104 protein-coding genes, 2 tRNA genes and 1 pseudogene (2 of these 107 cut by a window edge) are annotated in these 115343 nt (G+C 66.3%); 42 read left to right on the top strand and 65 right to left on the bottom strand.

The features are described from left to right. Positions 1-92, top strand: partial view of a DUF4872 domain-containing protein gene (locus B9C43_RS32845; RefSeq protein WP_084430677.1) — the final stretch only. It extends 931 nt beyond the left edge of the window; only the last 92 of its 1023 coding nucleotides appear in the window; the start codon falls outside the window, past its left edge; its stop codon occupies positions 90-92. Here B9C43_RS32845 and B9C43_RS32840 read toward each other — a convergent pair. The 4 genes from B9C43_RS32840 to B9C43_RS32825 all read right to left on the bottom strand — a co-directional run bounded on the left by B9C43_RS32840 (position 46) and on the right by B9C43_RS32825 (position 5826). Then, on the bottom strand, positions 46-831 hold the full coding sequence (locus B9C43_RS32840) for an arginase family protein (protein WP_084430676.1): 786 nt from the start codon (positions 829-831) through the stop codon (positions 46-48). The genes B9C43_RS32845 and B9C43_RS32840 overlap by 47 nt on opposite strands. Then, the gene (gene lepB / locus B9C43_RS32835; RefSeq protein ID WP_084430675.1) at positions 831-1511 is read right to left on the bottom strand and encodes a signal peptidase I; all 681 of its coding nucleotides are present in this window, start codon (positions 1509-1511) and stop codon (positions 831-833) included. Before lepB ends, B9C43_RS32840 begins: the two co-directional genes overlap by 1 nt. Before the next feature lie 43 nt (positions 1512-1554). Continuing rightward, entirely contained in the window at positions 1555-4932 is a 3378-nt protein-coding gene (locus B9C43_RS32830; RefSeq protein ID WP_084430674.1) for a pyruvate carboxylase, read from the bottom strand. Between the two features lie 102 nt (positions 4933-5034). Continuing rightward, positions 5035-5826, bottom strand: coding sequence for a response regulator transcription factor (locus B9C43_RS32825; RefSeq protein ID WP_051894800.1), 792 nt, complete (start codon positions 5824-5826; stop codon positions 5035-5037). Positions 5827-6075: 249 nt separating this feature from the next. On the opposite strand from B9C43_RS32825, the gene B9C43_RS32820 reads away from it, so the two are divergent. Next, positions 6076-7071: a coiled-coil domain-containing protein gene (locus B9C43_RS32820; protein WP_035878986.1), complete on the top strand. Its 996-nt coding sequence runs from the start codon at positions 6076-6078 to the stop codon at positions 7069-7071. Between the two features lie 1612 nt (positions 7072-8683). Here the strand turns inward: B9C43_RS32820 and B9C43_RS32815 are convergent. From B9C43_RS32815 to B9C43_RS32805, 3 genes are all read right to left on the bottom strand, one after another. Then, on the bottom strand, positions 8684-10024 hold the full coding sequence (locus tag B9C43_RS32815) for an FAD-binding oxidoreductase (RefSeq protein WP_084430808.1): 1341 nt from the start codon (positions 10022-10024) through the stop codon (positions 8684-8686). Positions 10025-10102: 78 nt separating this feature from the next. After that, positions 10103-12265, bottom strand: coding sequence for an ATP-dependent DNA helicase RecG (gene recG, locus B9C43_RS32810; protein ID WP_033380325.1), 2163 nt, complete (start codon positions 12263-12265; stop codon positions 10103-10105). A 33-nt stretch (positions 12266-12298) separates the two neighbouring features. Next, a complete protein-coding gene (locus B9C43_RS32805) occupies positions 12299-13915 on the bottom strand; it encodes a DAK2 domain-containing protein (RefSeq protein ID WP_327223741.1) in 1617 nt (538 codons plus the stop codon). 186 nt (positions 13916-14101) lie between these two features. Here B9C43_RS32805 and rpmB point away from each other — a divergent pair, with 186 nt between their 5' ends. Next, positions 14102-14293, top strand: coding sequence for a 50S ribosomal protein L28 (rpmB, locus tag B9C43_RS32800; protein ID WP_033380326.1), 192 nt, complete (start codon positions 14102-14104; stop codon positions 14291-14293). Between the two features lie 13 nt (positions 14294-14306). Here the strand turns inward: rpmB and B9C43_RS32795 are convergent, their stop codons facing one another. Genes B9C43_RS32795 through B9C43_RS32775 form a run of 5 tightly spaced genes read right to left on the bottom strand, consistent with a single transcriptional unit; the run spans position 14307 to position 18175 of the window. Beyond that, positions 14307-15248, bottom strand: coding sequence for an MFS transporter (locus tag B9C43_RS32795; protein ID WP_084430672.1), 942 nt, complete (start codon positions 15246-15248; stop codon positions 14307-14309). A 46-nt stretch (positions 15249-15294) separates the two neighbouring features. Next, positions 15295-15936 carry an HAD family hydrolase gene (locus B9C43_RS32790; RefSeq protein ID WP_200825798.1) on the bottom strand — a complete coding sequence of 214 codons (642 nt, stop codon included), beginning with the start codon at positions 15934-15936 and terminating at the stop codon, positions 15295-15297. 10 nt (positions 15937-15946) lie between these two features. Next, entirely contained in the window at positions 15947-16621 is a 675-nt protein-coding gene (locus tag B9C43_RS32785; protein WP_033380329.1) for a uracil-DNA glycosylase, read from the bottom strand. 34 nt (positions 16622-16655) lie between these two features. Further along, a complete protein-coding gene (locus B9C43_RS32780; RefSeq protein ID WP_033380339.1) occupies positions 16656-17177 on the bottom strand; it encodes a gamma carbonic anhydrase family protein in 522 nt (173 codons plus the stop codon). 32 nt (positions 17178-17209) lie between these two features. Next, positions 17210-18175 (bottom strand): thiamine-phosphate kinase, encoded by a 966-nt coding sequence (locus tag B9C43_RS32775; protein WP_033380330.1) that lies wholly within the window; start codon positions 18173-18175, stop codon positions 17210-17212. A gap of 109 nt (positions 18176-18284) precedes the next feature. On the opposite strand from B9C43_RS32775, the gene B9C43_RS32770 reads away from it, so the two are divergent. After that, positions 18285-18518, top strand: a complete 234-nt coding sequence (locus B9C43_RS32770) for an Lrp/AsnC ligand binding domain-containing protein (RefSeq protein ID WP_033380331.1) — start codon at positions 18285-18287, stop codon at positions 18516-18518. Between the two features lie 19 nt (positions 18519-18537). Next, complete coding sequence (locus tag B9C43_RS32765) at positions 18538-19086, top strand: DUF3515 domain-containing protein (RefSeq protein ID WP_033380332.1); 549 nt, start codon at positions 18538-18540, stop codon at positions 19084-19086. A 29-nt stretch (positions 19087-19115) separates the two neighbouring features. On the opposite strand, the gene pdxR is transcribed toward B9C43_RS32765, so the two are convergent. Continuing rightward, positions 19116-20507: a MocR-like pyridoxine biosynthesis transcription factor PdxR gene (gene pdxR, locus B9C43_RS32760; RefSeq protein ID WP_084430671.1), complete on the bottom strand. Its 1392-nt coding sequence runs from the start codon at positions 20505-20507 to the stop codon at positions 19116-19118. 72 nt (positions 20508-20579) lie between these two features. Here pdxR and B9C43_RS32755 point away from each other — a divergent pair, with 72 nt between their 5' ends. Next, a complete protein-coding gene (locus B9C43_RS32755; protein WP_033380334.1) occupies positions 20580-21245 on the top strand; it encodes a pyridoxamine 5'-phosphate oxidase family protein in 666 nt (221 codons plus the stop codon). Here the strand turns inward: B9C43_RS32755 and B9C43_RS32750 are convergent. The 4 genes from B9C43_RS32750 to B9C43_RS32735 form a co-directional block, all read right to left on the bottom strand. Then, positions 21217-21642 carry a cysteine dioxygenase gene (locus B9C43_RS32750; RefSeq protein WP_084430670.1) on the bottom strand — a complete coding sequence of 142 codons (426 nt, stop codon included), beginning with the start codon at positions 21640-21642 and terminating at the stop codon, positions 21217-21219. The genes B9C43_RS32755 and B9C43_RS32750 overlap by 29 nt on opposite strands. A 233-nt stretch (positions 21643-21875) precedes the next feature. Beyond that, positions 21876-22943, bottom strand: a complete 1068-nt coding sequence (locus tag B9C43_RS32745; RefSeq protein WP_084430669.1) for a cystathionine gamma-lyase — start codon at positions 22941-22943, stop codon at positions 21876-21878. Continuing rightward, complete coding sequence (locus B9C43_RS32740; protein WP_084430668.1) at positions 22940-23941, bottom strand: NAD(P)H-dependent glycerol-3-phosphate dehydrogenase; 1002 nt, start codon at positions 23939-23941, stop codon at positions 22940-22942. Before B9C43_RS32740 ends, B9C43_RS32745 begins: the two co-directional genes overlap by 4 nt. A 1-nt stretch (position 23942) precedes the next feature. Next, positions 23943-24656 carry a lysophospholipid acyltransferase family protein gene (locus tag B9C43_RS32735; protein WP_033380341.1) on the bottom strand — a complete coding sequence of 238 codons (714 nt, stop codon included), beginning with the start codon at positions 24654-24656 and terminating at the stop codon, positions 23943-23945. A gap of 77 nt (positions 24657-24733) precedes the next feature. Between B9C43_RS32735 and cofC the strand changes: the two genes are divergently transcribed. From cofC to B9C43_RS32720, 3 genes are read left to right on the top strand one after another with little or no spacing between them, the layout of a single operon-like run. Beyond that, positions 24734-25372, top strand: coding sequence for a 2-phospho-L-lactate guanylyltransferase (gene cofC / locus B9C43_RS32730; protein WP_143446755.1), 639 nt, complete (start codon positions 24734-24736; stop codon positions 25370-25372). A gap of 56 nt (positions 25373-25428) precedes the next feature. After that, on the top strand, positions 25429-27606 hold the full coding sequence (locus B9C43_RS32725) for an RNA degradosome polyphosphate kinase (protein WP_380142217.1): 2178 nt from the start codon (positions 25429-25431) through the stop codon (positions 27604-27606). Next, positions 27590-28495 carry an NUDIX hydrolase gene (locus B9C43_RS32720; RefSeq protein ID WP_084430665.1) on the top strand — a complete coding sequence of 302 codons (906 nt, stop codon included), beginning with the start codon at positions 27590-27592 and terminating at the stop codon, positions 28493-28495. The genes B9C43_RS32725 and B9C43_RS32720 overlap by 17 nt, the downstream gene beginning before the upstream one ends. Positions 28496-28920: 425 nt before the next feature. On the opposite strand, the gene B9C43_RS32715 is transcribed toward B9C43_RS32720, so the two are convergent. From B9C43_RS32715 to leuC, 3 genes are all read right to left on the bottom strand, one after another. Continuing rightward, positions 28921-29487 (bottom strand): HU family DNA-binding protein, encoded by a 567-nt coding sequence (locus B9C43_RS32715; RefSeq protein WP_033380345.1) that lies wholly within the window; start codon positions 29485-29487, stop codon positions 28921-28923. A gap of 165 nt (positions 29488-29652) precedes the next feature. Further along, positions 29653-30246 (bottom strand): 3-isopropylmalate dehydratase small subunit, encoded by a 594-nt coding sequence (gene leuD / locus B9C43_RS32710; RefSeq protein ID WP_033380346.1) that lies wholly within the window; start codon positions 30244-30246, stop codon positions 29653-29655. Positions 30247-30261: 15 nt separating this feature from the next. Next, positions 30262-31701: a 3-isopropylmalate dehydratase large subunit gene (gene leuC / locus B9C43_RS32705; protein ID WP_084430663.1), complete on the bottom strand. Its 1440-nt coding sequence runs from the start codon at positions 31699-31701 to the stop codon at positions 30262-30264. A 76-nt stretch (positions 31702-31777) separates the two neighbouring features. Between leuC and B9C43_RS32700 the strand changes: the two genes are divergently transcribed. Then, positions 31778-32479, top strand: a complete 702-nt coding sequence (locus B9C43_RS32700; RefSeq protein ID WP_200825797.1) for an IclR family transcriptional regulator — start codon at positions 31778-31780, stop codon at positions 32477-32479. A 575-nt stretch (positions 32480-33054) separates the two neighbouring features. Here B9C43_RS32700 and B9C43_RS32695 read toward each other — a convergent pair. The 4 genes from B9C43_RS32695 to gltX form a co-directional block, all read right to left on the bottom strand. Then, positions 33055-33127: transfer RNA gene (locus tag B9C43_RS32695), tRNA-Glu, on the bottom strand. Between the two features lie 61 nt (positions 33128-33188). Then, positions 33189-33260: transfer RNA gene (locus B9C43_RS32690), tRNA-Gln, on the bottom strand. Between the two features lie 74 nt (positions 33261-33334). After that, positions 33335-34108: an HAD family hydrolase gene (locus B9C43_RS32685; RefSeq protein WP_084430661.1), complete on the bottom strand. Its 774-nt coding sequence runs from the start codon at positions 34106-34108 to the stop codon at positions 33335-33337. Between the two features lie 125 nt (positions 34109-34233). Continuing rightward, entirely contained in the window at positions 34234-35718 is a 1485-nt protein-coding gene (gene gltX / locus B9C43_RS32680; RefSeq protein ID WP_084430660.1) for a glutamate--tRNA ligase, read from the bottom strand. Between the two features lie 90 nt (positions 35719-35808). Here gltX and B9C43_RS32675 point away from each other — a divergent pair, with 90 nt between their 5' ends. Further along, positions 35809-37032, top strand: coding sequence for an FAD-dependent oxidoreductase (locus B9C43_RS32675; protein WP_084430659.1), 1224 nt, complete (start codon positions 35809-35811; stop codon positions 37030-37032). Here the strand turns inward: B9C43_RS32675 and B9C43_RS32670 are convergent, their stop codons facing one another. Continuing rightward, positions 37033-37803, bottom strand: coding sequence for a fumarylacetoacetate hydrolase family protein (locus B9C43_RS32670; protein ID WP_033380352.1), 771 nt, complete (start codon positions 37801-37803; stop codon positions 37033-37035). It lies immediately after the preceding gene. Positions 37804-37813: 10 nt separating this feature from the next. Continuing rightward, a complete protein-coding gene (locus B9C43_RS55880; RefSeq protein ID WP_143446754.1) occupies positions 37814-38071 on the bottom strand; it encodes a hypothetical protein in 258 nt (85 codons plus the stop codon). A gap of 129 nt (positions 38072-38200) precedes the next feature. Between B9C43_RS55880 and B9C43_RS32665 the strand changes: the two genes are divergently transcribed. After that, positions 38201-39001, top strand: a complete 801-nt coding sequence (locus B9C43_RS32665) for a helix-turn-helix domain-containing protein (RefSeq protein ID WP_235038985.1) — start codon at positions 38201-38203, stop codon at positions 38999-39001. A 20-nt stretch (positions 39002-39021) separates the two neighbouring features. After that, positions 39022-39288, top strand: coding sequence for a DUF397 domain-containing protein (locus B9C43_RS32660; protein ID WP_084430658.1), 267 nt, complete (start codon positions 39022-39024; stop codon positions 39286-39288). Here the strand turns inward: B9C43_RS32660 and cimA are convergent. The 10 genes from cimA to B9C43_RS32610 all read right to left on the bottom strand — a co-directional run bounded on the left by cimA (position 39269) and on the right by B9C43_RS32610 (position 53578). Then, positions 39269-40900: a citramalate synthase gene (gene cimA / locus B9C43_RS32655; RefSeq protein ID WP_033380355.1), complete on the bottom strand. Its 1632-nt coding sequence runs from the start codon at positions 40898-40900 to the stop codon at positions 39269-39271. The two genes, B9C43_RS32660 and cimA, sit on opposite strands and share 20 nt — an antisense overlap. A gap of 210 nt (positions 40901-41110) precedes the next feature. Further along, positions 41111-41785, bottom strand: coding sequence for a hypothetical protein (locus B9C43_RS32650; RefSeq protein WP_084430657.1), 675 nt, complete (start codon positions 41783-41785; stop codon positions 41111-41113). Between the two features lie 367 nt (positions 41786-42152). Further along, a complete protein-coding gene (locus B9C43_RS32645; protein ID WP_084430656.1) occupies positions 42153-42734 on the bottom strand; it encodes a hypothetical protein in 582 nt (193 codons plus the stop codon). Between the two features lie 166 nt (positions 42735-42900). Then, a complete protein-coding gene (locus tag B9C43_RS32640) occupies positions 42901-43944 on the bottom strand; it encodes a 3-isopropylmalate dehydrogenase (RefSeq protein ID WP_037257160.1) in 1044 nt (347 codons plus the stop codon). A gap of 125 nt (positions 43945-44069) precedes the next feature. Further along, a complete protein-coding gene (locus tag B9C43_RS32635) occupies positions 44070-47351 on the bottom strand; it encodes a S8 family serine peptidase (RefSeq protein ID WP_084430655.1) in 3282 nt (1093 codons plus the stop codon). A gap of 687 nt (positions 47352-48038) precedes the next feature. Continuing rightward, positions 48039-49637, bottom strand: a complete 1599-nt coding sequence (serA, locus tag B9C43_RS32630; protein WP_033380359.1) for a phosphoglycerate dehydrogenase — start codon at positions 49635-49637, stop codon at positions 48039-48041. A 117-nt stretch (positions 49638-49754) separates the two neighbouring features. After that, on the bottom strand, positions 49755-50030 hold the full coding sequence (locus tag B9C43_RS32625) for a DUF397 domain-containing protein (RefSeq protein ID WP_033380360.1): 276 nt from the start codon (positions 50028-50030) through the stop codon (positions 49755-49757). Between the two features lie 113 nt (positions 50031-50143). Next, on the bottom strand, positions 50144-51157 hold the full coding sequence (ilvC, locus tag B9C43_RS32620) for a ketol-acid reductoisomerase (RefSeq protein WP_033380361.1): 1014 nt from the start codon (positions 51155-51157) through the stop codon (positions 50144-50146). 46 nt (positions 51158-51203) lie between these two features. Continuing rightward, the gene (gene ilvN, locus B9C43_RS32615; protein ID WP_033380362.1) at positions 51204-51710 is read right to left on the bottom strand and encodes an acetolactate synthase small subunit; all 507 of its coding nucleotides are present in this window, start codon (positions 51708-51710) and stop codon (positions 51204-51206) included. Next, on the bottom strand, positions 51710-53578 hold the full coding sequence (locus B9C43_RS32610; protein ID WP_084430654.1) for an acetolactate synthase large subunit: 1869 nt from the start codon (positions 53576-53578) through the stop codon (positions 51710-51712). Before B9C43_RS32610 ends, ilvN begins: the two co-directional genes overlap by 1 nt. 275 nt (positions 53579-53853) lie before the next feature. Here B9C43_RS32610 and B9C43_RS32605 point away from each other — a divergent pair, with 275 nt between their 5' ends. From B9C43_RS32605 to B9C43_RS32590, 4 genes are all read left to right on the top strand, one after another. Further along, complete coding sequence (locus B9C43_RS32605) at positions 53854-54279, top strand: PH domain-containing protein (RefSeq protein WP_143446753.1); 426 nt, start codon at positions 53854-53856, stop codon at positions 54277-54279. A 41-nt stretch (positions 54280-54320) separates the two neighbouring features. After that, positions 54321-56165 (top strand): dihydroxy-acid dehydratase, encoded by a 1845-nt coding sequence (ilvD, locus tag B9C43_RS32600; protein ID WP_084430652.1) that lies wholly within the window; start codon positions 54321-54323, stop codon positions 56163-56165. Positions 56166-56327: 162 nt separating this feature from the next. Further along, positions 56328-56936 carry a hypothetical protein gene (locus tag B9C43_RS32595; RefSeq protein ID WP_084430651.1) on the top strand — a complete coding sequence of 203 codons (609 nt, stop codon included), beginning with the start codon at positions 56328-56330 and terminating at the stop codon, positions 56934-56936. 54 nt (positions 56937-56990) lie between these two features. Beyond that, positions 56991-57932, top strand: coding sequence for a 2-hydroxyacid dehydrogenase (locus tag B9C43_RS32590; protein ID WP_084430650.1), 942 nt, complete (start codon positions 56991-56993; stop codon positions 57930-57932). Here the strand turns inward: B9C43_RS32590 and B9C43_RS32585 are convergent. Continuing rightward, a complete protein-coding gene (locus B9C43_RS32585; protein WP_235038983.1) occupies positions 57925-58629 on the bottom strand; it encodes a DoxX family protein in 705 nt (234 codons plus the stop codon). The genes B9C43_RS32590 and B9C43_RS32585 overlap by 8 nt on opposite strands. A 49-nt stretch (positions 58630-58678) precedes the next feature. After that, positions 58679-59593: a 2-hydroxyacid dehydrogenase gene (locus B9C43_RS32580; RefSeq protein WP_084430649.1), complete on the bottom strand. Its 915-nt coding sequence runs from the start codon at positions 59591-59593 to the stop codon at positions 58679-58681. Positions 59594-59651: 58 nt separating this feature from the next. Between B9C43_RS32580 and B9C43_RS32575 the strand changes: the two genes are divergently transcribed. The 4 genes from B9C43_RS32575 to B9C43_RS32560 all read left to right on the top strand — a co-directional run bounded on the left by B9C43_RS32575 (position 59652) and on the right by B9C43_RS32560 (position 63823). Beyond that, positions 59652-60614 carry an alpha/beta fold hydrolase gene (locus B9C43_RS32575; protein ID WP_084430648.1) on the top strand — a complete coding sequence of 321 codons (963 nt, stop codon included), beginning with the start codon at positions 59652-59654 and terminating at the stop codon, positions 60612-60614. A 10-nt stretch (positions 60615-60624) separates the two neighbouring features. After that, complete coding sequence (locus B9C43_RS32570; RefSeq protein ID WP_084430647.1) at positions 60625-61806, top strand: PQQ-dependent sugar dehydrogenase; 1182 nt, start codon at positions 60625-60627, stop codon at positions 61804-61806. A gap of 116 nt (positions 61807-61922) precedes the next feature. Beyond that, a complete protein-coding gene (locus B9C43_RS32565; RefSeq protein WP_084430646.1) occupies positions 61923-62870 on the top strand; it encodes a hypothetical protein in 948 nt (315 codons plus the stop codon). A 14-nt stretch (positions 62871-62884) separates the two neighbouring features. Then, complete coding sequence (locus B9C43_RS32560; protein ID WP_143446752.1) at positions 62885-63823, top strand: hypothetical protein; 939 nt, start codon at positions 62885-62887, stop codon at positions 63821-63823. Position 63824: 1 nt separating this feature from the next. On the opposite strand, the gene B9C43_RS32555 is transcribed toward B9C43_RS32560, so the two are convergent. Then, positions 63825-64379 carry a TetR/AcrR family transcriptional regulator gene (locus B9C43_RS32555; protein WP_033380378.1) on the bottom strand — a complete coding sequence of 185 codons (555 nt, stop codon included), beginning with the start codon at positions 64377-64379 and terminating at the stop codon, positions 63825-63827. Positions 64380-64478: 99 nt separating this feature from the next. Between B9C43_RS32555 and B9C43_RS32550 the strand changes: the two genes are divergently transcribed. Both B9C43_RS32550 and B9C43_RS32545 read left to right on the top strand, forming a co-directional pair. Beyond that, on the top strand, positions 64479-66038 hold the full coding sequence (locus B9C43_RS32550) for an MDR family MFS transporter (RefSeq protein WP_084430644.1): 1560 nt from the start codon (positions 64479-64481) through the stop codon (positions 66036-66038). Positions 66039-66107: 69 nt separating this feature from the next. Further along, positions 66108-66761 (top strand): Crp/Fnr family transcriptional regulator, encoded by a 654-nt coding sequence (locus B9C43_RS32545; RefSeq protein WP_084430643.1) that lies wholly within the window; start codon positions 66108-66110, stop codon positions 66759-66761. 64 nt (positions 66762-66825) lie between these two features. On the opposite strand, the gene B9C43_RS32540 is transcribed toward B9C43_RS32545, so the two are convergent. Beyond that, positions 66826-70350, bottom strand: coding sequence for an NACHT domain-containing protein (locus B9C43_RS32540; protein WP_084430642.1), 3525 nt, complete (start codon positions 70348-70350; stop codon positions 66826-66828). A gap of 426 nt (positions 70351-70776) precedes the next feature. Between B9C43_RS32540 and B9C43_RS32535 the strand changes: the two are divergent. Further along, positions 70777-71995 (top strand): annotated as a pseudogene (locus B9C43_RS32535) (IS30 family transposase). 64 nt (positions 71996-72059) lie between these two features. Here the strand turns inward: B9C43_RS32535 and gatB are convergent. From gatB to gatC, 4 genes are read right to left on the bottom strand one after another with little or no spacing between them, the layout of a single operon-like run. Then, positions 72060-73565 (bottom strand): Asp-tRNA(Asn)/Glu-tRNA(Gln) amidotransferase subunit GatB, encoded by a 1506-nt coding sequence (gene gatB / locus B9C43_RS32530; RefSeq protein ID WP_084430641.1) that lies wholly within the window; start codon positions 73563-73565, stop codon positions 72060-72062. Continuing rightward, positions 73562-73759: a hypothetical protein gene (locus tag B9C43_RS32525; protein ID WP_033380380.1), complete on the bottom strand. Its 198-nt coding sequence runs from the start codon at positions 73757-73759 to the stop codon at positions 73562-73564. Before B9C43_RS32525 ends, gatB begins: the two co-directional genes overlap by 4 nt. Beyond that, positions 73756-75273, bottom strand: a complete 1518-nt coding sequence (gene gatA / locus B9C43_RS32520; RefSeq protein ID WP_033380381.1) for an Asp-tRNA(Asn)/Glu-tRNA(Gln) amidotransferase subunit GatA — start codon at positions 75271-75273, stop codon at positions 73756-73758. Before gatA ends, B9C43_RS32525 begins: the two co-directional genes overlap by 4 nt. Beyond that, entirely contained in the window at positions 75270-75569 is a 300-nt protein-coding gene (gene gatC, locus B9C43_RS32515) for an Asp-tRNA(Asn)/Glu-tRNA(Gln) amidotransferase subunit GatC (RefSeq protein ID WP_033380382.1), read from the bottom strand. The genes gatA and gatC overlap by 4 nt, the downstream gene beginning before the upstream one ends. A gap of 216 nt (positions 75570-75785) precedes the next feature. On the opposite strand from gatC, the gene B9C43_RS32510 reads away from it, so the two are divergent. Continuing rightward, on the top strand, positions 75786-76439 hold the full coding sequence (locus B9C43_RS32510) for an ACT domain-containing protein (protein ID WP_033380395.1): 654 nt from the start codon (positions 75786-75788) through the stop codon (positions 76437-76439). Here the strand turns inward: B9C43_RS32510 and B9C43_RS32505 are convergent. Continuing rightward, the gene (locus B9C43_RS32505; RefSeq protein WP_084430639.1) at positions 76341-77504 is read right to left on the bottom strand and encodes a glycosyltransferase family 87 protein; all 1164 of its coding nucleotides are present in this window, start codon (positions 77502-77504) and stop codon (positions 76341-76343) included. The genes B9C43_RS32510 and B9C43_RS32505 overlap by 99 nt on opposite strands. A 91-nt stretch (positions 77505-77595) precedes the next feature. On the opposite strand from B9C43_RS32505, the gene B9C43_RS32500 reads away from it, so the two are divergent. Beyond that, on the top strand, positions 77596-78486 hold the full coding sequence (locus B9C43_RS32500) for an alpha/beta fold hydrolase (RefSeq protein WP_084430638.1): 891 nt from the start codon (positions 77596-77598) through the stop codon (positions 78484-78486). A 223-nt stretch (positions 78487-78709) separates the two neighbouring features. Here the strand turns inward: B9C43_RS32500 and B9C43_RS32495 are convergent, their stop codons facing one another. Genes B9C43_RS32495 through B9C43_RS32475 form a run of 5 tightly spaced genes read right to left on the bottom strand, consistent with a single transcriptional unit; the run spans position 78710 to position 82729 of the window. Next, positions 78710-79921: an acyl-CoA dehydrogenase family protein gene (locus tag B9C43_RS32495; RefSeq protein ID WP_033380385.1), complete on the bottom strand. Its 1212-nt coding sequence runs from the start codon at positions 79919-79921 to the stop codon at positions 78710-78712. Next, positions 79921-80910, bottom strand: a complete 990-nt coding sequence (locus B9C43_RS32490; RefSeq protein ID WP_033380386.1) for a phosphotransferase family protein — start codon at positions 80908-80910, stop codon at positions 79921-79923. Before B9C43_RS32490 ends, B9C43_RS32495 begins: the two co-directional genes overlap by 1 nt. Then, a complete protein-coding gene (locus tag B9C43_RS32485; protein ID WP_033380387.1) occupies positions 80907-81359 on the bottom strand; it encodes a MaoC family dehydratase in 453 nt (150 codons plus the stop codon). The genes B9C43_RS32490 and B9C43_RS32485 overlap by 4 nt, the downstream gene beginning before the upstream one ends. Before the next feature lie 9 nt (positions 81360-81368). Beyond that, a complete protein-coding gene (gene fabG, locus B9C43_RS32480; protein ID WP_084430637.1) occupies positions 81369-82118 on the bottom strand; it encodes a 3-oxoacyl-ACP reductase FabG in 750 nt (249 codons plus the stop codon). Between the two features lie 20 nt (positions 82119-82138). Next, complete coding sequence (locus B9C43_RS32475; RefSeq protein ID WP_084430636.1) at positions 82139-82729, bottom strand: TetR/AcrR family transcriptional regulator; 591 nt, start codon at positions 82727-82729, stop codon at positions 82139-82141. A gap of 98 nt (positions 82730-82827) precedes the next feature. Here B9C43_RS32475 and B9C43_RS32470 point away from each other — a divergent pair, with 98 nt between their 5' ends. Next, the gene (locus B9C43_RS32470; RefSeq protein WP_084430635.1) at positions 82828-83610 is read left to right on the top strand and encodes an enoyl-CoA hydratase-related protein; all 783 of its coding nucleotides are present in this window, start codon (positions 82828-82830) and stop codon (positions 83608-83610) included. 76 nt (positions 83611-83686) lie between these two features. On the opposite strand, the gene B9C43_RS32465 is transcribed toward B9C43_RS32470, so the two are convergent. Beyond that, positions 83687-84301, bottom strand: a complete 615-nt coding sequence (locus tag B9C43_RS32465) for a TetR/AcrR family transcriptional regulator (protein WP_033380391.1) — start codon at positions 84299-84301, stop codon at positions 83687-83689. Positions 84302-84352: 51 nt separating this feature from the next. Between B9C43_RS32465 and B9C43_RS32460 the strand changes: the two genes are divergently transcribed. The 4 genes from B9C43_RS32460 (at position 84353) to B9C43_RS32445 (ending at position 87791) form a co-directional block, all read left to right on the top strand. Continuing rightward, positions 84353-85105, top strand: a complete 753-nt coding sequence (locus tag B9C43_RS32460; protein ID WP_033380392.1) for an SDR family oxidoreductase — start codon at positions 84353-84355, stop codon at positions 85103-85105. Next, positions 85102-85875 (top strand): SDR family oxidoreductase, encoded by a 774-nt coding sequence (locus B9C43_RS32455; RefSeq protein WP_033380393.1) that lies wholly within the window; start codon positions 85102-85104, stop codon positions 85873-85875. The genes B9C43_RS32460 and B9C43_RS32455 overlap by 4 nt, the downstream gene beginning before the upstream one ends. Positions 85876-85981: 106 nt before the next feature. Further along, positions 85982-87292: an MFS transporter gene (locus B9C43_RS32450; RefSeq protein WP_084430634.1), complete on the top strand. Its 1311-nt coding sequence runs from the start codon at positions 85982-85984 to the stop codon at positions 87290-87292. 13 nt (positions 87293-87305) lie between these two features. Then, positions 87306-87791 (top strand): DUF1203 domain-containing protein, encoded by a 486-nt coding sequence (locus B9C43_RS32445; RefSeq protein ID WP_084430633.1) that lies wholly within the window; start codon positions 87306-87308, stop codon positions 87789-87791. Positions 87792-87829: 38 nt separating this feature from the next. Here B9C43_RS32445 and ligA read toward each other — a convergent pair whose 3' ends face one another. Together ligA and B9C43_RS32435 are read right to left on the bottom strand one after the other, a co-directional pair. After that, a complete protein-coding gene (gene ligA, locus B9C43_RS32440; RefSeq protein ID WP_084430632.1) occupies positions 87830-89953 on the bottom strand; it encodes an NAD-dependent DNA ligase LigA in 2124 nt (707 codons plus the stop codon). A gap of 10 nt (positions 89954-89963) precedes the next feature. After that, positions 89964-90599 carry a hypothetical protein gene (locus B9C43_RS32435; protein ID WP_084430631.1) on the bottom strand — a complete coding sequence of 212 codons (636 nt, stop codon included), beginning with the start codon at positions 90597-90599 and terminating at the stop codon, positions 89964-89966. Positions 90600-90663: 64 nt separating this feature from the next. Between B9C43_RS32435 and B9C43_RS32430 the strand changes: the two genes are divergently transcribed. Then, entirely contained in the window at positions 90664-91407 is a 744-nt protein-coding gene (locus tag B9C43_RS32430; RefSeq protein WP_084430630.1) for a hypothetical protein, read from the top strand. On the opposite strand, the gene B9C43_RS32425 is transcribed toward B9C43_RS32430, so the two are convergent. From B9C43_RS32425 to B9C43_RS32395, 7 genes are all read right to left on the bottom strand, one after another. After that, the gene (locus B9C43_RS32425; RefSeq protein WP_084430629.1) at positions 91384-92295 is read right to left on the bottom strand and encodes a LysR family transcriptional regulator; all 912 of its coding nucleotides are present in this window, start codon (positions 92293-92295) and stop codon (positions 91384-91386) included. The two genes, B9C43_RS32430 and B9C43_RS32425, sit on opposite strands and share 24 nt — an antisense overlap. A gap of 459 nt (positions 92296-92754) precedes the next feature. Further along, positions 92755-93063 carry a hypothetical protein gene (locus tag B9C43_RS32420; RefSeq protein WP_143446751.1) on the bottom strand — a complete coding sequence of 103 codons (309 nt, stop codon included), beginning with the start codon at positions 93061-93063 and terminating at the stop codon, positions 92755-92757. Positions 93064-93135: 72 nt separating this feature from the next. Beyond that, positions 93136-95583 carry a sugar-binding protein gene (locus tag B9C43_RS32415; RefSeq protein WP_084430628.1) on the bottom strand — a complete coding sequence of 816 codons (2448 nt, stop codon included), beginning with the start codon at positions 95581-95583 and terminating at the stop codon, positions 93136-93138. 11 nt (positions 95584-95594) lie between these two features. Continuing rightward, entirely contained in the window at positions 95595-96401 is an 807-nt protein-coding gene (locus B9C43_RS32410; RefSeq protein ID WP_084430627.1) for a carbohydrate ABC transporter permease, read from the bottom strand. Then, entirely contained in the window at positions 96398-97258 is an 861-nt protein-coding gene (locus B9C43_RS32405; protein WP_235038982.1) for a carbohydrate ABC transporter permease, read from the bottom strand. The genes B9C43_RS32410 and B9C43_RS32405 overlap by 4 nt, the downstream gene beginning before the upstream one ends. Continuing rightward, entirely contained in the window at positions 97245-98549 is a 1305-nt protein-coding gene (locus tag B9C43_RS32400) for an extracellular solute-binding protein (RefSeq protein WP_084430626.1), read from the bottom strand. The genes B9C43_RS32405 and B9C43_RS32400 overlap by 14 nt, the downstream gene beginning before the upstream one ends. Positions 98550-98554: 5 nt before the next feature. Further along, positions 98555-99604: a carbohydrate kinase family protein gene (locus B9C43_RS32395; protein WP_235038981.1), complete on the bottom strand. Its 1050-nt coding sequence runs from the start codon at positions 99602-99604 to the stop codon at positions 98555-98557. A 91-nt stretch (positions 99605-99695) separates the two neighbouring features. Here B9C43_RS32395 and B9C43_RS32390 point away from each other — a divergent pair, with 91 nt between their 5' ends. The 3 genes from B9C43_RS32390 to B9C43_RS32380 are packed head-to-tail and all read left to right on the top strand — an operon-like array spanning position 99696 to position 102270. After that, a complete protein-coding gene (locus B9C43_RS32390; RefSeq protein ID WP_033380409.1) occupies positions 99696-100448 on the top strand; it encodes a DeoR/GlpR family DNA-binding transcription regulator in 753 nt (250 codons plus the stop codon). After that, the gene (locus B9C43_RS32385; RefSeq protein ID WP_084430624.1) at positions 100445-101785 is read left to right on the top strand and encodes a 6-phospho-beta-glucosidase; all 1341 of its coding nucleotides are present in this window, start codon (positions 100445-100447) and stop codon (positions 101783-101785) included. Before B9C43_RS32390 ends, B9C43_RS32385 begins: the two co-directional genes overlap by 4 nt. Before the next feature lie 50 nt (positions 101786-101835). Continuing rightward, a complete protein-coding gene (locus B9C43_RS32380) occupies positions 101836-102270 on the top strand; it encodes a hypothetical protein (RefSeq protein WP_084430623.1) in 435 nt (144 codons plus the stop codon). Here B9C43_RS32380 and B9C43_RS32375 read toward each other — a convergent pair. Then, positions 102258-103175, bottom strand: coding sequence for a LysR family transcriptional regulator (locus B9C43_RS32375; protein WP_084430622.1), 918 nt, complete (start codon positions 103173-103175; stop codon positions 102258-102260). The genes B9C43_RS32380 and B9C43_RS32375 overlap by 13 nt on opposite strands. A gap of 71 nt (positions 103176-103246) precedes the next feature. On the opposite strand from B9C43_RS32375, the gene B9C43_RS32370 reads away from it, so the two are divergent. Genes B9C43_RS32370 through B9C43_RS32355 form a run of 4 tightly spaced genes read left to right on the top strand, consistent with a single transcriptional unit; the run spans position 103247 to position 106947 of the window. Further along, positions 103247-103948 carry a succinate dehydrogenase cytochrome b subunit gene (locus tag B9C43_RS32370; protein WP_033380413.1) on the top strand — a complete coding sequence of 234 codons (702 nt, stop codon included), beginning with the start codon at positions 103247-103249 and terminating at the stop codon, positions 103946-103948. Between the two features lie 3 nt (positions 103949-103951). Next, positions 103952-105868 (top strand): fumarate reductase/succinate dehydrogenase flavoprotein subunit, encoded by a 1917-nt coding sequence (locus B9C43_RS32365; protein ID WP_033380414.1) that lies wholly within the window; start codon positions 103952-103954, stop codon positions 105866-105868. Then, positions 105865-106620: a succinate dehydrogenase/fumarate reductase iron-sulfur subunit gene (locus tag B9C43_RS32360; protein ID WP_084430621.1), complete on the top strand. Its 756-nt coding sequence runs from the start codon at positions 105865-105867 to the stop codon at positions 106618-106620. The genes B9C43_RS32365 and B9C43_RS32360 overlap by 4 nt, the downstream gene beginning before the upstream one ends. Positions 106621-106629: 9 nt before the next feature. Beyond that, complete coding sequence (locus B9C43_RS32355; RefSeq protein ID WP_033380416.1) at positions 106630-106947, top strand: hypothetical protein; 318 nt, start codon at positions 106630-106632, stop codon at positions 106945-106947. Here the strand turns inward: B9C43_RS32355 and B9C43_RS32350 are convergent. Further along, positions 106944-108716, bottom strand: a complete 1773-nt coding sequence (locus tag B9C43_RS32350) for an alpha/beta hydrolase (RefSeq protein WP_084430620.1) — start codon at positions 108714-108716, stop codon at positions 106944-106946. The genes B9C43_RS32355 and B9C43_RS32350 overlap by 4 nt on opposite strands. A gap of 125 nt (positions 108717-108841) precedes the next feature. On the opposite strand from B9C43_RS32350, the gene B9C43_RS32345 reads away from it, so the two are divergent. Further along, entirely contained in the window at positions 108842-109237 is a 396-nt protein-coding gene (locus B9C43_RS32345; RefSeq protein WP_033380418.1) for a hypothetical protein, read from the top strand. Here the strand turns inward: B9C43_RS32345 and B9C43_RS32340 are convergent. Continuing rightward, positions 109234-110367 (bottom strand): glycosyl hydrolase, encoded by a 1134-nt coding sequence (locus tag B9C43_RS32340; protein WP_160096840.1) that lies wholly within the window; start codon positions 110365-110367, stop codon positions 109234-109236. The two genes, B9C43_RS32345 and B9C43_RS32340, sit on opposite strands and share 4 nt — an antisense overlap. A gap of 16 nt (positions 110368-110383) precedes the next feature. Further along, on the bottom strand, positions 110384-111421 hold the full coding sequence (locus B9C43_RS32335; protein WP_084430803.1) for a methionine synthase: 1038 nt from the start codon (positions 111419-111421) through the stop codon (positions 110384-110386). 318 nt (positions 111422-111739) lie between these two features. On the opposite strand from B9C43_RS32335, the gene B9C43_RS32330 reads away from it, so the two are divergent. Then, positions 111740-112615, top strand: a complete 876-nt coding sequence (locus B9C43_RS32330; protein ID WP_084430618.1) for a serine/threonine dehydratase — start codon at positions 111740-111742, stop codon at positions 112613-112615. Positions 112616-112692: 77 nt separating this feature from the next. After that, positions 112693-113415, top strand: a complete 723-nt coding sequence (locus tag B9C43_RS32325) for a hypothetical protein (protein ID WP_084430617.1) — start codon at positions 112693-112695, stop codon at positions 113413-113415. On the opposite strand, the gene B9C43_RS32320 is transcribed toward B9C43_RS32325, so the two are convergent. Further along, a protein-coding gene (locus B9C43_RS32320) for a WD40 repeat domain-containing protein (protein WP_084430616.1) crosses the window boundary here: on the bottom strand, positions 113400-115343 show its 3' portion. It continues 1701 nt past the right edge of the window; the window shows 1944 of its 3645 coding nt (coding positions 1702-3645); the start codon falls outside the window, past its right edge; the stop codon is at positions 113400-113402. The genes B9C43_RS32325 and B9C43_RS32320 overlap by 16 nt on opposite strands.

Here is a 115343-nt window from a genome sequence, read left to right as displayed (position 1 = left end):
CCAGCCACGACTACCCGGCGATGGCCGAGATCGTCGACGAGTGCCTCAGTCTTGAGCGCCGCGCCGTAGAACTCCTACGACAGCCTCGATAAGCGTCGCGAGCTTGCGGATCTCCGCTTCGTCGGCGGTCGCGCACTCGGTGATCCCGGCGCCCACCACGGGCACCGGGATCCCGTCGATCGCTGCCGCCACCTCGGCGATGCCCAACCCGTTAGGCTCCGGGTAGGTCGCACCGCCGAATTCGGACGGGTCCAGCACGTCCAAGTCGACATGGAGATAGATCTGCTCGCCAGGGAACGAGTCGAACGAGACCAGCCCGCGGTCGATCGCGGCCTGCTCGCCCTCGTCAATCGACCGCGCACCAACCAGAACAGCGTTGCCAGGCCGCAAAGCGGGGCTGGCAACGAACTCCGGATCACCCTCGCCGAACAACACCCGCAACGCCATGCCGTGGAACGCGCCCGACGGCGAGGTCGAAGGTGTGTTCAAGTCCGGGTGCGCGTCGAACCACGCCACACCGAGGTTCTCGCCGAACCGGAACCGCGCCACCGCGATCGGCACCACGTCCGAGCCACAGTCGCCGCCGATCGTCAGCACCGGCCCGCCCGGTGCCTCCAACGCCGCCAGCTGGGCCGTCCGGTTCACGATCAAGGCCGCCCTGTTGGCCACCCCGTCGACCGCAGGCGAGTCCCCAGTGGACACAGGGACGACATACGGCTTGACGCCCGCGATGTCACCGGCCAGCCGGCTCAGCGCAAGGCATCCCGCGGGCAGGAGACGCGCCTTGTCCACCAACGCGCCTTGCCGTTGCGGCACAGCATGAATCTGCATCACGCACCACGCTTTCGAATCGCCACCAAGAGCCACACGACGCTGGCGAGGAAGATGAATCCGCCTAGCAGAATGAGCAGGCCCACCACGATGTTCAGGTTGTTCTGGTACGGCTCACCCGGCAGACCCGCCCGGGTGAACGCCTCGGTCGGGACGATCTTGTCGCCACCCGCCCTGACCACCACACCCTTGATGTCGCCGACCGGAATCGCACCCTTGGTCCGGGTCTCCATCTCGGTGCGGGAATCCCGCGAGTTGCCCCGGTTGTCGCCGAGTACCCAGACGTGGCCTGGCTCGACCTGCACCGTGTACTCCTCGTTCGGATGCGGGCCTTCGTCGTCCTTGACGTACTCCTCGGTGACCGCCCTGTCGTTCACCGTGATGCGTTTGCGCGCGTCGCAGCACACGACCGTGTCCCCACCGACGCCTACGACCCGCTTGACCAGCTCGAAGTCGGGGTCACCCCACGCACCGGCGGTGAAGATGACGATGTCACCGCGGTTGACCTGATCGCCAGCGATCTCGCGAATCGACAACCTGTCACCAGGGCCGAACGTCGGCTCCATCGACCCCGCGGGCTCGACCACCCGCCGATAACCGAACAAGCTGATCGCGAAAGCGGTGGCCGCGATGAGGACTCCCGTCACCATCACGGCCACCGGCATGCCGAATCCGCGCATATGTGCTCCCCCAGGCTCGAAAGCTGGAGGCAGCCTATCGGCTTTACGCCAGCACGATCAGCAGATCGCCGCCTTCCACCTGCTGCACCGACCCGATCGCCAGGCGCTGCACCCGGCCGCCCTTCGGCGCGGTGATGGCGGCCTCCATCTTCATCGCCTCGATCGTGGCGACCGTGGCACCCGCTTCGACCTCGTCGCCCTCGGACACCGCCAGCGTGACCACACCGGCGAACGGCGCGGGCACTTGGTTCGCGTTGCCCTTCTCGGCCTTCTCGGCGACTGGGAGGTTCGACGCGATCGACCGGTCCCGCACGGGGATCGGCCGCAGCTGGCCGTTCAGCGTGGCCATCACGGTCCGCATGCCGCGCTCGTCGGCCTCACCGACAGCTTCGAGCTCGATCAGCAGCCGGACACCGGGTTCCAGGTCGACCGGGTACTCGGTCGCCGGGCGCAGGCCGTAGAAGAAGTCCTTGCTCGCCAGCACCGACGTGTCGCCGTACTGCTCGCGGTGGGCAAGGAACTCCTTTGTCGGCCCGGGGAACAGCAGCCTGTTCAACGTGCCGCGCGGGTCTTCCTCCAGCGCCTTCTTGTCCTCGTCGGACAGCTCAGTGATGCCCTTGGGCGCCGACCGGCCGCGCAACGCCTTGGTACGGAACGGCTCCGGCCAGCCGCCCGCCGGGTCGCCGAGCTCACCGTGCAGGAAGCCGATCACCGAGTCCGGGATGTCGAAGCGACCGGGGTCGGCCTCGAACTCCTTCGGGTCCACGCCCGCGCCGACCAGGTGCAGCGCCAGGTCACCGACCACCTTGGACGAAGGCGTCACCTTGATCAGGTGACCGAGCATCCGGTCGGCGGCCGCGTACATCGTCTCGATGTCCTCGAACCGGTCGCCCAGGCCCAGCGCCTTGGCCTGCGTGCGCAGGTTGGACAGCTGACCACCGGGGATCTCGTGCAGGTACACGCGGCCCGTCGGACCGGGCAGACCGGCCTCGAACGGGTAGTACACCCGCCGCACGATCTCCCAGTACGGCTCCAAATCGGACACCGCCTGCAGGCTCAGCCCGGTTTCCCGTTCACTGTGGTCGGTCGCGGCCACGATCGCCGACAGCGACGGCTGCGAGGTCGTACCGGACATCGACGCGGTCGCGCCGTCGACAGCGTCCACACCGGCCTGGATCGCCGCCAGATATGTCGCGAGCTGCCCACCTGCGGTGTCGTGCGTGTGCAGGTGGACCGGGAGGTCGAATTCCTTGCGCAGCGCGGTGATCAGCTTCACCGCGGCAGGCGGCCGGAGCAGGCCTGCCATGTCCTTCACCGCGAGGATGTGCGCACCGGCGCCGACGATCTGCTCGGCGAGCTTGAGGTAGTAGTCCAATGTGTACAGCTGCTCGCCCGGGTCGGACAGGTCGGACGTGTAGCACAAGGACACCTCGGCGATGGCCGAACCGGTCTCCCGTACCGCCTCGATCGCCGGGCGCATCTGCTCGACGTCGTTGAGCGCGTCGAAGATCCGGAAGATGTCGATCCCGGTCTTCGTGGCCTCCTCGACGAACTTCTGCGTCACGGCCGTCGGGTACGGCGTGTACCCGACGGTGTTGCGGCCACGCAGCAACATCTGCAGGCAGATGTTCGGGATCGCGTCCCGCAACTTCGCCAGCCGCTCCCACGGATCCTCGGCGAGGAACCGCAAGGCGACGTCGTAGGTCGCACCACCCCAGCACTCGACCGAGAGCAGCTCGGGCATGGTGTGGGCGACGTGCGGCGCCACCGCGAGCAGGTCCTTGGTTCGTACTCGCGTGGCCAGCAGGGACTGGTGCGCGTCACGGAACGTCGTGTCGGTGACGCCGACCAGCTTGGCCTCACGCAGCCAGCGCGCGAACCCCTCCGGGCCGAGTTCGGTCAGCTTCTGCTTCGAGCCCGCGGGCGGGTTGCCGTTGAGCTCGATCGGCGGCAGCTTCTCCACCGGGTCGACGAACCGCGGCCGCTCGCCGTTGGGCTTGTTGACCGTGACGTCCGCCAGGTACGACAACAGTTTCGTACCGCGGTCGGCGGAGCTGCGCGCGGTCAGCAGGTACGGCCGCTGCTCGATGAAGCCGGTGGTGATCCGGCCTGCCCGGAAGTCCGGATCGTCCAGAACGGCCTGCAGGAACGGGATGTTCGTGGCCACGCCACGGATCCGGAACTCGGCGACCGCACGACGCGCCCTGGCCACCGCCATCTCCAGGTTGCGGCCCCGGCAGGTCAGCTTGACCAGCATCGAGTCGAAGTGCGCGCTGATCTCGGTGCCCGCGAAGGCCGTCCCGCCGTCCAGCCGGATGCCCGCGCCGCCAGGGGAACGGTAGGCGCTGATCATGCCGGTGTCCGGCCGGAACCCGTTCGCCGGATCCTCGGTGGTGATCCGGCACTGCATCGCGAACCCGCGCAGCCGCACGTTGTCCTGGCTCAGCCCCAGGTCGGCGAGCGTCTCACCAGCCGCGATCCGCAGCTGGGACTGGACGAGGTCGACGTCGGTGACCTCTTCGGTGACCGTGTGCTCGACCTGGATCCGCGGGTTCATCTCGATGAAGACGTGTTTGCCGGACGGGTCGAGCAGGAACTCGACCGTGCCGGCGTTGCGGTACCCGATGTGCTTGGCGAACTTCACCGCGTCATCGCAGATGCGCTCGCGCAGCTCCTCGGACAGGTTCGGCGCGGGCGCCAGCTCGATCACCTTCTGGTGGCGGCGCTGCATCGAACAGTCACGCTCGAACAGGTGCATGACCTCGCCCGTACCGTCGGCGAGGATCTGCACCTCGATGTGCCGTGGGTCGATCACGGCCTGCTCGAGGAAGACGGTGGGGTCGCCGAAGGCCGACTCGGCCTCGCGCATCGCGGCCTCGATGGACTCACGAAGCGTGCTCGCCTGCTCCACCCGTCGCATACCGCGGCCGCCACCACCGGCGACCGCTTTCACGAAGACCGGGAAGCCGATGCGCTCAGCCTCGGCCAGCAACTCGTCCACATCGGACGAAGGAGCGGACGATTCGAGCACCGGCAGCCCGGCAGCCTTGGCCGCGGCGACCGCCCTGGCCTTGTTGCCGGTCAGCTCGAGCACCTCGGTGGTCGGGCCGACAAAGGTGATTCCGGCTTCGGCACAGGCCCGTGCCAGGTCGGGATTCTCCGACAGGAAGCCGTAACCGGGATACACGGCGTCAGCACCGGACTTACGAGCAGCCTTCACGATTTCGTCCACCGACAAGTACGCCCGTACTGGATGGCCTTGCGCACCGATCTGGTACGCCTCGTCGGCCTTCAGCCTGTGCAGCGAATTGCGGTCCTCGTAAGGAAAGACGGCAACCGTTCCGGCGCCGAGCTCGTAGCCGGCGCGAAACGCCCTGATGGCGATCTCGCCGCGGTTGGCGACGAGTATCTTGCGGAACATCGCCCGGATACCTCCTGGTCGCGCTGGTCGTCCGGAGAACGCTACCGGTCGGAGGCATCCGGGGCACGGGTTCAGGTGATCGATGTCATGCGGACGTGTCCACTAGTTGGAATCGACCAGGCCGTAACCGCGCGCGTTGGTCAGGGCTTGCGGGCGGTTGCGGGCGCTGAGCTTGGAGAACAGCTGCCGCTGTTCGCTTTGGACGGTCTTGATGGCGATGCCGAGGGCCTGCGCGGTCTGCCGGACCGATTCGCCCCTGGCGATCGAGTCGAGGATGTCGCGCTCCCGTTTGGTCAGGTTGCGGGGCGCCTCGCCGTTGGGTCTTCGCGTCTGCTGGCCGGGCAGCCGCATGCCGAGCCTGCCGACCTCGGCGGTGGCCTGCGTGCGGCTCTGCACGTCCAGCTTGGCGAAGATCCGGCGTTTGTGGTTGGTCACGGTGTGCGGGCTGATGCCCAGTTCCCCGGCGATCTCCGCGGCCGAGCAGCCCGCGCAGATCAGGGCGAGGATCTCCAGTTCACGGGCGCTCAGCCCATGGCCGGGGACCACGGGCCGCCAGCCTTCGTCGGCCTCGGCAAGCGCGTCACGCAGTCCCGCGACGCCGAACCGCGTGCTGACCAGCCGGTGGACCCCGGCGTGGTGCAGGAACGCGAGGCTGCGCGCGTCCAGTGCGCGATGCAGGCCGACGATGTGCGGTTCACAGCGGACCGCACGCAGTTCTCCGACGAACTCGAGCTCTTCCGGAGCGGCCGAACGCAGTTCGACCACTGCCGTGTCGGGCGATCGCAGGGTGCACAGTCGCAGCAGACCATCGCCCGTCGCCGCTGCTCCGGCGACCAGATATCCAGGCAAAGACGCTATCCAGTTGGCAAGCGCATCCCTTAGCAGGCCGTCCACGCAACGCAGGACGACCGTGTGTCGGCACTCCGACATAGTGCGGCCTACTTCCCGCCACGCCGCATAGGGGTGTGGACACAGGGTAAACGACCGGCGACGGACAGGTCTGGACCATTAGGGCTAATTGACTGTCCGCATGCGGGTCAGTCCACAAGGTGATCACCAATGGGCCGTCCGGACCAAGATCACTACTGCCTGCGGGGCGCACCTCACACGTTGCGCGATCGAGGGATTCACTAAAGTGGTGCAATGGCCGTTGCCAACGAGTCCCAGAAGTCCACGCCCACCTACTTCGACTCCGCGTTGAACGGATACAACAAGAAGCAGGTGAACGAGCGGGTCACAGGGCTCGTCAGCGATCTCAAAGACGCCTCGATAGCTCGCGACGAGGCGAACGCGCGGGTGGCCGAGCTGACCAAGGCGTTGAACTACGCGCAGCAGGAGCTGACGGACACCAAGGCCCGTCTCGAACGGATGGCCACCAACCCCAGCAGCGCGACGGCGATGACCGAGCGCGTGCGCGAGATGATGCGCCTGGCCGAGGAAGAAGTGGCGGAACTTCGCCGAGGCGGCGAAGAACACGTGAAAGAACTTCGCGCGAAAGCGGACAAATACTCAACGGAGACCCGCTTCGCGGCGGACAAGTACGCGGTGAAGATCCGAGACGACGCGGACAAGTACGCGGCGAAGATCCGGACAAAAGCCGACGCACTGGCAGGCGAACTGCAGACCCAGCACGACACCCGGATGGCGGAACTGGACCGGCGCCGGGCGGAACTGGAAGAGAAGTACACCAAGCACCACAACGACCTCGACGCCGAATACGACCAGCTCAAGACAAAGCTGACGGCCGAACACACCCAGCTGATGACCGAGGCGCGGGCAGAAGCGGCGAAGATCGTCGCGGACGCGAAGAAAGCAGCCGAAGCCCTCGAGAAGGAATCAGCGGCAGCCCGGGCGAAGCTCGACGAACAAGCCGCGGCCGAGCGCAACAAACTGTCCGAGGAAACCAAGCAGGCGATCGCCGCCCAGCTGGCCGACGCCGAACGCGTGGCGACGGAGACGAAGTCGGGTGCGGAGGAAATCGCAGCGGAGATCCTGTCGAAGGCCGAGCAGAAGCAGACCGAGGCGGACACTTCGACGAAGCGGCTGATCGAGCTCCGTAACCAGATCGCGGAACGGCTCGCGGCAACGAACCAGGCGGTCCAAGAAGCGATCAAGCACTTCGACGCCGACGAGAAGTAGCGCCTGGACAGGGCTTCTGTTTGGGCGTTTCGGCCTTGGAGATTCGCTGAGGATCGTCGTGACCGGCTGCATGAGCGGCGGCTGCATGAGCGCGGCTGTTGCTCGGCGGGCTGTTGCTCGGGGCTTTGAATCGGGCCGCGCTCTTTTGTGCGCGGCTTCCGGCTTGGCTGGGCGGTGGCGGTTTGGCTGCGCGGCCTCCGGCCCCCGATCTCCAGCCTACGGGCGACCACCGACAATCCCGGGCGAGCGAAGATCCACACCGCTAACGTGTCCACAGGCAGACTGCCGAGCCACCGCACCCTGCGCCTGGTTCCCCTGCGGGCAGCCCCGGCCGCAAGCCCACGAATAACCACTGACGATCCCGGGCGAGCGGACATCCGCACCGCCGACTTGCCGCAAGCGGACCGCCAAGACACCGAACCTTGCGCGTGACTTTCGCGCAGGCGGCCTCCGGACCTCAACACCAGCCCACAAGTAACCACCGACAACCGCGGGCGGGCGAACATCCGCACCCGCAACCTATCCACAGGCGGACCGCCGAGGCACCGCACTCTGTGCGTGCCGTCTTGCGGGCGGCCTCCGGCCCCCCGAACACCAGCCTACGGCCGACCACCGACAATCTCGGGTGGGCGAAAATCCACACTCGCAACCCGTCCACAGGCAGACCACCAAGACACCGAACCTTGCGCGTGACTTTCGTGCAGGCAACCTCCGGCCCCGGTCTCCAGCGTACGGGCGACTACCGACAATCCCGGCTAGGCGAAGATGCGCATCGGCGACCTGTCCACAGGCAGACCACCGAGGCACCGCACTCTGCCCATGCCCTCTCGCAGGCGGCCTCTGGCCCCACGAACATCAGCCTACGGCCGACCACCGACAACCCCGGGCGAGCGAAGATCCACATTGCCCACCTTGTCCACAGGCAGACCACCAAGACACCGAACCTTGCGCGCGCCCCTGTGCGCGGCCTCCGCCCTCCAACACAAGCCCCGAGTAACCAGCGACAACCCCAGGCGGGCGAACATCCACATTCGGCCACTGTTCACAAGCGGACCACCGAGGCACCGCACTCTGCCCATGCCCTCTCGCAGGCGGCCTCTGGCCCCACGAACACCAGCCTACGGCCGACCACCGACAACCCCGGGCGAGCGAAGATCCACATTGCCCACCTGTCCACAGGCAATCCGCTGAGACACCGCGCCCCGCCCAGCCCATGGCTCCCCGTGGACGGCCCACCCGGATCACCCGTCTAACCGCCGAGGCCGGTCAGCCCAACCCACATCACCCAATCCATCCACAAACAGACCGCCAATACACCCCGCCTGCACCTGACTCCCCTGCCGCGGCGGCCTCCGGCCCCCGATCACCAGCCTAATGACGGGTACCGACAAGCCCTGGACCTGGCGAGCGGTTCAAGCGGCAGTTATCCCCAGCCACCCGCTATCCACACGTCGATCTTGCACCAACTGTCTCGCACCGTCCCCGCCGCCTAGGCTGGATTCCGGGGGCCGGAGGCCACCCCAACGATGCTTCCTCCGATCCACCCTGTGACTCGGGCCCGCCACGAAAACCGGCCGATGACAAGTGAACCGGGCCTGTGGCGCGGTGTCGTTCACTGGTCGCGTCCTGTGCTGGGTTGGATGTTCTGGTTGAGGTGGAACACGTTGTGTGGGTCGTAGGCGTCCTTGAGGGCGATCAGGCGGGCGAGCTTTGCCGGTGAGTAGGCGCGCCGGACGCCCTCGGCGCCCTCGTCGGACAGAGCGTTGACGTATACGCCGTGGGCGAATGAGGCCATGGCGGCGGCGCTGCGCCGGGCGGCGGCGATCCGGACCGCGTCGGAGGCGGGGTCGGTCCAGGTCGTGCCGGTGCCGAACTCGAACAGGGTGGCGCGGTGGGAGAACGCCGCGTCTTCGTCGGGCACGTCGGCGATCGCGCCGCCGTAGGCCTGCAGGCCCACGCCGACCCGGGAGCCACCCCGATGCACGAAGGCTTCGATCGCGGCGTCCGGGAACTGCTGGAGGTAGTGGCCCTTGGAGTACCGGCGAAGCGAATGCCGTTCCACCGTGTCCTCGCGGCGCTGAAGGTCTAGATAGGACATTTCGGTGATGTGGGTGGCGGCTGGCGTGCCGAGCGCCTGGAAGTTGTGCAGCAGCCGACTGGCGCGCTGGGGGTCGCCGACCCAGACGAAGCCGAGGGTGGCCGCGTTGTCCTGGCCGATGCTGGCGGTGAAGGTGGCTTCACGCGGCGCCTCGATGTTCAGGTCGCGCCACGCTTTGAGTGCGGGAATGGCCCTGTCCAAGGGAAATGTGTATTCGGCGACCAGTGTCCGGGTGCCGATCGGGTGCAGGCGGAACTCGAACTCGGTGACTATGCCGAAGTTTCCGCCGCCGCCGCGCAGGCCCCAGAACAGCTCGGGACGTTCGGTCTGGCTCGCCCTGACGACTTCCCCGTCGGCGGTGACCATCGTGTACGACGCCACGTTGTCGCAGGCCAGGCCGTATTGGCGGGCAAGCCATCCCATGCCGCCGCCGAGGGTGAGCCCGCCGACGCCGGTGTGCGAGACGTTGCCGGCCGTGGTGGCCAGGCCGTAGCGCTGACTGGCCTGGTCGAGGACGCCCAGCAGTGCGCCGCCCTGGATCCAGGCACGCCGTCGGTCCGGGTCGACGTGCACGCCGGTGAGCGGGGCCAGATCGATCATGAGGCCGTCTTGCGGAACCGCCAGGCCGATCGAGCTGTGCCCGCCACACCGCACGCCGATCTCAAGGTCGAGTTCACGCGCGGTACGCACCGCAGTCACAACATCCTCGACGCTCGCCGCACGGATGATCATGCGTGGCCGCCGGGCGATCATGCCGTTCCATACCGTGCGGGACTCGTCGTAGCCGGTGTCGCCTGGGAGGAGCAACTGGCCGTCCAGCTTGCGCTCGATGCTTGGTCTGATCGCTGTTGTCATGGCCACGAGCCTGACAGCGAAGTGGTACCGCGATAAGGTCCGGTTCGCTGGCTGGATCCTGTACCAATTGGGGCAGCGTCAGGCCTTCTGCAGGAACTCCGCTCGTTCCGAGTCGATCAGGGTTTCGGCCATCGCGCGCAGGCCAGGGCTCTTTTGCAGACCCGGGTCCGCTGTCACCAATCGCTGGGCGACTTCGCGGGCTTCAGCGATCATTTCCGCATCCCGCAGCAGCGACAACATCTTCAGCTGGGATTTCCGGCCTGACTGGGTCGCGCCCAGGATGTCGCCTTCGCGGCGGATTTCCAGGTCGAGCTGCGCCAGCTCGAAGCCGTCCAATGTGGACGCGACGGCGTCGAGGCGTTCGCGGGTTGTTGTGCCTTCCAGGGCCTCGCTGACCAGGAGGCACAGGCCTGGGGCGCTTCCCCGGCCTACGCGGCCGCGCAGCTGGTGAAGCTGGCTCACCCCGAATCGGTCCGCGTCCATGATCACCATGGCGGTGGCGTTGGGGACGTTGACGCCCACCTCGACCACCGTCGTGGCGACCAGAACATCGACCTCGCCTGAGGCGAAGGCGCGCATGGTCGCGTCCTTGTCGTCCGGGGGCATCTTGCCGTGCAGTACCGCGATCCGCAGGCCCTTCAACGGGCCGGCGGCCAGCATGGGTGCGACTTCCTCGACGGCCAGTGGCTGACGGCGGCCGTCGTCGTTCAACGGTGGCTCTTCCATCTCCTCCGCGCCTGCCTCGCCGATGCGTGGGCAGACCACGTAGGCCTGGTGGCCGTTGGCGATCTCCTCGCGTACCCGTTGCCAGACTCGCTCGAGCCATTGAGGTTTCTCGGCAACCGGCACCACATTCGTGGCGATGGGCGAGCGTCCACGCGGCAACTCGCGCAGAGCCGAAGTCTCCAAGTCCCCGTACACAGTCATCGCGACCGTGCGGGGAATCGGCGTTGCCGTCATGACCAGCACGTGCGGGCTGGAACCGTCGGCGGCACGAGTGCGCAGAGCATCTCGTTGTTCCACGCCGAAACGGTGCTGTTCGTCCACGACGACGAAGCCCAGGTCGGCGAACGACACCTTGTCCTGGATCAACGCATGGGTGCCGACCACTATCCCCGCCGCGCCGGATGCCGCGTCCAGCAAAGCCTGCTTACGAGCCGCCGCAGGCAATGAGCCGGTCAGCAAAGTCAGCCGGGTTGCTTGTTCGGCACCGCCGAGTTCCCCCGCTTGGGCCAGGTCGCCGAGCATTTCCTGCAATGACCGGGCGTGCTGCGCGGCAAGGACTTCGGTCGGGGCGAGCATCGCGGCTTGCCTGCCCGAGTCGACGACCTGCAGCATCGCGCGCAGCGCCACGATCGTCTTTCCGCTGCCGACTTCTCCTTGCAGCAGCCGGTTCATCGGGTGCTGGCTGGTCAGGTCCGCCGCGATGGTCTCGCCGACCTCTTGTTGTCCCGCGGTCAATTCGAAGGGCAGGCGGGCGTCGAACGCGTCCAGGATGCCGCCGGACTTACGCGGGCACGACGGCGCGGGCCGGGCTGCGGCGGCTTGGCGGCGCAGCGCCAGCGCGAGCTGGACGGCGATTGCCTCGTCCCACTTCAGGCGCTTACGGGCCGCGCCAATCTGATCCCAGCCTTCGGGCATGTGGATCGCCCGCAGCGCCGCGTCGAGCGGCATCATTCCGCGGTCTTTGCGCAGGTCAAGCGGCAGCGGGTCGTCCGCGCCGTCCCAGACCTCGAGCAGCTGCTTCACGCAGTTGCTGATCTTCCACGTCGGCATCTTCGCGGCCGCCGGGTAGACCGGCCGCATCTTCTGCAGCTGGCCGTCGTCCTCGTCCTCGAAGATCTGCACTTCCGGGTTCTGCAGCTGCAGCTTCTTGTTGAACATGCCGACTTTGCCCGCGAAGAAGCCCTGCTTGCCGACCTGCAGCTGCTCCTTGTACTTCCCCAGCTGGTTGAAGAAGGACATGGTCAGCTTGCGCTGCCCGTCGGTGATCTCGACCTCGGTACGCGTGCCGTGCCGCTGGCGCATCTGGTGCCGCGTGACCCTGGTGATCTCGGCCTGGATCGTCACGTGTTCGCCGATCTCCAGCCCGGCGATGTCGGTCAGCTCGCCGAACTCGACATACCGGCGCGGGTAGTGCCGCAACAGGTCGCCGATCGTGTGCAGGTCAAGGGCGGCCGACAGGGCGTCGGCCGACTTCTTGCCCAGTACAGGCTGCAGGCTGTCATCGAACGAACTCATCGTGGGCCAGACTATCGAGCCCCACCGACACTTCTACTCGACACCGAGCATGACCACGGTGTCCCGTTGTCCACCTCGGTAAGCGACGAACTCCACCGCCGGGAATTCCTTCCGGAGGTGCTTCTCCAGCTCGTCGGCGAGGCCGTCCGGCGCGTCAGTGCCCAGCAAAGCCGTGACCAGCTCGCCGCCCGCGGCCAGCATCCGGTCCACGACCGCGAACGCTCCCCGGACGATCATCGAAGCGTCCACGGGACCGTGCTCGATCCGCATCACGTCACCATCGGCGAAGCCCAGCAGGTCACCTGCCTTGCACGGGCCGATCCACGTGATCGCGTCCTCGCTGGCCACCACGAGCTCGCCGCGCCGGGTCGCGGCCGCAGCCTCCGCCATCGACACCACGTCGTCGCCCGCGCGCCGGGCCGGGTCGTGCACGGCCAGGGCCGCAAGCGCTTGCACCGGGGAGGCGCACGGAATCACGATCACGTCCTGACCGCCGGCAACGGCCCTGGTCGCGGCCTCATCGGCGATGCCGATCAGGCCCTCGTCCCCAGGCAACACCGTCACGTGCGACGCGCCCGTCGAGGTGATGAGGTTTAAAAGGTCCCACACGTCAGGCTCGTCGTTCGGCCCGATCTCCAGCACCAACGCGCCCTCGGTACGGAACAGCGCCGCGATACCAGCGCCACGAGCCGGGATCACCACAACCCGCGCGCGTCCGAACCGTGATGGCGCGCCCTCGGCGTCGGCAAAGCGAGCGACCATGATCCGGTGCGGACGGCCTGTCTCCACGCCAGCCTCGATCGCCGCGCCGACGTCGTTGCAGTGCACGTGGACCGTCCACAGACCGTCACCGTCGCCCACAACGGACACACAGTCGCCGAGCGTCATCAACGTCTCGCGGAGCCCGGTTGCCTTCTGATCGGTCGTGGAGTCGAGCAGGTACATCACCTCGTAGCCGAACTCGGTCGACCCAGCCTCGCGGGCCGCCAGCGGCGACGGCTGAGAGGTCGAGTACGGCACAACCGGCTCGTCACGCTCGTTCACGACCGTGACCAGGGACTCCAGCAAGACGACTACGCCACGCCCACCTGCGTCCACCACACCTGCCTCAGCCAGCACGTCGAGCTGCTGTGGCGTCAACGCCAACGCCTCCGACGCGGCCCGCGCCGCAGCGGTCGTGACCTCGCGCAATACGCCTGAACGGACCCGGCGCGCACCCGCGGCGGAGGCCGTGAGGACCGTCAGCATCGTGCCCGCGCGGGGCTCCGCGACCGCCTCAGCGGCCAGCTCAGCGGCCCTGACCAGGGCTTTCGCCAGGTCATGGGCACCAGCCTGGTCCACGTCACGCAGCGACTCGGCCAGGCCACGCAGCATCTGGGACACGATCACGCCGGAATTGCCGCGCGCCCCCGCCAAAGCGCCCTTGGCCAGGACAGTCAGGGCGGCTCCGGCTTCCGAACGCTCGTCGACCGGCGCCCTGAGCAGGGCCTCGAGGGCGGCACGCATGGTGCCGAGCAGGTTGGAGCCCGTGTCACCGTCCGGCACCGGGAACACGTTGATCCCGTCGATGGCCTCACGCTGCGCGTCGAGCGTCTGCACGCTCACCGCGGCCCAGCGGCGGATCGCGGCGGCGTCCAGGGCCTGCAGCACGGTCGTGTCCTCCCGCTGTCGAGATGGTTCGCGCGAGAGTAACCACGAACACACGCCGGCCGCCGAGAATGGGGCCGGTTTGTAACCGCCGGACGCCACCCGTTACCCTGTCGTAGTTGCCTGGCAGGCCCGGGCTATCCGTCGTCGGCTTTGATCCGCCGGCAACCCAGAGGAAAGGACACTGACGTGGCTGCTGTGTGCGACGTCTGCGGTAAGGGGCCGGGCTTCGGCAAGTCGGTCTCGCACTCCCACCGGCGCACCAACCGGCGGTGGAACCCGAACATCCAGACAGTGCACGCCAAGCTGGGCGTTTCGCAGCGCAAGCGGCTGAACGTGTGCACCTCCTGCCTGAAGGCGGGCAAGGTCGTCCGGGGCTGACGCTCTCGCTCTTTCATCCGGCCCGGGTTGCTTCGGCGACCCGGGCCGGTTTGTGTTCCCGGGTCATCAGCAACGTGCCGAGCCCGACCAGCACAGCCACCACACCCGCGGTGCCCATTGCCCACTGCGGCCCGGCGCCCGCGACGGCGAAACCACCGATCAACGTGCCGAGCACGCCTGCTATCCGGATCACGGAGTCGTTCGCCGCGAACGCGCGGCCGTGCAGACGTTCCGGCGTACGCATCCGCACCAGGGCCTGGCGCGCGACCATCTGCATGCCGTTGGCGAACCCGCCGAACAGAAATGCGACCAGGATCACGGCGGTGTACGCGAAGGCCGCCGGCATGAAGATCGCCAGCCCGAGCGTCACACCGGCCCAGCTCAGCGTGCGGATCATCGAGCGCTGGCCGACGAACCGGCCCGCGGTTCTGGCGCCGAACACCTGACCGACCATCCACACTGCGTAGACCCAGCCGACCAGCACCGGTCCGCCCTGCAGTACGTCGAGGATGAGGAAGACGTCCGCGACGTTGATCAGTGTCACGCAGGTGGCGACGATCGCGAGACCACCGATGCTGACCACGATGACCCGGTCGCTCCTCAGGTGCCGGATACCGGCCATGGCCGCGCCCTTTTCCCGGCGCGTGTTCCCGTTCTCCGCGCGCGGATCCCGGTCGACTCGCAACAACAGCAACAGCAGCGCCTGCACGATGTACGTTGCCGCACCCACCAGGATCGCTTGCCGCTCACCGACAATCTCGATCAGCACACCGCCGATCCCGGTCCCCAGGACGAGTCCGGCGGATCGGGCAGTCGCGATCCACGCGATCATCGTCGCCGCCAGGACAAGTGCGCCCTCGTCCTTCAGCCGCACCATCAGCACAAGCCTGATCAGGCTCGCCCCGAACATGGAGATGCCGACACCGGTGACGATCAACCCCAGATCCCGCCGCATCGCCCCAAGCTATTGACGATCACGGTGAGGAAGAAACAGGTTTTCGCTACGGGCCGAGAATCTCCGCGAGTGTCATGTCAGCGGCGTTCGCGAGCACCAAGTCCGCGGCGGTGAACCTGGCCGGGTCGGTGTGCCGGTTCGGGATCGCGACACACCGCAGCCCCGCCGCTTTGGCCGCGGCGACGCCATGCGGTGTGTCCTCGAAAGCGATGGCTTCCGAAGCCTGAACCCCCAGGCGTCCCAAAGCGAGGTGGTACACGGCGGGGTCCGGCTTGTGCGCGGAAACCTCGTCACCACAGGCGACAACCTCGAACCGGGACCGATAACCGGTCTGCTCCAGCAAAGGCAGCACCCACGACGCCGGAGAGCTGCTGGCCACCGCCAACCTCAGGCCTTCCGCTTCCGCCAGCCACTTCTGAATGCCCTGTGGGACCACCAACTCCGCGTTCAACGCATCCCGATACGCCACGCGACGATCATGGCTCGACACACGGTCGTACTCCGCGCCAACGGCGGCGGCCAAAGCGGCGTACCTGAGTTCGCTGACATCTCCACCGTGGTCAGCGAAGAAGGTCGCGACGTCCAGTTCGAGACCGTGCCGACGCCACTCGTACTGCCAGCTCTCCAGCTGAGTGGACTCGGTGTCCATCAGCAGGCCGTCGAAGTCGAAAACGAGCGCGGTGATCACTGCGACCAGGTTAAGGCAGCTTCCAGTCGACTGGCGAAGCGCCCTGCTGCTCCAGCAGTTCGTTCGCCCTGCTGAACGGGCGCGATCCGAAGAAGCCACCGGACGCGGACATCGGGCTCGGGTGCGCGGATTCGATGCACGGCAACGGGTCAAGCAACGGCCGGAGGTTACGGGCGTTGCGGCCCCACAGGATCGACACCAGCGGCGTGCCGCGCGCGGCCAGCGCCTTGATCGCCTGCTCGGTGACCTCTTCCCAGCCCTTGCCCTGGTGGGAGTTCGGCTTGCCGGGCATCACGGTCAACGCCCTGTTGAGCAACAGCACACCGTTTTCGGTCCAGGGCGTGAGGTCTCCGTTGGACGGCTTCGGATATCCGAGGTCGTCGCAGTACTCCTTGTAGATGTTGATCAGGCTCTTGGGAATCGGCCGGACGTCGGGCGCGACCGAGAAGGACAGGCCGACGGCGTGCCCGGGAGTCGGATACGGGTCCTGCCCGACGATCAGCACACGGACGTCGTCGAACGGCTGTTTGAACGCGCGCAACACGTTCTCCCCGGCAGGCAGGTACGTGCGGCCCGCGGCGATCTCGGCGCGCAGGAACTCACCCATCGCGGCGATCCGGTCCGCGACCGGCTCAAGTGCTTGTGCCCAACCGGCGTCCATGACTTCGTGCAAAGGGCGTGCCATGCCGCCGGAGGATAGCCCAGCCCAGAAAATGGGCTCAGTCCAGGCGTCGGAGGCCCGCTTTGTAGATCTTGATCCGCTCCACGTACCCGTCCACGATCGGCACCGTCGCCATCGCGGCCACCTCATGGTTCTCGCGAATACGAGCGGGCACACCCAGTGCCATCCGGCGCGCGGGGATGTGCCCGTTGAAGGACATCACCGCGCCCGCGCCGAGCACCGCGCCCTCCTCGACCACCGAACCGTTCAGCAGCACGGATCCCGAGGCGATCAAGCAGTTGTCCGCGACCGTCGCGCCTTCGATGTGCACGTTGTGGCCGATCACGCAGTTGGCCCCGACCACGGTCGGGTGGAACTCGGTGCAGTGCAGGATGCTGCCGTCCTGGACGCTGGTCCGTTCGCCGATCTGGATGCTGCCGGAGTCGCCGCGCAGCACGGCCTGCGGCCACACCGACGCGAACGCCCGCAGCGTCACGTCACCGATGACTGTCGCATCTGGATGGACGTACGCGTCCGGGTGGATGATCGGTTCCTTGTCGCCAAGGGCATAGATGGGCAAGTCATCCTCCACAGTGGATATTTATTGAGCGGTCAACGCCAGTGTTGCCAGCCTGCCGGAGCTTCGTACGGACGGCCGTCGACGGTGACCCCTTCGCCGCGTCTTACCGTGCCGATGGTGACCCAGCCCTCCGGAACCTCGGACGGGCCGGGGAAAGTCGCGGCCAGTGCGTGGTCCTCGCCGCCGGTCAGCACCCAGTGCCGGGGATCGGCGCCGAGGGCGGTGCCGACGTCGACCAGACGTTGGTTCACCTCAAGCAGATCGGTGCGGACGTCGATCGCCACCCCCGACGCCACCGAGATGTGCCCGAGGTCGGCGAGCAGCCCGTCGGACACGTCGATCATCGCGGTCGCCCCGGCCAGCGAGGCCTGCGCACCTGCCTCATAGGGCGGTTCCGGCGCCCGATGCGCGCTGACCACCGTCACCGGTGAGCGGAACCCACGGCCCAGCACGGCAAGCCCGGCCGCCGACCACCCCAGCCGTCCGCACACCGCCACGACGTCCCCAGCCAACGCCCCGGCCCGCGTGACCGGCTGCCGTCCCTGCAAATCCCCCAGCGCAGTGACGGAAATCACCAAAGTCTCGGAGCTGACGACATCCCCGCCGACCACCCCGGCCCGTGCCCTGGTGGCTTCCTTCCACATCCCGGCGGTGATCCCGTCGAGCAGCTCCACTGTGGTCTCCGGCGGGCAGGCGAGACCGACGAGCACGGCCGTCGGCGTCGCGCCCATCGCGGCGACATCCGCGAGGTTCACCGCGACCGCCTTGTGTCCAACCTGTTCCGGTGTGGACCAGTCCAACCGGAAATGCACGCCTTCGACGAGCACGTCGGTGCTCGCCACCACCCGTCCGTCGGACGCCACCACGATGGCCGCGTCGTCACCGGGTCCGAGCAGGGTGCTTGGTGGCTGGGCGCGCCCGCCGGTCAACCGCTGAATCAGGTTGAACTCACCCAACTCGGCGACGGTGCCGGCCTGATCCGGCGTGTCCGATCGCACAAAAGCCTCCGATACCGAATGTTCGGATCACCAAACATTCCCCAGTTGGGGTACGTTGCTGACCACGTTCCTACCTTGAGCATTCTTGTCCAGACGAAGGGGCACGCCGGTGGTCCACGCTTACATCCTGATCCAGACCGAGGTCGGCAAGGCGGCCGCGGTGGCCGCGGAGATCGCCGGCATACAGGGAGTCACCACCGCGGAGGACGTCACCGGCCCCTACGACGTGATCGTGCGCGCCGAAGCCGACAGTGTCGACCTGCTCGGCCAGCTGGTGGTCGCCCGGATCCAGAACGTGGACGGGATCACAAGAACGCTGACCTGCCCGGTGGTCCACCTCTGAGCCGTGCTGTAGTGGGTTTGTGGACAGGACAAGGGTTGTCATCGCGACCGGGCTGGCCGGCCTGCTCGTCGCCGGGGTGATCATCGTCAGCCTCGTGTTCGGTTCTGGGGACGACCAGACGGCCGAGCCCGCTGTGCCACCGGCTCCACTGCGGACCGGTCCGGTCGCGCTTGTGCCTGTGCCCGCACCGAATGCCGGGTCGGCCGACTGCACCACTCTTGTCCAGAAGCTGCCCGCGACGCTGCAGTCCGGCTCCACCACGTTGACCAAGGCAGCGCTGGCCGAGCCCGCGCCGCCCGCGTCGGCGGCGTGGACCGACCAGCGCTCCGATCCGGTTGTGTTGCGCTGTGGTCTGGACAAGCCGGCCGAGCTGACGTCCACCACGCAGAACCTCCGTGCGATCGACGGCGTCGCGTGGCTGCCGCTCGACAGCGAGACCGCGACCACCTGGTACCTGGCGGACCGGCCGGTGTACGTCGCGCTGACGATCCCACGCGGCGCGGGAACCGGCCCGCTGCAGGACATCTCCAGCCTGATCGGAAAAACCCTTCCCAAGAAACCCTTGTGAGTGTTCAGTCCGTGAGACTCACGATGGTCTCATGCCCGGTCTGCCTGCTTCAGTAGGTCTATCAGCTGCGGCAACACACTGTTCAGCTCGTCACGGGAGCATGCCGCGTACCCCAGCGCGATCCCGTGCCACCGGGGCCTGCCGGCGTGATGCCTGGTCAGCCCGTCGATCCTGGCACCGAATTCCTCGGCTTTGACCCTTACATCCCGCTCCGCGCGGGCGGAGGACAACGGGATGACGACGTGGGCGCCCGCGTCGTCACCGAGCACTTCGAAACCGGCTTCGCGCAAGGCATCCACGACGAGCCACCGCCGTTCGGACAGCTCACGGCGCAACCGCCGCAGGTGCCTGCCCAGGTCGCCGTTGCGGGCGTATTCGATCAGCACCCGTTGCCCGGCGATCGCGGGTCCGATCCCGGTGCGGTCACGGAATTCCAGGATCGCCGACACCACGGCGGGCGGCGCGACCATCCAGCCGGTGCCCAGCGTCGGGGTGAGGATCTTGCTCGTGGTTCCCAGGTGCACCACGACATCCGGTGCGAGCGCGGCGAGCAAAGGCAGCGGCGCCACGTCATACCGCAGCTCACCGTCGTAGTCGTCCTCGATGACAAGGAAACCGTCCCGGCGCGCGCGTTCCACGAGCTCGACCCGCCGCCCCGCGGGCATCCGGCCGCCCAAGGGATATTGGTGCGCGGGCGAGCAGTAGACCGCTTTCACCCCGGCGGGCACCGAGTCGACGCGGAATCCTTCCACGTCAACGGGTGCCTGGATGACGTTCAGCCCGGCGGCGGTCATCGCCGCCGCCGCACGTTGGTATCCCGGTTCCTCGATCGCCACGGTCGCGCCAGGTCCCAGCACAGCGAACGCGAGTTCGGACACGGCCGAGGACGTGCCGCTCGTGGCCAGCACGGTCTCGTCCTCACCGCCGACCCGCAACCCGCGGTGCCGCAACAGGTGCTCGGCGATGACCTCACGATATTCCGGCAGGCCTGCGCGTTCCGGTCGCATCAGCGGCGGCGCGTCGGCGGCGGCGCGCCACGCCCGTCGCCAGGCCGCACGGTCGATTCCGCCTGCCCACGGCGTTCCAGGCGTGAAGTCGATCAAAGTCTGCGCGGCGGCACCGCGTTTCGGCCGGGGCGTGGATTCCGGCAGGCTGCCCGGCGGGGCTGTCGTTATATATGTGCCCGATCCGTGCTTGCCCGCGATCCACCCTTCGGCATGCAGTTGCTCGTACGCCGCTGACGTGACCGTCCGGCTGACGTTCAGCCGCGTGGCGAGCGCGCGAGTCGATGGCAGACGGTCCCCGCTGCGCAGCCTGCCGTCCGCGGCAGCCGAGCGCAGCGCGTCGGCAAGTTGAACGGCCAGCGGCGTTTCGGACTCACGGTCCAACGTGACCGGTGGCGCTGGCGGGTCGGCTGACACCAGAAGTGGCCTTTCGGTTTTCGATCTTTGTGGCCCTTTTATGATGCCACTTTGCCAAAGACACTGGTAGCCGTGACCCGACCTCAACTATCGCCCACACCCCGCAGCACAATCAAACGCGGGAAGAAACGTGCCGTCACCGACCGGGCCGTACTGGAAAGCATCCTCGACGCCGGGCTCATCTGCCACCTGTCCGTCGTCATCGACGGCTCGCCCGTCGTGCTGCCAACCGGATACGGCCGTGACGGCGACACCTTGTACATCCACGGCTCCAGTGGCGCGCTGAGCCTGCGCAGTGCGCTGGAGAACGAGATCTGTGTCGCGGTCACACTGCTCGACGGGATCGTCTACGCCCGTTCGGTGTTCCACTTCTCCGCGAACTACCGCTCGGCGGTGATCCACGGACCCGCTCGTCTGGTCGAATCCCCGGAGGAACGCCTGCACGGCTTGCGCGTGCTCACCGAACACATGGCGCCGGGCTCGTGGGAGCACAGCCGCCAGCCCAATGCGAAGGAACTGGCCAAGACGACAGTGCTGGCGTTGTCGTTGGAGGAGGCCGCTGTGAAGGTCCGCTCTGGCGGTCCCGGCGACGAACCCGAAGACATCTCCGACGATGTCGCATGGGCCGGCGTGCTTCCGTTGACGCAGCAGTGGAGCGCGCCGGTCCCCAGCGACGACCTCTCATCGGGCTGGGAGATCCCGGCACACGTTATGGATAGGTACGCATCTCGCGGGTAGTGCGGTACACGTGGATGCTCACCGCGGGGTCGGGGCCGTTGTTGGACACCTGGTGCACGTAGTGCGGCGCGAACACCCGCGACTGTCCCGGCTGCAACTCAAGGGTCGTGTTGGCGCGCATGACGCGCTCGGTCAGTACACCTGAGACGATTGTGAACGCACCGGTCGCGCTGCCGTGGTCGTGCAGATCCGTTGACTGACCCGGCAACCAGCTCATCAGCCAGACCTCGTGGTCGTCGGTGCGCTCCAGCAACGTGGAGAACCGCTCGACCGGGTCGTAGCGCAGGTGGCTCTTCCAGCGGTCCCGGTCGAGCGCGAACTCGGTCGCGATCCGGGCCGGGTGCTTGTGGGCAGGAGCAGCAGCTAGGGCAACGGTGTTCTCGGGTACGGCGAACATGGAGATTCCTCGGAAAATGGCGTGAGCGATGACAGCGGGCCGATCACCGAGGAAGACACAGTGCGCTCGCGACGAAACCGAGGTCGATGTGACCCCGTCCGTCAGCCATAGCGCGCATCATGCCGAATAGGAAAGCAGCGGACTCGAAGTCCGTCAAATCACGTCCACGAAGTGGACCGGGCTGCCGCATGTGACACGTGTGACACATGCGGCAGCAGTGTCTGTTGTGGACGTCAGGCGTCGAGTGCCGCGAGGACGTCGGCCACCAGGTCGTCGGTGTCCTCACATCCGGCCGAGAACCTGACGAACCCCTCGGGCACCGGATCGCCCCACTGTGCCCGCCGGTCGGCAGTGCTGTGCACGCCACCGAAACTCGTCGCCGCGGTCACCAGCTTCGACGCGGCGAGGAACCGCTCGACCGCGTCACGTGATTCGAGGGTGAACGTGAAAACCCCGTTGAACCGGCGCATCTGCTTGGCAGCGATGACGTGGGACGGATCCGCCACGGCCCCAGGCCATCGCAGGCCCGACACCCGCTGATGCCCGCGCAGCGCCAAGTAAAGCGCCCCGGCGTTCTGAGCCTGGCGGGCCAGCCGTAGATCCAAAGTGCTCAACCCGCGGTGCGCCAGCCAGGTCTCGAACGGCCCCGGGATCCCGCCGCGCAGCGTCCTGCTCTGGCGAATTCTCGCCGCCAGCTCAGCCGAGCGGCAGGTCACGTGTCCCAGCAGGACATCGCTGTGCCCGGACAGTGCCTTGCTGTCACTGCACACCACGATGTCCGCGCCCAGTTCCAACGGACGCTGGCCGATGGGTGTCGCGGTCGTGTTGTCCACAGCCAAAAGGGCGCCAGCGTCGTGCGCCGCCGCAGCCAACACAGTGATATCGCACACATCGAGACCCGGGTTGGACGGCGTCTCCACCAAAACGAGGTCCGCGCCTGCGAAGGACGGCCACGGTCCGGTCGTCGGCACTTCGACGACGGCAACCGGCAACTCGGCGGCGAGCGATCGGGTCAAGTAGTAACCGTCCGAAGGCAACACGACTTTCTCAGACGCCAGCCCGAGCACTGCGGCGATCGCGGCCATCCCGGACGCGAAGACCACGCATTCCCCGCCGTCCAACGAGCCGATCGCGGACTCCAGGGCACGGTACGTCGGGTTGTCCGACCTGCCGTAGCCATAGGACTCGTGCCCGGCGTGGAACCCCGTCGCGAAAACCGGTGAAGCCAGCAAAGGATTTCCCGGCTCCGGCTCGGCCAGACCGCCGTGCACGCAACGCGTCCCGTCGCCGTAGTCCGTCATCGCTCCGGCCTGACCTTTCGGCCGATCAGCTCGGCACCCGCCTCACGCGGGTCAAGACCGTCGTGGCAGACCCGGTGCACCACCTCGGTAATCGGCATGTCCACACCGTGGCGCACGGCCAGCGCCCGGATGGACGAACAGGACTTCACGCCTTCGGCCACCTGTCCGTGCGTCGCTTCCTGCGCCTCGGCCACCGTTTGCCCACGGCCGAGCCGCTCACCGAAAGTCCGGTTGCGCGACAACGGCGACGAGCAGGTCGCGACCAGATCTCCCAGCCCGGCAAGGCCTGCGAAGGTCATCGGGTCGGCGCCGAGTGCCATCCCCAGCCGGGACGTCTCGGCGAGGCCGCGGGTGATCAGCGTGGCCAGTGTGTTGCTGCCGAAGCCAAGACCGGACGCCATGCCGCAGGACAGGGCGATCACGTTCTTGCACGCCCCACCGAGTTCGCAGCCGATCACGTCGGTGTTCGTGTACGGCCTGAAGTACCCGGTCGTGCTCGCGTGCTGCAGATCGATCGCACGATCGTGGTCCTCACACGCGATCACGGTCGCGGTCGGCTGTTCCCGCGCGATCTCCATGGCCAGGTTCGGTCCGGACACCACGGCGACGTGATCCGACGGCACACCGGCGACTTCCGCGACCACCTCGCTCATCCGCTTGAGCGTGCCCAGTTCCACGCCTTTGGCCAGGCTGACCAGCGTGGCACCGGCCGGAAGCCGCCACTGGGACAGGTTCGCCCGCAGGCTCTGGCTCGGCACCGCCAAGATGACCGCCTCGGCGCCGTCCAGCGCCTCGGCGGGGTCCGATGTGGACGTCAGGTTGTCCGGCAGCCGGATCCCCGGCAGGTAGTCCGGGTTCTCGTGCTCGCTGGTGACGGCCGCCGCGACTTCCGGGCGGCGCGCCCACAACACGACGTCACGGCCTGCGTCGGCCATCACCTTGGCGTAGGTCGTTCCCCATGAACCCGCGCCGAGCACCGCGATCCGCCTCAGGGACATCTCAGCTCTCCGCCTTCTTCGGGTTGAAGAAACCGTCAGGGGCCTTCTCCCCGCGGATCTCGGCGAGCAACGCCTTCACGTCGTTCATGATGAACTCGGTCACCCGCATCAACGTGGTGTTGCTTGGCGGATCCTCGCCGCGGAACCCGGAAAGGTCGACCGGCTCGCCGACGTAGATCGTGACCGTCTTGCGCGGGAACGGCCGGAAGGTCTTGGTGTACCCGTTCAAGATGTGGTTGGTGCCCCACCGCGCGATCGGCAGCACCGGCACGTCGTTGGTCAGCGCGAGCCGCGCCACACCGGGGAAGGACCGCATCGGCCAGCCGTCCGGGTCCTTGCTGATCGTTCCTTCCGGATAGATGCAGACGAGCTTGCCTTCGCGCAACGCTTCGTTCGCCGCACGCAGACTGTCGGCGGCGTTGGCCGTGCCCCGGTAGACGGGGATGGTTCCCGCCCCGCCGATGATCTTGCCAGCGACCGGGATACGGAACAGGCTGTCCTTGGCCAGAAACCTCGGCACCCGCTTGTTGCGGTGCACGAAGACCGCGTCGACCACGGGATCGAGGTGGGAGATGTGGTTGAAGACCAGAATCGCACCGCCTTGGCGGGGAATGCGTTCCGCGCCGCGCGTCACCCGCTTGCCCAACCAGGTGATCGGGTAGAACACCGCAGCGGCGATCTTGACCCAGATCCCGTCCTTCTCACGACGCGCCAAGGCTCCTCCTATGCGAAACGACTGCATGGGAGTGTAGGACCCAGCACACGGTCCAAGTTTTGATGCAGAATCTCAAGGTGCAGACAGATCTCGTCGTGCCCGTGAAAAGGCTGCCCGATGCCAAGTCGCGGCTGCGGGGCACGGTACGTCCGGAAGAGCACACCAACCTGGTGCTGGCCGTGCTTTTGGACACAGTCACCGCGGCCGCGCAGGCCGACGGCGTACGCCGGGTCCTGGTGGTGAGCTCGGATCCGACGGTCGCCGGCGTGCTTGCCGCCGAAGGGTTCGAGTGCGTGCCCGAAGGCCGGTCCCCTGGTCTCAACGAAGCACTCCGCCACGGCGCCGCGGTGTTGCGGCAGTCGGACAGGACCGGACAAATAGGGGCGCTCCAGGCGGATCTGCCCGCACTGCGGCCGACCGACTTGGCCGCTGCGATCAAAACCGCTGATGGCAGGCGTGCTTTCTGCGCTGATCGGCAGACAACCGGAACGACGCTGCTGCTCTCGGCGGCAGGCGAGCCGCTGAATCCCAGGTTCGGCATAGGCTCGGCGCGCAAACACGCCGCCTCCGGCGCGATGGCGCTCACCGACAGCTGGGATTCCCTGCGGTGTGACGTCGATACCGTCGAAGATCTTCTGGTGGCCCGTGATCTGGGCCTCGGCCAGCGGACTTCCGAGTTGCTGTGCGCGATGGCATGTGGGCCGATCGAGTGTTAACCACGTTGTCCGCACACAGACGCGCACTTCGGCGATAAGTCCTGGACAATCAGGCTGTGAGCACCGACAGCAGCGACCAGCCGATCGCCCCGGCCCCACCGCCGGCTCCCACCAACCGGCCCGAGCGGACTGTTCCGTCGGCGCCGCCAGCGGCCACGACCGCGGCGGCGGCCATCGACGGCCTGCCCGACGACCGGTATTTCAACCGGGAACTGTCCTGGTTGGACTTCAACGCCCGGGTGCTGGCCCTTGCCGAGGACGAGTCTCAGCCCCTGCTCGAACGGGCCAAGTTCCTCGCGATCTTCGCGTCGAACCTGGACGAGTTCTACATGGTCCGGGTCGCCGGGTTGAAACGCCGCAGGGAGACCGGCCTTTCGGTGCGCAGCGCGGACGGGCTTACGCCGCGCGAGCAGTTGGCGTACATCGCCAAACGCAACCAGGAACTCGTCGAACAGCACTCGTTGGCGTTCGAACAGCGCATCCGGCCGGAACTGGCCGATCGCGGCATTCGCATCGTGCGCTGGGCGGAGCTGGCCGAGGACGACAAGCACCGGCTGCACGTCTACTTCACCGAACAGGTTTTCCCGGTGCTGACTCCGCTCGCGGTCGACCCGGCACACCCCTTCCCCTACATCTCCGGGCTGTCGCTCAACCTCGCTGTCACCGTTCGCGACCCGGAGGCGGGCACCGAGCGGTTCGCCCGCGTGAAGGTGCCGGACAACGTGCCGCGGCTGCTGCAGGTGCAGTCCAATGGGGACGAATGGAGTGCCACGTTCCTGCCGCTGGAAGACCTGATCGGAGCCCATCTCGGTGAGTTGTTCACCGGAATGGAAGTCACCGAGGTGCACGAGTTTCGGGTGACCCGCAACGCGGACCTGGAAGTCGAGGAGGACCGCGACGAGGACTTGTTGCTGGCGCTGGAGCGGGAACTGGCGCAGCGCCGGTTCGGCCCGCCGGTTCGGCTGGAAATCGCCAGCGACATGTCCGAGCACATGCAGGAACTGCTGCTGCGTGAGCTCGAAGTGGCGCCCAATGACGTCGTGGTCATCAACGGGCTGCTGGACTTGTCGTGCCTCTGGCAGCTGCATGCCGTTGACCGCAAGGACCTCAAGGACAGGCCGTTCGTGCCCGCGACGCACCCCGCGTTCGCCGAACACGAGACACCCAAGAGCGTCTTCGCGACGCTGCGGGAAGGCGACGTCCTGGTGCACCACCCGTACGACTCGTTCTCCACGAGCGTGCAACGTTTCATCGAGCAGGCGGCCAGCGATCCGCACGTGCTGGCGATCAAACAGACGCTGTACCGAACATCGGGTGATTCGCCCATTGTGGACGCGTTGATCGACGCGGCCGAAGCGGGCAAGCAGGTCGTGGCGCTGGTGGAGATCAAGGCGCGGTTCGACGAGCAGGCGAACATCAAGTGGGCGAGGGCGCTGGAGAAGGCGGGCGTGCACGTGGTCTACGGCCTCGTCGGGCTCAAGACGCACTGCAAGACCTCGCTCGTGGTGCGCCAGGAAGGATCGACGATCCGGCGTTACTGCCACATCGGAACGGGTAACTACAACCCGAAGACCGCGCGGCTGTACGAGGACATCGGCCTGCTCACCGCCGAGCCCGCGATCGGCGCGGACCTGACCGACCTGTTCAATGTGCTGACTGGATACGCACGACAGGACACGTACCGCAGCATTCTGGTGGCGCCGCACGGGATCCGGCGCGGCATCGTCGAGCGGATCGAACAAGAGATCGAATTCGCCCGCGCGGGCAAGCCCGCGGGGATCCGGATCAAGGTGAACTCGTTGGTGGACGAGCAGGTCATCGACGCGCTGTACCGGGCTTCCCAGGCCGGTGTGCCGGTTGACGTGGTGGTGCGGGGAATCTGCGCACTCAAACCGGGGATCGCGGGGCTGAGCGAGAACATCAGGGTGCGCTCGATCCTCGGTCGCTTCCTCGAGCACTCCCGGGTGCTCCATTTCGCCGGGGCGGCCGAGCACTGGATCGGCAGCGCGGACTTGATGCACCGCAATCTGGATCGCCGGGTCGAAGTGCAGGTACCGGTCCGCAATCCGCGGCTGGTAAAACAATTGGACGCCATGTTCGATTCGGCGACCGACCCGAACACCCGCTGCTGGGTGTTGCAACCGGACGGCGAATGGGAGCCGTCGCCGCAAGACAGCGAGCAGGTGCGTGACCACCAACGGGAAATGATCCTGCTGCATGGGGCAACGGGCTGACGTGTCACACCGCTCTATCGCGGCAGCGGGTGCTGTCGCATGGCAAGAGGACGGGACGGTCGCCGTGGTGCACCGTCCCCGGTACGACGACTGGACGCTGCCCAAGGGGAAAGTCGACGCCGGCGAGACCGTGCCGCACGCGGCGGTGCGGGAACTGGCCGAGGAGACCGGCTTCCGCGTGGTGCTGAGCAGGCACCTGAACACCATTCGGTATTCGGTGCAGGGCTCGGCGAAGCGCGTGGACTACTTCGCCGCGAAGGCGGTCGGCGGATCCTTCGAGCCGAACGAGGAAGTTGACGAGCTGCGCTGGCTGCCGGTGGACAAGGCACGGGAAATCCTGACTTACCCACAGGATGCCGACGTGCTCACGGAGTTCACCCGGCTGCCGGCCGTCACCGCGACTGTGCTGCTGGTACGGCACGCGAAGGCCGGGAAACGAGAAGGCTGGACAGGCCCCGACATCGAGCGACCGCTGTCGCCTGCCGGTCGGCGGCAGGCGGCCGCGCTGCGGGAGTTGCTGCCGCTGTTCGGCGCGAACCGAATGTATTCGGCGCCGCCCGCGCGGTGTGTGCAGACGATTGCGGGCCTGGCCGAAGATCTCGGTAGGACGGTGGAGGTCGAGCCGTCGCTTGGCGAACAGGAGTATTCGAGCGCCCCCGACGCCACCCTGCGCCGGTTGCGCGAAATCGCCTCGAGCGAGGGGATCCCGGTGGTGTCCAGCCAGGGCGGCGTGATCCCCGGCCTGATCTCTGCGTGCGCCAAGGAATCGGGCCTTGACCTGCCCGAAGTGCGTGCCAAGAAGGGCAGTGTGTGGCTGCTGACATTCGTCCATGCGGGACTCAGGCTGGCTGCGGCCGATTACTATCCCAGCCCACTTCCGAAGCCCTGAAACACCGTTGGGGCAATTCCCCGGCAAACCACCGGCTATGCCCCCAAAGTGGCATTGGGTGCATCCGACGGCCCCCGGCGCGGCTTTCCGGGCATGCCTGAAACCCCTGGATATGCCCCCGAAGTGGCGTTCGGGGCGGCGCGCCCGCGGATGCTGGTGACGATGCCCCGAAAGTGGAGTGGGGAGCATCCGCAGAACCGTCGCAATGCCCCCAAAGTGGCGTTCGGAGCGTCCGGAACCCTCGTTATGCCCCCAATGTCACACCTGAGGCATCCGGCGCACACAACTGCCCCGTTGAGACGCCTGTGAGCGCCACAGGCGCGACAGGGGTCACTGGATGACCCGGGACCTGTTCCGGCGCACAACAAAGCCGTGAGGGCCACCCAGGCGTCCCCGGGCGGCCCTCACGGCTTTGTGGATACTGCTTACTTCTTGCGCGTCGACGGCTTCTTCGCGGCGGCGGCGGAGGTCTTCTTCGCCGTGGCCTTCGCAGTCGTCTTGGCAGCAGGCTTCGCAGCTGCACGACGGGTCGTCGTGGTCTTCGCTGCCGGCTTCGCAGCAGTCTTGGCCGTCTTGGTGGCGGCCGTCTTGCGGGCGGTGCTCGCGGCGGCCGTCTTACGGGTCGTCGAAGCCGTGGTGCGAGTGGCAGCGGCACGCGTGCTGGTGCCGGTGCTACGCGAGGCTGCCGGCTTGGCGGCGGCAACCTTCGGCAGCTTCTTCGCGCCGCTCACAACCTCTTTGAAGCCGGTGCCGGGCCGGAACGCTGGCACATTGGTCTTCTTGACCTTCACGGTCTCACCGGTACGCGGGTTGCGCGCGGTACGGGCTGCACGGGCGCGCTTCTCGAAAACGCCGAAGCCGGTGATGTTGACCTTCTCGCCCTTGTTGACCGTACGAACGATCACGTCGACGAGACCGTCGACCGCAGCGCCTGCGGTCTTCTTGTCGCCCAGGCGTTCCGTGAGCGCCTCGATGAGCTGGGCCTTGTTCACCCTTCTGTCCTCCACTATGACCACATGACGGTTACGGCCTTTTGCGGCCGACTTCTCGCCACCATATGCCGAAAAGCGCGCGACCACCACGCGCCACGCCATATTTTTGCTTATGAGTTTTGCGATCCGCCCATCGGGGTGACATTTGGGCCCGGAATCAGCCCGTCAGGCAAGGGTTGTGGAGGGCTTCCAGACGGGGCGGGAAGCTTCGAACGAATCGATCGCGTCGGCGTGTCGAAGTGTCAGCGCGATGTCGTCCAACCCTTCCAAGAGGCGCCAACGGGTGTAGTCGTCGATGCGCAACGGCGCGGTGAAGTCCTTCGCTGTGACAAGCCTTTCCCGCAGGTCGACGGTCACTTCGGTACCCGGCTCGGCCTCAAGCAACTTCCACAGCTGCTCGATGTCGTGCTGCTCAACGACTGCCGCCAAGAGTCCTTGCTTGCCCGCGTTGCCGCGGAAGATGTCGGCGAAGCGGGACGACAGCACGGCGCGGAAGCCGTAGTTGGACAGCGCCCAAACGGCGTGCTCGCGCGACGAACCGGTGCCGAAGTCCGGTCCGGCGACCAGGACGCTGCCGTTGCGGTACGGCTCCTGGTTGAGCACGAACTGCTCGTCCTGGCGCCACGCGGCAAACAGACCGTCCTCGAAACCGGTCTTGCTGACCCGTTTGAGGTAGACGGCCGGGATGATCTGGTCCGTGTCCACGTTGGACCTGCGGAGGGGGACACCGACCCCCGTGTGCTTGGTGAAAGGCTCCATGACGTGCTTCTTCTTTCAGTCCAGGAGGTCTTCTGTGCTGATGCTCGACCCTGCAAGCAGGTCTTCGGGAGAGGACAGCGTGCCGCGCACGGCAGTGGCGGCGGCGACGAGCGGCGAGACGAGGTGCGTGCGGCCGCCCTTGCCCTGCCTGCCCTCGAAGTTGCGATTTGATGTCGATGCGCTGCGCTCGCCCGGCTTGAGCTGGTCCGGGTTCATGCCAAGGCACATCGAGCACCCGGCGGAGCGCCACTCGGCACCGGCCGACAGGAAAACCTCGTGCAGCCCCTCGGACTCCGCGGCTTCGCGAACGCGCATTGAACCGGGGACGACCAGCATCCGTACCCCACTGGCGACTTTGTGCCCACGCAGCACGCTCGCCGCGGCACGCAGGTCCTCGATCCGGCCATTGGTACATGAACCGAGGAAGACGGTGTCGACCTGGATCTCGCGCAGCGGGGTGCCCGGCTTGAGGTCCATGTAGGACAGGGCCTTCTCGGCGGCGAAGCGCTCGTTCTCGTCGGCGATCTGTTCCGGGTCAGGAACCTTTTCAGACAGCGGCAGACCCTGACCGGGGTTGGTGCCCCACGTCACGAACGGCGTGAGGGTGTCCGCGTCGAGGTTCACTTCACTGTCAAAGACAGCGTCATCGTCGGTGCGCAGCTCTGTCCACGCTGCCACGGCGGCATCCCAGTCGGCACCCTGCGGAGCGTGCTTGCGCCCCTTGAGGTACGCGAAGGTCGTCTCGTCCGGTGCGATCAAACCGGCGCGCGCGCCCGCTTCGATGGACATGTTGCAGATGGTCATCCGCGCTTCCATGGACAGCTCTTCGATGGCGCTGCCGCGATATTCCAATACATATCCCTGTCCGCCACCGGTTCCGATCTTCGCGATGACGGCGAGGATGATGTCCTTGGCGGTGACCCCGGGACGCAGCGAGCCGGAGACGTTGATCGCCATGGTCTTGAACGGCTTGAGCGGAAGCGTCTGAGTCGCCAGCACGTGCTCGACCTCGGAAGTGCCGATGCCGAACGCCATCGCGCCGAACGCGCCGTGCGTCGAAGTGTGACTGTCGCCGCACACCACGGTCATCCCGGGCTGTGTGAGACCGAGCTGCGGGCCGATCACGTGCACGATGCCCTGTTCGTCGTGCCCCATCTGATAGAGCGGGACGCCGAACTCGGCACAGTTCTTGCGGAGCGTCTCAACCTGGGTCCGGGACACCGGATCGGCGATCGGCAGCTGGATGTCGACCGTGGGGACGTTGTGATCCTCGGTGGCGACAGTGAGATCGGTGCGGCGGACCCTGCGGCCCGCCTGACGCAGCCCGTCGAACGCCTGCGGGCTGGTCACTTCGTGCACGAGGTGCAAGTCGATGTAGAGCAGATCCGGCTCATCACCTTCGCCTCGCCGTACTACATGTGAGTCCCACACTTTCTCAGCGAGCGTGTGGCCCATCGCTCCTCCAACGCAGATTTCGTGGTGGGTTCCCAGATACTGGACATCTCAGATATCGGGAAGTTAGTATCGTTGTGTGGGACAGCATAGCGGAATCGGTGTTCTCGACAAGGCAATGGCGGTGCTGCAGGCCGTTGCCAAAGAACCCTGTGGTCTGGCGGAACTCTGCACGAAGACCGGCCTGCCGCGCGCGACAGCGCACCGGCTCGCGGTCGGCCTGGAAGTACATCGGTTGCTACGCCGGGGATCCGACGGGCGTTGGCGGCCGGGCGCGGCTCTCTCAGAGCTCGCGGGCGGAGCGACAGACCCACTTCTCGACGCCGCGAACGCGGTCCTGCCCCGACTCCGTGACATAACCGGAGAAAGCGTCCAGCTCTACCGGCGTGACGGAATGCACCGGATCTGCATCTGCGCGGCAGAACCCCCTTCCGGCCTCCGCGACACCGTCCCAGTAGGTGCCCGCCTGCCGATGACCGCAGGCTCGGGCGCCAAGGTCCTTGCCGCGTGGGCAGATCCCGCGACGCAGCGAGCGTTGCTGAACGACGCGGTGTTCGGAGAGCGCGCCCTGCTTGAGGTCCGCCGCCGCGGCTGGGCGCAGAGCGTGGCGGAGCGTGAGCCAGGAGTGGCCAGTGTGTCTGCTCCGGTTCGTGATGGTGCTGGGAATGTTGTGGCTGCTGTGTCGGTCTCCGGCCCAATAGACCGGATGGGCCGCCGCCCCGGCTCCCGCTGGGCAGCAGATCTACTGGCCGCCGCCGACGCCCTCCACAACCGCCTCTGACCTCGCTTTTCACTCCACTGTGGACGTCCCTAATAGACGTCCACAGTGGAGTTTTTCTTCGCAGCGTGTTCAGAGGTTCTTTAAAAGACTCCGCCTCGCCTTGAGACCTGAGGTTCCTCAAAGATCGCAGGGAGGCCACCAAGAGGAGAGGGGCCGCCCTCCCTTCCTCCCGTCCGGCCTGCCCAAGGGAACCACGGGCTGTCAAGGAGGTCCGTACGGCAATCGCTCGGGGTCGCTTCGCGTAGGCGGACCCCCTTGACAGCCCGTGGATGGCTTCGCCCAGGCCAGACGGGAGGAAGGGAGCACGAAGCACCCCCCTGCGCTACCGCGCACAGAGGACGGCGGCGATCCGTACAGCCACCGCTCGGACCTGCTTTACGTAGGCGGATCACCGCCGCAAAAGACACCCCGCCAGGCCCCACCACGCAGCGAAGGCGAAGAAACAAAGCCCAAGCCAAAAAGCTGGAAAGCAAGAAAAGCCCCCGTGGGGGTGTGGGGGGCTCGGCCCCCCAAAATAATAGCGAAGCGGGTGCCGGAAAAGATGCGAAGCATCTGACCAGCACCCGCTACCCGCGTAGCCCCGACGGGATTTGAACCCGCGCTACCGCCTTGAGAGGGCGGCGTCCTAGGCCGCTAGACGACGGGGCCAGGAACTTTCTGTTTTCTTTTGTTGGAGGAATCCTAGCACTTGCTCCTAGGGGCTCTTCCGCTGGGGTACCAGGACTCGAACCTAGACTAACTGAACCAGAATCAGTCGTGCTGCCAATTACACCATACCCCACCGGCGTCTCGGACTGCTGTCCTTGGCGCCGGGACAGATAGTACGCGATGGGCCCTACGGGGTAAAAATCGGGGTCAGCATCGTGGGGCGGGCACGCTCACGGACGGTGTCACGTACTCGCTGACAAGCAGTGATGGCAGTTCTGTCAGGTCTGCGATCACGTGGACGTCCGCTGGGGCGTGTGCCGCGGGCTCGTCTTCGCGGTTGAGCCAGATGGCGTGCAGGCCGGCGTCGCGGGCGCCGATCGCGTCGAGGTCGAGGCGGTCCCCGATGTGCACCGCGTTGCTTGGGTTGACCTGAAGTTCCTGGCAGGCGGCGTGGAAGATGCCGCTGGCGGGCTTTGCCACGCCTCGCTCCCCTGCGATCACCACCGCGTCGAAGAAGCGGGTCAGGCCGAGGCACGCCATCTTGTCTCGCTGCGCGGGGCCCGAGGCGTTCGTCACAGCCGCGAGTTTGAGGCCTGCCGCGCGCATCCAGTCCAGGCACGGCAGCGCGTCCGTGAAGAGCCGCCAGCCGCTGCACATCTGGGTCTGTCGTCGATCTTCGAGTACTTGCACTGTCTCGTCGTCGAGCAGTACGCCCATGTCGGTAAGGAATGCCTTGGTTCGTTGCAAACGCATGGTCTTGGGATCAAGTTCGCCGGCTACCGCTCTGGCCACGTACTCGTCTGTGGTGTGCTGCCATGCCGGCCACATGTCGTCGCGACCGATCAGCGTGAATAATGCGGAACGCGCTGCTGAGGTGAAATCCACGAGTGTGTCGTCGATGTCCAGACAGACCGCCTTGATTTCCGGTGGATTGCCCACCGATCTGTCAAGCTCCGACCGCAACTCCAGCGCTGATGCCATCCAGAGACGATAGGCGCGTCCCACCCGTTTTCGATTCGTCTAACGAGGTGATTGTTGGAGCACTGACACGGTTAAGCCCCCTTGTCTCCAAGGGGGCCAAACTGCCTGTATCGGATCGGCAACCGTCAGGTGTTACGGGCCTGCCTCATGCGGGTGAGGGTTCTCTGCTTGCCCAACAACTCCATCGACTCGTACAGCGGCGGTGACACCGTGCGACCGGTGACTGACACACGTACTGGCGCGAACGCCTTGCGTGGTTTGAGGCCCAGTCCGTCGATGAGCGCGCCCTTCAGGGCTTCCTCAATGGCCGGTGTGGTCCAGTTGGCCAGCGGCTCGAGCGCGGCGATGGCCGCGTCCAGGACTGGTTTCGCGTCTTCTCCCAGCGCTTTGGCCGCGGAGTCGGGTTCGGGTGCGAAGTCCTCTTCGGATTCGAACAGGAACCTGACCATACCCACCGCATCGGACAGCACGACCAGGCGTTCCTGAATCAGCGGAGCCGTGGCGGTGAACAACGCGCGCTGCTCATCAGTTGGTTTCTCGGCAACCAGTCCGGCCGTCGCGAGGTACGGCAGTGTGCGTTCCACGAAATCGTCCTGCGCCAGTGCGCGCAGGTGTGTCGCGTTGATGGCTTCGGCCTTTTTCAGGTCGAACCTGGCCGGGTTGGAGCTCACCTTGCTGATGTCAAAGGCTTGTACCATCTCGGACATACTGAATATGTCCCGGTCGTCGGCAATCGCCCAGCCGAGCAACGCGAGGTAGTTCAGCATCCCTTCGGGCAGGAATCCCCGGTCCCGATAGGTGAACAGGTTCGACTCGGGATCCCGCTTGGACAGCTTCCGGTTGCCGTCGCCACGCACGAGCGGCAGGTGCGCGTAGTCCGGAATGGACTCGGCAACGCCGATCCGCTTGAGCGCGTGGAAAAGCGCGATCTGCCGCGGGGTGGACGGGAGCAGGTCCTCGCCACGCAGGATGTGTGTGATGCGCATCAACGCGTCGTCGACCGGGTTGGTCAACGTGTACAGAGGTGCGCCGTTCGCCCTGACCAGCACGGGGTCCGGCACACTGCCCGCTTTGAACGTCACTTCACCACGGATGTGGTCGTTGAACGTGATGTCCTCGTCGGGCATCCGCAGGCGCAGCACCGGTTCGCGGCCTTGCGCGCGAAACGCGGCCTTCTGCTCGCCGGTGGTGTCCCTGTCGAAGTTGTCGTACCCGAGCTTGGTGTCCTGCCCTGCTGCCTTACGGCGTTCGTCCACTTCTTCGGTAGTAGAGAACGACTCGTACAGCTCGCCCGCTTCGAGCAGGCGGCGCGCGACATCCGCGTAGATCTCACTGCGCTGGCTTTGCCGGTACGGGCCGTGGTCGCCGCCGACCTCGGGGCCTTCGTCCCAGTCGATGCCCAGCCAGTTCAACGCGTCGATGATCGCGGCGTAGCTCTCCTCGGAGTCACGGGACGCGTCGGTGTCCTCGATCCGGAAGACGAGTTCGCCGCCGTGGTGCCGGGCGAATGCCCAGTTGAACAGCGCGGTACGGATCAGCCCGACGTGCGGGGTCCCCGTCGGGGACGGGCAGAAGCGGACTCTCACGCCCGCGAGCGATGTCGTGTTCATAACAGTCATGAGGCTACCCACTTGACGTGGCACCCGATGAGGAGCATCCTCAACTTATTCAACAAACGATGAAAAAGAGGAGGGATCGAGATGGAGCGCACGACCTGCGCGATCGTTGGGGGCGGTCCGGCGGGCATGCTCCTTGGCTTGTTGTTGGCGCGCGCCGGGATCGAGGTCACCGTGCTGGAGAAGCACGCTGACTTCCTGCGGGACTTCCGCGGCGACACGGTGCACGCCTCGACCATCCGGATGATCGACGAACTGGGGCTGGGCAAGGAGTTCCGCAAGCTGCCGCAGTCGAAACTGCAGACAGTCGGCTTTCCCGCGGGCGACGGCACCACGGTTCTCGGTGACATCAGCAGGCTTCGCCCGCCGTACAACTTCATCGCGATGGTGCCGCAGTGGGATTTCCTCGACCTGCTGGCCGACGCGGGCAAGCAGGAGCCGACGTACACCTTGCGGATGAACACCGAGGTCACCGGCCTGCTCAAGGAAGGCGACCGGATCACCGGTGTCCGCTACCGCACGAAAGACGGTGAAGAGGGCGAGCTGCACGCCGATCTGACGGTGGCGTGCGACGGGCGGACGTCGTTGTTGCGCCGAGAGGCCGGGCTGGTGCCGGAGGAATTCCCGGTCCCGCTGGACGCCTGGTGGTTCCGGCTGCCGCGGCGCGAAGAGGAAACAGGTGAAGTCGGCGGCATCCAGATCCACATCGGCGACCGTGAACTGCTGCTGATGATCAACCGGGAAGGCTACTTCCAGATCGCCTACCTCGGCGCGAAAGGCGCCGACCCGAAGCTACGAGCCGAAGGGCTGCAGGCGTTCCGCGACCGGATCGTCCGGATCAACCCGAAGCTGGCCGACCGGGTGGACAGCATCGAGGACATGGACGACGTGAAGATGCTGGACGTCAAGCTGAACCGGCTGCACGAGTGGCACCGCGACGGTCTGCTGTGCATCGGCGACGCCGCGCACGCGATGTCACCGGTCGGCGGGATCGGCATCAACCTGGCAGTCCAGGACGCCGCGGCGGCCGCCCGGCTGATCGCCGAACCGTTGCGGCGCGGCCGAGTCAGCCCGGACGACCTGGCCAAAGTGCGCAAGCGCCGCTGGCTGCCGATGGTCGTCGCCCAGGGACTGCAACGGTTCCTGCACGCCAAGGTGCTCGCCCCGGTACTCCAGGGCGAGAGGACCTCGTATCCCAAGGCGCCGACGGTGTTGACACGGCTTTTCCCGCCGTTGCGCGCGGTTCCGGCGTACGTCATCGCGATCGGGGTCCGTCCGGAGCACGCCCCGGACTTCGCCAGGCGGTGACTATTTGGCCACCACGGGGTTGGTCAGCGTGCCGATGCCCTCGACGGTGACTGAAACGGTCTGACCGTCGGCCATCGGCCCGACGCCTGCCGGAGTTCCGGTGAGAATTACGTCACCAGGCAGCAGGGTCATCACCCGCGTAACCCACTCGATCAGCTTGGGCACGTCGTGCAGCAGGAGTGAAGTCCTGCTGTCCTGTTTGACCTCGCCGTCCAGTTCGGTCTTGATGGCGAGGTCGGACGCGTCCAGCTGAGTCTCGACCCATGGGCCGAGCGGGCAGAACGTGTCGTGGCTCTTGCCACGCGTCCACTGCCCGTCGGCCTTCTGCTGGTCGCGGGCGGTGACGTCGTTGCCGACGGTGTAGCCGAAGATGACGGAGGAGGCCTTCTCGGCCGGGACGTCCTTGCACGGCTGGCCGATGACGACGGCGAGCTCGGCCTCGAAGTCCACTCTGGACGAGTCGGCTGGCAGCTTGATGGCCGCGTTCGGGCCGATCACGCTGGTCGACGGCTTGATGAAGATGACGGGGTCGGCCGGCGGCTCGCCGCCCATCTCACGGGCGTGGTCGGCGTAGTTCTTGCCGATGCAGACGACCTTCGTCGGCAGGACCGGCGCAAGCAGCCGGACGTCGGCGAGCGGCCATTTGCGCCCGCTGAACGTGGGCTTGACGAACGGCTGCTCGGCGATCTCCAGCGCGACTTCCTGGCCGTCGGCGTCGCCCAGCGCGGCGTAGGCGAACCCTTCGGAATGAGCAATACGAGCGATACGCACGAACAGAACCTTAGTCGAGCCAGAGCAGCCGCGCCTCAGCCCCGATCTGATGGGAGTTGAGGGCTCGCGTGGCCGAGTCGGACATCCATACGGTGCCGTCGCGGTGGAGCAGGACGGCCCTGGGCGGGTTGGAGAACTCCAACCCCCATGCCATGAAGGTGTCGCTCTCGTCGCCCATACGGTCGTGACGAACGCCGTACACACAGAACGTACGTGGCGCAGTTTCCCTTGCCCTGTCAGCAAGTCCTTGGAGTACTTCTTCAGCCATGTTCACCTTTCTGACGCTAGCTAGAACTCTAGATCGCAGCAATGACACCTTTGAGTGATGAAACTTGACCCCATCAGCGCAGAAAATGTTGGTATGACAAGAAATGACCCACCGGCTCTACATTGGCTCGTGGGCACTGAGCTGGTGCACTACCGCAAGAAGGCGGGTCTCACGATCCTGCAGGCAGCCGAGAAGTCCGGAATCGGGAGACCCAAACTCGGCCATATGGAAACTGGGAAGTACGGCCAGTGGCCGGACGATGTGGCGAACCTGATGACTGTTTATGGTGCGCCGCAACGGGATGTCGACCGCATGGCCTCCCTCGCCGGGTCCTGCAGCGGCCAGTCATGGCTCGCTCCTTGGAAGCACCTGGTTCCCGACTGGTTCAGGACCTTCGTGGGGCTCGAAGGCTTGGCGGAGTCGGAGTTCGTGTTCGAGCCGATGGTGCTGCCAGGCCTGTTGCAGACCGAGAAGTATGCCCAGGCGATCACTGATGCGACTGGGTTTGTCCGCCGCGACCAGACCGAGAGATTCGTGTCCTTCCGCTTGGCCCGAGCCAAGCGACTGACCGATGAGACACCGCTACATCTGCATGCGGTGATAGGCGAGGCCGCTCTCCGGCTGAATGTTGGGAATCCCGATGTTCGGGAAGCGCAGTACCGACACTTGCTGACCTTGGCCAAGATGCCGAACGTGACTATCCAGGCGATCCGCCCTGAGGATGGCCCGCATGCAGCGACCTCAGGCGGGTTCTACTTGCTGGATTTCGCCCAGGCGCAGTCCATCGCCTACGCCGAAAGGGTGGATGGCGCTGTCTATGTGCAGGACCAAGACGACGTGCAGACCTATAAAATGGTTGTCGAGAATCTCACGTCGGTCGCTCTCTCCCCTGCGAAATCACTGAATCTGATCAGGGGGTTGATCGATTGACCTGAATCCTGGAGGGCGCCATGCGATGGAGGAAGAGCAGCTACAGCGCCAACAACGGAGCCTGCGTCGAGGTTGCTTGGATGAAAAGCTCCTTCAGTGGCAACAACGGCACCTGCGTCGAAGTTGCTTGGGCCAAGAGTAGCTTCAGCGGCAACAACGGCGATTGTGTCGAGGTCGCCACCCTCCCTGACCGTGTCGCCACTCGTGACTCCAAGAACTCTGGCGGCCCGATCCTCTCCTTCGACCGAGCCGCCTGGTCCTCGTTCCTCAGGACACTGACGTACTGACCCGCAGTGCCTTGTGCACCAACGCGTCACACAGCGCCAGCCAACTCGCCTCGACGATGTTCCCGTGCACGCCGACCGTGGTCCATTCACGCTGACCATCCGTCGACTCCACGAGGACACGGGTGACAGCGTCCGTGCCTGGGTGTTCCGTGAGAATCCGGACCTTGTAGTCCGCCAGCTCCACCTGGTCCAGCCACGGCAGATGCGGCACCAGCGCCTTGCGCAGCGCCGCGTCCAACGCGTGCACCGGACCATTCCCTTCCGCTGTCGCGATCACGCGTTCGCCCGCGACGTGCACCTTCACCGTCGCCTCCGACACGACCGTGCCGCCGACGTGGTGGTCCAGGATCACCCGGTACGACTCCAGCACGAACGGGGGCGTGTCCACAGGGGACTGATCCGCCTCCGCGACCTGCGCGCGCAGCAACAACTCCAATGACGCGTCCGCGGCTTCGAACGACCAGCCGCGCGCTTCCATCTCCTTCACCTTGCGGACCGCTCCTGACAGCGCCGCCGGTCGGCCGGCCAGGTCAACCCCGAGCTCACGTCCCTTGAGCTCCAGGCTGGCCCGACCGGCCATCTCGGTGACCAGTACCCGCATGTCGTTGCCGACGACGGCCGGATCGATGTGGTTGTACAGCTCCGGATCGACTTTGATCGCGCTCGCGTGCAGGCCCGCCTTGTGGGCGAACGCTGACGACCCGACGTAGGCCTGGTGGGTGTCGGGTGCGAGATTCGCGATCTCGGCAAGAGCATGGGAGACCCGGGTGAGCTCGGGCACGCATTCGGTGGGTAGCACCGGCATGCCGAGCTTGGTCACGAGATTCCCGACGACGGCGAACAAATCGGCATTGCCTGCTCGTTCGCCGTATCCGTTGGCGGTGCACTGCACGTGCGTCGCGCCCGCCTGCACAGCCGCGATGGAGTTCGCGACCGCGCATGAAGTGTCGTCCTGGCAGTGGATGCCGACCCGGAACCCGGTCCGGTCGATCACTTCCCTGACTGTGTCGGCCAGCTGCAACGGCAACTGGCCACCGTTGGTGTCGCACAACACGACCACGTCCGCGCCACCGTCCACACCGGCCGTGAGCACCCTCAGCGCTGTGTCGGAATCGTAGGCGTAGCCGTCGAAGAAGTGCTCCGCGTCAAGGAAAACCCGGCGGCCCTCGCCGACGAGGAACGCGACCGTGTCACGGACCATCTCGCACGCTTCGTCCACATCGGTCTTCAGCGCCAGCTTGATGTGCCGCAGGTCGGACTTCGCGACCAACGTCACCACCGGTGCCTGTGAGTCCAGCAGTGCCCGGACCTGCGGGTCTTCCGCGGCCGTGGTCCCGGCTTTGCGGGTCGATCCAAACGCGACAAGAGCGGCGTGCTTGAGCTCCAGCTCCCCCTCGGCCGCACGCGCGAAGAACTCCGTGTCCTTGGGCAACGCACCCGGCCAGCCACCTTCGATGAACCCGACGCCCAACTCGTCCAGCAACCTCGCGACTGCCAGCTTGTCCGCAGCCGAGTAGGAAATGCCCTCGCGCTGCGCCCCGTCCCGCAACGTCGTGTCGTACACGTGGAAGTCGTCGCCGAGCGGTGTGCCGGCCGGGGTCGTGCGGGTCACGGTCTCTCCTGGTGGTGGGCTGTCGAGCGGTGCCGGACAAACAAAAAACCTCCCGCAGGATGCGAGAGGTCGGCGCGCCGGGTGTGGAGCTCAGCTACCCAGCGCGCTGGTCGATAATGATCACGGCATACGCGGTCATGGTGAGCATGAAACCACATCGTGAGTCCGAATACCACTCCCCGGTCTGGCGCTCCCAGGTCGTGGGACGCATCAGTAGCGGTCAGTCCACGTCGCGGTCTTGGCGTCGGCGATCTCAGCAGCAGGCGGTAGCTCGACCGGAGGCGTCGCGTCCCAGTCGGAATACTTGGTGACCTTGGTGTTCCTGTTGCCGTCGTCGCCGGTCGACCGCTGTTCGACCTTCACCGGCAACCCGTCGTGGTTGACCCACACCGTCGCCTCGACGGGCTTCTTGCGTGCGGTGTTCGGATTGGACTCGACATTCGCGGCCGCGGTGAGCTCGTACCGCCACACGCCCTGGTCGTCGGTGCCCTGCGAAATGACCAGTGTCCTGGGGTCGAGGTCGGTGAACACGCTGCCGGGATGCAAGTCGTTCAAGGTCATCACCACATCCCGTTCGACATTCGGGAACGTGTTGAGATCCAGCTTCACCCAGCGCTTGCCCTGCGGCAGGGTCAACCGCGTGTCCTGCAGATAGATCTCGCGCGAGAACCGCTCGATCGCCACGGACTCCAACACCGCGTCGGAGTAGAACGACTTGACGCGCTCGATCATCCGTTGAGTCGGTTCCGGCGTCCCCTGCGTATGCCGCCCCTTGGACAAGGGGCTCATCTCACCTTTGCGCGTCCACCACCAGGACCGACGGCCTTCCGACTTGAACTCGACGTCGAACCTGACCGACGTCGCTTCACGCATCCGCTCAGTCACGCCTCAAGCGAACCCGGCGGCGCCTGCTCAGGCGCACCCCGCACGCCACACCCAGCGAGAAGCAGAACGACCAGCCCCAGGATCCGCATCATTCGCCGCAAAATACTCTCGCGGACACCCCGGCGAAGCGAATTCGCCGAAATGCCCGCGAACGCCGCCATGACTCAGGCCGATGACGCACTTGGCCGTTCTCCAGTGCCCACTGGTCCAAGGGCGAGCATGCCCTCACGAACGGCATCGCACAGCAAGCTCAACCTTCCGGAAGTGATTGCGCCACAACCGATCTGCTGTCACCGCTGTTGTTGCTGCGTCCAGGCGCCGACGGCGTTCATCGGCCAGTACAGGCGGTAAGTCTGTGGTATCGAGATCACTCCTCCACACCAGGTTCATCCGGTGGGGACATCGGCCAGAAGGACGATGAGTTCTCCGCTGCTCGGACCAGGTACTGCCCGTCCAGGGTGAAACGGGAGTCCGCGATCCCGTGCGCAGGCCACTCGGTGACCAGGTCGAAGGGCTGTGGTGGTGGCAACGGCGACAACCAGAGCGGTTGGCGATACTCGAACACCGTCGGCCCGAAACGCCCTCGACCTGCGACAGGGTTCAGGACGAATTCTCCATCTCCTGGAGCCATGGCCTGACGGCGGAACCGGACAGCGTCCGCGCTGGACGCGGTGATCCCGGGGCCGGAAACATAGAACCGGAGAAATTCGTCGCGCGGTTCCTCCTGCGACATCGGCGGGCTGATCGTGTGGATGAACTGGTCGGCTTCATTGTCCATCGTCGGGTGCGTACGCGCTGTTGCTGCGACGAGCTCGAAGAGGATGCCTTGGCGATAGCACCGCACCTCGACGAGCACTACGACTGCGACGTCTGATCGGGCCGCCACACGCTGGACCGGAATGATCTCCGCGAAATATCCGATCGGTGGCCCGTTCCAATTCTCCGCCATCACATCTCACCAGCTCTCTGTACCAACCGGCTCTCTATTGCCCGAACCCCCGCCACCGTGCTCACGTCGTCAGTCCACTGTGTACTCGCGGGCGCCGGGGATGATGCCTCAAACCAGCGAAGGCCGCCTCCACGAGATCGTGAAGGCGGCCTTTGAGCTGCGAAAACTACGCAGTCGTGCGCGAGGAGTTCGACGAGACCAGCGCGGCGAGCCGGTCGCCGATCGCGTACGTGCCGCCGGGTGAGGAGTGGTCGCGGGTCGCCAGGTCGAAGGCCACCGAGGCCTCGATCCGCCGCGCCGCTTCCCGCTCACCCAGGTGATCCAACAGCAGCGCGACCGACAGCACCGCGGCCGTCGGGTCCGCCACGCCCTGGCCCGCGATGTCCGGGGCGCTGCCGTGCACCGGCTCGAACATGCTCGGGTTGCGCCGGGTGATGTCGAGGTTGCCGGACGCCGCGAGGCCGATGCCACCGGTCACCGCCGCCGCGAGGTCCGTGAGGATGTCGCCGAACAAGTTGTCGGTGACGATCACGTCGAACCGGCCGGGGTCGGTGACCATGTGAATGGTCGTCGCGTCCACGTGCTGGTACGCCACAGTCACATCCGGGTGCTGCAGCGACACCTCCTCGACCACCCGTGACCACAAAGAACCCGCGTGCGCGAGCACGTTTGTCTTGTGCACGAGGGTCAAGTGCTTGCGTGGGCGGGCCGCGGCACGGGCGAACGCGTCGCGGACAACGCGTTCCACGCCGAACGACGTGTTCACGCTGACCTCGGTCGCGATCTCGTGCGGTGTGTCCTTGCGCAACAGTCCGCCGTTGCCCGCGTAGAGGCCTTCCGTGCCCTCACGGACGACGATCATGTCGATGTCACCCGGGTCGGCGATCGGGCTGCGCACGCCCGGGTACAGCCGCGCCGGGCGCAGGTTCACATGGTGGTCGAGTTCGAAGCGCAGCCGCAGCAGCAGGCCCCGCTCCAGAATTCCGCTCGGCACCGACGGATCACCGACCGCGCCGAGCAGGATCGCGTCATGTTCCCGGAGTTCGCCGAGAACCGACTCTGGCAGCAACTCCCCCGTCGCGTGCCATCGAGCGGCCCCAAGGTCGTACCGGGTGATCTCAGCACTCGGAATGACCTCGCCGAGCACCTTGAGGGCCTCGGCGATCACTTCCGGCCCGATCCCGTCACCGGGGATCACCGCGAGCCGCATGCAGACACCTCCGTGGATACAGGCCCAGCCTTCGGGCCACACAGTTCAGGGAAGGCTACCCGCACCCACCCGGTCATCCGTACCTCGACCACGCTTTGGGGGTCCCCCTTTCGGATCACGAAATCTCATTGTGCGGGAATCCGCACCACCGCGGCACGATCACCGGTCGCATTGTGGTGGCTCAGAACCAGCAGGCCTTCCGACTTGTCGAGACTGAGCACGGCCTTGTCCCGCCTGATGGACAGCGCTGTTCCCGGCTTGGCGAGAAACACGAGCGCGTCCTCGCCTTGACCGGTCGCCCGCAGACCTGGCTTGAGCGGGTCGAACGACATCCCTTCCACGCTGTCGATCAGGTTGGTGCCGGCACCGGGCGGGCTGTAGTACCCGGCCACTCCCACGGAGTACGAGATCCGCGCGGAGCCCGCGGCCGGGTCGATGCCGATCGCCTTGAGCGGCACCGGCAACACGGCCACGTTCGTGTCGAACACACCGGTGTCCACGTCGCCCAGCGACCCGTTCAAAGCCACGCGCGCCACCGACGGGGTGCCGGGCTTTGCCAAGTCCACTGTGTTCACCACCCAGACATCCGTGCCGGTGAGCTTCGTCACTGCCGCTTCGAAGTCCCACTTGCCGTCACCGTTCGTGTCGATGTCGACGTACGGAACCGTGTTGCTGCCAACGTTGTACCAGTTCCCCCAAGTCGCGATGCCGAAGGCGAGGATCGCATTCTCCGGTTTGCCTTGTTCGACCGCATAGGGTGCGGTGGACGCAACGCCGACGTACCTCAGATCGCCGCCCTTGGCGGTGTCGTTGACCGTGCAACCCTTTGTCAGATTGCGACGGCACGACGGCAACTGCGGCGACGTCGCCTGCAACTCCAGCACACTGATCAGCGAACGGTACGACTCGCGACCCTCGCCTTGAGCCAGTCCCTTGCCGCGCAGCGCCAGCAGGGCCTGTTCCCTGCTGTCGAAGCTGACCTGCGGCTCGGTGCTGAGCTTGGCGACCGGCTTTGGCGCCGCGTACACCGGAACCCGCAGTGCCGGACCGGACTTCGGGGTCAGCACGAGCCTGCCAGAGGCGTCGGCGACGAACTGCCGGGCGTAGTCCTCCTGTACCGGTGCGACGGTCGGGTCGATCGTCTTGCGCATCGCGAGCGGGTCGTCGACGCGTAGCGTGACCGTCACGGCCGCGGTACCGCGCGGCGGCACGCGGACCGGGCCACGCGAGACTTCGTAGCGGACACCGGGGGTCTTGGTGATTTCCTGATAGGCCACGTCGAACTCGGCGGGCTTGCTGCCCTTGTTGACCAGCTTGACCGTCCGAGCGACAGACATCCGGTTCATGGCCTCGACAGTGCCGAACGAGACGCTCACCGCGCCCGGCGCCTCGAGCACCATCGCGAGCACCTGATTGTCCAAAGCGGACTGCGCGTTCGCCCGGCCGGAACCGACCCGTTGCGGGGCAAGGAGAATCCCGTTCGGTTCGGTGCGTACGTCATCGCCCGCCGTGTTCATCACCGCGGCTTTGACCTCCTCGACCGACCAGTCCGGGTGCGCCTGCCGTACGAGCGCGGCGATCCCGGCGACGAGTGGCGTGGCCATCGAGGTCCCGCTGATCACCAAGGTCTGGTTGCCGCTTCCGGACAGCGCCGACGCGATCGTGTCACCGGGCGCAGCCACGTCGGGCTTCACGGCCGGGCCGCGTACTCCGCGTGAAGTGAAAACGCTTGGCGTGTCGTTGATCTCGGGTGAGTGGCTCTTGTACGTCCCACGCTTCGAGCCGAGCATCCGCACGGTCAGCGTGCCCGCCTGCAATGCGGGCAGCAGCGGCTTGGTCGCGGTCGCGGTGAACTGGAAGATCGGCAGGCTGTCGAGCCCCGCGATACCCCCGTCGAAATGATCCGTGGCTGAGGGCAACAGCACCCCGGCCGCCCCCGCGACCTTCGCGTGCGCGGTGCGGCCCGCGGAGCCACAACGGCGCTCGGAGTCGTCCGCCTCCCACTCCAGCCAGACGAACTTGCCCGCGACTCGCGCCTTGTCCACCTCGGCGAACGGATCACAACCGTCCTTGTTGGACTCAGTGGTCATGGCGACCACGGGCTTGGTCAGATCCAGCTGGTCGTAATCCTTGTACGCCAAGCCATACTGGCCTCCCGCAGCTGCCGCGACGTCAGCGGGCGCGGTCACCTCGACCGCGTCTCGCAGCACGTACGGGTCGCGTGTGCTCGCGACGGTCAGCGCTTCAGGCGTGTTACCGGGCGCACCGCCGATGTCGTACACATCGCCGCCATTGCCACCCGCGATGACCGACAGCACGCCATTGCGCGCCAGCTTGCGGACGAACAGGCTGTCCGGGTCGTCCGGCGCACCGAAGTCGCTGCCCAGCGACATGTTGACGATGTCGAGACGGTCGCTGAAGTCGCCGTCGGCGTTCGGGTCGAGCGCCCAGTCCATGGCCTTCGACGTCAGCTCGGTCGCGCCGAGACAGCCGAAGATCTTGATGGCGTAGATCAAGGCCTTGGGCGCGGAGCCGGGGCCGATCCGCATGTCGTCGGTCTTGAGCTTGGTGTAGTCGCCACGGAATGTGGTGCCGTCGGCGTTCACGCCGAAGCCCGCGGCGGTCCCGGCGACGTGCGTGCCGTGATCGCCACACGAGATCGGGTTCGGGTCAGGCGCTGGCGCCTTGGAGCCGAGTGAGCCGGAGGAGTCGTACTGGTCGCCCGCGAGGTCCGTGCCACCGACGACCTTTTCCGTCGGGAAGTAGCCGGCTTCGACCTTGGTCCGGTCGATCGCGGCGTAGGCGTCCGGCGTGCCGGGGCCGCCGAACGTGGCGTGGGTGTAGTCGACGCCGTCGTCGATGATCCCGATCCGGACCTTGTCGCCGAATTTGCCGGTGTTCTGCCAAGCGGTGAGGGTCTTGGTGACCTGGAGGGCGCTGGCGTTCGTGCGTGTCTTCGGCACAACCGGCCGGATCGACTGCACCTCAGGCTTGGCAGCCAGCTCACGGATCGCTTCCGCATCGGCGTGGATGACCATGCCCGCGACTGCGTTGGTCGTCGTGTAGACGAGGTGAGCGTTCGAGTCTCGCGTTTTCAGGGCTCCGGACAGCGTGTCAGCCGTCCGACTGATGTCGTCGGCGGCTTCACGGGCCTTCCGCTTGGCCTGCTCGCGATTGCCACCGGCCCTAGTGGACTGTTCGTTGTAGACGTCCACGGCAGGACGCTTGGCGAACTCGACGAACGCGCTCACCGGCCCCGAGCTGACAACACGCGCGGAAACCTTGTCGGCGCCGGGCAGCTGTCTGACCGGAAGGCTCGCCGCCAGCGGGAAATCGCTTGGTTTGCTGATCGCGGTGCCCGCGGTCGTCACACTCGCGACGAGCACGAGCGTGACCGTAGCGATCACCGGACGCCTTCTCCACCCGGTCGGACGGGCCACGCATGCCTCACTCTCCGCGCATCGTTGATGCCGGAAAGCAACCTATCCGCGAATGGCGTAGCGGCCTAGTACATTCGGGCGAACTTCAGCTGGTCGGGTTGAAGCCATGCCCCCGGTTGTCCACAGACAGCGGTTATCCACAGGCACGGCCCCGCCGCTCTTCCGCCGCGAACTCCCCCTGCAATAGCCTGAAATCAGGGGTCCCCCTGGCGGGCGGCTAGGGGAATGGGCACGACTGGGAGCGATACCAGGGCAGCAGCGGTGACGCTGGCCAGGGCGAAGCCCTCCCAGCAACGATGGTGGGCAGAGCCAACGCTCTACCCAGCAATGACGCAGGGCAAAGCCGAAGCCCTGCCCAACAATGCCACGCAGAGCAAGCCCGAAGCCCCGCCCATCAATGGGCGCAGGGCAGAGCCAAAGCCCACCTAGCAACAACACACAGGGCAAAGCCGAAACCCCACCCAGCAACAACACACAGGGCAAGGCCCAAGCCCCACCAGCAACGGTGCAGGGCAAAGACCAAGCCCCACCCAGCAACAACACACAGGGCAAGGCCGAAACCCCACCAGCAACGGTGCAGGGCAAAGACCAAGCCCCACCCAGCAACAACGCAGGGCAGAGCCGAGGCTCTGCCCTGCTACTCGCGGTCGTTGATCAGGCGTCGAACTGCACGGCGCGGATGTTGGTCGCCGAGATGCTCAGGCCGATCGAGTCCAGCACGGAGGCGTCCACCTGGCGGTCGACGCGCAGCAGCATGATCGCGTCGTTGCCGGTCTTGGTCTGGCTGATCTGCGCGGCCTCGATGTTGATGCCCGCCTCGCCGAGCAGCGTGCCCACCGTGCCCATCACGCCGGGGCGGTCCGGGTACGCGGCGAGCAGCACGGTGCCCTCGGCGCGCAGGTCGAAGCTGCGGCCGTTGAACCCGACGAGCTTCTCGACCTGGGCGAGGCCCGACACCGTTCCCGACACGGTGATGCTCGCGCCGTCCGCGTAGACCGCGCGGAGGGTGACGAGGCTGCGGTGCGCCGCGCTCTCCGACTCCTTGACCAGGTCGACCTCGACACCCAGCTCCTCCGCGAGGCGCGGGGCGTTCACGAAGGTCACCTGCGATTCGACGATGCCGTGGAAAGCACCGCGCAGTGCGGCGAGCGGCAGAATCGAGACGTCCTCATTGGACAGCTCACCACGCACCTCGACGGTGATCGACGTCGGCGTTCCGCTGCCCGTCGCCGCCAGGACGAGGCCCAGCTTCTGGGTCAGCGGCAGGTACGGCCGCACCTCCTCGCCGACCGCGCCACCGGCGACGTTCACACCATCGGGTACGAAGTCGCCGCGCAGGGCGAGCAGCACGCTGCGAGCGACATCCGTGCCCGCGCGGTCCTGGGCCTCCGCCGTCGACGCGCCCAGGTGCGGGGTGACCACGACGTTGGGCAGGCCGAACAGCGGGCTGGCGGTCGTCGGCTCGGTGGCGAACACGTCGATGCCCGCGCCGCCGACCTGGCCCGACTGGATCGCGTCGGCCAGCGCCTGCTCGTCGATCAGGCCACCGCGGGCGGCGTTCACGATCAGCACGCCCTTCTTGGTCTTGGCCAGCTGGTCCGCGCCGATCAGGCCCTTGGTCTCCGGGGTCTTGGGCAGGTGCACCGAGATGAAGTCGGCCCTGGCCAGCAGCTCGTCCAGCTCGACGAGCTCGATGCCCAGCTGCGCGGCGCGCGCGGGCGAGACGTACGGGTCGTAGGCGATCAACGAAGTGCCGAAGGCGGCGAGCCGCGCGGCGAACAGCTGACCGATCTTGCCGAGGCCGACGACACCGACGGTCTTGCCGTTGATCTCGACGCCCGAGTACGCGCTGCGCTTCCACGCGCCGCCCTGCAGGCTCTGGTCGGCCGCGGGGATCCGGCGGGCGACGGCGAGCAGCAGGCCCACGGCGTGCTCGGCGGCCGAGACGATGTTCGACGTCGGCGCGTTCACCACCAGCACGCCGCGCTCAGTGGCAGCGGGGACCTCGACGTTGTCCAGGCCGACACCGGCACGAGCGACGACCTTCAGCCGCGAGGTCGCGCCAAGCACCTCGGCGTCCACTTTGGTCGCTGACCGGACGAGCAACGCGTCGGCGTTGGCGACTTCGGTGAGCAGTGCGGGACGGTCAGTGCCGTCGACGTGACGGACCTCGACCTCCTCGCCGAATACGTCCAGCACGGACGGCGCCAGCTTTTCGGCGATCAGAACAACAGGTCGGCTGGTTGCAGTCACGGCAACGCACTCCAATTGATCATTTCATGATGTGGGAGACAGACCGGGTACAACGCCGGGCCCGGACGCACAGGAGTCTAAAGCCTCACAGACACGTTACGAATGAGTTATGCCGCACTACCAGGGCTCGTCGAATTCACCTGCGCGAACGCCCTGGACGAACGCATCCCACTCACTGGGAGTGAACACCAGAATCGTCCCGTCCGGGTGCTTCGAGTTGCGCATCGCCGTGTAGGTGACGCCGTCGGTGTGCTCGACGAACGCGATCTCCACATACTCACCGTCCGGGTCGGCGCCCGGTTCGGCGGCGCGCTGCCATTCGGCGTTCGTCAGGTCGAGATTCCCGCGAACATGGGCTTTGTCGTCGTAGATCGGCGCGCTGTCACCACTCATAAGCGCTAGGTATAGCACCCGGCCGGCCTTGATTGTCCGGCCGACCGCCCAGAACTGAAATGCGAATGCCCCTCAGGAGCTATCTCCCAAGGGGCATTCGCGGGGAAGAAAGATCAGGCAGTCTCGGTGATCGGGCGGTCCACCCAGGACATCAGGCCACGCAGTTTGCGGCCGACCTCCTCGATCGGGTGCTGTTCGCCCTCCTCACGCAGCTTCTGGAAGTTCGGCCGGCCCGCGGCGTCCTCGGCCACCCATTCCTTGGCGAACGAACCGTCCTGGATCTCGCCGAGGATCTTCTTCATCTCCTCCTTGACCGCCGGGTTGATCACGCGGGGGCCACGGGTGACGTCGCCGTACTCGGCGGTGTCGGAGATCGAGTAGCGCATCCGGGCGATGCCGCCCTCGTACATCAGGTCGACGATCAGCTTGAGCTCGTGCAGCACCTCGAAGTACGCGATCTCCGGGGCGTAGCCGGCCTCGGTGAGCACCTCGAAGCCGTTCTGCACCAGCGCCGCGGTGCCACCGCAGAGCACCGCCTGCTCGCCGAAGAGGTCCGTCTCGGTCTCTTCCTTGAACGTCGTCTTGATCACGCCCGCCCGGCTGCCGCCGATGCCCTTGGCGTACGCCAGCGCGATGGCCTGCGCGTTGCCAGTGGCGTCCTGCTCGATCGCGATCAGGCAGGGCACGCCCTTGCCGTCGACGAACTGGCGGCGGACCAGGTGACCCGGGCCCTTCGGCGCGACCATGAACACGTCGATGTCGGCCGACGGCTGGATCAGGCCGTAGCGGATGTTGAAGCCGTGGCCGAAGGCGATCGCGTTGCCCGGCTGCAGGTTCGGCGCGATCTCCTCGTCGAAGATCTTCTTCTGCTTGGTGTCCGGCGCCAGCAGCATCACGATGTCCGCCTCGGCCGACGCCTCGGCCGGGGTCAGCACACGCAGGCCCTGCTCCTCGGCCTTCGCGCGGGACTTCGAGCCCTCCTGCAGCCCGATCCGCACGTCGACACCGGAGTCACGCAGGCTCAGCGCGTGCGCGTGGCCCTGGCTGCCGTAGCCGATGACCGCGACCTTCTTGCCGCTCAGTACGCCAAGGTCGGCGTCATCGTCGTAAAAGATCTCGACACTCATCTAGTTGTTTCCTTAGTCAACCTGTGGGAAATCTCGGGTGCGATTTTCAGCGAACAGCCGTCGCGGTGATGGAGCGGGGACCGCGGCCGATGGCGACCATTCCGGACTGCACCATCTCACGCACGCCGTAGGGCTCGAGCATCCGGCGCAGCGCCTCGATCTTGTCGGCTGTCCCGGTCGCCTCGATGGTCAGCGCCTCCGGCGAGACGTCCACCACCTTGGCACGGAAGAGCTGCACTGTCTCCAGCACCTGGCTGCGCACGGTCGCGTCCGCGCGCACCTTCACCAACAACAGTTCGCGCTGGACCGCGGAACTCGGTTCGAGCTCCACGATCTTGATCACGTTCACCAGCTTGTTGAGCTGCTTTGTCACCTGTTCGAGTGGCAATTCGTCGACCGCGACCACGATGGTCATCCTGGACACGTCTGGGTGCTCGGTCGGTCCGACGGCGAGCGACTCGATGTTAAAGCCGCGCCGGGAGAACAATCCGGCAACGCGAGCAAGCACACCCGGCTTGTTCTCGACAAGAACGCTCAGTGTGTGGGTGGACATCAGATCTCATCCTCGTCGAACAGCGGCCGGATCCCTCTGGCCGCCATGATCTCGTCGTTGCCGGTGCCCGCCGCGACCATCGGCCACACCTGCGCGTCCTTGCCGACCACGAAGTCGATCACGACGGGGCGGTCGTTGATCTCCATCGCCCGCTTGATCACGGTGTCGACCTGCTCACGAGTCTCGCACCGCAGGCCCGCGCAGCCCAATGCCTCAGCGAGCAGCGTGAAGTCCGGAATCCGGTGCTTGTGCGTGCCGAGATCGGTGTTCGAGTAGCGCTCCGAGTAGAACAGGTTCTGCCACTGGCGGACCATGCCGAGGTTGCCGTTGTTGATCACGGCAACCTTGATCGGCGCGCCCTCGATGGCGCACGTGGCCAGCTCCTGGTTGGTCATCTGGAAGCAGCCGTCGCCGTCGATCGCCCACACTTGCGTGTCCGGCATGCCGAACTTGGCGCCCATCGCGGCCGGGACCGCGAAGCCCATCGTGCCGAGACCACCGGAGTTGATCCACGTCATCGGCTTCTCGTAGTTGATGAACTGCGCCGCCCACATCTGGTGCTGGCCGACGCCCGCCGTGTAGATCGCGTCCGGGCCGACGAGCTCGCCGATCCGCTCGATCACGTACTGCGGCGACAGCGTGCCGTCCGACGGCCACTCGTAGCCCTTCGGGAACGTCTCCCGCCAGCTGTTCACCTGCGCCCACCACTGGGTCAGGTCCGCCTTGTGCCGCTCGTGCTCGGCCTGCACCGCGGTGATCAGCTCGGTGATGATCTCCTTGCAGTCACCCACGATCGGCACGTCGGCCTTGCGGTTCTTGGAGATCTCCGCCGGGTCGATGTCGGCGTGCACGACCTGCGCCTCCGGCGCGAACGAGTCGAGCTTGCCGGTGACCCGGTCGTCGAACCGGGCACCGAGCGCGATGATCAGGTCGGACCGCTGGAGGCAGCCCACCGCCGCCACCGATCCGTGCATTCCGGGCATACCAAGGTGTTGCGGGTGCGAGTCGGGGAACGCGCCCCGCGCCATCAGCGTGGTGACCACCGGGATGTTGGTCAGCTCGGCGAGCCTGAGCAACTCGGCCGAGGACTCCGACTTGATCACGCCGCCGCCGACGTAGAGGACCGGACGGCGAGCCGAAGCGATCAGCTTCGCGGCCTCGCGCACCTGCTTGCCGTGCGGCCGGGTCGTCGGCCGGTAGCCAGGCAGGTGGATCTCGGGCGGCCAGGAGAAGCTGGTGGTCTCCTGCAGCACGTCCTTGGGGATGTCCACCAGCACCGGGCCGGGTCGGCCGGTCGAAGCCAGGTGGAACGCCTCGGCGATGGTCCGCGGGATCTCCGCCGGATCGGTGACGAGGAAGTTGTGCTTGGTGATCGGCAGCGTGATGCCGCAGATGTCCGCCTCCTGGAAGGCGTCGGTGCCGATCAGCGCCCTGGTCTGCTGGCCGGTGATGGCCACGACCGGGACGGAGTCCATGTTCGCGTCCGCGAGCGGGGTGACCAGGTTGGTCGCGCCAGGACCGGAGGTCGCCATGCAGACCCCGACCTTGCCGGTGGCCTGCGCGTACCCGGTGGCCGCGTGGCCGGCACCCTGCTCGTGCCGGACCAGGACGTGGCGGACCTTGGTGGAGTCGAGCAGCGGGTCGTACGCCGGCAGGATGGTTCCTCCGGGAATGCCGAAGACCACCTCGCAACCGACTGCCTCGAGCGAACGGACCAGCGACTGGGCGCCGTTGACACGCACCGGGGCGCCGGAGGGCGGCGCTGGTTTCGGACGGTTGGCCGGGGCGGAGTGATCCCCTGGTTTGGGATCAGCTCCCGGTTTCGGCGCCCCGGGCTTCGCGGCGGGTCGCGATGTAGCGCTCGTCATCGGTTCTGCCTCGTGAGTCAGTGGTCGGTTATGGGGTCCGGACACGAAAAAACCCCCGTCGACCGGATGGGTCGCACGAGGGTCGCGCGTCGACGAGTCTGTAGCCCTAAGCGTCGACGCGCTTGGGAAGTACGAGACCAATCGGGTTGAACATAGGGCGACGGTAGTGCGGATCGTGCGCACGCGTCAAATCTGCGGGACGCCAATCCCGAATAGTGGACCCGATCGGGGGACCCGCCGACCGGCCGGTGACGCTGAACAGGCACCATCAGTACGTGACCGTCAGCAAGGTGGTCTTCCGGACCCCACCGACCGCCCACCTCGGTGCGCTACTGCTCGCCGTTGCCGCAACGCCGTTCGCTTTCGCCGCGCCGGGCTTGTTCGGGATCTACGCGATACCGATCGCGATGATCCTTTGGGTGGTCCGCCATCGCACGACCGCTGACACCGACGGCCTGACCGCACGCGACATGTTCACCAGCAAGACCATGAAATGGGACGACCTGGCGTCGCTGAAGATCGATCGCGGCCGGGTGGCCGCGGTCGGCACCGACGGCACCGTGACCCGGTTGCCGGGTGTCCGACTGCGACACGTGTCACTGCTTTCCCGAGTCAGCGGCGGCCGTATCCCCGACCCTGCTGCCGATCCCGAAGCAAGCGACGAGGAAACTCCGGCCACACCGGACACCTCGGCGGAGTAACCTCGCGGCTGATCCACCACGTTCTGACCTTTGGAGGGGCGATGCCCCAGTTGCGCTCCCGCACGACCACTCACGGCCGCAACGCCGCAGGCGCCCGCGCGCTCTGGCGTGCGACCGGTATGACGGATTCCGACTTCGGCAAGCCGATCGTGGCGATCGCCAACTCCTACACGCAGTTCGTGCCGGGCCACGTACACCTTCGCGACCTCGGTGACATCGTCGCCGAAGCCGTGCGCGAGGCGGGCGGTGTCGCGCGTGAGTTCCACACCATCGCGGTGGACGACGGGATCGCGATGGGCCACAGTGGAATGCTGTACTCCCTGCCGTCCCGCGAGATCATCGCGGACTCGGTCGAGTACATGGTCAACGCGCACCAGGCGGACGCGCTGGTGTGCATCTCCAACTGCGACAAGATCACGCCGGGCATGCTGAACGCGGCCATGCGGCTCAACATCCCGACGGTGTTCGTCTCCGGTGGGCCGATGGAGGCGGGCAAGGCCGTGATCGTGGACGGTGTCGCACAGGCACCGACCGACCTGATCACCGCCATCGCGGCCTCCGCGAACCCGTCCGTCGACGAGGACGGCTTGTCCATTGTGGAGCGCTCGGCCTGCCCGACGTGCGGCTCGTGCTCCGGGATGTTCACGGCGAACTCGATGAACTGCCTCACCGAGGCGCTCGGGCTGGCGTTGCCGGGCAACGGCTCCACTCTGGCCACGCACGCCGCGCGCCGTGACCTGTTCTCCCGGGCCGGAACGACCGTCGTGGAACTGGCCAAGCGTTGGTACGGCTCCGACGACTCCAGTGTCCTGCCGCGCTCGATCGCGTCCCGCAAGGCCTTCGAGAACGCGATGGCGTTGGACATGGCGATGGGCGGCTCGACCAACACGGTCCTGCACATCCTGGCCGCGGCACAGGAGGGCGGGGTCGACTTCACGCTGGCCGACATCGACGCGATCAGCCGCCGCGTGCCGTGCCTGTCGAAGGTCTCGCCGAACTCCGACTACCACATGGAAGACGTGCACCGGGCCGGTGGGATTCCGGCGATCCTCGGTGAGCTCGACCGCGCGGGCCTGCTCAACCGGGACGTCCACTCGGTGCACAGCGCGGACCTGTCGGGCTGGTTGTCCGAATGGGACGTCCGATCCGGATCGGCTTCCGACGCGGCGATCGAGCTCTTCCACGCGGCGCCTGGCGGCGTGCGGACCACGGAGGCGTTCTCCACGACCAACCGCTGGTCTTCTTTGGACACCGACGCCGCTTCCGGATGTATCCGTGACAAGGAGCACGCGTACACCGCTGACGGCGGTTTGGCCGTGCTGCGCGGCAACCTGGCCGAGAACGGCGCGGTCATCAAGTCGGCTGGAATCGATCCGTCGTTGTTCCGGTTCCAAGGTCCTGCGCGCGTGGTGGAAAGCCAGGAGCAGGCGGTGTCGGTGATCCTGAACAAGGAGATCCAGCCGGGCGACGTGCTCGTGGTGCGCTACGAAGGCCCCGCGGGCGGCCCAGGGATGCAGGAGATGTTGCACCCCACGGCATTCCTGAAGGGTGCCGGGCTGGGTAAGAAGTGCGCACTGATCACCGACGGCCGCTTCTCCGGCGGCTCATCGGGTTTGTCGGTCGGGCACATCTCGCCCGAGGCGGCGGGCGCGGGCACGATCGGCCTGGTCCAGGACGGCGACCAGATCCTGATCGACGTGACCACCCGGACACTGGAACTGCTTGTGCCGCAGGAAGTTCTGGCCGAGCGACGGGCGAAGATGGAGTCCAGTGAGCGGCCGTGGCAGCCGGTCGACCGGGATCGCCCTGTCACCACGGCTTTGCGGGCGTACGCACACATGGCGACCGACGCGTCCACAGGCGCGGTGCGGCGCATCCCGTCCTGACTTCTTCAATGATTTGGCTCTGTCAAAGGTGAGCCGGCGCACCTAGGTGCGTCGGCTCACGGCATTTCTTGTCCGGCTTTCGTGTCATTTTCGTATGGCTACGGATTGTTGCACCCTGAGGTCCGGCGCGCGTCCTGTCACCAGATCACAAGAGGTGGTCTTATGACGAAAACCGTCGCCGTCCCGGACATCAACGCGGTCTTCCGTGATCAGCCAACGGCTCCCCCTGTCCACAAAGGACCACTCGGCGCCGTCGCCGAGTTCTACCGTGACCCGTTGGCTCGGGTGACGTTGCTGGTCACGTCGCTGTTGTTGTGTTACGTGGGCGGTGCCGCGATGTTCTTCGTGCACGCGATCCACTTCAACGAAGGCGGACCGGCGATCAGCCCGTACCTGCACTGGGCGCTGGACTCGTCGTTCGGCTTCATCGCGCTCACCCCGATCATCGCGGTGCTGCTGCCACTGACGGTCTGGCTGATCCGCGGACGGCCGCGCTGGCTGTTCCCGCTCGTGTTCGGATTGTCGTTCGCGGTGATCACCATCCCAGGCCCACTGGCACACGACATGTTCGTGGCCAGAGGCACACCCATCGCCGCGTTCGTCACCCACCACTTCGGCGACCACTCGATCGTGATGCCACCGCCGACCGAGTACACCGCCTTGGCCAAGATGACCCACCAGTTCGTCGCGGGTCTCCCGGTCTACGTGGTGTTGTCCATAGTGGCCTACTGGGTCATCCGCGTATCGGCTCGGCATCGGCGATCGGGCTAGAAATACGGATCCAGTTCCGGCCCCACGTGTAGTCCAGTCGGCTATCGTCGGCGTGTGCTTAAGGTCCTGGTCACTCGCGAGATGGTCGACGAAGCGATGCACGCACTGGAAGGCCAGTGCGAGGTCGACCTGTACACCGGTCCGCCGGAGGCCATGCCGCGCGACGAATTCCTCAAGCGCGCCAACGGCAAAGACGGCCTGCTGACCATGCTGTCCGAGCGGGTCGACGCGGAACTCCTCGACGCGGCGGGCCCCCAGTTGAAGATCGTGGCCAATCACGCGGTCGGCTACGACAACATCGACGTGGCGGAATGCACCAGGCGTGGCGTGCTGGTGGCGAACACCCCCGACGTCCTCACCGAGGCCACCGCCGACCTCGCGTGGGCGCTGATCCTGGCGTGTGTCCGCAGGATCGCCGAGGGCGACCGGTTTCTGCGCACGGAAACCCCGTGGATCTGGGGTCCGCGGATGATGCTCGGTCACGAGCTGTACGGCAAAACCCTTGGCATCGTCGGTTACGGCCGGATCGGGCAGGCGACGGCGAAACGGGCCGAGGGTTTCGGGATGCGGGTGATTCACAACTCCCGCTCAGGTGGCGTCCCGTTCGACACCTTGATCGCCGAGTCCGATGTGATCTCGGTTCACGCGCCCCTGACGCCTGAGACCAAGCACCTCTTCAACGCCGATGTCTTCACCAGGATGAAGCCCACCGCGGTTCTGGTGAACACCGCGCGTGGGCCCCTTGTCGACGAGGCCGCGTTGGCGCGAGCGTTGCGCGCAGGCGAGATCTTCGCGGCTGGGCTGGACGTCTTCGAACGGGAACCTCAGGTCGAGAAGACCTTGCTGGACTTGGACAACGTCACGCTCGTGCCGCATCTGGGCAGTGCGACCGTCCAGACCCGGGCGGCGATGGGCCTTTTCGCCGTCGAGAACCTGCTCAACGGCATCGCCGGGCATCGCCCCCGGGCCTTGGTCAACCCGGAAGTCCTTACCTGAACACGACAAGCGTGACGACGGACAGTCCAGCCGCGACGATCAGCATGAACAGCCCCAGCGGGACCGGGCGACGACCCCACGGGGTCGGGCGGTCCAGCGAGATCCGCCCCGGGCCGGTGAACAGCAGCATGAACGCCGCCGTGCCCAGCGCGAGCTCCCACTCGAAGCCGCGCGGCGGGCTGAAGAACCCGTTGCCCCACTTCAGGAAGACCACGTTGGCCATCACGCCGAGGATCGCCGCCGCGCCGATCGGGGTGAACAGCCCGAGCACCAGCAGCACGCCGCCGACCAGCTCGGACACGCCGGTCGCCCAGGCGAGGATCGTGATCTGGCTGAAGCCCTGCGTGCCGAGGAACTGCGCGAACCCGTCGATGCCCGGGCCGTTGAACAGGCCGAACAGCTTCTGCAACGCGTGCAGGATGAACGTGCCGCCGAGCACGAGGCGCAGCACGAGCAGACCGAAGTCCAGGCCGCCGTGCCACGCGTAAACCGGCTTGGTTCGCTCCTCCTCGTCGGCCCCCGGTCTGGACAGCACGGTTGTCGTGGACGAGCTGCTGTAGCCGGAATCGTCGTACCGGCCGTAATCCTCGTCCGACGGCTCACTCATCCGGTGCGCACCGGAGTAGTCGTCGCCGCCCGTGGAATACATACCTGGGTACCCGCCCGCGGTCCTCGAGCGGTCATCGTCGGTACTCACGGCGGGGAGGGTACGGGATAACGCGGGAAAACGCTCTACAAAGTTTTTATCAGTATTCGCCACGCACGAGATTCGCTGGTTTCTCACCCGCCGCGAACATCGCGATCTGGCTTGCCGCCACGGCATAGGCGCGTTCGAAGTTGCGCGCGCACGTCCCGGCGACGTGCGGGGTCAGCAGCAGGCCAGGGGCCGTCCACAGTGGATGATCCGACGGCAGCGGCTCGGGATCGGTGACGTCGAGCGCGGCGCGCAACCGGCCCGATCGCAGTTCGGCCAGCAAGTCGTCGGTGACCACAACCGATCCTCGGGCCGCGTTCACCAGCACGGCACTGTCTGCCATCTGGGACAAGAACTCCGCATCCACCATTCCGACGGTTTTCGGGGTGACGGGCACCATCAGAACGACAGCGTCGTGATCGCCGAGCAACTGGGGAAGTTCGGCAACACCGTGAACGCCTTCCCGCGCGGTCGTGCCGACCATCGTCACGTGCGCGTCGAACGCTTCCAACCTGCGCTTGAGCTGATTTCCAAGGTCGCCAGCGCCGATTGTCAGCACGCGTTTACCTTGCAGCGTGTCGGTCTTGTGCAAGTCCCAGCGGCGGTCGGCCTGCGCGGCGGCGAACTCGCGCATCTCACGGTAGATCGTCAGCAGCGCGGCCATCACCCACTCGGCCGTGCTGCCGCCGTGCGCACCTCGGCAATTGGCGAGCATGATCCCGTCCGGCACCTTGCCGATCCAGCTCTCCGCGCCCGCCGAGAGCAGCTGCACGAGCTTGAGGTTCGGCAGCTGCGGGAGGTACGTGATCGCCCGCGCTCCCGCCTGGAAGCCGGGGATCAGCACGTCCGCTTGCCCGGCGCCGGGTGGCAAGGGTTCGCCGACCTCGAATCGGACTGGTCGCACGCCTGGCAGCTCGGCCAGCACGGACATTCCGTGATCATCAGGTACCAGAACAGTGATCGGCACGAAAACAACAGTAGGCCGTATTCATTTGGGCGGCCTGACTAGGGCAGACTCTGCGTCGATGCACGAACACGACGTGACCTCGCCGGACGGGACGAGGATTCGCGGCTGGCGCACCGACAACCCGGGCCCGCCGGTGTTGCTGTGCCCGGGACTGGGCACAGCGCCGGAAGTGTGGCCGATGCTGCTGGTACCGGACTTGGGCGCCCGGGTGCTGTCGTGGTACCCGCGCGGCACGATGGGTTCGGACCGACCGGCTGACGAGAGCCGGATCGAGCTGGCCGATCACGTCGCGGACGCGCTGGCCGTGCTGGACGCGGCGGGCGTGCGGCGCTGTGTCGTGATGGGCTGGTCGGTCGGTGTGATGGTGGCCGCCGAACTGGCCCGCAGACACCCGGAACGGGTCTCCGGCTTGATGTTCACCGCGGGTGTGCCGGGTGATCTGTTCGGCGCGATGCTCAGTTCGCTGGGAATTCCGGCAGTACTGCGCCGCGCGCTCACGTTGACCGGCACACACGCGTTGCGCGCGATGTCGCCGCTGATCGACGCGGTCATGCAGCGCGTCCCGATGAACAAGGTCACCGCGACAGTCGCCCAGCACAGCGGCCTGATGCTGCCCGGCGCGGACACCCAGGCGGTCATCCGCATGCTGCGCCAGTTCGTGCAGCACGACTGGCGCTGGTACTTCACCCTGGCACTCGCTGTCAGTTCCGTACCCGCGAGGGATCTGCGGGGCGTGACGTGTCCGATCACCGTGCTCGCCGGGCAGTACGACCTGATGGCCTCGCCGGAGCGGGCGGCGAAACCGGTCGCGATGCTGCCGCAGGCCCGCGTCCGGATCGTCCCGACCAGCCATTTCCTGCCGCTCGAAGCCCCGGATGTGGTGGTCGAGGAGCTGCGCATGTTGCTGCGCAGGGTCGTCGCGGTCGAGCGTGCGCGGGACCTGGCCCGGCCACCGAGCCGCGATCCGATCGACGCGTTGATCCCGCCCGCGCTTACCTACGGTTCACGGCTGCGCACCTAGCCTGGGTGACGTGTCACGTTCCGGATGGCGGCTCGCCGCTTGTTGCGTCGCCGCAGGCCTCGCACTCAGCGGCTGCGTGTCGTTCGCCGAACAACCCCCGCCCGCGCACTGGACCGAGCAGCCCCACCTGGCCCCGGAGACCGGCCCGAACGAGGGCAGTGGTCCCGGCGGTGGCGGCGGCCCAGGTGGCGGCGGTAACCAAGGCGGCCCACCGGCCCCGGTTCCCCCGCCGGAGGGCTGCAAGGACTTCCACCCGGCCGTGGTGGGCACGTGCATGGACACCATCGACTCGGTGGCGCCGTTCCCGAACAGCGACCCGCCCGCGGGTCTCGCGGGCGAACGCAAGTCCGGCCGCGTGATGCAGGTCCGGTACGGCTCCGACCCGAGCGCCGTGACCACGCTCCCAGTCGACGGCACGACCGACGGCGGTCTGACCGGTCTCGCGCTGTCGCCGTCGTACGCCGAAGACCAATTGGTCTACGCGTACATCACGACGCCGACCGACAACCGTGTCGTCCGTTTCACCGCTGGTGACACTCCGAAGCCTGTACTGACCGGCATTCCTCGCGGTCCGTCCGGCAACCGTGGCGCGTTGTTGCGTGACCGCACCGGCAATCTGCTTGTGGCAACGGGCGACGCGGGCAACCCCGCACTGGCGGCGGACCCGAAGTCGTTGGCGGGCAAGCTGCTTCGCATTGATACGAGCGGAAAACCCGCCAAGGGCAATCCAGACCCGAGTTCGGCCGTGCTTGCCAGTGGTTTCCACTCGCCAGGCGGCATCTGCGTCGGCGTGGACAGCCGTCCGTGGGTGACCGACCGGTCGGCGCAGCGGGACGCGGTCTTCCGGGTGGATCCGGGCAAGCCGCTGGGCAATCCGGTGTGGAGCTGGCCGGAGAGGCCCGGTGTCGCAGGCTGTGTGGTGACGCCCTCGCTGCTGATGGTGGCCACGTCGACCGCCGGGAACATGCAGAACCTGCCGCTCAGCCCGGAAGGCGTGATCACCCAGAAGCCCACGGTGTCCATGCAGGACAAGGAGGGCTTCGGCCGGCTTGGCGGGATGGCCGTGCTGGACCCGACCTACGCGTTGGCCGGGACCGTCAACAAGTCCGGAGGCACCCCGGTGTCCAGCGATGACCGGGTCATCCTCGTGTCGATCGTGCCGCCCAACGTGGGTGGCGGCGGCAAGGACTAGCTTCCAGACGGCGCAACATGGCTCGGCGAGTGGCTGCTTGCCGTTTGTTGCACGCTTTTATGGACATTTGACGTGCCACAGTTCCCCCATCGACCTATTCGGATCAAGGGGGATTCATGAAGCGGTTGTGCACAGTCCTGCTCGCGGCAGGTTTGGGGTTGGGGACGGTGGTCGCCGCACCGTCAGCCGCCGCGGCACCCACGCAATGCCAGTACGTCGCCCGCGACCTGCCGATCCCCGCTGGGGCTACGGGTGCGGAGGTCATCGCGTCGTCGAGCGATGACAAGTTACTCGTCGGCGAGGTCTACGGGGATCCTGAGCTGCAGGCCGTGGTGTGGCGGAACGGTGAGATCTACCAGGTGATGAAGTCGCCTTACCCGCCCCGCATGACTCCACGAGGTATCAACAAAAACGGCGTGATCGTCGGCTGGATGGACGACCTTCGCAGCTACACCGCGTACCGCCAGCTGATCGGCCGCTACTTCAAGCTGCACACGGAACCGGGCGACCATTCGATCGCGACCGCCGTCAACGACAACGGCGATGTCGCGGGCGCGATTTTCCCGATCGACGGGCCGGACGTACGAACCGCAGTGGTGTGGGAACGGGACAAGCCTGGCTACACGGTGGTCGGCCCCGGCCAGGCGGTCCTCGTGACCAACGACCGCAAGGTGCTGACCAACGAAGGCCTCCTGTTCGACCTCAACACCAAGACCAGCGTGTCACTGGGCGCGCGCGAGCCGTTCTCCCTGGACAACGGACGGATCTTCGGCTGGGGCTTCGGGTCCATCCCGGAGTGGAACACCTCCGGTCAGCTGGTCGCCATCTACGACCTCGGTGTCCAAGGGCTCGGCGTCAACAACCACAACACCCTGTTCGGAAGCTTCGGCCCAAGCACCGTCAACCCGGGTCTGTGGCGCAACGGCACATGGACCGCCATCCAAGCCGACAAGCTTCCGATCACGTCGGGCTACGGCGACATCTCCGACGACGAAGTCATCACCGGCAACTACCGCGCCACCAGTGGCGACAGGGTCGCGGCCCAATGGTTCTGCGCACCGTGACTCAAGGGGGACATATGAAGCTGCTTACCGCGTTGGTCACGGCAGGCTTAGGTTTGGCGGCAGTCGTCGCCCCGTCAGCCGCCGCAGCACCCACCCAATGCCAATACGTCGCCCGCGACCTGCCAATACCTAGTGGTGCTGACAGAGCGTTCGCTGTGGCGTCCTCCAGCGACGACAGGTTGGTCCTCGGGTCGTACTCGGCGCAGGGCAATCAGCATGCTGTGCTCTGGCGCAACGGCGCGATCCACCAAGTGCTGCCGTCACCGCCCAACAGCATCGTGAGTCCGACCGGCGTCAACAAGCACGGCGTGGTCGTCGGACAGGTGGCAGGCAATGGCCTGCGGGCATACCGGCAGCTGCTCGGCCGCTTCTTCACGCTGTACACGACACCAGACCACCACTCGTACGCCACGGCCATCAACGACAACGGCGACATCGCGGGCGGGCTCACGTCCGTCTCCGACCCAGCACAACTCACGGCGGTCGTGTGGGAGCGGGACAAGCCGGAGTACACAGTGGTCGGTGACGGCACGGCGGTCCTCGTGACCACGGACCGCAAGGTGCTGACGGACAAGGGAATCCTGTTCGACCTCGCCACCAGGACCAGTGTGGACCTGGCCGCGACGGCACCGTTCGTGCTGGACAACGAGCGGATCTTCGGCTGGGGCTTCGGGTCGCTCCCGGAGTGGAACACTCGCGGGCAGCTCGTGGCGACCTACGACCTCGGTGTCGAGGCTCTCGGCGTCAACAGCCACAACACCCTGTTCGGCGGGTACGGGCCGAGCCCTGTCATTCCGGGCTTGTGGCGCAACGGGACGTGGACTCCGATCCAGGCCGACAAACTGCCGCTGACGTACGGCTACGGCGACGTCACCGACGACGAAGTCCTTATCGGCAACCATGAGGGCATCCGCGGCCTGATGACCGCGGCCCAATGGTTCTGCATGCCCTGAGTCACTGGCCGATCAGGCCGCGGCCCACTTCCAGGGCCGCGGCCTGCTTCTCCGCCTGAGTCGCGTCCGTCTCCTGCAGGGCGAACTGGCCCATGTGCAGGACCATGATCGAAAGGCGGGCCTTGAGCTGGTCGGTCAGCGAGGCACCCGGGTCGACCAGGAACTCGACGAACGCCTTCATCCGCTCATGGCCTTTCAAGCCCGCCGCCAGCTCCCGTAGCGCGGGCTGGTTTTCCTGCATCAGGCGCATCAGCTTGAAGTGCCCGCCACCTTCGTTGATCGCCGCCGCGTAGCGCTCCAGCAGCTCACGGCGGTTCTCCGGGGTCGGGTCCTTGCCGGCCATCCACTCGGAGACCTTGTCGAGCCGTTCACCCGCCGCCTGCAGCAGGCTGGTGATGATCTCTTCCTTGGTCTTGAAGTGGTAGTACAGCGCCGCCTTGGTCACGCCGAGGCGCTCGGCGATCTCCCGCAGCGAGGTCTTGTCGTAGCCCTGCTCGCCGAAGAGCTCGAGGGCGACGTCCTGGATCTTTTCCCTGGTATCGGACCTGGTGCCCATGTTCTCTCCCGAACTTACTTGACGACCGGCTAGCGGTTAGCTTACCGTACGGCTAGCAAGTTACCTAGCCGGGCGGCAAGTAAGCATAGCGGGGATCGGATGACGACAGCACCTCTCACCAAGCGCAAGCAGTACACAGTCTTCGCCGGACTGATGATCGGCATCCTGTTGGCCATGCTCGACAACATGATCGTCGGCACCGCCATGCCGACGATCGTCGGGGACCTCGGTGGCCTCAATCACTTCGCCTGGGTGGTCACGGCGTACACCCTCGCCTCCGCGGTCTCCACGCCGATCTGGGGGAAGCTGAGCGACCTCTACGGCCGCAAAGGCATGTTCATGGCCTCGATCGTGCTGTTCCTGATCGGCTCCGCGCTGGCAGGCACGTCAGGGTCGATGACGGAGCTGATCGCGTACCGCGCGGTGCAAGGCCTGGGCGCGGGTGGCCTGATGGTCGGCGCCATGGCGATCATGGCCGAGATGGTCCCGCCTCGTGAGCGCGGCAAGATCCAGGGCATGTTCGCGGCCGTGATGCCGGTCGCGATGGTCGGCGGGCCGTTCCTCGGCGGGTTCATCACCGACTACCTGGACTGGCGCTGGGCGTTCTACGTGAACCTGCCGCTGGGCATCCTCGCCCTGTTCGTGGTGGGCGCGACGTTGAACCTGCCGAAGCGCACCGCCGGCAAGGCCGTGATCGACTACTGGGGCGCGGGACTGCTGACGCTGGGCATCGGTTCACTGGTGCTGTTCGCGACCTGGGGTGGCACGGAGTACGCGTGGGGCTCGTGGCAGATCGTCGGCCTCGGCGTGCTGACGGTCGTCGCGCTGGCGGCGTTCGTCTGGGTCGAGAACCGCGTCGCGGAGCCGATCCTGCCGCTGAAGCTGTTCAAGATCCGCAACTTCACGCTGGCCTCGGTACTGGCGTTCATGTCCGGCTTCGCGATGTTCGGCGCGGTCAGCTTCCTGCCGCAGTACCAGCAAATCGTGCAAGGCGCGTCGGCGACGAACAGCGGGTTGCTGCTGCTGCCGATGATGGCGGGAGTGCTGGTCTTCTCGACCGTGGCAGGCCAGCTGACCAGCCGGACCGGGCACTACCGCAGTTTCCCGATCATCGGCATGGGCGTGATGGCGGTGGGCACGTTCCTGCTCACCCAGCTGGATCTGACCACGAGTTCGTTCACGTCGAGTATGTACATCGTCGTGATCGGCGCGGGGCTTGGCTTCCTGATGGGTACGACCAACCTGATCGCGCAGAACAGCGTTGAGATGCGTGACCTGGGCGTCGCGACGAGCACGGCCACCTTCGCCCGGAGCATCGGTGGCTCACTGGGAGTCGCGGTGCTCGGGTCGATCTTCAGCAGCCGGGTGAACGACAGCATGACGTCGGCTCTCGGGTCGGCCGGTGCTCAGCTGACGAGCGGCGGCGGGCAGTTGAGCCCGAAGATGATCGAAGGGCTGCCCGCTCCGGTCAGGGACGCCTACCTCGGCGGGATGGTCTCCGGGATCCAGAGCATCTTCTTGTGGGCCACGGTGTTCATCGCGATCGGCTTCGTGGTCTCGTGGTTCGTCAAGTCCGAGCCGCTGCGGGACTTCACCGTCGCTTCTTCGTCAGACGCGCAGGAGAGTCCGGCCAAGCCGGTTCCGGTCCTCGCGGACTGACCCGGGGAAGACGAAAGCGGGCCATCCATCGGGGGATGGCCCGCTTTCGGCTGTGCGACATTCGATGCCGTGGACGACGCGCGGTACCGCAAAGGCGATCTCCTCTTCACCACGGACCAACTGAGCCTGATGGCTGAGCTGGCGCAGACCCTGCGCCGACCGACTGGCCACGTGTTCTTCCGGGAAGGCGAGCAGTCCGGCGCGGTCCTGCTCATCAAAGAAGGCCACGTCCGCGGGGTCATCGGCAACCCGCCTCGCGCCGTGGCCATCAGGAAGCCCGGCGATCTGGTCGGCGAGATGGCGGCGATCACGCAGGAACCACAAGCCGCGACCGTCATCGCGCACGACGAGGTCGTCGTTCAGCACCTGCCGGGCCATGCTTTCGTGGACCTCCTGTACCGCGAACCACGGCTGATGCACGCCTTGCTCCTGCACACGCAGCAGCGGCTCCAACAAGCAACAAGCAAGATCGTCGACACCGACCTGGCCGCCGGACGAAGGCTGGCGAAAGCCATCGTCGAGTTGATCGACATAGGCGTGGCGGAGGGAAATGTCCTCCGGTTTTCGCAGTCAGACCTGGCTTCGCTCGCGGGCATATCGGTGGAGTCCGCGCAGAAAACCCTCGGTCTCCTACGAGACAACGAGATCGTCGAGACTGCTCGAGGCGAGATTAGGCTGAGGGATGTCGAGGCGCTCAGAGAGATCGCACTGAGCAACCGCTAGGGTCGGCAACAGCGATCGGGATGGCTTCGCAAAGGTATCTGGGCCGTCTCACCCGTCTGGCCGCTCATGAAGGCAGACGGACACTCTTCGCTCCAAAATGCTCGCACAACTCCATGTCTGGATTGCTCAACGTAACCCAGGCAAGGAGTTGTTGCAGTCGTCTCCGCTCTGTGCGGTCGTTATTCCTGACACGCGCCTGTTGCAGGCTCTCGATGGCCAACATCTTGTTTCCCGAGTCAACTAACGACTCTGCCGCAGCGAGACGGGTTCGCATGGCCGTTGCACGCTCGACCACTACCTCCTGCCACAAATGCGTCGCCTCTGCCAGAGCACCGCACTCCGCGAGAGTGTTGGCTATAGCGTGGAGACTTTGGGCTGTCTGGTTCTGTTGTACGAGGTTTAGGATGTTGCTAGCAGCCTCCAAACCTACTGTTGACAGCAGGCATTCAATGGCTTCCTGTGCATGATCGCGTGTCGCGGTCGAGTCTCCCAGAATTTCCCATGCCCAGGCAGCCGCTTGACGGTCGCCACCCCTGGTGGCCAAGGTCGTGAGAAGGGCAGCTCGCTCGGCTACGCTGAGACGCGGCCGCTTCGCAAGCGCCGCAAGGACGTTCCCCAACGCCCCGTTGCCCTGCGCGGCGAACCAGGCTCTGACAGCCACTGCGAGGTCAACTCCGTCTGACTCCGGTGCGGCGACGATTGTCTGGGCCAGTTCGACCGAGCGCCTGGACTCACCGAGCTCAGCGAGCGTCTCAGCCAAGACTGCCCGGTCCCACAGCGAGGTGCCTGCCCGCGCTTCAAGTAACGTAACTACGTCGCGGACGGCGTCTGCGGGCCCAGTAGCGACCACCGCCTCAGCAGCGATCGCCTGGTCGGTTGAGTCTGACCGAGGATCGCGAAGGACCTGAAGGGCAAAGTCGGCGACGACGTCGTGACGACCAGTCTTGGCGATGACCTTGCTGAGACGTGCCCTCGCCCAGGGGTCTACCTCGCGGCTCGCGACAATGATGAGGATTTCATCCACCACCTGGTCGCCCGCTGCCGTCAGCCACGCCTCAGCGGCGTCATCCAGATTCGCTGCGAGTCTCTGGTCATCGATTACGGCTCTCCGGGCCAAAGCGACTGCCTCGTCTCGACACCCAAGTTTGAGGAGGGCCGAGACGAGCGGGGTGGGGTTCCACGAGCCGAAATCGGGTCGACTGGTGACAGCCTCGACTATTTCGTGCGCAGCCATATTCCCGGCGGCTGTTAACCATGTCTCGCAGGCTCCAGCCAGCACCTCGACCGCAGGTTGTGGATCAGTGATCACAGACCGCGCGACGTCGATAGCACGATTGTTCTCGTTGACGGCCATCAGGCCACTCGCAAGAACCGCTCGCGCGGTAACTGAATGGGGAAGATCATCGCACAATAAAAGTAGCAGTCCAGCCGCGTGGCTAGAATCGTCAGGAAAGAGTTCATTCAGCCCTGTCGCCACTCGCAGCAATTCCCAGACGTCCCCCTCTTTCGCCAGCTGAGATAGAAAAGGCAATGCTTGTTGAGGTCCGACCACGCGACCGAAAGCGATAGCAGCCTCCACTCGAGTTATCACCCGAAGCTCGGCGCATTCAAAGATGTGCCGAAGATTTTCGGCAGCCACCTCATTCCCGGTCAGCTCGGCCAGCACGACGAAAGCCTCCGGACAGCTGTAGCCAATAGCTAATTTGGCCTTTATCAACTGTGCGACGGCCACACTGACCAGACCTTTGACAACCGCCGCTCCCTCGCTCGTGCCGGTTTCGGCGAGCAAACGACCGGCCAGCAACAGGTGCTCCACGGTGCCAACTCGGAGCCGGTCCAACACCAGGTCCAGATCATTGCCGCGTTTCACCCATAATGCGAACGTGAACAATGCAAATGTTCTTTGCCCCGGTGTCAAACCACGCTTGACCCAATCGTCAAGTTCCGGGAAATCAGCAGGAATGTCCTGCACATGAGCGCTAGCCGCTACAAACTCGGCCAGCGAATGGTGCAGAAACCTAAGATCGCGATCGTCCCATACAAATAGACCGGTAGCCAAAAGAATCTCGCGCAGGATCTGCTCCCAGTCGCGGGGAAAGGTTTCAGGCTCTGACCCATTCTCGCTCACCCATCTCGTGGCCTCGGCCAGCAAGCCGCCAGATTGCTCGATTTGATGACGCGCGAGGCGGTCGACGAGGTTGTGCCTGCGGTCATGTATCCAGGTAGCAAACCGCTGCTTGCTCGGCTGGGTCGCCCAGGATTCCAGGAAATCTCGTTCAGCAGGACGCCCGGACGCTTCTTCGTCGGTGAGCAAGTCGTAGAAACGCGAGTAAAGGTCCACTCTGCTCGTGGGTAGCGGGCGATCAGGCTGGGTGGTCAACGCGATGGCAGCGATAGTGGCGAGCAGCGGGCTGCCCACCAGAGACCGCAGTCGACCATCAGAGACCTGATGGAGATAGCGCTCGACCAGTTCTGGTGCACGCTGGGTGTCGAACCACTTCTTCGCGAAGACCATCAGCTGTGGGCGGCCGAAGGGCTGGATCGTGTAGATACCGACGTGGTCGCCACGCAATGGGCTGCTTTCCGGGTTTGTCAGTCCGCGAGTGGTGATCACAAACCGGTATGGCGAGCCGGGGCGGGTGTGCGTAGCCAGATCAGCGACCAGCTTTGCCTGCGCGTCCTGGTTGATGATCTCGTCCAGGCCATCGACGAACACCAGCCAGCGCGCGCCCTGCGCGCGGCGTTCAAACAATGCCGGGTGGGGCTGACTGATGGCTTTTCGTCCTAAGGTTCGCCCAGCGGCCTTGGCAAGCACCTCTGGCCAGGGCCGCTCCTCGACGAGGTCACGTGCCACCACCAGGACTGGCAGCACTGGTTCACGCAGTGGCGCGCGGGTCGCGGATTCCTCGCCCAGCCAGATTCGGGCCAGATGACGGGCCAGGTGCCGGCTGAATGTCGACTTGCCACTGCCGGGCTCTCCGATGAGGACCAGGTGTTCTCGTTCTTTGAAGGCATCGTCGGCAGTGATCACCTGCTCCTTCGGGGCAGGCATTTGGCGGTCCTTAACGGCCTGTCGGCGGTCCCGTATTTCAGCTTGCTCGGCCTGGACTGCGGTGTGGTGGACAAGCTGGCGTACATGGACCGCCGACAGGGGCGGCGGCTCGAGACCGAGTTTGCGGTATGGCAGGACGTCCGTAACTGTGCTGAGCGATTCCAGGAGGCTGCGCAACGCCGGCTCCAAAACAGTCGGACGCGGGCGTTGCTCCCAGGAATCCAAACGCGGTGCCTTGGCCAGTTGCTGTGCAACAGCCCGACGATCCACGGCTTCCTTGGCACGGATCCACACCTGCTCGGCCTGCCTGACGTCCTGATGCAGACCACCTGCTACAGCTTTCAAGATATCCACACTGATCATCGCCTCGCCGTTGTACAGGCGATACAGCGTGCTGGATCCCAGTCCTATGTGCTGCGCGAACTCGTTCGGACTGGAGAAGTTCTGTGATGCCAGCGCCCGCTGGAACCATTGCGCCAGCTCAGCAAGCTCGGGGTAACGCTGTATCTTGCCCTGCCGTGGACGTCCGCTTGTCATCGCGACATCCTCCAGAGTTTCCGAGAGTTTCCCAGACTCTAGAGGGAAACCTGCGGGCTCGGGAATAGTCGCTGCATCGACGACGGGAGGAAACACCCATGGACTTGATGCTGGCGATCACACTTCCTCTGGCAGCAGTGATCAGAATGTGGATCGCTTACCGCAGAGAAGTTGCCATCACGCGATGGCGTACCATGCAAATAGCTGTCGCACTGCGCGGCGTACCTGCGAAATACCGCCCTCGAGTGATCAATGCATGCACCCACTTGACACAAGCTGGTACGCCGAAAACCCAAGTAGGACAGAATCGGTAAGTCGTGATCATTGAAAGATACACGCCCTCACGCCTGGGGCGTACGCACAGAGATGCCCCCACGGACGCTTGGGTTCTAGGAGTCGTCGCAACACCCGATCTTCGGGGACGCGATGGACTTCGAGATCCGCAGGGACCGTTCGCCGCAGGGAGCTAGACGACTGGTTCGGGAACGAGCCGCATATCTTGATCTTGTGCGGAAGGGTGTGAGCAGCCGGGAGGCGTGCCGGATCGTTGGTGTCAACTATCGGACCGGCAAACGATGGCGCAACGGCCATCACCAGACACGACACAACCGGGCGGTGCCACCGATCACCTCGGTGGCACCGCCTCCTGGCCCGTGGCGGTATTTGCGTGAGGACGAGCGGATCCATATCGCCGACCGACACCGGGAGAAGGCCTCGATCCGGCAGATCGCGGCCGAGCTTGGCCGTGCCGCGTCCACGATCAGCCGGGAGCTGCGCCGCAACGCCCATCCCGACAGCGGCGACTATCGCCCACACGCGGCCCAGGCCCGCGCCGACGCGCGGCGTCCACGTCCGAAGACCGGCAAGATCGCCGCGAACCCGTGCTGTGCCAGGCCATCCAGGCAGGCCTGGACCTGCGATGGAGCCCGGAACAGATCGTGCGACGGTTACGGCGGGACTTTCCCAACCGCCAGGAGATGCACGTGACCCAGGAGACGATCTACCAGGCCCTCTACGTCCAAGGACGAGGCGAGCTGCGCCGCGAACTCACCAGCGCGGTGCGCACCGGCCGGGCGATACGCCGCCCGCGCCGCCAAGCCCAGCAGCGCACACCGCGGATGATCACACCGATGGTCATGATCAGCGAACGCCCCGCCCAAGCAGACGACCGCGCCGTACCGGGACACTGGGAAGGTGACCTGATCATCGGCAAGGACAACAAATCCGCTATCGGCACCTGGTCGAACGCGCCACCCGCTACGTGATGCTCGTGCACCTGCCCGACGGCCGCACCTCTGATGTGGTGCGCGACGCCCTCACCGACACCATGAGTCACCTGCCCACCCAGCTGCGCAGGTCACTGACCTGGGACCAAGGCGCCGAAATGGCAAGCCACGCCGCGTTCACCATCGCCACCGACATCCCGGTCTACTTCTGCGACCCCCACTCACCCTGGCAACGCGACAGCAACGAAAACACCAACGGCTTGCTGCGCCATACTTTCCCAAAGGCACAGACCTCACCGTCCACAACCGCGAACACCTCGACACGGTCGCCGTCCAACTCAACGGCCGCCCACGCAAAACGCTCGGCTGGGACACCCCCAGCCGAACGTCTCGCCAAACTGCTGGCCGACGCCAGCTAACCACTCGTGTTGCGACGACCCCTAGAAACCGCCAAGCCGCGAGGGCATCTCTTCAGCTGACTTCTCAGGCGTTGGAGCGTTCCAGCACCAGTTCCTGCACGCGCTTGGCGTTGGCCTGGCCCTTGGTCGCACGCATCACGTCACCGACGATCTTGCCCGCGGCCTGCACCTTGCCGCTGCGGATCTTGTCGAGGACGTCCGGGTTGTTGGCGAGTGCCTCGTCGACCGCGGCGATCAGCGCCGAGTCGTCCGAAACGACCTTGAGGCCACGCTTCTCCACGACCGCAGCCGGTTCACCCTCGCCCGCGAGCACGCCCTCGACCACCGAACGCGCCAGCTTGTTGGTCAGCGTGCCCTCGGCGACCATCTTGATGATCTCGGCAACCTGACCGGGCTTGATCGGCAGATCTGCCAACTCGATGCCGCGGGTGTTGGCTTCCTGCGCCAGCTGGCTGACCCACCACGCGCGGGCTTCCGCCGGGGACGCGCCCGCGTCCACCGTCGCCGCGATCAGGTCGACCGCGCCCACGTTGAGCAAGTCACGCAGCTCAAGGTCCGAGAGGTTCCACTCCTGCTGGATCCGCTTGCGCCGCACCCAGGGCATCTCCGGCAGCGTCGCCCGCAGCTTCTCGACCCACTCCCGCGACGGGGCGATCGGCACCAGGTCGGGCTCCGGGAAGTACCGGTAGTCCTCGGAAGTCTCCTTGGCACGGCCAGGGGACGTGCTTCCGGTCGACTCGTCGAAGTGCCGGGTCTCCTGGCGGATCGTGCCGCCCGATTCCAGCACCGCGGCCTGCCGGGTCATCTCGAACCGCACGGCCCGTTCGACCGAACGCAGCGAGTTGACGTTCTTCGTCTCCGTGCGCGTGCCGAACTCCGTGGCGTCCTTGGCCATCAGGGACACGTTGGCGTCACAGCGAAGCGAGCCCTGGTCCATCCGGACGTCCGAGACACCCAAGGCACGCAGCAGATCCCGCAGCGCGGTCACGTACGCACGGGCGACTTCCGGTGCCCGCTCGCCGGTCCCGACGATCGGCTTGGTGACGATCTCGATCAGCGGCACGCCCGCGCGGTTGTAGTCCAGCAGCGAGTGCTCCGCGCCGTGGATACGACCGGTCGCGCCACCCACGTGCAGCGACTTGCCGGTGTCCTCTTCCATGTGCGCGCGCTCGATGTCAACGCGCACAACGGTTCCGTCTTCCAGCTCGACGTCGAGCCAGCCGTTGAAGGCGATCGGCTCGTCGTACTGCGAGGTCTGGAAGTTCTTCGGCATGTCCGGGTAGAAGTAGTTCTTCCTGGCGAACCGGCACCACTCGGCGATCTCGCAGTTGAGCGCGAGGCCGATGCGGATCGCCGACTCCACGGCGGTCTCGTTCACCACGGGCAGCGCACCGGGCAGACCAAGGCACGTCGGGCAGACCTGGGTGTTCGGCTCGGCACCGAAAGCGACCGGGCAGCCGCAGAACATCTTGGTGTGCGTGGACAGCTCGACGTGCACCTCGAGCCCGAGCACCGGGTCGAACTTCGCGATGACCTCGTCGTAGTCCATCAGCTCGGCAGCAGCCGTCACTTCAGCTCGTCCTTACGAATAGAGCGGATGGTCAGCAGCACACCCGTGACCGCGACGAGGATGCTGGCGGATGCGTTGACGAGCAGCAGCTTGTCCTTGTCCTTGCGGGCGTTGCGGAAACCCTGCACCGCGCTGACCGCGCCGAACACCGAACCGACCAGGCCGAGCAGGCCACGAGCCTTCTTGAAGTTCACCGTGCCACCTCCAGTTCCGGCACCCGGTTGATCAGCGGGCCGCCGTCCGCTTCGTTGCGTGCCACTTCGTAAGCCGCGGCCACCTTGTACATCCTGGTCTCCTGCAAGGCAGGCGCCATGATCTGCAGGCCGACCGGCAGACCGTCGATCCCCGACAGCTTGCTCGGCACGCTCATAGCAGGATGCCCCGCGAGGCTCGCCGGAATCGTGCACAGGTCGGCGAGGTACATGGCCATCGGGTTGTCGGTGCGCTCGCCGATCGGGAACGCGGTGGTCGGCGTCGTGGGCGAGACGAGCACGTCGACCTTCTCGTACGCGGCCTCGAAGTCCCGCTTGATCAGCGTGCGGACCTTCTGGGCGGAGCCGTAGTAGGCGTCGTAGTAGCCCGACGAGAGCGCGTACGTGCCGATCATGATGCGGCGCTTCACTTCGGGGCCGAAGCCGGCCTCACGGGTCAGCGACATGACCTCTTCGGCGCTGCGCTCACCGTTGTCGCCCACGCGGATGCCGTAGCGCATCGCGTCGAAGCGGGCCAGGTTGGACGAGCACTCGCTCGGCGCGATCAGGTAGTACGCCGACAGCGCGTACTTGAAGTGCGGGCACGAGACCTCGACGATCTCCGCACCCAGCGTGCGCAACTGCTCGACGGCCTCGTTGAACGACACCATGACGCCGGGCTCGTAGCCCTCGCCGGAGAACTCCTTGACGACACCGATCTTCAGGCCGCGCAAGTCGCCGATCGAACCTTCGCGCACCGCCTGTACGACCGCGGGCACCGCTTCGTTGATGGACGTGGCGTCCAGCGAGTCGTGACCGCCGATCACCTCGTGCAGCAACGCCGCGTCCATAACGGTCCGCGCGCAAGGCCCGGCCTGGTCGAGCGACGACGAGAATGCCACGAGGCCGTAGCGGGAAACGCCGCCATAAGTCGGCTTCACGCCAACCGTGCCAGTCACCGCAGCGGGCTGACGGATCGAGCCACCGGTGTCGGTGCCGATCGCGAGCGGAGCCTCGAACGCCGCGAGCGCGGCCGACGAGCCGCCGCCGGAGCCGCCGGGAACGCGGTTGAGGTCCCACGGGTTGTGCGTCGGGCCGTACGCCGAGTTCTCGGTGGAGGAGCCCATCGCGAACTCGTCCATGTTGGTCTTGCCGAGGATCACGATGCCCGCTTCGAGCATCTTTGTCGTGATTGTCGCGTCGTACGGCGGCTCCCAGCCCTCAAGGATCTTGGAGCCGACCGTCGTCGGCGCGCCCTGCATCGTGACGACGTCCTTGAGCGCCAGCGGCACTCCCGCCAACGGCGACGCGGGCATGTTGCCCGCCGCCACGTCCTCGTCGACCGCGCGCGCCTGAGCCAGCGCGCTCTCGGTGCTGACGTGCAGGAACGCGTGCACGGCCGGGTCGACGTCGGCGATCCGGTCCAGGTGGGCCTGTGCCACCTCGACCGCCGACACCTCCTTGGCCTGGATCTTGGCAGCCAGCTCGGCCGCGGTCAGCCGGGTGAGTTCGCTCACTGCTCTTCTCCCAAGATGCGGGGCACGCGGAACCGGCCGTCCTCAGCGGAAGGGGCGCCGGACAGCGCCTGTTGCTGGGTGAGTCCCGGGCGAACGACGTCTTCACGGAAGACGTTGGTCAGCGGCACGGCGTGCGAGGTCGGCGGCACATCGTCGGCCGCGACCTCGGTCACCTGCGCGACCGACTGCAGGATGATGTCGAGCTGGCCTGCGAACTTGTCCAGCTCTTGCTCGGTCACCGCGAGCCTGGCCAGCCGGGCGAGATGCGCGACCTCGTCGCGGGAGATGGTTGGCACTCCACGAACCCCCGGGGGATTACATTTCATTCTGGGACCTGGTGAGTCTATGGCGAGGGTTGGCCGGGGCCCGAACGGGTTATCCGACGTGCCGCTGTTCGTAACCCACTAGACCCGGACGCCTGCTCCTTGGGGCATGCGCCCATCTGCGACAATCGGCGCCCGGCAGCAGGTGCGGACGGCAAGGTTCCGCGCACGACGCAGGAGGCGTTCGCCTTGTCCTTCCTGATCCGGGTGCAACTCCCGGACAGCCCGGGAACACTGGGCGCGGTGGCGTCCGCGCTCGGCAAGATCGGCGCCGACATCCTCAGCGTGGACGTGGTCGAGCGTGGTGCGGGCGTAGCCGTGGACGACCTGGTCGTCGAGCTGCCGTCGGGCCGCCTGCCGGACATGCTGATCACCGCGGCGGAGTCGGTCGAAGGTGTGGAAGTGGACGCGGTCCGGCCGTACGCGGGTGTCCTGGACACGCACCGCGAGCTGGAACTGGTCGAGGAAGTGGCGGCCGAGCCCAAGGACGGCCTGATCACGTTCACCGAGGGCGTCCCGAAGATCATCCGGGCCGGGTGGGCCGTGGTGATCCAGCACGACGCGAGCGGCACCCAGCCGTTGGCGGCGAGCCCGGCGGCGCCGGAGATCCTCACCATCGACCTGCCGTTCATGCCGCTCGCCAAGGCGACGGTGCTCGACGGCGAGGAGCCGTGGGTCCCGGAGACCTGGCGTGAACTGGGCACGGAGCTGGCCGCGACGCCGCTGGGCAAGCCGGACCGGGTGCTACTGGTCGGCCGCCCTGGCGGGCCGATGTTCCGCGCCGCCGAGGTCGCCAGGCTGGCGCACCTGGCCGGGATCATCGCGGTTGTGCTGGACGGCTAGCGCGTACCAGTAGGTCAGCAGGATGAAGCAGTAGAACGACTGCCCGACGTGGTCCACGAAGCCGTCGCCCTGCCAGAACGCGGTGTTCCACTCGACGCCGATGAGCGGCAGCGTGATCAGTAACGCGGCCGTAGCGAACTGGCGGTGCCGCAACACGACGAACACACCTGGGAAACAGAGCACCAGGTAGTTGTGCCAAGCGACCGGCGACAGCAGCAGAGTGGCGGCTGTCACAGCCCACAGTGCCATGTCCGGATCGTTGCGAACTTTCCGAAGCGTGTAGATCAGCAGCAGGGCACCGGCGAGGAACCCGATCCACGCGGGCCCGCCGAGCCGTGCGACGAAACTGGGCAGCGACGCGTTGTCGCTGAACGTACTGAGCTGCTCGGCCTTCAGCACCTCCATCCACCGCAGGAACGCCTGCACACCCGCGGCGGCCACGCCGATGAGCGTTGCCGCCGCGCCAGCGAGGACGCCGGCTTGGAACGTCTTCCATTGCCGTTGTACGACGGGCAGCAGCAGGATCGGTATCAGTGTCGGCTTGATCGCGATCACGATGCCGAGCGCGATGCCCGCGCCCACATGCCTGCCGCGCTTCTGCAGAACCCACGCGACGGCCAACCCTGCGACGAGCACGCCGTAGACCTGGCCAAGTGCGACCGTGCCCATCAACGGCGAGGACACCAGGAACGCGGCCAGAACAATCCACTTTGTCCAGTGGGGGACGCGCAGTTCCCGTGCGACAAGGAAACCCGCACCGATAACGAGAACAGCGGTGATCACACTGAACACCCGGTACGCGGTGAGCGTGTCGGTGAGCCCGAGGGGCGCGAGCAGAACAGTCCAGAACGGCGGATTGAGATTGGCGACCCACGCACCCGTGTCATAGATCGACTCACCGCGCAGCAACGCGACGGCCGACCGGTGGAACGTGTCGAAATCCGTGTGCGCACCCATGTAGTCGGTCAGTACGCGCTCGATGTTGGAGCTGTCGTGGGTGAACAACAGCCACAGCGTGACACCGACTGCCGCCGCTGCGCCGAGCCATGCCCCGATACGCCCCATCAGAGCAGGCTAACCGGTGGCTGATTTCCCGGGTGAAATAGGTGCTGTTCCTATCGTTTCCGGGACACCGCCGAAGTTAGCCTTTCGGATTGTGCGAGAAGAGACCGCGGTGAACGTCGGCCCAACCGGAATCGAGATCGCGTACCAGCGTTTCGGCGATCCGGCAGATCCCCCGGTACTGCTGATCATGGGCGGCAACGCCCAGATGATCCACTGGCCGGACGGCTTCTGCTCGGAACTGATCGCCAGAGGCCTGCACGTGATCCGTTTCGACAACCGAGACGCAGGCCGCTCAACACATTTCCGCGACGCACCCGTACCCGATTTCGCAGCAGCACTGAACGGCGACTTCTCGTCAGCGTCGTACACCCTGGCCGACATGGCCGACGACACCGTAGGCCTCCTCGACGCGCTCGACCTGGACAGTGCGCACCTGGTAGGGCAATCGCTGGGCGGAATGATCGCGCAGACGGTGGCGATCGAGCACCCGTTCCGGGTGCGGTCGCTGACGTCGATCTCATCCAACACCGGAGACCCAAAGGTAGGTCAGGCCGACCTCAGCGCACTCGCCAGCCTCGGCAAACCCGCGGAAGACCGAGAGGGCTACATCGACTGGATGGTCAAGGCCACGCGGCTGACCGCGTCGTCCCCGGGGTTCCCTTTTGACGAATCGACCGTCCGCGCGACGACGGCGCTCGCGTACGACCGAGGCCATGATCCGGGTGCGTTCCCCCGACAGGGCATTTCGGTGCTTGCTTATGGCGATCGGACGGAGAAGCTGAAGCACGTGAAGGTGCCGACGCTGGTGCTGCACGGCAGCGCCGACCCGTCCGTGGAAGGCGGTCGCGCGACGGCGGCGGCAATCCCAGGCTCGAAGCTGGTGATCTTCGAAGGGATGGGACACAACCTGCCGCGTGAGCTCTGGTGCACGATCGCCAACCACATCGCCGATCTGGTGCACAGCGCGGAAAAACCCGCCTGAGCCCACAAGTGACCAGGCGACTCCTGATGCCCGCGCCGCAGACGATCCTGCCTACCTGAGCACAAGCCGGACTTCGGCGGACGCCCAACCCCAACCAAAGGACACCCCCACCACTCCCGGGGGGGCGTCCCCTGGCCAGTCTATCGGGGATATGGGCAGGTCAAAGGATTACCGGCCGGTTGTGGACAACTGGATTTGCCGGTGATCCCTTCGCTCCGGTCGCTCAGCCGATGTACTTGGCCAGCTCCCGGCGGGCGAGGGAGCGCTTGTGCACCTCATCCGGACCATCGGCCAGACGCAAAGTCCGAGCGTGAGCCCAAAGTCCGGCCAAAGGCGTGTCCTGGCTGACGCCGCCAGCGCCATGTGCCTGAATCGCCTTGTCCAGAATCCACTCGACCTGAATCGGGGTCGCGATCTTGATCGACTGGATCTCGGTGTGCGCGCCCTGGTTGCCCACGGTGTCCATCAGCCATGCGGTCTTGAGCACCAAGAGCCTCAGCTGCTCGACCCGGACCCGCGACTCGGCGATCCAGTCCTGCACGACGCCTTGCTGTGCGATGGGTTTGCCGAAGGCTGAGCGGGACACTGTCCGCTTGCACATCAACTCGATCGCGCGCTCCGCCATGCCGATCAGGCGCATGCAGTGGTGGATCCGGCCGGGGCCCAGTCGTGCTTGCGCGATCGCGAAGCCGCTGCCTTCCTCACCGATCAGGTTTTCCGCCGGCACGCGCACGTCGTTGAACTCGATCTCGGCGTGGCCGCCGTGGTCTCCGTCGGTGTAGCCGAAGACGTGCATTCCTCGCTTGATCGTCATCCCGGGTGTGTCACGCGGGACGAGGATCATGCTCTGCTGCCGGTGCGGCTCGCCTTCCGGGTCCGTCTTGCCCATCACGATGAAGATCTGGCAACGCGGGTTCATCGCGCCGGAGATGTACCACTTCCGGCCGTTGATCACGTAGTCGCTGCCGTCGCGGGTGATCCGGGTCGCGATGTTGCGCGCGTCCGACGACGCCACGTCCGGCTCCGTCATCGCGAACGCCGAGCGGATCTCGCCTTCCAGCAACGGGTTCAGCCACTGCTTCTGCTGCTGCTCGGTGCCGAACATCGCCAGCACTTCCATGTTGCCGGTGTCCGGGGCCGCGCAGTTCAGCGCCGGTGGGGCGAGGTGCGGGCTGCGGCCGGTGATCTCCGCGAGCGGCGCGTACTGCAGGTTTGTCAGGCCCGCGCCGTGTTCTCCTGGCAGGAAGAAGTTCCACAGGCCGCGCTTGCGTGCTTCGGCCTTCAACTCCTCCACGATCGGCGGGATTCCCCAGGGGTCCCGCGCCGAAGCCATCTGCGAGTCGAACACCGGCTCGGCCGGGTAGACGAACTCGTCCATGAACGCGTTGAGCCGCTCGCGAAGTTCCTCGGTGCGGGCGTCGTAGCCGAAGTCCATCAGTTCTCCTTGAGGGTGGCGTTGCCCTGTGCGACGACCGGTTCGACGAGCGCGCCGACCTGTTCGAAGCCGTGCCCCACGGTCTTGCCTTGGCTGAACCGGAAGTAGATGCCCTCGGTGATCACCGCGAGCTTGAAGAACGAGAAGGCGATGTACCAGTCCAAGTTGGACACATCGCGGCCGGTGCGCTTGGCGTAGTGGTCGATCACCTCGTCCGTGCTCGGGTAGCCGGGCGCGCCGCTGACGTTCGCGATCACCGAGTCGTCCGGCGCCTCGCGGGTGGCGTACGCGACCGTGAGGCCGAGATCGGCGAGCGGGTCGCCCAAAGTGGACATTTCCCAGTCGAGCACAGCGGTGATCTTGTCGTCGAGCACCAGCGTGTTGTCCAGCCGGTAGTCACCGTGCAGGATCGTCGCCTCGGTTGACGAAGGCAGCCGTTCAGCCAGGCGATCGTGCAACCGGTCGATGCCAGGCAGGTCACGGCTGCGCGACGCGTCCAGCTGCTTGCCCCACCGGCGAAGCTGACGCTCCAGGTACCCCTCCGGGCGTCCGAAGTCACCGAGCCCTACCGATACGGGATCCACGGCGTGCAAGTCGGCCAGGGTGTCGATCAGGTTCAGCGCGATCACCCGTGTCCTTTCCGGACCGAGCTTGCCGAGTTCTTCCCTGCTGCGATACGGAACCCCGGGCATGAACTCCATGACATAGAAGGGCGCACCGAGCACTTCGGTGTCCTGGCAAAGGAACAACGTACCCGGCACCGGAACCTTGGTGTCCTTCAACGCCGTGATCACACGGTACTCACGCGCCATGTCATGCGCGGTCGGCAGCACATGCCCGAGCGGAGGCCTTCGGACCACCCATTTCTGAGTGCCGTCAGTGACCACATAGGTCAGATTCGAACGGCCGCCTTCGACGAGCTCCGCCGACAGCGGCCCGTCACCCAGCTTGCCGCGCAGCTTCTCAAGATCCAGTCCCGGGAGGCTCATGAAACGATCCTGCTGACGATCTCGGCGACGCACGCGGGCTTGTCGCTGCCCTCGATCTCGACGGTGACCTTGGTGACGGCCTGCTTGCCACCCTGGACGTCCGTGATGTCCAGCAGTTCCGACGTGGCACGCACCCTGGCGCCGACCCGGACCGGCGAGGGGAACCGGACCTTGTTGGAGCCGTAGTTCACCACCATGGCCACGTTCTCGATCTTGTAGATGTCCCTGACCAGCACCGGGATCAGCGACAGCGTCATGTAGCCGTGCGCGATCGGGCCACCGAACGGACCGGCTTTCGCCTTCTCCACGTCCACGTGGATCCACTGGTGGTCGCCGGTCGCGTCGGCGAACATGTTCACGGCCTCCTGGGTGATCTCGCGCCACTCACCCGTGCCGAGCACCTCGCCCTTCGCGGCCGCGAGCTCGTCGACGTCCTTGAAAACCCGCATGTGCCCTCCTCAGTCCTGTGGCCCGCCGGCCGCGTACACGACCTGTCCCGACACGAACCCGGCGCCCTCGCTGACGAAGTAAGACACCAGGTGCGCGATGTCCTCCGGCTCGCCGACCCGGCCGACCGGGATCTGCGACGCCGCGCCCGCCTTCATGTCCTCGAAGGAGATCCCGAGCCGCTCGGCGGTCGCCGCGGTCATGTCGGTGGCGATGAAGCCCGGCGCGATCGCGTTGACCGTGACACCGAACTTGCCCAGTTCGATCGCCAGCGTCTTGGTGAAGCCCTGCAGGCCCGCCTTGGCCGCGGAGTAGTTGGCCTGGCCGCGGTTGCCCAGCGCGGACGTGCTGGACAGGTTGACGATCCGGCCCCACTTGGCCTCGGTCATGTACTTCTGCGCCGCGCGGCTCATCACGAACGAGCCACGCAGGTGGACGCCGATCACCGAGTCCCAGTCTTGGTCGGTCATCTTGAACAGCAGGTTGTCCCTGGTGATCCCGGCGTTGTTGACCAGCACGACCGGCGGGCCGAGCTCGTCGGCGATCCGGGTGACGCACGCCTCCACCTGCTCGGTGTCACTGACGTCGACGCCAAGGCCGATCGCCTTGCCACCCTCGGCCGTGATCGCGGCGGCGCCTTCCTTGACGCCTGCCTCGTCGAGGTCGAGCAACGCGACGGCGAACCCGTCGGCTACCAGCCTGCGTGCGACGGCCGCACCGATGCCGCGCGCGGCACCGGTGACGATCGCGACCTTGGTCATTGAGTCTCCTCCAGAAGGTGTTAGCGCAGCGAGGTGAGCAGCAGATCTGCGTAGTGATCGGCGATCTGGGCCGGCGAAAGCCTGCCGTTGCGCCGGTACCAGACGCCGAGGTGGTGCACGGAGCCAAAGAAGTAGTCCACGACCAGGTCAGCGGGCACGTCGTCACGGAAATCGCCCGCGCGCTGGCCTTCCTCGACCAGGGAACGGAACCGCTCGTGGTACTTGCGGCGCTCGGCCCGCACGGCCCGTTGCTTGGCCGGGCTGAGGTGGTGCATGGACTGCGAGAAGATCTTGAAATCGTCCAGGTTCTCGATGGTGGTGACGACGACGTCGGCCGCAGCGCCCCTGACCCGCTCGGCCGCCGGTGCCTCGCTGGCCGCGAACTTCTCCAGCCGGCAGGTCTGCTCGCGCAGCACCCGGCCGTAGATCTCGTGCAGCAGGTCGTCCTTCGAGCCGAAGTAGTGGTACATCGCGCCCTTGGTGACGCCTGCGGCCTCGACGATCTCCTGGACCGACGTGCGGTCGAAGCCCTGCTTGGCGAACAGCTTCGTGGCCTCGGCAAGCAACCGGTCGTCCACTCCGGACGCGGTGTTGACTGGCCTGCGTGCCATCGTCGGCTACCTCCGTATTCCCAGACACGGCAACCATACCGCTCGGTATGTCCTCGTCAAACCTCGACGTGACCTAAGCAACCGCTTAGCATGTCGACATGACACTCGAGGACGGCGTGCGCTACTCGGTGGACTCCGGCGTGGCGACGGTGACGTTCGACCGGCCGGACCGCAACAACGCGATGAACCTGGCGATGGAACGCCGGTACGGCGAGGTCCTGCGGATACTGGAAGCCGACACGGGCGTGCGTGCCATCGTTGTCACCGGCGCGGGCAACTCCTTCTGCCCCGGCGCTGACCTCGACGTCCTCGCCGACGACATCCCCGAAGGCGGCATCGACTTCCAGGTCGAGTACGTGCTGTCGGCGGCTTTCGTCGGCAAGCCCGTGATCGCCGCGATCAACGGCGGCTGTGCCGGTCTCGGCTTCGTCATCGCCTGCACGGCCGACGTCCGGTTCGCAGCGGCCGGGGCGAAGTTCACCACCGCGTTCGCGCGGCGCGGCCTGATCGCCGAGTACGGGATCGCCCAGCTGCTGCCCGACCTGGTCGGCCGGGGCCGCGCGATGGACCTGCTGCTGTCCGGCCGGACGTTCGTCGCCGAGGACGCGTTGTCATACGGCCTGGTCCAGGAGGTTTACCCGGCGGAGGAGTTGCTCGCCGCGACCAAGGCGTACGCGTCCGAGCTGGCCACCTACAGCGCCCCGCGGTCCATGGCCGTGATGAAGCGGCAGATCCTCGACGAGGCGGCGATCCCGCTGGCCGAGTCGGGTGATCGGGCGGCCGAGCTGATGGCCGAGTCGTTCCTGCACCCGGAGGCCAAAGAAGGCGTGGTGAGCTGGCTGGAGCGGCGCCCGCCGGAGTTCCCGCCATACCCCTCGTGAATGGTGTGAGCTAAGCAACCGCTTAGTATGCAGATTCGCATACCAGCTGGTATGTCTACTGGACAACGAGAACTGCTTACTCCGCGGAGGAACCCAGCATGCGCAGCACGAGGGTGGCGTACTCACGCCCGAGCGCCCTCGGTGTTTTGCGCGCCCGCTCGCTGTACCACCGCGCCACGTCGATGCCCAGTGACAGCACGGCTCGCGCGGCAACCTTCTCGTCAGGGACCGAAAAGACCCCGGCCCGCACGCCGTCGGTGATCAACGACTGGACGGCCTGCTCGATCCGGCGCCGCAAGCCCGCCACGACCGTGTACTCGTGCTCGGGCAGCGCCCCCAACTCGTACTGCACGACACGGGCCACGATGTGGCGCTTGGCGTGCCATTCGACGAACCTCTCGACCAGCAGGCGCATCCGGTCAACGGGTGGATCGCCCTGGTCGATCACGTCCTGGACCAGCGTGAGCACCCGCTCGTGGCCGGTGCGGCTGATCTCGAACAGCAGGGCAGTCTTGGACGGGAAGTGCACGTACAACGCCGCCGGGCTCATCCCGGCGGCAGTGGCGATGTCCCTCGTCGTGGTGGCGTGGAAGCCGACCTTGGCGAAGGATTCGACCGCGGCGAACATCAGCCGTCGGGCAGCGTCCGGTTTGACGTCCGGCCACAGGTCGGCGGGCTGCGACATCGTCATAGCCAAACAGTAGTCGCACGCTAAGCGCGTGCTTAGGAAAGGACGGCACTCGTGACGTCGTTCAAGGACCGGGTGGCGATCGTCACCGGTGCCAGTCGCGGCATCGGCTTCGGCATCGCGAAGGAACTGACCGAGCGCGGCGCGAAGGTGTGCATCACCGCGCGCAAGCCGGAGGCGCTCGAAGAGGCCGCCAGCCAGCTCGGCGGGCCGGATCGGGCGATCTTCGTACCCGGCAAGGCGGATGACGCCGCACACCAGGACGAGGCGATCGCCCGGACGATGGAGGCCTTCGGCCGGGTGGACATGCTGGTCAACAACACCGGCATCAACCCGGTGTTCGGCCCGATCGTGGACATCGACGCGGGCGCGGCGGCCAAGATCCTCGGTGTGAACGTGCTCGCGCCGCTCGCGTGGACCCGCAAGGCACGCGACGCGTGGATGGGCGAGCACGGCGGGTCGATCGTGAACGTGGCGTCGATCGCCGGCCTGCGCGCCTCGCCCGGTATCGGCATGTACGGCGTGAGCAAGGCGGCCCTGATCAGGCTGACCATGGAACTGGCCGTCGACCTGAGCCCGGGCATCCGGGTGAACGCGGTCGCGCCCGCGATCGTGAAGACGAAGTTCGCCGAGGCACTGGTCCAGGACAACGAGGAAGCGGTGGCGAACTTCTACCCGCTGAAGCGGCTCGGTGTGCCGAGCGACATCGCCAGCGCGGTCGCGTTCCTGCTGTCCGACGAGGCCAGCTGGATCACCGGGCAGACACTGACCCTCGACGGCGGCATCACGCTGGGCGGTGGCCTGTGAGCTTCACACTGAAGGACTCCGGCGTCGTCATCACCGGCGCGGGCCGCGGCATCGGCGCGGCGCTGGCCCGCCGGTTCTCCGCCGAGGGAGCCCGCCTGGTTCTGGCCGATGTGGACGATGCGGTTTCCTCAGTCGCGTCGGAACTCGGCGCCACCGCGGTCGTCGGGGACGCGGCGAGCGAGGAAGGCGTCGCCCGGCTTGTTGACGCAGCCCGTTCGGCGCTCGGCGAGATCGACATGTTCTGCGCCAACGCCGGAATCGCGCCGCTGGGCGGGGCGGACGCACCGGAGGAAGACTGGGCGCGCACGTGGGACATCAACGTGATGGCACACGTCCGCGCGGCCCGCGCGCTGCTGCCCGCGTGGCTTGAGCGTGGCCGTGGGCACTTCCTGGCGACCGTGTCCGCGGCGGGGCTGCTCACCAGCCTTGGCTCAGCGTCCTATTCGGTCACCAAGCACGGCGCCTTGGCCTTCGCGGAATGGCTGCTGGCGACGTACAAGCATCGCGGGATCGGTGTACAAGCCATTTGCCCGCAAGGGGTCCGTACCGAGATGCTGGAGAAAACCGGTCCGGGCGGCAAGTTCCTGATGGGGCCGACCGCGATCACCGCGGAGCAGGTCGTGGACACAGTGGTCAAGGCACTGGCCGGAGATTCGTTCCTGATCCTGCCGCACCCGGAGGTCGCCGAGTACTACGCGGCCCGCGCCACCCAGAACGACCGCTGGATCGGCGGGATGAACAAGCTCCAGCGCAAACTCGAAGAGCTCTGACTTGTCTGTGCTGTAACGACTTCCGCATGCGTCCGTTGACGGCATACTAAGCGGTTGCTAACTTCAGACGACGCAAGCCCCTACTTCTTCAGCGAGGTTGAGGCTCATGGACAACGACGTCCGGCATCGGCGGAGGATCGCGACAGCGGCAGGCCTGGCGGCGGCAGTCGAGTGGTACGACTACTTCATCTTCGGCGTGGCGGCCGCACTTGTGTTCGGCCGCCAGTTCTACCCGGCGGACGACCCCGTCGCCGGAGTGCTCGCTTCGTTCGCGACGTTCGCAGTCGGCTTCGCCGCCCGCCCGATCGGCGGGATCATCGCAGGTCAGTTGGGCGACAAGCGCGGCCGTAAGCCGATGCTGGTGGCCGCATTGGTGATCATGAGCCTGTCGACGACGGCGATCGGCCTGCTGCCGACCTACCAGTCGATCGGCATCATGGCGCCGATTCTGCTGGTGGTGCTGCGAGTTCTGCAAGGGCTCGCGGTCGGTGCGCAGTGGGGTGGCGCGATGCTGCTGGCGGCAGAGTACGCGCCGGCAGGAAAGCGTGGCCTCTACAGCAGTTTCGTCCAGCTCGGTGTCCCTATTGGAGTCGTGCTGGCGAACACTGTGTTCCTGCTCGCGGTTCAGGTGACTGGTTCCGGCTTCGCGTCGTGGGGCTGGCGAATTCCTTTCCTGGTCGGCATTTTCGTGCTGGTGCTGGCATGGTTCATCCACACCAGGGTCGAGGAGACGCCGGAATTCCGTGCCGCGGAAGCAAAAATGGCCGCCGAGGAGCATCGTGGATCACCGTTGCGCGTGGTTCTGCGCAAGCACCTCGGCACAGTGTTGCTCGCCGGTGGCTCGTTCGCGGTGAACACGGCGACGTTCTACATCCTGCTCACCGGGGTGCTCGACTACGCCACGCGGCATCTCGGTTTGCCGCGCGGTCCCGTGCTGACGATCACGATCCTGGTCAGCCTCACCCAATTCGTAGTGATCCCGCTGGCGGCGAAGCTGTCGGACAGCGTGCCACGTATCCGGATCTACGCGTTCGGCGCTGTCGGGATAATGATCTGGGCAATACCGATGTTCCTGCTCATAGACACTGGCAACTACTTCGCGATCACCGTCAGCAGCTTCATCGCGAGCACGTTCCTCGGCATCATGTACGGCCCACAAGCCGCGCTGTTCGCGGAACTGTTCACCCCGGAGATGCGGTACACCGGCGCGTCCCTCGGCTACCAGATCAGCGCGGTCCTCGGCGGCGGGCTGGCGCCGTTCATCATGGTGTTGTTGCTGGAGTCGACCGGCACATCGCTGTCGGTGTCGGCGTACATCATCGTCCTGGCCGTGGTCGCCTTGTTCTCCATCGCGGTCCTGGCGCGACGAGCCCGGATGCGGAGTCCGGAAACCGCCAGCACAGAACGGCGCTCCTGAGCACGCTTGAGCCATGGAGATTCAGTACACGGCGATCCCGGTGGAGCGACTGGAAGCAATGCGGGAAGAAGGCAAGGACGAGTTCGGCAACAAGTGGCAGTTGCGCGTGGCGGAGGGCTGGGAGCCGCTGCGCTGCTGCCTGCGCAAGGCATCGCAGGACGAGGACATCGCGCTGATCTGCTACTCGCCTTGGGACTCGGCGAGTCCGTGGATGGAGGCGGGACCGGTGTTCGTGCACTACGAGGCGTGTGCGGGGTACTCGGCCACGGACCAGTACCCCGCATCACACCTGCGCAGCAAAGCGATCCTGAACCCCTTTGACCACACCGGCGCCCGGGCCTATGACCACATCACTTTCCTGGGCAACGAGGACGACCACGAGGCCGCGCTGAAGGACGTGCTGAGCCAGCCGGAAGTGGCTTTCGTGCATGTCCGGAGTCAGGAAGCAGGCTGCTTCCATTTCCTGGCAACGTCACGCGATGGTTCTGCCGGTCGCTAGCGAAGGTGGTTGGGGCGACGCGATTTCGCGCATCGGGGTCAGGCCTCTTCGTCCTCGCCGCCCCCGATGGTGGCTACTTCGGTGGCGGCTTCTGGGCCCTGGTCGAGCAGGACCCGGAAGCCGTCCTCGTCCAGGATCGGCACCTTCAGCTGAACGGCCTTGTCGTACTTCGAGCCCGGTGAGTCGCCGACGACCACGAACGACGTCTTCTTCGACACCGACCCAACAGCCTTGCCGCCGCGGGCGATGATGGCTTCCTTCGCCTCGTCACGGGACAGGGTCGGCAGGGTTCCGGTGACCACAATGGACAAGCCTTGGAGGTTGCGTGGCACGGAGTCGTCGCGTTCGTCCTCCATCTTCACACCGGCCTGACGCCAGCGCTCGACCACGTCGCGGTGCCACTCGACGGCCCACCAGTCCTGCAGTGCCGTCACGATCGTCGGGCCGACGCCTTCGGCTGCGGCGAGTTCCTCCTCGGTTGCCGAGAAGATCCGGTCGAGGGAGCCGAACTCCATTGCCAACGCGCGAGCAGCGGTTGGCCCGACGTGCCGGATCGAGAGCGCGACCAGGACTCTCCAGAGTGGACGTTCCTTCGCCGCCTGCAGGTTCGCGGCCAGTTTGGCGCCGTTCTGGGACAGCTCACCGGAGATCGTCCGGAACAACTCGACCTGCTTGAGCTCCTCCTCGCCCAGGTCGAACAGGTCTGCCTCGTTCTCGTAGACGTCCGAGTTGACCAGCGCGGCGGCACTTTCGTAGCCGAGGACCTCGATGTCCAGCGCGCTCCGGCTGCCGATGTAGTCGAGGCGCTCACGCAGCTGGCCCGGGCAGAACTGGCCGTTCGGACAGCGGATGTCGACGTCCGATTCCTTCTCTGGGCGCAAGAGCGTGCCGCATTCCGGGCACGACACCGGCATCACGAATTCACGTTCGTCGCCTGTGCGTGCGTCGACGACCGGCCCGAGGATCTCGGGGATGACGTCACCGGCTTTGCGCAGGATGATGCGGTCACCGATCAGCACGCCCTTGCGCTTGACCTCGCTGGCGTTGTGCAACGTCGCCCGTGCGACCGTCGAACCCGCGACCGACACCGGCTCGGTGACGGCATAAGGAGTCACGCGGCCGGTCCGGCCGACGTTGACGCGGATGTCGAGCAGCTTGGTGGTGACCTCTTCCGGCGGGTACTTGAACGCGATCGCCCAGCGCGGTGCTCGTGACGTGGTGCCGAGCCGCCGTTGCAGCGGCACCTCGTCGACCTTGATCACGATGCCGTCGATCTCGTGTTCGGCGTCGTGCCGGTGGTCTTCCCAGTACTTGATGAAGTCGTTGACCTCTTTGTGCGTGGACAGCACCTTGGTGTGCGTCGACACGGGCAGGCCCCACGCCTGCAGCGCCTCGTACGAGTGGGACTGCCGGTCCGGCTCGAAGCCGTCGCGCTTGCCGAGGCCGTGGCAGATCAGCCGGAGCTTGCGGCTCGCGGTGATGCTCGGGTCCTTCTGCCGCAACGAGCCCGCCGCGGTGTTGCGCGGGTTGGCGTACACCTGCTTGCCGGCCTCGGCCTGCTTGGCGTTGAGCTCCAGGAAGTCCTCGACGCGGAAGAAGACCTCGCCGCGGACTTCGACCAGCTTCGGCACCGGGTACTCATCCGTGCCGGTCAGCACCTCGGGCACGCCCTGCAGCGTGCGCACGTTCAGCGTGACGTCCTCGCCTGTGCGTCCATCGCCCCTGGTCAGACCCCTGACCAGGCGGCCGTTCTCGTACAGCAAGTTGATCGCGAGGCCGTCGATCTTCAGCTCGCACAAGTAGTGCGCGGCGTCACCGACCTCCTTGGCGACCCGGTCGAACCACGCGTTCATCTCGTCGGCGTTGAACGCGTTGTCCAGGCTGAGCATGCGTTCGAGGTGGTCGACCGCGGTGAACTCGGTCGAGAACGTGCCGCCGACCTGCTGGGTCGGCGAGTCGGGCGTGGCGAGGGCGGGGTGCTGCTCCTCGAGCGACTCCAGCTCACGCAGCAGTTTGTCGAACTCAGCGTCGCTGACGGTTGGCGAATCCAGCACGTAATAGCGGAACTGGTGGCCGCGGATCTCCTCGGCTAGCTCCGCGTGGCGCGTGCGGGCGTCGCCCGGTACGTCTTCGAGGCCTTCGGCATCGTCAGTGCTGGTCACGCTCCGGAGACTAGCCGAGGCCCCTGACAATTTCGCGCAGCTCCAGCAGGCCGATCGCACCTTGGGGTTCCGCCTCGGCGGTCTCCACCCGACGGAGTCGTTCGGCCGCCAGCCGCTCACCGAGAGTGGCGTCGAGCGGGAGGTATGTCAGCGCCTCACGTGCCGCCTGATCGAGCTCGGCGAACTGCGGGTGGTGCACCGCGACGTCGACGACGCCCTCGGCCTCGTCCACCTGCACCGCGACCCGGACGTCCGCGAGCGGGATGCGATGGATGCCCAGGTTGACGGTCACCTCAGTCGGATCGGGCACGGGCGGAACAGAGTCGTGGTACTCCCAGATCGCGTCTTCGGGCGGCGCGGCGGCCTTCCAGGCGTCGGTGAACGGCCGCAGCCTGGGGTCCTCCTGACCGGAGATGACCAGGGCGTAGATGGCGCGCTGGCCACGTTCGAGCGAGAAGTGCAGTTCAGGGTGCACGACGGCAACGAGCTCGCACAGGTCGTTCTCGACCCGGTTCGGCTCCTTGTCGCCCAACGCGGCGCTGACGGAAGGCAGCAGCTCGACCCATCCGCGCCAGAACTCGGCCGCCGCCTCGGCGGGATCACACTGAGGCGCGGGCTCGGGATGACGTCGCCTGAACCACTTCACTCACGACAACCTAGCCGTCCCCGGACACGTCCACTTGGAGAACGAGATTTCCTGGGGGTGGTCCGTGCGCACGATCTGGTTGATGGTGCCGGTGCTCGTGCTCGCCGGATGTACGGAGTCTTCGCAGCGACCGCCCGTGTCGCCGCAGACGGCGAGTGTGACGCACCCGGACCTGGACTGGACCGCATTCCCCGTCGACAGCAAACCTCGGCCGATCGTGCTGCTCGATCCGCTGCCGAAGCCGGGGATGAGCGTGACGCTGGCGTCGGCGCCCACGCCACCAGCGACGATGGCCGTCACGCTGCCGGACGGCCCGGCTGAACTGCGAACGATCAGCGCCGACGAAGCCGTGACCGCGATGGGTGCGTACCGCAGCGGCCCGGCCGTGCAGGCAACGCTGACCTCCGCGCAGTTCGAGACCGATCGTGGCGACGTGACGCTGCCGGTCTGGCGGTTCGACACATCGCCGGTCATCGAGTGGCCCGCGTTGACGCCGACCGCGTTCTGGAAGCTCGGCAAAATCCCGCAGTTCTCCTGGGAGACGCCGCCCGCACGGCTCGACGGGCTGAAACTAACGGTGTCCTTGCTCCACAGCCCGGAACCGTGTCCAGGCTCCGGCCCGCCTGTGTTTCGAGGCGAGGCAAAGGAATCAGCGACGTCCGTGACGGTTTACGCGACGGCGGGCAACACCCGGCCGTGCGCGCCGGGCAGGAGCGAAATGCGCCCGTTCGAGGTCACCCTTCGCTCGCCGCTGGGCGCACGGGTGCTCATCACCGGCGCGGGATCACCCATCGCGGTCGGTCCCTGACGCCCGCAGCGCGACGGCGAGCAACTCGGCCGCTGAGCCGAGGAGGCGGCGTCCACCAGGCCAAACCGCACGAAGTTGGCGGCGGAGATCCAGCCCGTCCACGGCAACCTCGACGAGACGCCCCTCGGACAGGTCGGCGTCGACCGCGAGAACACTGAGGACAGCAGGTCCGGCGCCATCAACGACCGCACTACGCACAGCTGTCGTCGACCCGAGCTCGGCGACGGGATGCAGCGCGCCCACTTTGGCCCGACGCAGTGCTCGCTCCAAGGTTTCCCGCGTCCCGGAACCGTGCTCGCGGACGACCAGCGGAGTCTCCGCCAGCTCCGCCGCGGTGAGTGGTTTGCGGCGACGTGCCCAGGCATGACCAGGCGGGACGACCACGGCAAGCCGATCGGTCGCAACCCGGCGCGCGGACAGTTCGGTTGGCACGGTCGGCGACTCGACAAAGCCGAGATCGACCTCACCACCCCGGACAAGATCGCAGACCAAGCTGGAGTTGGTCACGACAAGACCGACATAAAGGTCATTGCTGGACCGGCGCAGCTCGCCGATCCAGCCCGGCGCAAGGTGTTCGGCGACGGTCAGGCTGGCCGCGACGCGGAGTTCGGCCGCACGCCTCGACCGCAGCGCCTCGGCCCCGGTGACCAGGACGTTCAGCTCGTCGAGCACACGTCTCGCCCAGTCAGTGACCACACGTCCGTCCGGCGTGAGCGCCGACCCACGACGCGTCCGGTCGACCAGGGCCAACCCGAACTTGCGCTCAAGGCTGGACAGCCGCTTGCTCGCCGAGGGCTGCGCGATGCCCAGCTTGGCCGCCGCCCTGCCGATGCTGCCCAGTTCCCCGACCAGCACCAGCAGACGCAACGACTCCAGATCGGGAGTCATAGCCAAAGGGTATGACTCCCGAGTCCACTATGCGACCGCGACAGGCACGTCCACATGGGTAGGTCGCGGGACAACGGCAGTGCAATTCAGCGAACTTCACACTGGATCCCACGGCGGCTGCGTGGCGGCTGCAGGGTGCCTTCACGATGGCTCAACGGCCACTTCACGGTGCGGCAACGGCGAAGTCGCTGTGTCGGAAGGGGTATCTCACCGTGTCGGAAGGAGGACTTCGCAGTGCCGGAACGCGCATGTCACGGTTGCCGGAACAGAGATCTCGCTGTGCCGGAACGGAGACCTCACCGTGCCGGAACGTGTATGTCACCGTGCCGGACCGCGCATGTCGCCATGCCGGAACGTGTATGTCGCGGCGCCGGAAGGGGGTTTCGCTGTGGCGGAGCGCGGGCTCGGGTGCGCGAGTGGGGCGGCTTGGGCGTGGGGTGGCTTGGGTGGGGTGGGGTCCTATGTGGATCGGGGGCCGTCGATGTATTCCTCGGGGCTGAGGATGGGTGGGCCGATGGTTTCGTGCAGGTGGCGGCGGGCCCAGTTGCGGGAGTGGCGGGTTCCGGCGTGCCATCGGCGCGGGGTTCGGCGCCGATGGCAGCGGGGTTCCTCGATCAGGACGCGATAGTAGGGGCAGTCGCAGTCGCATTGGCACAGTTCGCGCTGCAACCGGCAGAATTTCGTCTCCCAGTTGTCGATCCCGAGATCGTGCTCGCCGGACACACATTTGCCGCAGTAGTGCATCCGCTGGCCGGATAAAGCGGTCATCCAGCACCCTCTCGGAAAGTAGGGGACCGAAACTCCTACGGTGACGTAGGACGGCGCGGAAAAGTACCGCCCTTAGCGTGATTCAGCCGCGGCGGTCGCTCCTCTCGTCGTGACGAACCCCAACAAAAGTTGGCCATGCGGCAGTTTTGTCAGTCCTGGAGCCACTTGCAGCACATGCCGTTGCCCGTTGGCGAACACATAGGCCGTCCCCTTTTCGCTGGTCAGCAGGAATCCGTGGCGGATATGGATCGGTCTGGCGGCCGGTGCCGCGCCGGGCGCGAGACCGAGCCGAATGGACTGCTCGAGCGATTGAGGGGAATCCACAGAGGCCAATGCCTCCAACGGAAGTACCGGCGCGGGCGGATCGATCGGCCGGTCCGGTGGCGGTGTGTAACCGTCCAGCTTGGCACGTCCCCAGCGGTACGGATCCCCTTGCACGCCGCCCCAAGTGGACCATCCGATTCGCGTTTGCCCAGTTCGGTCCTGCGTGTCCGAGTCGTACACAAGGACGTTCAGGCCGGTGGAAGCCGGATCGACCGCGCCGGGTACCTCCGAAAGAGGGACAGCGACCTCGACGACATATCCCGTTTCCGTGATCTTCGACGCGACCCGCACACCGGGCGCACCACCCTGTTTGTTGTCCGCGTCCCGCAACGCGCACGGCGGTCCTTCCGCGGTGGCAGGCAGAACGGCGAGCTTGTAGGTGGTCGAGGTGTTCTCCGAACGGCCACGCGGGTCGATGGTCAGCTCGACCGAGTCGGTGCGCCAATGCCGTTTGCAGTCCGCCGTGGCCAGCCGGGTACCGAGTACATCGTCAGTGACTGTGACCAAGGCGAACAATGTGTCGTCCCGCCAGGACAGTCGGGCGGTCGCCGAGCAGTCGTTGACCGACGTACAGTCATCGCCTTCCCAGCGCGACGAGATGTCCAATTCCGGCCCTGGATACTCTCCTGTCCCGGAAACCCCGTCCACCACAGGCGAAACACCCGCCTGCTGAATCGTGGTCGCGGGTACGAGTTCCAACGCGGCGTGCGCGGTGGTGCCCGAAATGTTGATCGCATACCGGTAGTCGCCGCCACGCATTCCAGTCGGCAGTGCTGGATCGGTGTTGCGGACCGAGAACTTCACGACCGCGGTCGCACCGGGCGCCAGGCTCGGGAAGCGCTGCTCGGGACTCGCCTCGAACCCCGCAGGCATCGTCAACGAGACGGCGCCCTCCCGCGCGACGTCACTCTGGTTGCGAATCGTGATGTCGATATCCCGGCTGCCACCGGACGGCAGGGCCAACACCGGCGCGACCAAGTTGGCCAGCTCAAGGTGCCCGACCTCCTGTGCCCACTGCTGGTACTGCGCGACCTGCGGCAGCGGCTGCTGCGTGGCCGTCAGCGCAGGCACGACCTCGACTAATGCCTCGGTGGATCCGGACTTCCCGCCACTGGCGACACGGACACCGATCCGCGCCTTGCCGGGCTTGGCATCGGCGGGAACCGTGACGGTGTCACCTCGAACAGTCCATCCAGAAGGTGGGGTCAATGTGACGGGGCCGCGCACGGACGACGTCACATCGATCTTCACCTGGGATCCCGCTGTCACGGCGTACTTCGAGGGCTTCGCCGACAGCTTCGTCCCCAACGGCAGTTCGCCTGGGACGATCGCGCCTTCGAGGATGCCAAGCGGGCCGCGGTTGTCGACGCGATACGGCACCCGACTCGCGATCTGGGTGAAATAGTCACACCCGATCTGCGCGGGATCGGTTGGCACGTCGGGAAAACCGGCCCAGCCTTGACTGGCGTACTCACGTTGCGCGGCTCGCTCGACCTGCGCCCACGTCTGCCCGCCATACGCCGACGCGCCCGCCCACACGCCCCAGACCCGGTCGGTCGGCTCGGTCGGGGTGAAGGCGCTGACGCAGTTCGGGCCGCGGGTCCGCTCGCCTTTCAGGCCACTGGTGAACAACCTGGACACCGACCATGGGCGCAAACCCTGTTCACGGAACGCCTTCGGATCAGCCGCCTTGTCGAATGCCTCGATCGCCAGCCGCGCCGCGTACTGGTGGTTGCCGTGGTTGCCCGGCGAGGGCGCCGGGTCCATCGTGATCACGACCTTCGGCTTGGTCTGCCGGATCACCCGGACCAGCTTGCCGAGCGAGTCCTCATGGCCCCATGCCTGCTGGGTCAGCGGCGAGCTGACGGTGTAGTAGAAGTCGGCTTTGTCCAGGTTGAAGACGTCGGTGATCCCGGCTTTGCCGACCGCACGTCTCTCCTCGGCCTCACGCAGCCGGCCGAGCTCCGGGCCTTCCTCGGTGCCTACGGCGTTCCCGCCGCCTTCGCCACGCGTCACCGTGACCACGCCGGACCGGACTTTGAACTGGCCGAGCGCAGCGAGCGAGCCCGCTTCGTCGTCCGGGTGCGCGCCGACGAAGAGCACGTCCAGCTCCGCACGATCCCGTTCGACCGCTTGAGCGGGAACCGCTGTCGCACCGGCGAGAAGAACAAGGGGTAGCAGGGCAACCCAGCGCACTGTTTCCTCTCCTAGCCTTTGACCGCGCCATCCACCATGCCGCGGATGAAATGTCTTTGCAGGAACAGATAAAGCACCACCACCGGCAGTGCGACCAGCACCGAAGCGGCCGCGAGCAGCGGCACACTGGTATCGGACCGGCCCGAGAAGAACTGCAGGCCCAACGGGGCCGTGCGTAACGCCTCACTGGTGATCATGACCCGGGCGAGCAGGAACTCGTTCCACGTCCACATGAACACCAGCACGATCAACGTGACCAACGCGGGCCGCCCCATCGGGACCAACACCCGCCAGAGTGTCTGCCAATGCCCGGCGCCGTCGAGCCTTGCGGCCTCGACAATGCCGCGCGAGGTCGACCGGAAATACGTCCGCATCCAGAACGCCCCGAACGCGACGGACTGGGCAACCTGCGGAAGGATCAGGGAGGCATAGGTATCTGTCAGCCCAAGGTCGCGCAGGTCGTAGTAGAGCGGGACGACCACGGCCTCACTCGGCACGGTGAGGCCAAGCAACATCAGGTAGAACAGGGCGTCGCGGCCACGGAAGTGCATGGTGCCGAAGGCATACGCGGCCAGGATCGAAAGCACGACCGTCAGAGCGACGACCGAAACGCTGACCAGGAGGCTGGAGAACAGGTAGCTGCCGAACCGGGCCTCGTCGAAGGCCTTCGCGAAGTTCTCCCAGTGGATCCCGCCTTGTCCGACCACTTCGGACCGCAACGCGGTGAAGAGGATGGACAGCATGGGATAGAGAGCGAAGATGGTGAAGACACCGAGGACGAGATAGGTGCCGACGCGTTCGAACCGGGAGACGGTCATGCTCGCTCCCTCCCCGCGACCCGCGTGATCACGTACGTCACCAGGAACGCCAGAACCGTGATGACCACACCGATCGCGGCGGCTGAGCCGACCTGGCCGGTGTGGAAGGCGCGTTGGTAGATCTCGTACGCGGGCACGGTCGTCGAGCCGCCCGGCCCGCCCAACGGGGTCATCATGTAGACCAAGTCGAACGTGCGCAGCGCGGCGATCACGGTCAGCGTCAGTGCCACCCCGATCTCCCCTCGCAACGCCGGAAGGATCACCGAGCGGAACTCCCCCGCCGGTCCGGCGCCGTCCAGCCGGGCGGCGTCGAACAGGTCGGCGGAGACCTTCCCGATCCCACCGAGGAACAAAACCATCGCGAGGCCAGTCTGCACCCACGTACCGACAATTCCGACCGCGAGCAGGGCCGTCGCGGAGTCGCCGAGCCAGGCTTTCCCTTGTGTACCAAGGAGAAAATTCAATGCGCCGTCCGGCGCGAAGATTCTTTGCCAGGCCACAGCCACCACGACCATAGCTATGACCTGCGGTAGGAACAGTACGGTCCTGAAGAACGGCAACCCACGTATACGCACCCTATGGAGTGCCGTCGCCAGTACGAGTCCTATGCAGACAGGCAGCACCGAGAAGAACAGGATCAGGACGGCCACGTGCCCGAAGGCCGCGCCGGCGCCTTCTTCGGAGAACATGTCCGCGTAGTTCGACAACCCTGCCCATGTCCCCAAAGACAGTCCGTCCCAGTCGAACAGGGACAGCCATCCGCTGTGCAGCAACGGAAAGAGCAGGAAGGCCGCGTAGACGAGCAGGGCGGGCAGGGCATACAGATACCCCACCCGCCTCGGTTCACCGACCGCCACGGCTCGACTCCAGGTCAGCCTGGAGCTTGCCGAGGAACGCCTCCACGTCCAGTTGCTTGGCCATCAACTGCTCGACCGCGCCGCCGACCACTTCGTACGCGTTCGGCGTCGCATAGTCCAAGTACGGCACCATCTTCTGCGAGGTCGACGCTTCCTGCCACTTGTCCAGCACGTCCCGTTCGGGACCCGATCCTGGTTGCTGGGCGGCGTCGAGGACCGGCAAGTTCCCGCTGGAAGCGACCACCTTCATCGCGTCCTGGGTGGTGATGAAGTCGATGTACGCGGCGGCCGCGTCCGGGTTGCGAGACTTCGAACTGATCGCCCACGGCAACCCGGTTCCGCCGGTCACCGTGCCACCAGGCGGCAGCACGAAGCCGACGTTGTCCTTCATCGCGTCCTTCAACGTCGCCAGGCTCCACGTGCCGTTGACATGGAAAACGCCCTCGCCCGAAGCGAACTTCGCGGTCGCGTCATCACCTTTGAGACCGGCGAAACCCGTTGTCAGATACCCCTTGTCGACCCAGTCGGCGACCTGCCGCGCGGCTTGGCGGTTGGGCTCGGTCAGCCAGTTCGCGTCCGCCGTGCCAGTGGCCATTTTGGCTTCGTCCGCGGGGTTGCTGAACCGGTGCATGGCCAGCGCGAGCAGGTACGGGCCCGAGCTCTTCTCCAAGTTCCCGATCTGCAGCGCGACCTGGCCCGCGGACTTGGCTTTCGCCAGCGCCGCGTCGAACTCCTCCCACGTCTTCGGCGGTTGCAGGCCGAGCTCGGTCAGTTTGGCCTTGTTGTACCAGATCCCGACCAGTTCACCGGTCTGCGGAACGCCGTAGAGCTTGCCCTGGCCGAGTACATCGCCGCTGTCCGGATAGCTCGCGAGCTTGCGGACGGACTCCGGGAAACGTTCCGTCCACTTGTAAGCAGTGGCATAGGCGTCCACTGGGCGCAGCAGACCGGCCTTGACGAACGCGCCCAAGTCCTGCTTGCCGTTGTTGACCTGGGCGACGTCCGGCGCGTCGTTGGCGGTCAGCCCCAGCTTGATCGTGCTGCGCAGATCGTCGAACGACCGTGCCGCCCGGTTGAGCTTGATGTTCGGGTACTTGGCCTGGAACCGCGCGTTCAGTTCCTTGATCTGCGCTTCCTGCGCGGGACGGGTTTCCTGGTCCCAGATGGTCAGTGTCACGTCGCCCATCGCGGCGACGTCGGTCTTCACTTCCCCAGCAGGTTGTTGAGCCGGCTTGTTCTCCGATCCTGGCGCGCACGCGGCAAGAACCACCGCGACGGCCGCGAGAGCCATCAGCCTCAAGATATTCCTCGCAATCCGATGGTCGCGCTCGCTCGACGGACCTTGGTGTCACCATGGCTGGGCAGCAGGTCGTTGAGGAACGTGTAGCCACGCAGCTCGCGTTCGTCCCGGCGGCCAACCAGCCGCCACCACGCCGCGATGTCACCCCAGCCCGGCGCGGACTGCGAGCCGCCGAAATGTTGCACGGACAAAGCCGCGCACAGGTTTGCGAAATGCACCCGGTCGGCCAAGGACCAACCGGCCAGCGTGCCGACCACGAACCCCGCACCGAACACGTCACCGGCGCCAGTCGGGTCGAGCGCAGCCACGTTCAGGCCCTTGACCTCGGCTTCTTCGCCCGTGCTCGAATCGATGGCGTACGCACCGTTGCCGCCTCTGGTGACCACGACAACGGGAACGATCTCCGCCAACGACTTCGCCGCCGCCTTGACGTCGTCCGACCTGGTGTAGCTGATCGCCTCGACACTGTTGGGCAAGAACACGTCATACCCGTTCAGCAGTTGCCTCAGCATGGACGGTTCCCAACGCTCCGTCGGGTCCCACCCCACGTCGGCGAACAGCAGCGCACCTTGTTCTTTCGCCTTCTTCACCCACTGGTCGGCGTGCAGATCGACGTGCACGAAACACGCCTTGGTCGCGGGCGGCGGATCGAGCAGCTCGTCGGCGCTGATCGGCGCCGCGTGGCCGTGCGTGACCATGCTGCGGTCCCTGTCGATCGCCATGGACACGGTCAACGGTGAGTGCCAGCCGTAGAACCGCCTGGAGTGAGTGAGATCCACGCCTTCCTGGTCTGCCAGCACGTCCCAGCAGAAGTCGCCGTACGCGTCCTCGCCGAACGCCGCGGCGAGCCCGGTCCGCAACTGCAGCCTGCTCAGCGCGACGGCCAGGTTGGCAATTCCGCCCGGACTGGACCCCAGCCCGGTCGCCCAGACCTCCGTGCCCGGCTGCGGCAGGTGATCGAGGCCGGTGAAGATGATGTCGAGGAACACCGTCCCCGACAGAAGAATGTCCAGCTCAGGGCCCCCAGCCGCTGGATCGGTCGACACCGTGCGCCTCCTTTCGCGATCCCGCGAGTCTGCACCCATCTGCAAAGAATTGACAAGTTGTCTGACGTAATCTGACTGATATTGTTCACTTGTGCTCCCCCAGCGCCGTCACGCCGAGATCCTGCGCTGTCTGACTCAGGATGGGTCAGCGTCGGTGACCGCGCTGTGCGAACAACTGGCCACCAGCCCGGCGACTATCCGCCGTGATCTGATCTGGCTCGAGCGCGAAGGGGTGCTGACCAGGGTGCACGGTGGCGCGGTGCTCGCGCCGTCGCACGAGCGCCCGTTCGACCGCGTGGCCAGCGAGGACTGCGGCGACAAGGACGCGGTGGCCAAAACGGCCGCGACGCTTGTGCAGGACAGGGAATCAGTCCTGCTGGACATCGGGACGACCACGCACAGGCTGGCAGCGCACCTGCGTGGCCGCGAAATCACCGTGCTGACAAGCAACCTCGCGGTGTACGAAGAGCTTGCCGACGACAACGCGGTCGAGCTGATCCTGCTCGGCGGGGTCGTGCGGCGCAATTACCGTTCCATGGTCGGGTTTTTGACCGAAGACGCGTTACGGCAAGTCCGCGCGGACCGGGTTTTCCTTGGTGCGGCTGGGGTTCGTGACGACGGGTCGGTGATGGACGACACCGTGGTCGAGGTTCCGTTGAAGCGGGCCATGGTGGCCGCCGCCGATCAGGTCGTCCTGCTCGCCGATCGCGGCAAGTTCCCTGGTGGCGGGCTCGCCAGGATCTGCGGCCCCGAGGAGATCGACGTGCTGGTGACCAACGCGGACGCGACCGGTCCGGGCGTGCGGGCCATGCGAGAGGTGGGGGTTGAGGTGCTCAAGGCATGAAGCTGGTGATCCTTGGCGGTGGCGGGTTCCGGGTGCCGCTCGTGCACCATAGTCTGCTGGCCGATCCGGACCGGCTGGTCGACGAGATCGTGCTGCAGGACGTGCTGGTACCGCGGTTGACCGCGATCGGCGCGGTGCTGGACCAGCAGGCGCAGGGCGCCGCGTGGCGGCCGAAGATCCGGATGACGACATCGCTCGACGACGCGTTGTCCGGCGCGGACATGGTGTTCTCGGCGATCCGGGTCGGCGGCCTCGGCGGCCGCAGCCTGGACGAGCGGATACCGCTGAAGCACGGCCTGATGGGCCAGGAAACCGTTGGCCCAGGCGGAATCTGTTACGCACTGCGGACCGTCCCGGTAGCCATGGACATCGCCAGGCAAGTGGAGCGGCGCGCACCGGACGCGTGGGTCATCAACTTCACCAACCCGGCCGGGATCGTCACCGAGGCGATGTCCTCCGTGCTCGGCGACCGCGTGATCGGCATCTGCGACTCGCCGGTGGGCTTGTGCCGCAGGGTGGCTGCCGCCCTTGCAGTGTCCGAATCGGACGCGACGTTCGACTACGTCGGCCTGAACCACCTCGGCTGGCTGCGCAGGGTGATGGTGAACGGCCATGACGTGCTGCCCGGCCTGTTCGGCGACGAGACCGCGTTGACCTCGTTCGAAGAGGGCAAACTCTTTGGCGCGCAATGGTTGCGGACGTTGCGCTCGGTGCCGAACGAGTACCTGCACTATTACTATTTCGCGCGGGAGACGCTGGAGCAGATGCGCGCCCAGGAGACCACCCGCGGCGAATTCCTGAAGGACCAGCAGAAGTCGTTCTACGAGCGGATCGGCGAGAACCCGCAGGCCGCACTGCAGGCCTGGCTGGAGACACGATCCGAGCGGGAGAGCACGTACCTCGCCGAAGGCCGGGCGGTCGCCGGGATGACCGACCGTGCCGCGTGCGACATGGACGGCGGCGGGTACGAGCAGGTGGCGCTGCGGCTGATGAACTCGATCACGCGCAATCGGCCCGACCAGCTGATCCTCAACGTACGCAACCGCGGAGTCGTTGCGGGACTGGGCAATTCGGTGGTCGAGGTGCCGTGTTTCGTGGACGGCAACGGGCCACGGCCGATCGCGACCGGTCCCGTCGACCCGCACAGCCTCGGCCTGATGCTGCAGGTGAAGGGCTGCGAACAGGCCGCGATCCAGGCCGCGAAGTCGCAGAACCGGGCGGACGCGCTGTTCGCGATGGCCACGCACCCGCTCGTCGACTCCGTGGCCGCCGCCGCGGCCACGCTCGACGGCTACGTGGCGGCGTTTCCCGAGCTCAGCGCGTTCCGAGCACCTTGAGCCGCCCAAAGGTGCATGGATCTGCGGGAATCTCGTGAGAGCCTGCTGAGGTGCCGAGCGACTTCGTCATCAAAACGGGGGACATGGTCCAGATCACCATCCCGCCCCCGGTGATCGTGCCGGCCATCCAAGCTCCCGTACCGCTCAAGGGTTCGAGCACGGACGTCCAGGTCAACGGCCAGTTCGTCTGCCTGCAGGGCGACGAGCTGCCGCAGTCGCTGCGAGGCCCGTTGCCTTACACAGCACCGCCTTTCGTGACGCCGGGAACCGGCATGCTGACGCTCACGCTGGCCCCGTCGAACCTGACGATCCAGTCGCAGAACGGCCCGAAGATCCTGATCAAAGGTCAGACCTTCCAGGCCACGTTCACCGTGCAGTCCCCCGCGATGCAGCCGACCCCAGGCGGCCCCGTCCCGGACGCGCTCATGGTCAAAACCGGAACGGCCCAGTTCATCACCACCAACACCACGGTCTACGCGGGCTGAAGAGTTGCGACGTGTTCCATCAGCACCTCGCTGAACGCACGAGCCGCGTTGGTCGGCGGCACGTCCGTGCGATGAGCCAACGCAACCGTGCGACTCAAGCCAGGCGGGGCAATGGGAATGCCACGCAACCCTGGACGGTTGGCGAGAACCATGCTCGGCACGATGGCGACGCCCAATTCCGCCTCAACAAAGCGCAACACCGCGTCCATTTCACCGCCCTCGACGGCCAGGCGTGGCTCATACCCCACGCCACGGCAAGCCTGAAGCGTGGTCTCGCGCAAGTCATAACCCTGACGGAACATGACCATCGGACGGTCACGTAGATCGATCAGGCGGATCGTCGGCCGGTTCACCAGCGGGGGCAGGCTCGCCGCGGACGCCACCATCAGGTCCTCCCGCAACACCACCCGAGTCGTCAAGGCCGGATCGGGTCCCTCGGGCGGAACGATGATCAACGCGAGGTCCAGGTCGCCCCGCAGCAGCGAACGCGACAGATCCCGTGAGCCGCCTTCCTCTACGAGCAAGCGGATGCCCGGGTAGGCCGCGTGGAACCGGGCGAGGACGTCAGCGAAAACGCTTGCGCACAGGCTGGGTGTGGCGCCGACACGCAAGCGCCCGCGACGCAGGCCGACGAGTTCGGCGACCTCGTGGCGGGCGGTGTCCACGTCGGCGAGGATGCGACGGGCGATCGGCAGCAGCGCCTCTCCTGCCGGGGTCAGCGTGACGTTGCCGCGTACCCGGCTGAACAGGGGCGTTCCGAGCTCCGATTCGAGGCTCTGCACCTGCTTGGACAGTGAGGGTTGCGCCACACCGGCCTGCTCGGCGGCCCTGGTGAAGTGCTTGGTGTCCGCGACCGCCAGGAAGTACCTGAGCTGCTGCAAGGTGAGCCGGTCAACCCTTTCCATAGTTCGAGACTATCAAATTGAGCGTTTCGATATATTGGACGACTCATCGGCGAAGGTGCTTACTGAGTGCTGTGACAGTGCTCGAGGCGGCCCGGCGCAGCACTCCGGGGCGGATCTGGTCGTCGACCATCGGCAAGAAAGCCGTGATGGGCGTGACGGGCCTGGCCATGCTGCTGTACGTCACCGTGCACATGGCCTCGAACCTCAAGATCTTCCTTGGCCGGGACAACATCGACGGATACGCGGTCTGGCTGCGTGAACTGCTCGACGGCCTGCTGGGCTACGAAGGCTTCGTCTGGGTGGCCCGGGTCGGTCTCGTCGCCGCCGTGGTGCTGCACATGACGGCTGCCATCCAGCTGGCTCGGCGCGCGCAGAAGGCGCGCCCGGCCGGCTACAAACACCGCACGAAGGTGCAAGGCAGTTACGCGGCTCGCACAATGCGTTGGGGCGGCGTGATTCTGGCGCTGTTCATCGTGTACCACATCCTGGATCTGACCGCGGGCGTGCTGAACCCGAACGGCGTTCATCTGGCGGTGTACGACAACGTCGTCGCCTCCTTCCAGCGCTGGTACGTGGTTCTGTTCTACGCGGCCGCGGTGATCGCACTGGGTTTCCACATCCGGCACGGGTTGTGGAGCGCGCTACAGAGCCTGGGGGCGTCCAGCGCGGCGCGGCAGAAAGCCATCCAGACCTTCTCCTTCGGGTTCGCCTTCGTGCTCACCGTTGGGTTCCTGTCCGTGCCGTTCGCCGTTATCACCGGATTGGTGGGATAGCCGATGTACACCGAAGGGGCACCGATCGCCGATCACAAGATCCCCGGCGGTCCGCTGGACAAGCGTTGGGAGCAAAGGCGGTTCTCCGCCCGGCTGGTCAACCCGGCGAACAAACGCAAGCTGACCGTGATCGTGGTCGGCACCGGCCTCGCGGGCGGGTCGGCCGCCGCGACACTGGCCGAACTGGGCTACAACGTGGTGTCCTTCTGCTACCAGGACAGTCCACGCCGGGCGCACAGCATCGCGGCCCAGGGCGGGATCAACGCGGCGAAGAACTACCGCAACGACGGCGACAGCGTCTTCCGGCTGTTCTACGACACGATCAAAGGCGGTGACTTCCGCGCCCGCGAGTCCAATGTGTACCGGCTGGCCGAGGTCAGCGTCGAGATCATCGACCAGTGCGTGGCGCAGGGCGTTCCGTTCGCCCGTGAGTACGGCGGATTGCTGGACACACGTTCTTTCGGCGGAGCACAGGTGGCCCGCACGTTCTACGCCCGCGGGCAGACCGGGCAACAACTCCTGCTCGGTGCTTATCAAGCGCTCTCAAGGCAAATCAACGCCGGGCGGGTGACAATGCACCCGCGTACCGAGATGCTCGACCTGATCGTCGACGATGGCCGGGCACGCGGAATCGTGGCGCGTGACCTGGTCACGGGTGAGATCTCGACGCACTTGGCGGACGCGGTCGTGCTCGCGACCGGCGGCTACGGCAACACGTTCTACCTGTCCACCAACGCGAAGGGCAGCAACGCGACCGCGATCTGGCGTGCGCACAAGCGAGGCGCGCTGTTCGCGAACCCGTGCTACACCCAGATCCACCCGACGTGCATTCCGGTCAGCGGTTCGCACCAGTCCAAGCTGACGTTGATGAGCGAGTCGCTGCGCAATGACGGCCGGGTCTGGGTTCCCAAAGCACCCCGCGATTCCCGGCCACCGCACATGATCGGAGAGGACGAGCGGGACTACTACCTGGAGCGGATGTACCCGAGCTTCGGCAACCTGGTTCCGCGCGACATCGCTTCCCGTGCGGCCAAGAACATCTGCGACACCGGACACGGTGTGGGCCCCGGCGGGCTCGGTGTGTACCTGGATTTCGCCGACGCCATCGAACGGCTCGGCAAGGACGCGGTCGCGGCCAAGTACGGCAACTTGTTCGAGATGTACGAGCAGATCACCGGCGAGGACCCGTACCAGGTGCCGATGCGGATCTACCCGGCCGTGCACTACACCATGGGTGGCCTCTGGGTGGACTACGACCTGCAGAGCACCATTCCCGGCCTGTTCGTCATCGGGGAGGCGAATTTCTCCGACCACGGCGCCAACCGGCTCGGCGCGTCAGCGCTGATGCAGGGCCTGGCCGACGGGTACTTCATCCTGCCCAACACCATTGGCGACTACCTCGCGGACGGCCCGTTCCCGCCGGTCTCCGCGGAGGCGATCGCACAAGTCGAGCAGGACGTCGTCGACCAGATCGTCCGGATCCTGTCGGTGGACGGCGACCGGTCGCCCGACGACATCCACCGTGAGCTGGGCCAGCTGATGTGGGACCACTGCGGGATGGAACGCTCCGAAGAGGGCCTGCGCAAGGCTCTCGACGCGATCCCCCAGCTGCGCGAGGAATTCTGGCGGCGAGTACGCGTGCTCGGCACCGGCGACGGGCTCAACCAGTCGCTGGAGAAGGCAGGCAGGCTCGCGGATTTCCTCGAACTGGCCGAGCTGATGTGCATCGATGCGTTGCACCGCACGGAATCGTGCGGCGGTCACTTCCGTGCGGAAAGCCAGACCGAAGACGGCGAAGCCCGGCGCGACGACGAGAACTTCAGCTACGTCGCCGCGTGGGAGTACGGGCCGCAGCCCGTCCTGCACCGCGAGGAACTGCGGTTCGACAACGTCAAACCGAGTCAACGGAGTTACAAGTGAGGTTCACCCTGCGCGTCTGGCGCCAGGACAACCAGTTCGACAAGGGCAGGCTGGTGATGTACGTCGTCGACGACATCACGCCGGACATGTCCTTCCTCGAAATGCTCGACGTGCTCAACGAGCGGCTGATCAGCCAAGGCGAGGAGCCGATCGCGTTCGACCACGACTGCCGCGAGGGCATCTGCGGCATGTGCGGGCTGATGATCAACGGAAACGCGCACGGCCCGAACAAGCTGACCACCACCTGCCAGCTGCACATGCGCAGCTTCGACCCGAACGTGCCGATCGTCATCGAACCGTGGCGCGCCAAGCCGTTCCCGGTGATCAAGGACCTGGTCGTGGACCGCTCGGCGTTCGACCGGATCATCGAGTCAGGCGGCTACATCAGCGCGCCCACCGGCAGCGCACCGGACGCCCACGCTGTTCCGGTGCCAAAGGAAGACGCGGACAACGCGTTCGAGGCCGCGGCGTGCATCGGTTGTGGCGCTTGCGTTGCCGCGTGCCCCAACGGTTCCGCGATGCTGTTCACGGCCGCCAAGACGACACATCTCGGGCTGCTGCCGCAAGGCCGGCCTGAGCGGTACAGCCGAGCGCTCGACATGGTCGACACCCACGATGACCTGGGCTTCGGCGGGTGCACCAACTCCGGCGAGTGCACAGTCGTGTGTCCAAAGGGAATTCCGCTCGAGGCGATCGGGCGGCTGAACCGGGACGCGCTCAAGGCGGCCACCCGGTCACCCGCGAAGCATTAAACTGGCCATATGGCGCCTCCAGAGCTGCAGGCCGAACCACGGTGGCAACGGACCGGCAACGACCGATTCCCCGTCGCCGCCGATGTCGACGGCCACTGGTGGGTGCTGCGCCTCAACTGCTTCCCGGACCACGCGATGTGGACCCTGTTCGTGGACGGTGTGCCCCGATTCGACATCGACGGCACTCCGCCGAGCTGGGGCCGTCCTCACGACCGGTCGGCACCATTGCTGACCAACGCCGACGAGGTCCTCGCACCCGTCGAGAACCTCGTGGCGTACGGCAGTGAAGTCGGCAAGCCCTGCGACGATCCGTTCTGCTGCGGCTAGGTGACCGGCAGCCAGCGGGCGAACCGCTTGCCGTCGACTGCGCCGGTGACCCACATGTTCTCCTTGGCCTCGAATGGTTTCCACGTCAGCTGGACGCGTTTTCCGTTCGCGGTCAAGTCGGCTTCGGCTTGTGTCCCAGTGAATCGGATCTCGCCGGACACGACCGTGTCGGTGGTGTACCGGACGTCGTGCAGAGTCGCTTTCGGGCCGTCGAAGGTGACCTTCCCGCCACGCAGGCCGGGCATTTCGGGCCGGGTGTTCACCGTGTAGGAGTTGGGAATCCGGGACGCCAGCGCGTCCATGGCCGTGTGGAACGTCGTCGTCAACAAGGCTTCGCTGGTCAACGGGAAACGGCCGAGCGCAACGAAGTTCTCGCCGCTGCACGAAGGCAGCCGGCGCTGGCCAATGATGAAGTTCCGCACCGCAGTGGAGACACAGGTTTCATACGTCGTGTCGAAGCTGACCGACGTGGCGTGGCCAGCGAAAGGCACAACCAGACTGCGGCCGTCACGGAACATGGCAGCCAACGTCTCCGCGTTCTCGGCTGCGCCCCAGTCGAAAGTGCCGGCGATGGTGAGGACCGGGATGTCCGGGAACTTGGCGTTCGGCGGGACTGGCGGCGCGGCGCGAGGCGTCGGCCAGTAGGCGCACCATTCCGTCACGAAACCCGCCTCGCCGTCGATTTCCGCTGAGGTAAGGGGATATTCAGGATTCCGTTCGTAGTAGGCGGCCAGCTGGGCCACCCGCTGCGCGGGCGTGGCGTTCCTGGCGTACGGCCAGCCGATATCGTTGCAGAGGAAGGAAAGGAAGCCCATACCCGCAGTTCGCAGCAGGTCGTTGGGGTCGCCGTCAAGATAGTCGACAAGTCTCGCGAGCCGATGCAAGGGCGCGCGGTCACCGTTGGCGTACGCGACGAACGCGGCATTGGCTTCGCGAGCCGTCATCGGGTCGTAGACAGTCCCCGTCCCCAGAAGTTTCCGCATCGGTATCGCCGGATCGGGGTTCGTGCGCAGCATCTGCGCCACCTTCGCCATCCGGGAACCAGCGTCACCTGGCAGTTCACGGCAAGCACGCGACTGTGCGCACGCGTGGTCGAGCGCGCCGGTGATGCTGTTCATGGCCTCCTGGTTGACAAAGCCTGAGGCGTAACCGGTTCGCGGATCGAAGGACAGCGTCGGACTGTCGAAGATGGCGGCCTGGACGTGCTGCGGATAACGGGCCGCGAAGGCCGGGCCGTCGAGGCTGCCGTAGGAGATGCCGTACAGGACCAGTTTCGGGACACCCAGCGCGGCACGCACCGCGTTGACGTCAGCGACACGCTGGTCGGTCGTGAAGTACTGGATTCTCGGGCCGAGCCGCTCGGCGCACGCGGTGATGGTCCCGGGTTCGTACACGTCCACGTCGTCACAGTGCAGTCCCCCTGCCACACCGAAACCTCGGCGTTGGACGGCGAGCATGCCGTAGGTGGTCAGCAATGGCTGGACCGTTTTCTCCATGTCCTTGGGCTGCTTCATCCCCGCGGCGGGACCGCCTGCCAAGCCGACGATGACACCCGCGGACGGCCTGCCACGGTCGCTGTGCGGCCGGAAGGTGAACGGGATGGTGATCTTTTCGGACTGCGGATCCGCCCAGTTCAACGGGACTTCCACAGTGCCTTCACAGAACTCTGTCGCGGCGGCGCACGGATGCAGGCTCGCGGCGGCGGGACTGACCAGCATCGTCGAGCCGATGACGCCGGCCAGTGCGGCTGTCATCCATCGTTTCCCCATGAACCCTCCATAGTCACACAGCCGTGTCCGTTATGCGAGGTTCGCGCTGCAGAAACCTTCCTTGGCCAGGACGTGTGAGTAGTCGCACGGGGTACGAGCGCGACCGGATAGGGCATCCTGTTGTCATGCGTCCGCACGACGTCGAGGTCGGCCAGACCTATCGGGTACGCATCACCCAACGGGACAACCCTGCCCGGTTCATCACGGGTGATCCCAGCAAAGCCGAGGCCGACCTGCTGATGCTCTCCTGGACCCTAGAGGCGACACACGAATTCGACCTGACCGTGACAGCAACCGGCCAAGTGCTCAGCGGGGAGCCCGCGGTCACCGGAGTCCGCGTTGCGGAAACTTCCCGTGTCAGCACGCCTTTGCCGCCGGAAGCCGCGGAACGTCTAGGCCTGCCAACGGATGTCGACTACGTCGTCGAGGGTGTGCTGAAGGACGCGGTGACCGGCCAGATCGTCAGCAGGCCGACCGGCGAGACCATGACGCTTCCCTGCGCCTGGCTGCGCCCCCTCTAACCGCGCCAGTCGATGTTCTCCAGCGACATGACCCACGGGTCGTTCATCAATTTGTCGGTTTCACTGACCTCGATCAGCGCGACTTTCGCATCGACCCAGCCGTGCCAGCAGTTGAACATCGTCATTTGCGGATAACGGGTGCGGATCTTGTCGATGATCTCGGTCGATTTCCAGCTGCCGTCGAACGGCTCGCCGGAACCCACTTCCAGCAGTGCCATCGGGCGTTCCGGCGCGAGCATGTCGGAGATGTCCTCGGCCTGGCCTTCCACCGCGAAGCTGACCGTGTTCAGGTAGCTCGTCGGCCCCATGATGTCGACGATGTCGTCGCCCGGGTAATACCTCATCCGTGGCCCGTCCCACGGTCTCGCGGGCGAGAACGCCCACAGGATGTTGTGCAGATCCCGGGTCTCGGTGAGATAGGTGTACAAGTCGCGGTACAGCTTGATCGAATCGCTCTTGCCGGTCTTGTAGTCCTGGCCCCACCAGAACCAGATCCCGTTGGCCTCGTGGAACGGCCGCAGGATCAGCGTCACGCCCGCCTCGTCCAGTTCCTGGATGATGTCGCCGAGCAGTTCGACGTCCTTGCGCCAGCGGCTGCGTGCCGGGCTGGGTTTGGCGTCAGCCAGCAGCGAGCTCAAATCGCCCTTGGGCGCCCACAGGTCACCGCGGTAGGACTCCGGGTCGACTTTGGGCAGGAACGGGTTCGGCCGGTGCAACTCCATGGTGACCAGGCCGCCTGCCCGCCAGTGGTTGATCAGCACGGGGATGGTCTCGCGCTTCCAGTAGCCGTCGAAGCTCGCGCCGATCAACGCGGGCGTCTTGCCGAACTTACGGGTCATCCCGCGGAAGAGCTTCTCGTAGTCGGCGCGGGCGTCGGCGCTGAGCTGCTGCCCGGCGACCACACGTTTGCTGTCACGCTGGGGCAGCGTGTTCATCCACGCCAGGATCTTGTGTGCGTCCGGCTTGGCCTTCGGGTCTCCTGGCCGGTTGACCCTGCGGCCGGTGCCCGTGCTCGTGACGGTCGGCGCCAGCGTGGGCTTGGCTGGCGGCGGCGCAGGCTGGGCCGTGCATCCCCCTGCCAGGGCTGCGCCAGCCGCGAGCAACAGAGTTCGTCGGTCGACCCGGGACATGCGTGTATGAAACCACTCACCAGCTTTCCGGTGGTTCGACGAATGCCCTACCGACATCTCGGACCAGGCCGAGCGCCCGGCGCGCCCACGTGGCATCGGCACCCGCCAGGCCACATGTCGGAGTGGGGATAGCCCGTTCGGCGAGCAGTGAACGGGGGAAACCGAGCCGGTCGACGAGCTCCAGCGCGGGCTTGGCAGCCTGCGCGAGGGTCGGCGGCCGGGACGGCGTGGTGCCGGGCACCAGGCCGAGAAGCAGGGTCACGCCCGCGTCCCAGGCCTCGCCCAGCTGGTCGGACAAGGATGCCGGGATGCCTTCGAGCAGCGTGGCGTCGATGGCCAGCGCATCCGCGCCCGCGGCACGGAACAGTCCGACCGGCGGCCGTGGTGCGCAGCAATGCACGATCACCGGCTGGTTCGTGGCCTCGCCGACGGCCTTGACGACGCCGGCGAGGACGTCCCGTGCGTCCGGCTCGGCGACTGCGGGGACCGTGCCGTAGCCCGACGCCGTCGGCAACGCTCCCGCCAGGACGGTCGGCAGGCTCGGTTCGTCGAGCTGAACGACCACCGGGGTCTCCAGGCGACGGCTGACTTCGGCGGCGTGCAGCGCGAGGCCTTCGCCGAGCGAGTCGGCGAACTCACGAAGCGCGCCATGATCGGTCAGCACCCGGTGGCCTCGGGCGAGCTCGATTCCGGCCGTGAGTGTCCACGGTCCGGCCGCCTGGACCTTGATCACGGGCGGCCGGACGCCTGCGCGTTCAACGGCCTCCTCAAGGGCGTCGATGTCCCGCCTGAGCAAGTCGACGGCATGGCGGTGCTCATGACCGGGCCGCGCGGCCGTCCGATATCCGGACGGCACGACCTCGATCGGCAGGTCGACCAGCAGGGCCGCGGTCCGGCCGATGATGTCCGCGCCCAGCCCGCGGCCGGGCAGCTCGGAAAGGAACGGCAAATCCGGCAATTCGCCGACGACAACGTTTGCGGCCTCGAGCGGATCGGTGCCCGGCATCGAGCCGACACCGGTGGCGGTTCCTGGTGACCAGGGCGTGTTCGTCACGCCGACAGTGTGGCGGATCGGGTCCCACTCGATTTCATCGCACCGCTATGCAGCATGGAGGTCTAGACCCATTGACGAGATGGTCTAGGCCACATACCGTCATCTCACTCGTCGCGACAACGCGCACACGAGCGGCTTCGACAAGTAAGAAATATTGGAGCCCCTGAGACGTGGTGCGGGGGGCGTGTCGCGCCCGCGCCCCCCGCGCCACACCCTCTACCTAACCACTGTTCAGTTCCGCGAGGAGCACCCCCTGGCTCGATGGTCCAGCCAGCGGTCGTGATCTGTGCCACCCCGTCCTGGACGTAGGATGACCAGGTGACGGACGTTGAGCTCGCGGCAGCCCGGATCGAACCGTACGCCCGCAGAACCCCTTTGCTGCGGACCGAGATCGACGGCAAGCCGCTCGTGTTGAAGCTCGAACACCTGCAGCGCACCGGATCGTTCAAGTTCCGTGGTGCGTTGAATGCCTTGCTGGCAGGCGGAAAACCGGACCGGGTGGTGACCGCGTCCGGCGGCAACCACGGCATGGCCGTCGCCGAAGCGGCGTCGGTGCTGGACATCCCGGCGACGGTGTACGCGCCGGAATCGGTGCCGGAGAGCAAGGCCCGGCGGATCGTCCAGGCGGGCGCGGAACTGGTCAGGGCAGGCGAAAACTACGCCGAGGCAGCAAAACTGGCCCAGGAACAGCCGGGAATGTACCTCCCCGCCTACGACCACCCCGACGTGATCGCCGGGCAGGGAACGGTGGGCGCCGAGATCGTCGCGGACGCGTCTGATGTGGACACGATCGTGGTCGCCGTCGGCGGTGGCGGGCTCGCCGCGGGAACGGCGTTGAGTGCGGACGGCCGCAAGCTCGTGACGGTCGAACCGGCCAATTGCTGCTGCCTGCACGAGGCACTGGCCGCGGGTACGCCGGTCGACTCGCGTGTGGACTCGGTCGCCTCGTCGGCGTTGGGTGCGACCAGGGCCGGACAGCTTCCGTTCGAAATCCTGCAGGCGGCGCAGCCGGTGTCGGTGCTCGTCAACGACGACAAGATCATCGAAGCCCGCGACCTGCTCTGGGAGATGTTCCGGCTGGCCGTCGAACCGGCCGCGGCCGCGACGCTGGCCGCCTGGCTGGCAGGCGAGGTGCCGGGCGAATTGGCCTGTTTGATCCTCTGTGGGGCGAATACAGACTGGTCACCGGCCTGACGTACGTCCCATGACGTACCTGCGGTGACGCTTCCAAGCGGACGACCCGGCCGGGTGCAGCGGCGAGCATTGGCCGCATGAGGACCATAGATCGCGTCGGCTACATCATCGGGGGCCTGCTGTTGCTCAGCGGGCTCGGGCATCTGGTCGTGCTCCTGGTCACCGGCGGCACCTGGATGGGCCCGTTGTCGATGCGTAAGCCCATGACATTCGGATTGTCATTCGGGCTTACGGTCGGCGCGGCCGTGTGGGCGACCTCGTTTCTGCGGATCCAGCAAGGCCTGCGGACGTTCCTGCTGGTGGTGTTCTACGCGGCGAGCGTCGTCGAGGTCGCACTGATCACGATGCAGGCGTGGCGCGGGCGTCCGTCGCATTTCAACTTCGAGACGCCGTTCGACTCGACGATCTCGATGACGTTGGCCGGCGGCGGTTTCGTGCTCATCGCCGTGACCATCGCGTTCACCGTGGCGGCTTTCCGTACCGTACAGACCCGGACCATGCAGTTGGCACTCCGGTTCGGATTCGCCGCACTGCTCGTCGCGCTGGCGGTAGGGGCCGTGATGATCGCGACCGGTGTCACCGCGGTACGCACGGGCAACGCTGAACTGGCTTACACGACGGCCGGCGCGTTGAAGCCTGCGCACGCGGTACCGATGCACGCGATCCTGATCATGCCTGGTTTGGCTTGGCTGCTGGGTTTCACGCGGTGGCCGGAGCAGACCCAGGTGCTGCTGATGCGGATCGCGGCAGCCGGATACGGCCTGCTGATCGCCGGAACGATCGTCTACTTCGCACTGTAGTCCGGACAAGGCTGCTGGAACGGCAACGACGGGAAGTACTGTTGCCACTCCGCAACGGTCATCGGTTGCATGGAAGACCTACAAGCTCGACGGGCGGCGACGTCCGTGTCGATCTCCCACCGCCTGGCCAGATTGTCCCTCGACACGGTCATCAGGGCGTGGTCGTCGGTGAACATCACTTCGTGGATCGCCGCGGTGTGGCCGGTCAACGTGACCTCCAGCCGTGGCGACCGGGGATCGGACAAGTCCCAGACCCGCGCGCTGCCGTCGGGACTGGCCGTGGCCAGTCTCCTGCCGTCCGGGCTGTACGTGATCGACGAGATTCCCGCGGTGTGCCCCGCAAGTGTGCCGATCACATGGAGCCGCTGCGGCTCGGACACGTCCCACAGCCGGACCGCGCTGTCCCGGCCCGCCGCGGCGATGACCCGGCTGTCCGGGCTGAAGACCAGGATCGAGTTCAGTTGGTTCGTGGTCACCAAACCCCTGGGCGAACCGGGGTTCGTGACGTCCCAGAGCTTCGCGTTGTCCGCCGAACCGACCGCGAGGGTGCGGGCGTCCGCGCTGAACGTGAGCGGGCCGATGTCGCCGCCGGTGCCGAACACGAACCCGATGCTCACCGGCTTCGACCGCGCGGAGATGTCCCACAGCCACACGGTCCGGTCCATCCCCTCGCCGCCCGTCGCCACGATTTTGCCGTCCGGGCTGAACGCAATCTTCCCGACAGCCGACTGACGGCCGCCCAAGGACGGAAGCTCTTTCGGCGCAGTCGGATCGGCGACGTCCCACAACTTCACGGTGCCGTCTCGGCCACCTGCCGCCAGGATGTCGCCGTCGGCGCTGAACGCGACCGGCCCTGGACTGCTTTTCAGCGTGGCGAGCAGACGAGCCCGTCCGACGGACTGCGTGCGCCACAGCCGCACCAAGCCATCCACCCCAGCGGTTGCGACCGTTCGGTCCTTTCGCCGGTGTGTCACGGCCAGCACGGTGTCGATCTGCCCGAGAACGGTGAACTCGGCGAGATTCTGCAGCCGTACCGTGTGGTCGGCTCCGCCTGAAGCGACCACCTGCGTCTCCGGGTTGAACGCGACCGCCCAGACATCGTTGCTGTGCCCGATGACTGTGGTCATCGGCTGCTGCCGGGCAGGCTCGGTGACGTCGATCAACCGGACTTCGCTGTCACTGCCGGCCGCGGCGAGCGTCTGACTGTCGGCGCTGAACGACAACGCCAAGAACTGTCCAGTGAGGACACTTACCGGTGTTGGTTTCCATACCTCCCTGACGTCCCACAGCTGCGCCACCCAATCAGTGCCCGATGTGGCCAGCGTCCGGCCGTCGGGAGAGAACGCGACCGCGAGTACCGACGCTCGGATGTGCCTGTCGAGAGTGGTGAGCGGGACGGGATTTCTCGCGTCAGCGATGTCCCAAAGCCGGACCATACCGTCTCTGCCACCGGATACCAGGACGTCCGCGTCCGGTTTGACGGCAACCGCCGTGATTTCACCAAGCTCACTGAGCAGCCCGATGCGTTGTGGTGAAGCCGGGTTGGTCAGATCCCATAGCCGGATGGTTCCGTCCGTGCTTCCCGTCACCAGTGTCCGGCCGTCCTTGGTGAACGCGAGTGATGTCACGCCGCCGGTGTGCCCGGTAAGGACGTGCAGGCGCTGAGGGTTGCTCGGGTTCGAAACGTTCCACAGGCGGACCGTGTTGTCCCGGCTCGCCGAGACCAACGTCCGGCTATCGGCGCTGAAGGCGACAGCATTGACAACGTCCTCGTGCCCGATGAGAGTCGCTATCATCCGCGGGGTGGCGAAGTCGGCATCCCACACCACGACGTTCTTGTCCTCGCTGCCTGTCGCGAGTAACCGACCCTTCGGGCTGAACGCCACCGAACGGATCGGACCGGCACTACCGGCCACCCTGGTCGCGTT

This window comes from Kibdelosporangium aridum, from assembly GCF_900176515.1.
GTDB lineage: Bacteria > Actinomycetota > Actinomycetes > Mycobacteriales > Pseudonocardiaceae > Kibdelosporangium > Kibdelosporangium aridum.
Note: the sequence above shows the minus strand (reverse complement) of the source record. Positions and strands in the feature narration are given on the sequence as shown.

Coding starts and splice junctions, on each gene's coding strand:
- B9C43_RS32840 (WP_084430676.1), bottom strand. CDS start 831: ATGCAGATTCATGCTGTGCCGCAACGGCAAGGCGCGTTGGTGGACAAG.
- lepB (WP_084430675.1), bottom strand. CDS start 1,511: ATGCGCGGATTCGGCATGCCGGTGGCCGTGATGGTGACGGGAGTCCTC.
- B9C43_RS32830 (WP_084430674.1), bottom strand. CDS start 4,932: ATGTTCCGCAAGATACTCGTCGCCAACCGCGGCGAGATCGCCATCAGG.
- B9C43_RS32820 (WP_035878986.1), top strand. CDS start 6,076: ATGGCCGTTGCCAACGAGTCCCAGAAGTCCACGCCCACCTACTTCGAC.
- B9C43_RS32815 (WP_084430808.1), bottom strand. CDS start 10,024: ATGACAACAGCGATCAGACCAAGCATCGAGCGCAAGCTGGACGGCCAG.
- recG (WP_033380325.1), bottom strand. CDS start 12,265: ATGAGTTCGTTCGATGACAGCCTGCAGCCTGTACTGGGCAAGAAGTCG.
- B9C43_RS32795 (WP_084430672.1), bottom strand. CDS start 15,248: ATGCGGCGGGATCTGGGGTTGATCGTCACCGGTGTCGGCATCTCCATG.
- B9C43_RS32785 (WP_033380329.1), bottom strand. CDS start 16,621: ATGGCACGCCCTTTGCACGAAGTCATGGACGCCGGTTGGGCACAAGCA.
- B9C43_RS32750 (WP_084430670.1), bottom strand. CDS start 21,642: ATGTTCGCCGTACCCGAGAACACCGTTGCCCTAGCTGCTGCTCCTGCC.
- B9C43_RS32745 (WP_084430669.1), bottom strand. CDS start 22,943: ATGACGGACTACGGCGACGGGACGCGTTGCGTGCACGGCGGTCTGGCC.
- B9C43_RS32740 (WP_084430668.1), bottom strand. CDS start 23,941: ATGTCCCTGAGGCGGATCGCGGTGCTCGGCGCGGGTTCATGGGGAACG.
- B9C43_RS32720 (WP_084430665.1), top strand. CDS start 27,590: ATGGGGCAACGGGCTGACGTGTCACACCGCTCTATCGCGGCAGCGGGT.
- leuD (WP_033380346.1), bottom strand. CDS start 30,246: ATGGAGCCTTTCACCAAGCACACGGGGGTCGGTGTCCCCCTCCGCAGG.
- leuC (WP_084430663.1), bottom strand. CDS start 31,701: ATGGGCCACACGCTCGCTGAGAAAGTGTGGGACTCACATGTAGTACGG.
- B9C43_RS32685 (WP_084430661.1), bottom strand. CDS start 34,108: ATGGCATCAGCGCTGGAGTTGCGGTCGGAGCTTGACAGATCGGTGGGC.
- gltX (WP_084430660.1), bottom strand. CDS start 35,718: ATGAACACGACATCGCTCGCGGGCGTGAGAGTCCGCTTCTGCCCGTCC.
- B9C43_RS32675 (WP_084430659.1), top strand. CDS start 35,809: ATGGAGCGCACGACCTGCGCGATCGTTGGGGGCGGTCCGGCGGGCATG.
- B9C43_RS55880 (WP_143446754.1), bottom strand. CDS start 38,071: ATGGCTGAAGAAGTACTCCAAGGACTTGCTGACAGGGCAAGGGAAACT.
- B9C43_RS32660 (WP_084430658.1), top strand. CDS start 39,022: ATGCGATGGAGGAAGAGCAGCTACAGCGCCAACAACGGAGCCTGCGTC.
- B9C43_RS32645 (WP_084430656.1), bottom strand. CDS start 42,734: ATGGCGGAGAATTGGAACGGGCCACCGATCGGATATTTCGCGGAGATC.
- B9C43_RS32640 (WP_037257160.1), bottom strand. CDS start 43,944: ATGCGGCTCGCGGTGATCCCCGGTGACGGGATCGGGCCGGAAGTGATC.
- B9C43_RS32625 (WP_033380360.1), bottom strand. CDS start 50,030: ATGAGTGGTGACAGCGCGCCGATCTACGACGACAAAGCCCATGTTCGC.
- ilvC (WP_033380361.1), bottom strand. CDS start 51,157: ATGAGTGTCGAGATCTTTTACGACGATGACGCCGACCTTGGCGTACTG.
- ilvN (WP_033380362.1), bottom strand. CDS start 51,710: ATGTCCACCCACACACTGAGCGTTCTTGTCGAGAACAAGCCGGGTGTG.
- B9C43_RS32610 (WP_084430654.1), bottom strand. CDS start 53,578: ATGACGAGCGCTACATCGCGACCCGCCGCGAAGCCCGGGGCGCCGAAA.
- ilvD (WP_084430652.1), top strand. CDS start 54,321: ATGCCCCAGTTGCGCTCCCGCACGACCACTCACGGCCGCAACGCCGCA.
- B9C43_RS32595 (WP_084430651.1), top strand. CDS start 56,328: ATGACGAAAACCGTCGCCGTCCCGGACATCAACGCGGTCTTCCGTGAT.
- B9C43_RS32575 (WP_084430648.1), top strand. CDS start 59,652: ATGCACGAACACGACGTGACCTCGCCGGACGGGACGAGGATTCGCGGC.
- B9C43_RS32565 (WP_084430646.1), top strand. CDS start 61,923: ATGAAGCGGTTGTGCACAGTCCTGCTCGCGGCAGGTTTGGGGTTGGGG.
- B9C43_RS32560 (WP_143446752.1), top strand. CDS start 62,885: ATGAAGCTGCTTACCGCGTTGGTCACGGCAGGCTTAGGTTTGGCGGCA.
- B9C43_RS32555 (WP_033380378.1), bottom strand. CDS start 64,379: ATGGGCACCAGGTCCGATACCAGGGAAAAGATCCAGGACGTCGCCCTC.
- B9C43_RS32550 (WP_084430644.1), top strand. CDS start 64,479: ATGACGACAGCACCTCTCACCAAGCGCAAGCAGTACACAGTCTTCGCC.
- B9C43_RS32540 (WP_084430642.1), bottom strand. CDS start 70,350: ATGACAAGCGGACGTCCACGGCAGGGCAAGATACAGCGTTACCCCGAG.
- B9C43_RS32505 (WP_084430639.1), bottom strand. CDS start 77,504: ATGGGGCGTATCGGGGCATGGCTCGGCGCAGCGGCGGCAGTCGGTGTC.
- B9C43_RS32495 (WP_033380385.1), bottom strand. CDS start 79,921: ATGGACTTCGGCTACGACGCCCGCACCGAGGAACTTCGCGAGCGGCTC.
- B9C43_RS32490 (WP_033380386.1), bottom strand. CDS start 80,910: ATGAGCCTCCCGGGACTGGATCTTGAGAAGCTGCGCGGCAAGCTGGGT.
- B9C43_RS32485 (WP_033380387.1), bottom strand. CDS start 81,359: ATGCGGGTTTTCAAGGACGTCGACGAGCTCGCGGCCGCGAAGGGCGAG.
- fabG (WP_084430637.1), bottom strand. CDS start 82,118: ATGACCAAGGTCGCGATCGTCACCGGTGCCGCGCGCGGCATCGGTGCG.
- B9C43_RS32475 (WP_084430636.1), bottom strand. CDS start 82,729: ATGGCACGCAGGCCAGTCAACACCGCGTCCGGAGTGGACGACCGGTTG.
- B9C43_RS32470 (WP_084430635.1), top strand. CDS start 82,828: ATGACACTCGAGGACGGCGTGCGCTACTCGGTGGACTCCGGCGTGGCG.
- B9C43_RS32465 (WP_033380391.1), bottom strand. CDS start 84,301: ATGACGATGTCGCAGCCCGCCGACCTGTGGCCGGACGTCAAACCGGAC.
- B9C43_RS32450 (WP_084430634.1), top strand. CDS start 85,982: ATGGACAACGACGTCCGGCATCGGCGGAGGATCGCGACAGCGGCAGGC.
- B9C43_RS32445 (WP_084430633.1), top strand. CDS start 87,306: ATGGAGATTCAGTACACGGCGATCCCGGTGGAGCGACTGGAAGCAATG.
- B9C43_RS32425 (WP_084430629.1), bottom strand. CDS start 92,295: ATGACTCCCGATCTGGAGTCGTTGCGTCTGCTGGTGCTGGTCGGGGAA.
- B9C43_RS32420 (WP_143446751.1), bottom strand. CDS start 93,063: ATGACCGCTTTATCCGGCCAGCGGATGCACTACTGCGGCAAATGTGTG.
- B9C43_RS32410 (WP_084430627.1), bottom strand. CDS start 96,401: ATGACCGTCTCCCGGTTCGAACGCGTCGGCACCTATCTCGTCCTCGGT.
- B9C43_RS32400 (WP_084430626.1), bottom strand. CDS start 98,549: ATGGCTCTCGCGGCCGTCGCGGTGGTTCTTGCCGCGTGCGCGCCAGGA.
- B9C43_RS32385 (WP_084430624.1), top strand. CDS start 100,445: ATGAAGCTGGTGATCCTTGGCGGTGGCGGGTTCCGGGTGCCGCTCGTG.
- B9C43_RS32375 (WP_084430622.1), bottom strand. CDS start 103,175: ATGGAAAGGGTTGACCGGCTCACCTTGCAGCAGCTCAGGTACTTCCTG.
- B9C43_RS32365 (WP_033380414.1), top strand. CDS start 103,952: ATGTACACCGAAGGGGCACCGATCGCCGATCACAAGATCCCCGGCGGT.
- B9C43_RS32355 (WP_033380416.1), top strand. CDS start 106,630: ATGGCGCCTCCAGAGCTGCAGGCCGAACCACGGTGGCAACGGACCGGC.
- B9C43_RS32350 (WP_084430620.1), bottom strand. CDS start 108,716: ATGGGGAAACGATGGATGACAGCCGCACTGGCCGGCGTCATCGGCTCG.
- B9C43_RS32345 (WP_033380418.1), top strand. CDS start 108,842: ATGCGTCCGCACGACGTCGAGGTCGGCCAGACCTATCGGGTACGCATC.
- B9C43_RS32340 (WP_160096840.1), bottom strand. CDS start 110,367: ATGTCCCGGGTCGACCGACGAACTCTGTTGCTCGCGGCTGGCGCAGCC.
- B9C43_RS32325 (WP_084430617.1), top strand. CDS start 112,693: ATGAGGACCATAGATCGCGTCGGCTACATCATCGGGGGCCTGCTGTTG.